At 70.8% G+C, this 115343-nt stretch carries 96 protein-coding genes, 3 tRNA genes and 6 pseudogenes (2 of these 105 running past the window's edge); 56 read left to right on the top strand and 49 right to left on the bottom strand.

The features are described from left to right. The 4 genes from CP978_RS15325 to CP978_RS15310 form a co-directional block, all read right to left on the bottom strand. Window positions 1-1248, bottom strand: the 5' portion of a protein-coding gene (locus CP978_RS15325) for a PAS domain-containing protein (protein ID WP_043441249.1). 162 nt of this gene lie to the left of the window's left edge; 1248 of the gene's 1410 nt are visible here — the first part of the coding sequence; it begins with the start codon at window positions 1246-1248; the stop codon falls past the left edge of the window. A 200-nt stretch (window positions 1249-1448) separates the two neighbouring features. After that, window positions 1449-3041, bottom strand: coding sequence for a hypothetical protein (locus CP978_RS15320; protein ID WP_043441247.1), 1593 nt, complete (start codon window positions 3039-3041; stop codon window positions 1449-1451). Further along, window positions 3038-3829, bottom strand: a complete 792-nt coding sequence (locus CP978_RS15315; protein WP_043441245.1) for an ABC transporter ATP-binding protein — start codon at window positions 3827-3829, stop codon at window positions 3038-3040. Before CP978_RS15315 ends, CP978_RS15320 begins: the two co-directional genes overlap by 4 nt. Window positions 3830-3960: 131 nt before the next feature. Then, window positions 3961-4614: a bifunctional DNA primase/polymerase gene (locus CP978_RS15310; RefSeq protein WP_043441241.1), complete on the bottom strand. Its 654-nt coding sequence runs from the start codon at window positions 4612-4614 to the stop codon at window positions 3961-3963. A gap of 377 nt (window positions 4615-4991) precedes the next feature. On the opposite strand from CP978_RS15310, the gene CP978_RS15305 reads away from it, so the two are divergent. Further along, window positions 4992-6374, top strand: a complete 1383-nt coding sequence (locus CP978_RS15305) for an NsdA family TPR-like regulatory protein (RefSeq protein WP_043441239.1) — start codon at window positions 4992-4994, stop codon at window positions 6372-6374. Window positions 6375-6631: 257 nt separating this feature from the next. Next, window positions 6632-8020, top strand: coding sequence for a hypothetical protein (locus CP978_RS15300; RefSeq protein ID WP_150478230.1), 1389 nt, complete (start codon window positions 6632-6634; stop codon window positions 8018-8020). 87 nt (window positions 8021-8107) lie between these two features. Here CP978_RS15300 and CP978_RS15295 read toward each other — a convergent pair whose 3' ends face one another. Further along, a complete protein-coding gene (locus CP978_RS15295; RefSeq protein ID WP_043441238.1) occupies window positions 8108-9436 on the bottom strand; it encodes an ABC transporter substrate-binding protein in 1329 nt (442 codons plus the stop codon). 117 nt (window positions 9437-9553) lie between these two features. Between CP978_RS15295 and CP978_RS15290 the strand changes: the two genes are divergently transcribed. The 5 genes from CP978_RS15290 to CP978_RS15265 all read left to right on the top strand — a co-directional run bounded on the left by CP978_RS15290 (window position 9554) and on the right by CP978_RS15265 (window position 13520). Further along, window positions 9554-10054 (top strand): SCO4402 family protein, encoded by a 501-nt coding sequence (locus CP978_RS15290; protein WP_079162157.1) that lies wholly within the window; start codon window positions 9554-9556, stop codon window positions 10052-10054. Between the two features lie 158 nt (window positions 10055-10212). Further along, entirely contained in the window at window positions 10213-11094 is an 882-nt protein-coding gene (gene purU, locus CP978_RS15285; protein ID WP_043441233.1) for a formyltetrahydrofolate deformylase, read from the top strand. A gap of 148 nt (window positions 11095-11242) precedes the next feature. After that, the gene (locus CP978_RS15280) at window positions 11243-11623 is read left to right on the top strand and encodes an STAS domain-containing protein (RefSeq protein ID WP_043441231.1); all 381 of its coding nucleotides are present in this window, start codon (window positions 11243-11245) and stop codon (window positions 11621-11623) included. 260 nt (window positions 11624-11883) lie between these two features. Further along, window positions 11884-12396, top strand: coding sequence for an EF-hand domain-containing protein (locus CP978_RS15275; protein ID WP_043441228.1), 513 nt, complete (start codon window positions 11884-11886; stop codon window positions 12394-12396). A 632-nt stretch (window positions 12397-13028) separates the two neighbouring features. Further along, complete coding sequence (locus CP978_RS15265) at window positions 13029-13520, top strand: ATP-binding protein (protein WP_174498638.1); 492 nt, start codon at window positions 13029-13031, stop codon at window positions 13518-13520. A 799-nt stretch (window positions 13521-14319) separates the two neighbouring features. On the opposite strand, the gene CP978_RS15255 is transcribed toward CP978_RS15265, so the two are convergent. Further along, entirely contained in the window at window positions 14320-15534 is a 1215-nt protein-coding gene (locus CP978_RS15255; RefSeq protein ID WP_043438800.1) for an IS110 family RNA-guided transposase, read from the bottom strand. Window positions 15535-15780: 246 nt separating this feature from the next. Between CP978_RS15255 and CP978_RS15250 the strand changes: the two are divergent. After that, window positions 15781-17025 (top strand): annotated as a pseudogene (locus tag CP978_RS15250) (MFS transporter); the annotation flags it as partial. Here the strand turns inward: CP978_RS15250 and CP978_RS15245 are convergent. After that, entirely contained in the window at window positions 16948-18030 is a 1083-nt protein-coding gene (locus CP978_RS15245; protein WP_079162154.1) for a GlxA family transcriptional regulator, read from the bottom strand. The pseudogene CP978_RS15250 and the gene CP978_RS15245 overlap by 78 nt on opposite strands. Window positions 18031-18101: 71 nt before the next feature. On the opposite strand from CP978_RS15245, the gene CP978_RS15240 reads away from it, so the two are divergent. Next, the gene (locus tag CP978_RS15240) at window positions 18102-19406 is read left to right on the top strand and encodes an MFS transporter (RefSeq protein WP_043441221.1); all 1305 of its coding nucleotides are present in this window, start codon (window positions 18102-18104) and stop codon (window positions 19404-19406) included. Between the two features lie 23 nt (window positions 19407-19429). Here CP978_RS15240 and CP978_RS15235 read toward each other — a convergent pair whose 3' ends face one another. Then, window positions 19430-20632, bottom strand: coding sequence for a flavin-containing monooxygenase (locus CP978_RS15235; protein ID WP_043441219.1), 1203 nt, complete (start codon window positions 20630-20632; stop codon window positions 19430-19432). 148 nt (window positions 20633-20780) lie between these two features. Between CP978_RS15235 and CP978_RS15230 the strand changes: the two genes are divergently transcribed. Beyond that, complete coding sequence (locus CP978_RS15230) at window positions 20781-21371, top strand: GNAT family N-acetyltransferase (RefSeq protein ID WP_043441216.1); 591 nt, start codon at window positions 20781-20783, stop codon at window positions 21369-21371. Between the two features lie 114 nt (window positions 21372-21485). Beyond that, window positions 21486-22373, top strand: a complete 888-nt coding sequence (locus CP978_RS15225) for a GNAT family N-acetyltransferase (protein ID WP_150478229.1) — start codon at window positions 21486-21488, stop codon at window positions 22371-22373. A gap of 13 nt (window positions 22374-22386) precedes the next feature. On the opposite strand, the gene CP978_RS15220 is transcribed toward CP978_RS15225, so the two are convergent. Beyond that, complete coding sequence (locus tag CP978_RS15220; RefSeq protein ID WP_043441212.1) at window positions 22387-23052, bottom strand: pyridoxine/pyridoxamine 5'-phosphate oxidase; 666 nt, start codon at window positions 23050-23052, stop codon at window positions 22387-22389. Window positions 23053-23238: 186 nt separating this feature from the next. After that, complete coding sequence (locus CP978_RS15215) at window positions 23239-23874, bottom strand: TetR family transcriptional regulator (protein WP_043441210.1); 636 nt, start codon at window positions 23872-23874, stop codon at window positions 23239-23241. A 159-nt stretch (window positions 23875-24033) separates the two neighbouring features. Here CP978_RS15215 and kbpA point away from each other — a divergent pair, with 159 nt between their 5' ends. Further along, window positions 24034-24828 carry an AfsK-binding protein KbpA gene (gene kbpA, locus CP978_RS15210; protein WP_158508333.1) on the top strand — a complete coding sequence of 265 codons (795 nt, stop codon included), beginning with the start codon at window positions 24034-24036 and terminating at the stop codon, window positions 24826-24828. Window positions 24829-25115: 287 nt separating this feature from the next. Then, window positions 25116-27449 carry a serine/threonine-protein kinase gene (locus CP978_RS15205; RefSeq protein ID WP_150478228.1) on the top strand — a complete coding sequence of 778 codons (2334 nt, stop codon included), beginning with the start codon at window positions 25116-25118 and terminating at the stop codon, window positions 27447-27449. A gap of 227 nt (window positions 27450-27676) precedes the next feature. Here CP978_RS15205 and CP978_RS15200 read toward each other — a convergent pair whose 3' ends face one another. From CP978_RS15200 to CP978_RS15185, 4 genes are all read right to left on the bottom strand, one after another. Further along, entirely contained in the window at window positions 27677-27889 is a 213-nt protein-coding gene (locus tag CP978_RS15200) for a hypothetical protein (RefSeq protein ID WP_043441208.1), read from the bottom strand. Window positions 27890-28099: 210 nt separating this feature from the next. Next, the gene (gene afsR, locus CP978_RS15195) at window positions 28100-31045 is read right to left on the bottom strand and encodes an SARP-family global regulator AfsR (RefSeq protein ID WP_043441206.1); all 2946 of its coding nucleotides are present in this window, start codon (window positions 31043-31045) and stop codon (window positions 28100-28102) included. Between the two features lie 203 nt (window positions 31046-31248). Further along, window positions 31249-31644: a nitroreductase/quinone reductase family protein gene (locus CP978_RS15190; RefSeq protein WP_043441204.1), complete on the bottom strand. Its 396-nt coding sequence runs from the start codon at window positions 31642-31644 to the stop codon at window positions 31249-31251. A gap of 70 nt (window positions 31645-31714) precedes the next feature. Then, a complete protein-coding gene (locus CP978_RS15185; protein WP_043441201.1) occupies window positions 31715-33235 on the bottom strand; it encodes a CehA/McbA family metallohydrolase in 1521 nt (506 codons plus the stop codon). A 101-nt stretch (window positions 33236-33336) separates the two neighbouring features. Between CP978_RS15185 and CP978_RS15180 the strand changes: the two genes are divergently transcribed. Next, the gene (locus tag CP978_RS15180) at window positions 33337-35925 is read left to right on the top strand and encodes a bifunctional FO biosynthesis protein CofGH (RefSeq protein ID WP_043441199.1); all 2589 of its coding nucleotides are present in this window, start codon (window positions 33337-33339) and stop codon (window positions 35923-35925) included. A 121-nt stretch (window positions 35926-36046) separates the two neighbouring features. Next, complete coding sequence (locus tag CP978_RS15175) at window positions 36047-37162, top strand: ADP-ribosylglycohydrolase family protein (RefSeq protein ID WP_043441196.1); 1116 nt, start codon at window positions 36047-36049, stop codon at window positions 37160-37162. Between the two features lie 114 nt (window positions 37163-37276). Here the strand turns inward: CP978_RS15175 and CP978_RS15170 are convergent, their stop codons facing one another. The 4 genes and pseudogenes from CP978_RS15170 to CP978_RS15155 form a co-directional block, all read right to left on the bottom strand. Next, window positions 37277-38821, bottom strand: a complete 1545-nt coding sequence (locus tag CP978_RS15170; protein WP_043441194.1) for a sodium:solute symporter family protein — start codon at window positions 38819-38821, stop codon at window positions 37277-37279. 566 nt (window positions 38822-39387) lie between these two features. Continuing rightward, window positions 39388-39576 carry a DUF397 domain-containing protein gene (locus tag CP978_RS15165; RefSeq protein ID WP_043441192.1) on the bottom strand — a complete coding sequence of 63 codons (189 nt, stop codon included), beginning with the start codon at window positions 39574-39576 and terminating at the stop codon, window positions 39388-39390. A 237-nt stretch (window positions 39577-39813) separates the two neighbouring features. After that, a pseudogene (locus tag CP978_RS15160) lies at window positions 39814-40672 on the bottom strand (helix-turn-helix domain-containing protein). A 421-nt stretch (window positions 40673-41093) separates the two neighbouring features. After that, the gene (locus CP978_RS15155) at window positions 41094-41849 is read right to left on the bottom strand and encodes a GOLPH3/VPS74 family protein (RefSeq protein ID WP_043441189.1); all 756 of its coding nucleotides are present in this window, start codon (window positions 41847-41849) and stop codon (window positions 41094-41096) included. Window positions 41850-42278: 429 nt separating this feature from the next. On the opposite strand from CP978_RS15155, the gene CP978_RS15150 reads away from it, so the two are divergent. Together CP978_RS15150 and CP978_RS15145 are read left to right on the top strand one after the other, a co-directional pair. After that, window positions 42279-45218: a D-alanyl-D-alanine carboxypeptidase gene (locus tag CP978_RS15150; protein ID WP_227745378.1), complete on the top strand. Its 2940-nt coding sequence runs from the start codon at window positions 42279-42281 to the stop codon at window positions 45216-45218. Between the two features lie 162 nt (window positions 45219-45380). Beyond that, window positions 45381-47255 (top strand): MFS transporter, encoded by a 1875-nt coding sequence (locus CP978_RS15145; RefSeq protein ID WP_043441185.1) that lies wholly within the window; start codon window positions 45381-45383, stop codon window positions 47253-47255. A gap of 43 nt (window positions 47256-47298) precedes the next feature. Here the strand turns inward: CP978_RS15145 and CP978_RS15140 are convergent, their stop codons facing one another. Beyond that, window positions 47299-47808 (bottom strand): glutathione peroxidase, encoded by a 510-nt coding sequence (locus tag CP978_RS15140; protein ID WP_043441183.1) that lies wholly within the window; start codon window positions 47806-47808, stop codon window positions 47299-47301. A 35-nt stretch (window positions 47809-47843) separates the two neighbouring features. Then, the gene (locus CP978_RS15135; protein WP_043441181.1) at window positions 47844-48809 is read right to left on the bottom strand and encodes an ArsR/SmtB family transcription factor; all 966 of its coding nucleotides are present in this window, start codon (window positions 48807-48809) and stop codon (window positions 47844-47846) included. 94 nt (window positions 48810-48903) lie between these two features. Between CP978_RS15135 and CP978_RS15130 the strand changes: the two genes are divergently transcribed. Further along, window positions 48904-50124: an MFS transporter gene (locus tag CP978_RS15130; RefSeq protein ID WP_043441179.1), complete on the top strand. Its 1221-nt coding sequence runs from the start codon at window positions 48904-48906 to the stop codon at window positions 50122-50124. Window positions 50125-50192: 68 nt separating this feature from the next. Here the strand turns inward: CP978_RS15130 and CP978_RS15125 are convergent, their stop codons facing one another. Further along, window positions 50193-50894 (bottom strand): haloacid dehalogenase type II, encoded by a 702-nt coding sequence (locus tag CP978_RS15125; protein ID WP_043441177.1) that lies wholly within the window; start codon window positions 50892-50894, stop codon window positions 50193-50195. Window positions 50895-51364: 470 nt separating this feature from the next. Here CP978_RS15125 and CP978_RS15120 point away from each other — a divergent pair, with 470 nt between their 5' ends. Beyond that, window positions 51365-51802 carry a VOC family protein gene (locus CP978_RS15120; RefSeq protein WP_043441175.1) on the top strand — a complete coding sequence of 146 codons (438 nt, stop codon included), beginning with the start codon at window positions 51365-51367 and terminating at the stop codon, window positions 51800-51802. A 113-nt stretch (window positions 51803-51915) separates the two neighbouring features. After that, window positions 51916-52749 (top strand): DUF6461 domain-containing protein, encoded by an 834-nt coding sequence (locus tag CP978_RS35235; protein WP_221500910.1) that lies wholly within the window; start codon window positions 51916-51918, stop codon window positions 52747-52749. Between the two features lie 261 nt (window positions 52750-53010). On the opposite strand, the gene CP978_RS15110 is transcribed toward CP978_RS35235, so the two are convergent. After that, entirely contained in the window at window positions 53011-53232 is a 222-nt protein-coding gene (locus CP978_RS15110; RefSeq protein WP_043441173.1) for a hypothetical protein, read from the bottom strand. 217 nt (window positions 53233-53449) lie between these two features. Here CP978_RS15110 and CP978_RS15105 point away from each other — a divergent pair, with 217 nt between their 5' ends. From CP978_RS15105 to CP978_RS15095, 3 genes are all read left to right on the top strand, one after another. Further along, window positions 53450-54466, top strand: coding sequence for a DNA-directed RNA polymerase subunit alpha (locus tag CP978_RS15105; protein ID WP_043441171.1), 1017 nt, complete (start codon window positions 53450-53452; stop codon window positions 54464-54466). 352 nt (window positions 54467-54818) lie between these two features. Then, the gene (locus CP978_RS15100) at window positions 54819-55238 is read left to right on the top strand and encodes a YciI family protein (protein WP_043441169.1); all 420 of its coding nucleotides are present in this window, start codon (window positions 54819-54821) and stop codon (window positions 55236-55238) included. Then, entirely contained in the window at window positions 55235-56380 is a 1146-nt protein-coding gene (locus tag CP978_RS15095; protein WP_043441166.1) for an RNA polymerase sigma factor, read from the top strand. Before CP978_RS15100 ends, CP978_RS15095 begins: the two co-directional genes overlap by 4 nt. 443 nt (window positions 56381-56823) lie before the next feature. Here CP978_RS15095 and CP978_RS35655 read toward each other — a convergent pair whose 3' ends face one another. The 3 genes from CP978_RS35655 to CP978_RS15080 form a co-directional block, all read right to left on the bottom strand. Beyond that, entirely contained in the window at window positions 56824-57012 is a 189-nt protein-coding gene (locus CP978_RS35655) for a hypothetical protein (protein ID WP_079162153.1), read from the bottom strand. A 365-nt stretch (window positions 57013-57377) separates the two neighbouring features. Then, entirely contained in the window at window positions 57378-58151 is a 774-nt protein-coding gene (locus CP978_RS15085; protein WP_174498637.1) for a hypothetical protein, read from the bottom strand. 329 nt (window positions 58152-58480) lie between these two features. Next, the gene (locus CP978_RS15080; RefSeq protein ID WP_227745377.1) at window positions 58481-58864 is read right to left on the bottom strand and encodes a hypothetical protein; all 384 of its coding nucleotides are present in this window, start codon (window positions 58862-58864) and stop codon (window positions 58481-58483) included. A gap of 85 nt (window positions 58865-58949) precedes the next feature. Here CP978_RS15080 and CP978_RS35650 point away from each other — a divergent pair. The 4 genes and pseudogenes from CP978_RS35650 to CP978_RS34880 form a co-directional block, all read left to right on the top strand. Next, window positions 58950-59168 (top strand): annotated as a pseudogene (locus CP978_RS35650) (RRQRL motif-containing zinc-binding protein); the annotation flags it as partial. Beyond that, window positions 59138-59506: pseudogene (locus tag CP978_RS15070) on the top strand (DUF6251 family protein). The pseudogenes CP978_RS35650 and CP978_RS15070, both read left to right, overlap by 31 nt. 194 nt (window positions 59507-59700) lie before the next feature. After that, window positions 59701-60033, top strand: a complete 333-nt coding sequence (locus CP978_RS15065; protein WP_043441161.1) for a DUF952 domain-containing protein — start codon at window positions 59701-59703, stop codon at window positions 60031-60033. 559 nt (window positions 60034-60592) lie between these two features. Then, complete coding sequence (locus CP978_RS34880; protein ID WP_158508332.1) at window positions 60593-60733, top strand: hypothetical protein; 141 nt, start codon at window positions 60593-60595, stop codon at window positions 60731-60733. Window positions 60734-61264: 531 nt separating this feature from the next. Here the strand turns inward: CP978_RS34880 and CP978_RS15060 are convergent. Next, window positions 61265-61339 (bottom strand) — tRNA-Arg (locus CP978_RS15060). Window positions 61340-61440: 101 nt separating this feature from the next. Beyond that, a complete protein-coding gene (locus CP978_RS15055) occupies window positions 61441-62007 on the bottom strand; it encodes a hypothetical protein (RefSeq protein ID WP_052454133.1) in 567 nt (188 codons plus the stop codon). A gap of 380 nt (window positions 62008-62387) precedes the next feature. Between CP978_RS15055 and CP978_RS15050 the strand changes: the two genes are divergently transcribed. Together CP978_RS15050 and CP978_RS36400 are read left to right on the top strand one after the other, a co-directional pair. Beyond that, window positions 62388-62750, top strand: a complete 363-nt coding sequence (locus tag CP978_RS15050; RefSeq protein WP_043441158.1) for a hypothetical protein — start codon at window positions 62388-62390, stop codon at window positions 62748-62750. A 184-nt stretch (window positions 62751-62934) separates the two neighbouring features. Next, window positions 62935-64059, top strand: a pseudogene (locus CP978_RS36400) (zinc-ribbon domain-containing protein); the annotation flags it as partial. Between the two features lie 27 nt (window positions 64060-64086). Here CP978_RS36400 and CP978_RS35645 read toward each other — a convergent pair. Continuing rightward, window positions 64087-64248: a hypothetical protein gene (locus tag CP978_RS35645; protein WP_227745673.1), complete on the bottom strand. Its 162-nt coding sequence runs from the start codon at window positions 64246-64248 to the stop codon at window positions 64087-64089. Between CP978_RS35645 and CP978_RS36395 the strand changes: the two genes are divergently transcribed. Beyond that, the gene (locus CP978_RS36395) at window positions 64201-64956 is read left to right on the top strand and encodes a zinc-ribbon domain-containing protein (protein WP_227745631.1); all 756 of its coding nucleotides are present in this window, start codon (window positions 64201-64203) and stop codon (window positions 64954-64956) included. The genes CP978_RS35645 and CP978_RS36395 overlap by 48 nt on opposite strands. A 372-nt stretch (window positions 64957-65328) precedes the next feature. Here CP978_RS36395 and CP978_RS15040 read toward each other — a convergent pair whose 3' ends face one another. Next, on the bottom strand, window positions 65329-67071 hold the full coding sequence (locus CP978_RS15040; protein WP_144401454.1) for a DUF262 domain-containing protein: 1743 nt from the start codon (window positions 67069-67071) through the stop codon (window positions 65329-65331). Between the two features lie 803 nt (window positions 67072-67874). On the opposite strand from CP978_RS15040, the gene CP978_RS15035 reads away from it, so the two are divergent. Then, complete coding sequence (locus tag CP978_RS15035; RefSeq protein ID WP_144401453.1) at window positions 67875-68465, top strand: hypothetical protein; 591 nt, start codon at window positions 67875-67877, stop codon at window positions 68463-68465. A 328-nt stretch (window positions 68466-68793) separates the two neighbouring features. On the opposite strand, the gene CP978_RS15030 is transcribed toward CP978_RS15035, so the two are convergent. The 4 genes from CP978_RS15030 to CP978_RS15015 all read right to left on the bottom strand — a co-directional run bounded on the left by CP978_RS15030 (window position 68794) and on the right by CP978_RS15015 (window position 71671). Then, window positions 68794-70170 (bottom strand): IS1380 family transposase, encoded by a 1377-nt coding sequence (locus CP978_RS15030; protein ID WP_043441155.1) that lies wholly within the window; start codon window positions 70168-70170, stop codon window positions 68794-68796. A 238-nt stretch (window positions 70171-70408) separates the two neighbouring features. After that, window positions 70409-70789, bottom strand: coding sequence for a hypothetical protein (locus tag CP978_RS35640; RefSeq protein ID WP_043448665.1), 381 nt, complete (start codon window positions 70787-70789; stop codon window positions 70409-70411). Next, window positions 70789-71217, bottom strand: coding sequence for an ATP-binding protein (locus CP978_RS15020; RefSeq protein WP_043441152.1), 429 nt, complete (start codon window positions 71215-71217; stop codon window positions 70789-70791). The genes CP978_RS35640 and CP978_RS15020 overlap by 1 nt, the downstream gene beginning before the upstream one ends. A 46-nt stretch (window positions 71218-71263) precedes the next feature. Next, window positions 71264-71671: an NUDIX hydrolase gene (locus CP978_RS15015; protein WP_043441150.1), complete on the bottom strand. Its 408-nt coding sequence runs from the start codon at window positions 71669-71671 to the stop codon at window positions 71264-71266. A 107-nt stretch (window positions 71672-71778) separates the two neighbouring features. Between CP978_RS15015 and CP978_RS15010 the strand changes: the two genes are divergently transcribed. The 4 genes and pseudogenes from CP978_RS15010 (at window position 71779) to CP978_RS14995 (ending at window position 75280) form a co-directional block, all read left to right on the top strand. Then, window positions 71779-72567, top strand: a complete 789-nt coding sequence (locus CP978_RS15010) for a GntR family transcriptional regulator (RefSeq protein ID WP_043441149.1) — start codon at window positions 71779-71781, stop codon at window positions 72565-72567. Between the two features lie 155 nt (window positions 72568-72722). Next, window positions 72723-73078, top strand: a pseudogene (locus CP978_RS15005) (SCO3933 family regulatory protein). Next, window positions 73078-74457, top strand: a complete 1380-nt coding sequence (locus CP978_RS15000) for an FtsK/SpoIIIE domain-containing protein (protein ID WP_043441148.1) — start codon at window positions 73078-73080, stop codon at window positions 74455-74457. Before CP978_RS15005 ends, CP978_RS15000 begins: the two are co-directional and overlap by 1 nt. An 88-nt stretch (window positions 74458-74545) precedes the next feature. Next, on the top strand, window positions 74546-75280 hold the full coding sequence (locus CP978_RS14995) for a DUF2637 domain-containing protein (protein ID WP_227745376.1): 735 nt from the start codon (window positions 74546-74548) through the stop codon (window positions 75278-75280). 115 nt (window positions 75281-75395) lie between these two features. Here the strand turns inward: CP978_RS14995 and CP978_RS14990 are convergent. The 3 genes from CP978_RS14990 to CP978_RS14980 form a co-directional block, all read right to left on the bottom strand. Beyond that, window positions 75396-75468, bottom strand: a tRNA-Arg gene (locus CP978_RS14990). A 466-nt stretch (window positions 75469-75934) separates the two neighbouring features. After that, on the bottom strand, window positions 75935-77593 hold the full coding sequence (locus CP978_RS14985) for an IclR family transcriptional regulator domain-containing protein (RefSeq protein WP_043441147.1): 1659 nt from the start codon (window positions 77591-77593) through the stop codon (window positions 75935-75937). Between the two features lie 220 nt (window positions 77594-77813). After that, window positions 77814-79079 (bottom strand): M6 family metalloprotease domain-containing protein, encoded by a 1266-nt coding sequence (locus CP978_RS14980; protein WP_043441146.1) that lies wholly within the window; start codon window positions 79077-79079, stop codon window positions 77814-77816. Between the two features lie 446 nt (window positions 79080-79525). On the opposite strand from CP978_RS14980, the gene CP978_RS14975 reads away from it, so the two are divergent. After that, window positions 79526-80170, top strand: coding sequence for a TetR/AcrR family transcriptional regulator (locus tag CP978_RS14975; RefSeq protein ID WP_043441145.1), 645 nt, complete (start codon window positions 79526-79528; stop codon window positions 80168-80170). A 349-nt stretch (window positions 80171-80519) separates the two neighbouring features. Beyond that, entirely contained in the window at window positions 80520-82061 is a 1542-nt protein-coding gene (locus CP978_RS14970; protein WP_043441140.1) for an MFS transporter, read from the top strand. Window positions 82062-82182: 121 nt separating this feature from the next. Here the strand turns inward: CP978_RS14970 and CP978_RS14965 are convergent, their stop codons facing one another. After that, a complete protein-coding gene (locus tag CP978_RS14965) occupies window positions 82183-82698 on the bottom strand; it encodes a MarR family winged helix-turn-helix transcriptional regulator (protein WP_043441138.1) in 516 nt (171 codons plus the stop codon). Window positions 82699-82821: 123 nt separating this feature from the next. Between CP978_RS14965 and CP978_RS14960 the strand changes: the two genes are divergently transcribed. Continuing rightward, on the top strand, window positions 82822-83628 hold the full coding sequence (locus CP978_RS14960; RefSeq protein ID WP_043441136.1) for a dioxygenase family protein: 807 nt from the start codon (window positions 82822-82824) through the stop codon (window positions 83626-83628). 461 nt (window positions 83629-84089) lie between these two features. After that, on the top strand, window positions 84090-85088 hold the full coding sequence (locus CP978_RS14955; protein ID WP_043441135.1) for a sigma-70 family RNA polymerase sigma factor: 999 nt from the start codon (window positions 84090-84092) through the stop codon (window positions 85086-85088). A 284-nt stretch (window positions 85089-85372) separates the two neighbouring features. On the opposite strand, the gene CP978_RS14950 is transcribed toward CP978_RS14955, so the two are convergent. Continuing rightward, complete coding sequence (locus CP978_RS14950) at window positions 85373-86338, bottom strand: helix-turn-helix transcriptional regulator (protein ID WP_043441132.1); 966 nt, start codon at window positions 86336-86338, stop codon at window positions 85373-85375. 62 nt (window positions 86339-86400) lie between these two features. Between CP978_RS14950 and CP978_RS14945 the strand changes: the two genes are divergently transcribed. The 4 genes from CP978_RS14945 to CP978_RS14930 all read left to right on the top strand — a co-directional run bounded on the left by CP978_RS14945 (window position 86401) and on the right by CP978_RS14930 (window position 92104). After that, window positions 86401-87990: an MFS transporter gene (locus tag CP978_RS14945; protein WP_052454132.1), complete on the top strand. Its 1590-nt coding sequence runs from the start codon at window positions 86401-86403 to the stop codon at window positions 87988-87990. Window positions 87991-88135: 145 nt separating this feature from the next. After that, on the top strand, window positions 88136-88897 hold the full coding sequence (locus CP978_RS14940) for a DeoR/GlpR family DNA-binding transcription regulator (RefSeq protein WP_043441130.1): 762 nt from the start codon (window positions 88136-88138) through the stop codon (window positions 88895-88897). Then, complete coding sequence (pfkB, locus tag CP978_RS14935; RefSeq protein WP_043441128.1) at window positions 88894-89847, top strand: 1-phosphofructokinase; 954 nt, start codon at window positions 88894-88896, stop codon at window positions 89845-89847. Before CP978_RS14940 ends, pfkB begins: the two co-directional genes overlap by 4 nt. Before the next feature lie 154 nt (window positions 89848-90001). Continuing rightward, complete coding sequence (locus tag CP978_RS14930; protein ID WP_043441126.1) at window positions 90002-92104, top strand: PTS fructose transporter subunit IIABC; 2103 nt, start codon at window positions 90002-90004, stop codon at window positions 92102-92104. A 139-nt stretch (window positions 92105-92243) separates the two neighbouring features. Here CP978_RS14930 and CP978_RS14925 read toward each other — a convergent pair whose 3' ends face one another. Continuing rightward, window positions 92244-92993: a DUF6227 family protein gene (locus CP978_RS14925; protein WP_043441123.1), complete on the bottom strand. Its 750-nt coding sequence runs from the start codon at window positions 92991-92993 to the stop codon at window positions 92244-92246. A gap of 280 nt (window positions 92994-93273) precedes the next feature. Continuing rightward, window positions 93274-94347, bottom strand: a complete 1074-nt coding sequence (locus tag CP978_RS14920) for a P1 family peptidase (protein WP_052454131.1) — start codon at window positions 94345-94347, stop codon at window positions 93274-93276. A gap of 148 nt (window positions 94348-94495) precedes the next feature. Here CP978_RS14920 and CP978_RS14915 point away from each other — a divergent pair, with 148 nt between their 5' ends. Then, window positions 94496-94690, top strand: a complete 195-nt coding sequence (locus tag CP978_RS14915) for a hypothetical protein (protein WP_043441121.1) — start codon at window positions 94496-94498, stop codon at window positions 94688-94690. A gap of 3 nt (window positions 94691-94693) precedes the next feature. Here CP978_RS14915 and mscL read toward each other — a convergent pair whose 3' ends face one another. The 6 genes from mscL to CP978_RS14885 all read right to left on the bottom strand — a co-directional run bounded on the left by mscL (window position 94694) and on the right by CP978_RS14885 (window position 100768). After that, window positions 94694-95212: a large conductance mechanosensitive channel protein MscL gene (gene mscL / locus CP978_RS14910; protein WP_043441119.1), complete on the bottom strand. Its 519-nt coding sequence runs from the start codon at window positions 95210-95212 to the stop codon at window positions 94694-94696. 104 nt (window positions 95213-95316) lie between these two features. Next, window positions 95317-95712: a hypothetical protein gene (locus tag CP978_RS14905; protein ID WP_376697934.1), complete on the bottom strand. Its 396-nt coding sequence runs from the start codon at window positions 95710-95712 to the stop codon at window positions 95317-95319. Between the two features lie 481 nt (window positions 95713-96193). Beyond that, entirely contained in the window at window positions 96194-97027 is an 834-nt protein-coding gene (locus CP978_RS14900) for an S-methyl-5'-thioadenosine phosphorylase (RefSeq protein ID WP_043448654.1), read from the bottom strand. Between the two features lie 94 nt (window positions 97028-97121). Further along, on the bottom strand, window positions 97122-97439 hold the full coding sequence (locus tag CP978_RS14895) for an FmdB family zinc ribbon protein (RefSeq protein ID WP_079162150.1): 318 nt from the start codon (window positions 97437-97439) through the stop codon (window positions 97122-97124). A gap of 67 nt (window positions 97440-97506) precedes the next feature. Continuing rightward, on the bottom strand, window positions 97507-98778 hold the full coding sequence (locus tag CP978_RS14890) for an MFS transporter (RefSeq protein ID WP_150478226.1): 1272 nt from the start codon (window positions 98776-98778) through the stop codon (window positions 97507-97509). A 418-nt stretch (window positions 98779-99196) separates the two neighbouring features. Next, window positions 99197-100768: a potassium/proton antiporter gene (locus CP978_RS14885; RefSeq protein ID WP_376697933.1), complete on the bottom strand. Its 1572-nt coding sequence runs from the start codon at window positions 100766-100768 to the stop codon at window positions 99197-99199. 216 nt (window positions 100769-100984) lie between these two features. On the opposite strand from CP978_RS14885, the gene CP978_RS14880 reads away from it, so the two are divergent. Beyond that, window positions 100985-103849 (top strand): penicillin acylase family protein, encoded by a 2865-nt coding sequence (locus CP978_RS14880; RefSeq protein ID WP_043441109.1) that lies wholly within the window; start codon window positions 100985-100987, stop codon window positions 103847-103849. 84 nt (window positions 103850-103933) lie between these two features. Here the strand turns inward: CP978_RS14880 and CP978_RS14875 are convergent, their stop codons facing one another. Continuing rightward, a complete protein-coding gene (locus CP978_RS14875) occupies window positions 103934-104539 on the bottom strand; it encodes a 5-formyltetrahydrofolate cyclo-ligase (RefSeq protein WP_052454130.1) in 606 nt (201 codons plus the stop codon). A gap of 102 nt (window positions 104540-104641) precedes the next feature. Here CP978_RS14875 and galU point away from each other — a divergent pair, with 102 nt between their 5' ends. The 7 genes from galU to CP978_RS14840 all read left to right on the top strand — a co-directional run bounded on the left by galU (window position 104642) and on the right by CP978_RS14840 (window position 110434). Beyond that, a complete protein-coding gene (gene galU, locus CP978_RS14870; RefSeq protein ID WP_043441105.1) occupies window positions 104642-105544 on the top strand; it encodes a UTP--glucose-1-phosphate uridylyltransferase GalU in 903 nt (300 codons plus the stop codon). 5 nt (window positions 105545-105549) lie between these two features. Further along, entirely contained in the window at window positions 105550-106869 is a 1320-nt protein-coding gene (gene glp, locus CP978_RS14865; protein WP_043441103.1) for a molybdotransferase-like divisome protein Glp, read from the top strand. Window positions 106870-107059: 190 nt separating this feature from the next. Beyond that, a complete protein-coding gene (gene moaC, locus CP978_RS14860; protein ID WP_043441101.1) occupies window positions 107060-107539 on the top strand; it encodes a cyclic pyranopterin monophosphate synthase MoaC in 480 nt (159 codons plus the stop codon). Next, complete coding sequence (locus CP978_RS14855) at window positions 107536-108135, top strand: MogA/MoaB family molybdenum cofactor biosynthesis protein (RefSeq protein WP_079162149.1); 600 nt, start codon at window positions 107536-107538, stop codon at window positions 108133-108135. The genes moaC and CP978_RS14855 overlap by 4 nt, the downstream gene beginning before the upstream one ends. Window positions 108136-108158: 23 nt before the next feature. Beyond that, on the top strand, window positions 108159-108824 hold the full coding sequence (locus tag CP978_RS14850; RefSeq protein WP_227745629.1) for a GNAT family N-acetyltransferase: 666 nt from the start codon (window positions 108159-108161) through the stop codon (window positions 108822-108824). Window positions 108825-108997: 173 nt separating this feature from the next. Beyond that, window positions 108998-110275, top strand: coding sequence for a divisome protein SepX/GlpR (sepX, locus tag CP978_RS14845; RefSeq protein WP_150478225.1), 1278 nt, complete (start codon window positions 108998-109000; stop codon window positions 110273-110275). Between the two features lie 85 nt (window positions 110276-110360). Beyond that, window positions 110361-110434, top strand: a tRNA-Ala gene (locus CP978_RS14840). Between the two features lie 150 nt (window positions 110435-110584). On the opposite strand, the gene CP978_RS14835 is transcribed toward CP978_RS14840, so the two are convergent. Beyond that, entirely contained in the window at window positions 110585-111061 is a 477-nt protein-coding gene (locus CP978_RS14835; RefSeq protein ID WP_043441091.1) for a GNAT family N-acetyltransferase, read from the bottom strand. Window positions 111062-111129: 68 nt separating this feature from the next. Here CP978_RS14835 and xth point away from each other — a divergent pair, with 68 nt between their 5' ends. Further along, window positions 111130-111933, top strand: coding sequence for an exodeoxyribonuclease III (gene xth / locus CP978_RS14830; protein WP_043441089.1), 804 nt, complete (start codon window positions 111130-111132; stop codon window positions 111931-111933). Between the two features lie 28 nt (window positions 111934-111961). Here xth and CP978_RS14825 read toward each other — a convergent pair whose 3' ends face one another. Beyond that, complete coding sequence (locus tag CP978_RS14825; protein WP_202469817.1) at window positions 111962-112591, bottom strand: MerR family transcriptional regulator; 630 nt, start codon at window positions 112589-112591, stop codon at window positions 111962-111964. A gap of 183 nt (window positions 112592-112774) precedes the next feature. Between CP978_RS14825 and CP978_RS14820 the strand changes: the two genes are divergently transcribed. The 3 genes from CP978_RS14820 to CP978_RS14810 form a co-directional block, all read left to right on the top strand. Then, the gene (locus CP978_RS14820) at window positions 112775-114310 is read left to right on the top strand and encodes a flavin-containing monooxygenase (protein ID WP_052454128.1); all 1536 of its coding nucleotides are present in this window, start codon (window positions 112775-112777) and stop codon (window positions 114308-114310) included. Next, window positions 114307-115212, top strand: coding sequence for an SDR family oxidoreductase (locus CP978_RS14815; protein WP_052454127.1), 906 nt, complete (start codon window positions 114307-114309; stop codon window positions 115210-115212). The genes CP978_RS14820 and CP978_RS14815 overlap by 4 nt, the downstream gene beginning before the upstream one ends. A gap of 69 nt (window positions 115213-115281) precedes the next feature. Further along, a protein-coding gene (locus tag CP978_RS14810; RefSeq protein WP_311775017.1) for a hypothetical protein crosses the window boundary here: on the top strand, window positions 115282-115343 show its start. It continues 175 nt past the right edge of the window; only the first 62 of its 237 coding nucleotides appear in the window; it begins with the start codon at window positions 115282-115284; the stop codon falls past the right edge of the window.

The following is a 115343-nucleotide window of genomic DNA, read 5'->3' as shown; positions in this document are numbered from 1 at the left end:
CCGGCCCCGGCTGCGCAGCACCGCGCACAGCGCGTGCACCGCCTCCCCGGGCCACTGCCGGGCCAGCGCCCAGGCGCGCGCCCGCTCCGGGTCGACCTCGCCGGCGGAGGCCCGTACCGAACCGGCGCGGGCCACGCACTGCACGGCGGGATGCCCCTCGGCATAGCGCACCGGAAGCCCCGCCTTCCCGGCGAGCACGCTCGGCCCGGGTGCCCCGGACGGGGTCTCCGCGGTCCGCACCAGCCGTACCGGACCCTCGCCGTCGGCCGCCGTACCGTCCGCCACCCGGTCGATCAGCGCATGGTCCGCGAACCCGGCGAGCGCGAAGTCCAGATGGACGGTGGCCGCCTCCCCGGGGTCCTCGCACTCGGCCGCCGCCCGCGCGGCGCGGTGCAGCTGGTTGGTGCGGAAGCGCAGCAGCGCCGCCTCCTGCTCGGTCTGCCTGGCCTCGGTGACGTCCTGGAACAGCCACCCCACGCCCAGCGGCACCGGTTCCTCCGCCAGCGGCGAGGACAGCCGCAGAAAACCGCTGCGCCAGCACCGCCGCCGGTCGCCCTCCGGGGTCCGCACGCTCACCCACATCTCGGCGGGAGCGGGCGGGGCGCCCTCGGCGAGCACATGGGTCAGCGCGCCCTGGAGTTCCTCCACGCCCCCCGAGAGCAGCTCCCCCAGGGGCCGGCCGAGCACCGCGGTCCGGCCGATGCCCAGTGCCTGCGCCGCATGGGCGTTGACCACGGCGGGCCGCAGATCGGCGTCGACGATCACGACGCCCCAGCCGGCGTCCTCGAACAGGGCCTCGCTCAGCGCGATGGACCGCTCCAGGTCGATCTGGGTGTGGACCTCGCTGAAGGCGCAGTAGATCCCGGCGGGCCGTCCGTCGGGTCCCCGCACCGCCGCGGACTGGGTCCGCACCAGCACCCGTCCGCCCGCCTTGGTGAGCAGCGCGAACTCGTGCACCTGCCGTCCGGGTGCCTGCATCGCCGACATCAGCCGCGCCTCGACCTCCGGGGCGTCGGCGCTCCGCACGGCCCAGCCGGCGAACCCGTGCCGCCCGACCGCCTCGGCCGCCGACCATCCGAGGATCCGCTCGGCCTCGCGGTTCCAGTGCGTCACGACCCCGTTCGCGTCGAAGGCGCACAGGGCCGCGTCCATTCCGTCGAGGAGCGCGGCGAGAAGGTCCGAACCGTCCCGCGGGGGCTCGCCCGGACCCAGTTCGTCCGTGGTCCCCCTACGCCGGGTAGCACTCACCTGAACCCCCTGGCCGCCGCGTCCGCAGAGACGGCGCGTCCGTCCGCTGACTTGCCGTCATTCAACTCGAACGTGACGCAGCCCACATGCGCTTCGGAAAAGATGGGACGAAATCGTTGTGCCTCCGGAGCCCGCACCGTCCGGCTCACCGTCCCCGCCGGTGTCCGGCCGTCACCACCGGGGACGATGCGTCACGGGCGTCAGCCCTTGCTGACCGCCGCCAGGATCTCCGGGAGCCGCCGCGCGGCCCGCGGTGCCGCGAGGCGCAGGCCGAGCAGGGCGAGCAGCGCGCCGTAGCCGGCGCCCACGGGCAGCAGCAGCCAGGTCCAGCGCTCGCCGCCCGCGGCGACGTTCAGCCAGATCGCCGCCGCGATCACCGGCGAGGTCAGCAGGGCCGCCGCGATCATCCCGCCGAGGAAGGAGGCCCAGACGAGTCCGGCCTGGCCGGGGGCCGCGTTCCGGTAGCCCTCCTGCGGGACGGAGTAGGGGAAGCGGGTGGAGGCCCAGGAGCCGGTCGCCAGCATCGCGCCGAGCAGGGCGAGGGACAGCCCCAGCACTCCGGGCACCTTCGCCCAGGCGTCGAGCAGCACGGTCATCACCACGGTGACCAGGGCGAGGTGCGGCAGCGCGATCAGCAGCAGGGCCAGGGCACGGCCGCGCAGTTCGGCGTAGGCGTCCCGGGGGGAGGAGATCGTCATCGCGACCATCCAGAACGCGGAGGTGTCCTGCCCGAACTGGTTGAACATCTGCAGGCCGAGCAACGCGGACGCGATGCAGACGAAGTAGAGGGAGCCGACGCCCTGGAGGGCGTTGAAGACCGGCACGATCAGTCCGATCGCGAGCGAGGTCACCCAGGCCGCCTTGGTCTTGGGATCGCGCCAGATGTAGCGCAGGCTGCGCTCCATCACCGTGCCGGCGCGGCCCGCGGGCAGCAGCCCGGACAGATTCCTCGCGGAGCGTTCCCCGGAGGCGGGTTCGGCGGCCTGGAGGGTGGACGCGTCGGGTGTGGTCATCACCTTGGTCAGGCTGCGCGACCACAGGGCCAGCAGTCCCGCCAGCGCCGCCGCGCTCAGCGCGAGTTGGGCGGCCCCGATCCCGTAGGAGCCGCGGCTGACGGAGTCCACGGCGCCGATCGCGGAGGCGGGTGGCACCCAGCGCACCACCTGCCCCACGGGCTCCAGCTGGGACAGCCCGCCCGAACCCAGGCGACGCACACCGAAGTTGAGGAACTGCAGGCCGACCGCCACGACGAGCCCGCTCAGCACGGCCAGATCGCGGCCCTTGCGGCTGCTCAGCAGCCGGATGTTGGCGGTGGCGACGGCGCGCGCCAGCGCCACACAGATCAGCAGGGTCAGCACGACGGCGACGACCGAGGTGGCGTACGCGGCCGCCCCGTGCGCCGTGGCGATCGCCGAACCGGCCAGCAGGGAGAGCGTGAACAGGGGGCCGATGCCGACCAGGGAGGCCACCAGCAGGCCCCGTACCAGGGGGCCCGGGTGCAGCGGCAGCATCACCAGACGGGACGGGTCGAGGGTCTCGTCGCTGCTCGGGAAGAACAGCGGCATCACCGCCCAGCCGAGCGCCAGTACCTCGACCAGCAGCACCACCACGGCGCCGACGTGCGCATGGCCGCGCAGGGCGAACAGACCCAGCAGCTGCAGCGCGGCGTACAGCAGCACGAAGACCAGGGACGTGATGTAGACGGCCCGCCGTCCGGCGGACTGCCGCAGCCCGTTGCGCAGCAGGGACAGCTTCAGCCGTACCAGGACGGCGGTGGGGTCGACGGTGGTCATCGGGCGCCGCCGCCGAGCCAGTCGAGATCGGCGCCGGAGGCGCGGCCGCCCGCGCCCACCAGCTCCAGGAACGCCTGTTGCAGGGTGGGCGCATCGCCGCGGACCTCGGCGAGCGGGCCGTGCGCGCGGATGCGTCCCGCGGCCATGACCGCCACCCAGTCGCACAGCGACTCGACCAGTTCCATCACATGGGAGGAGAAGACGACGGTGGCGCCGGAGGCGGTGTACCGCTCCAGGACGCCGCGGATGGTCTGCGCGGAGACCGGGTCGACGCCTTCGAAGGGCTCGTCGAGAAAGAGGACTTCCGGGTTGTGCAGCAGCGCGGCCGCCAGGCCTATCTTCTTGCGCATACCGGTCGAGTAGTCGACGACCAGCTTGTGCTGCGCCCCGGCCAGGTCGAGCACGTCCAGGAGCTGGGTGGCCCGCTTGTCGACCTCGGGGCCGGGCAGCCCGCGCAGCCTGCCCGTGTAGGCGAGGAGTTCGCGCCCGGAGAGGCGCTCGAAGAGCCGCAGCCCCTCGGGCAGGACCCCGATGCGGGCCTTGACCTCGACCGGGTCGCGCCAGACGTCGTGACCGACGATCTCGACGGAGCCCTGGTCGGGCCGGAGCAGCCCGGTGACCATGGACAAGGTGGTGGTCTTCCCGGCCCCGTTCGGTCCGACGAGCCCGATGAACCGCCCGGCGGGCAGCTCCAGGTCGATCCCGGCGACGGCGATCTGTTCCCCGAACCGCTTCCACAGCCCCTGCACCCGTACGGCGGCCGTACCCGCCCCAGCTCCCTCGTTCATATGAAGCAGCCTACGGGGGCGCGCTTCCTTTCGGCCCTGGCCGGAGAAAGCCCTGCCTCGCGGGCGCGACCGCCGCGGCGGAACCCCCGGGTGCGGACGGCACCGCTCGTGCCGCCGGGCGCACACCCGCCCTAACGGGATCTTCCGCACGCGTAGGCGAGCGGTGAGATCAACTCCTCGGCGTCCGGCAGCCAGCGGTTCGCGGGGGTCGGGCGGCAGGCCCACTGCACGGCGCCCTGTGATCCGTAACGGGTGGGCGGCGCGGCCACGTAGCAGCCCTCGCCGAGGGCGGTCAGATCGAGGGAGGGGAGCGACCAGCCCAGGTTCCGCACCAGGTCGGGAACCTTCGCCGCCGCGCCGGGCAGCACGAAGAACCGCATCCGCCGGTCCGGGGTGAGGGCCACGGGCCCGAGCGTGAGCTCCATCCGCTCCATACGGGCGAGCGCCAGGAAGCCCGCGGTCTCCGGCACATCGAGCGCGTCGAAGGTGCGGCCGGTGGGCAGCAGCACCGACGCGGTCGGCCGCTCGGACCACAGCCGCCGGGCGACGGTCCCGCTGCTGGTCGCCCGCCCCTCCCAGTCGTCGTCCGTCGGATGCGCGCCGGGCAGCGGGCACCCGGACCGGCCGCAGGAGCAGCGGTGCGTCCCGGCCACGGCCTCCAGCCAGGTCCCGGGGAACACGTCCCAGTGGCGTTCCTCGGCGTAACGTACGGCGGCCTCCGGGAGCGAATCGCCGCGCTGCTTCGGGATGCGGGCGGCTTCGGGGCCCGCGATGGTCTCTTCCACGATGAACTCAACTCCCGCCGTGACCGGGGGTTACGCCGCCGTCCGGGCCCCTCTCCCGCTCCGGGAGGGCGGGGGCGCGGGGCCTTCTCCCGTCCCGTGCGCGGGGAGGAGCACCGCCTCCCGGGCCGGGGCGCATGGATGCACGGCCGGGGGCGCGCACGGGGAACGGCGGCGGGGGCCGGGTAGCCACCGGAGGGACAGGCCATCAGCTTTTACCCCGGCAAACCTCGCATGTCTCGCATCAGAGGTATGACCGTGGGGCATTGATCTTCCCGTCCGGATCCTCCCGGTGTGCACGTTTGCCGCCTCCGGGGTCCGGCTGCCGAAGACACGTCGACTCGGTGCGGCGAACCGAGCCATGAAGCAGGGGGTACGCCATGGCCGCAAGGCCTCTTGTCGCGCGACAGCCGAACGAACGGCTGCAGGCGCTCATCCAGGAAGCGGGCTGCTCCAACGCGGGGCTCGCCCGCCGGGTCAACATGTGCGGCGCGGAACACGGTCTCGATCTGCGCTACGACAAGACCTCGGTGGCCCGCTGGCTGCGGGGGCAGCAGCCGAGGGGCCGGGCGCCGGCGATCATCGCCGAGGCGCTCGGCCGCAAGCTGGGGCGCACGGTCACGATCGACGAGATCGGCATGGCCAACGGCAAGAACCTCGCCTCGGGCGTGGGCCTGCAGTTCTCGCCGACGGTCCTCGGCGCCATAGAGCAGGTCTGCGAGCTGTGGCGCAGCGACGTCGGACGCCGGGACTTCCTCTCCGGCTCCTCGGTCGCCGCGTCGGCGCTCGTCGAACCGAGCCGTGACTGGCTCATCTCCACCCCGGACTCGCAGATCGCGCGCTCGGCAGGGTCCCGGGTGGGTCCCTCGGACGTGGCCGCGGTGCGGGCGATGACCCAGGCGCTGGTCGACCTGGACCACCGGTTCGGCAGCGGGCATGTCCGCCCGGTCGTCGTGCACTACCTCAACAGCGTCGTCTCGGGGCTGCTGGCGGGCTCCTACCGGGACGCCGTCGGACGTGAACTCTTCGCCGCCGTCGCGCGGCTGACCGAACTCGCCGGGTACATGGCCGTGGACACCGGGCAGCCGGGACTCGCCCAGCGGTACTACATCCAGGCACTCAGGCTGGCGCAGGCGGCCGGCGACCGGGGCTACGGCGGCTATGTGCTCGCCGCCTCCATGAGCCATCTCGCGGCCCAGCTCGGAAACCCCCGGGAGATCGCGCAGTTGGCGCGCGCCGCCCAGGAGGGCGCCCGTGGGCGGGTGACACCGCGGGCGGAGGCGATGTTCCACGCCGCCGAGGCGCGCGGACACGCGCTGCTGGGCGACGCCCGCGCGGCCCAGCTCGCGTCGGGGCGGGCGCTCACCGCGCTGGAGTCGTCCGAGGCGTCGTCCGGGGACGACCCGCCCTGGATCGCCCACTTCGACCGGGCGTATCTGGCGGACGAACTGGCCCACTGCCACCGGGACCTGGGACAGGGCGAGGCGGCGGCGCGGTACGCGGAGGAGGCGCTCGCCGGACACCCCGAGTCCCGGGCCCGGCGCCGGGCGATCGGCCATGTGCTGCTCGCCACGGCCCAGGTGCAGCGGCGCGAGGTCGAACAGGCCTGCCACACGGGTCTGAAGGCGGTGGAACTGCTCGGCACGCTGCGGTCCGACCGCGGGGCCGAGTATCTGGAGGACCTGCGGCAGCGGCTGGAGCCGTACCGGGAGGAGGCGGCGGTACGGGAGTTCGGGGCGCGGCTCGACATGGCGGCGGCGTAGCGCCGGGGCCGGAGCCGCCGCCAGGGGCTGCGGCCGGAACCCTTACGGCACACCCACGGGGATGTGAAGGCCCGGGGAACGAAGGGTGGCTGACGGGTGCGTGAATGGGGAGGGCTTTAAACAGCGCTTCGCGTCCTGGTTTTGTTACTCCGGTCACCTGGGTACAAGATCACGCCCTGTGCTGCGTGGCATGCGGCTCGGGGGACCCGGTAGCGTGGGCCGACGATTCCGAAGGTCCCCCATTCGTAGGAGTCCCGGTGACGCAGAGTGGACAGGGCGAGGAGCCCTCGGCGCGGCCCGCGCACGAAGGCATCGTGCTGCCCTCCGACGGCGGCGAGCCCCTGCTGCCGGGCCAGCAGCCCGCAGCAAGCGGTTCAGCCGTTCCCGCCGGCGGCCAGGCCTGGGGCCAGCCGTGGGGCCCGGGGCAGTCCGCCCAGTCGGCGCCCGCCCAGAACTGGCACGGTGACGCCGGGCAGCAGTGGGGCGCGCCCCAGCAGCCCGGTGCGGCCCCGGGGGCGGAGTGGGGAGCCCCGGGCGCACAGCCGTCCTGGGAGTCGGGCGCCCACCAGCAGGGGGCGGCGTCTCTGCCGCCCGCCGTCGGCGAGGCCGCCACGCAGTACATCCCCCCGGTGCCCGCCGGGGCCGACGAGGGCGCGACGCAGTACATCCCGCCGGTGGGACCGGGGGCGCTGCCGCCGGAGAGCCCCGCGGACGGTGCGACGCCCTTCCACGGGGCCCCCGGCGGCCCCCGGCCCGGCGCCGATCCCGACGCCCAGGCCACCCAGTACCTGCCGCCCGTGCCCGGCGGTCAGCCGGGACCGGCGCCGTACGGGGCGGGCCAGGACGCGGCGGGCGGTGACCGTCAGACGCCGGCCGAGTTCGACAATCTGTTCCGCCATGACGCGGGTGCCGCCGAGTCCACCCAGAATCTGCCGCAGTTCGACGACGCGCCGGGCGGCCGGGCGGCGGCCCGGCGGAGCGGCGGCGACGGAGGCGGCGGCCGTGGCTCCTCCCGGGTGCCGCTGCTGGCGGCCGCCGGTATCGGCATCGTCGTCCTCGGTATCGGGGCCGGTGCCCTGCTCAGCGGGGGCGACGGCAGCGACCGCAAGGACGACGACAGCACCTCCGTCGCGGCGACCGCTCCGGCCGAGAGCGCTCCCGAGCAGCAGAAGGACGAGGGTGCCGATCCGGCCAAGGGACAGGCCGAGGCGCTGGACAAGCTGCTCGCCGACAGCGGAAACAGCCGCGGCGCGGTGATCAAGGCGGTCGACGAGATCAAGGGGTGCCAGAACCTCGGCCAGGCGGCCAACGATCTGCGGGACGCGGCCAAGCAGCGCAACGAGCTGGTCACCCGGCTGTCCCAGATAGGTGTCGACAAGCTGCCCGACCACGAGGAGCTGACCACCGCGCTCACCAACGCCTGGCGCGCGTCCGAGTCCGCCGACAACCACTACGCCGCCTGGGCCGACCAGGTCGCCGGCCAGAAGAAGGCGTGCAAGAAGGGCCAGGCGCGCCCCACCGGCGAGACGGCGGAGGGCAACAAGGCCAGCGGCACGGCCACCGCCGAGAAGGAGAAGGCCGCGCGGCTGTGGAACACCATCGCCCAGCAGTACGGCCTGACCCAGCGCCAGCCGACCCAGCTGTGAGCACGGCGGTGTGCGCCGCCGCCCCGAGCCCTCCCGGCCGGGTGGCGGCGCACACCGCTTCGACGTTCTCTGTGACGCGCGGGGGCCCTACCGGGCCGTGCTCTCCAGGGTCTTCGCCACATTCACAAACCCTTGGCGGGCCGACACCAGCCGCCCGCGGCGCACGACTTGCAGGGTCACATCGGAATTGACCAGCCGGGGGAAGTCGACGACGGCGGTCAGATCCTGGAAGCGCCAGCGCAGGGGCGGCGTCAGTCCGCCCGTGTCGATCTGCAGACCGCTGTCGAGGGCCGAGCGGATGGTGCGCGCGGACACCTCACCGCCGCCGAGCGACTCCACGGTCTGCCTCAGGACCGTGTAGGCGATCCAGGTGGTCTGCACGCCCGCGTCCGCCGGGTCGATCCGGTTGTCGCCGAAGGCCTGTTCGCGGATCACCTTCCTCATCCCGTCCCAGCGCGAGTCACCCGCGTCCGGGTACCAGCCGCTGACATACGCCCCTTCGTACGGGCCGGAGGCACCGCCCGAGGCGTCGATCAGCGACTGGTCGACACTGCCGAGCACCGAGGCGGTGCGCACCGCCGGGTAGTCCCCGCTCAGACGCCGGAAGGAGTCCATGAACGTATTGGTGCGCTCGTCGAGCGCGTGCACCACACACCCCTTGCCCTGCGGGTTCCCGGTCGCCCTCGCCAGGGCCCGGCGCGCCTGCTCGTCGAGCTCGGTGGCCTCCTCGGCCGCGCGCACATCCTCGGCCGGCGCGTGATTCCCGGCCTTCAGCCCGGAGTCGAGCAGCACGGGCAGCTGGTCGCCGGCGACGGTGTCGGGACGCACCAGGGCCACCGGGCCGCAGCTCTTGCCCAGTTCCTCGCCGAGCCCGGCCAGCAGCGCGGGCTGACCGCCGTTGACGGGGTAGGAGAGCACGCTCTTGAACTCGACGTCGGTCAGTCCGTAGCCGCCGATGTAGGGGATGCCCGCCAACTCCAGCGGGGAGAGGGTGTAGGAGCCGAACTGGCTGTAGGAGCCGACGACCGCCACCACCTTCTCCTTGACGGCGAGGCGGGCGCATTTGGCGGCGCCGATGTAGTCGTTGTGGTCGTTGCAGGTCAGCACGTGGAGCTTGCGGCCGCCGAGGCCGCCGTGTGCATTGACCCAGCGTTCGTACGCCTTCGCCATCGCCGGCATACCCGGCTTGTTGGTCGCCTTGGTCTTCTCCGGCGCCCAGGTCATCACGGTCACGGTCTCGTCCCCGGAGCCCCCCGGGACACCGGGGACCACCCCGCAGGCCACGGCCAGCGAAGCGCCGGCCACCAGTGCGCCCACCGAGAACAGGGCGGCCTTGACGCGGGGAATCGCCCTGGTCCGGGAGGTGCCCGGAACACGGGAGCTGGTAGGGGAGGACATGCGTCGCCTGCCGGTCATGGACCCACACGATTCCGTTACACCACTAACCCGAATGTGACCGATGATCAACGAAAGGTGACACAGGGGTGAATTACGGGGCCAGATGATCCGGAGATCATGGAGACCGTACGATCGGTGACCGTGCAAGGTTCGGAGAACTCTTCCCGTCGCGGCCGTCGCTCCTCCACCATGGGCGGCATGCCACTCAATGACATGCCATGGTGGCGCTGGCGCAGCAATGTGCGCTCCGCGCTGCACATGCTCTCCGATCCGGTGTTCCAACGGGACGTCTGGCTGACCGGTGTCGAGGGGTACGGCGACGTCACCGACGCCGTGTACCGCCTGGTCGAGGACACCTGGCTGGACAACTGGTCCGCCGAGAAGTACGTCGGCACGATCTTCCGTGACTCGCAGGAGGCGGCGCTGGTCGACACCGCCGTGCTGCGGGTGCTGCGGATCATGCACCAGGTCGGCCCGGACGCGCCGGTGCAGGCCTATCTCGACCACCAGGGATGGCCGGACGCGCTGCGGGCGGCCCGCGACGCCCATGTGCGGCTCGCGATGAGCGACGGCGACGACCCGGACGTCCCGCCGCAGTCCCTTGAGGTGCTGCGGATCCTGACCCGGTCCGCGTGATGCGGTCCGCGTGACCCGGTTCACACGGCCCCTTTCCACGGCCGGCCCGGCGCCCGGGCGGTGCGGATCCCGGGCCGTCCGGGTGACGCCGGGGCACGCGCCGTCCGGGTGGCGGGACAGCCGTCCGCGGCGGGCCCGGACGTGAGACGCTGGCCTGCATGACTGAGCAGTCCGCCCGGCCCGCGGCCCCCGCCGACCAGTACGTCCTCACCCTGTCCTGCCCGGACAAGCAGGGCATCGTGCACGCCGTGTCCAGCTATCTGTTCATGACCGGCTGCAACATCGTGGACAGCCAGCAGTTCGGCGACGACGACACCGGACTGTTCTTCATGCGGGTCCACTTCTCGGCGGAGCCGCCGGTGACGGTGGCCAAGCTGCGGGCCAGCTTCGCGGCGATCGGCGACTCCTTCCAGATGGACTGGCAGATCCACCGGGCCGACGAGAAGATGCGTGTCGTCCTGATGGTCAGCAAGTTCGGACACTGTCTGAACGACCTGCTCTTCCGCGCCCGGACCGGCGCACTGCCCGCCGAGATCGCGGCCGTGGTGTCCAACCACACCGACTTCGCCGAGTTGGTGGGCTCGTACAACACTCCCTTCCACCATGTCCCGGTGACCAAGGACACCAAGGCGGAGGCCGAGGCGCGGGTGCTGGAGCTGGTGCGCGAGCTGGATGTCGAGCTGGTGGTGCTGGCCCGCTATATGCAGGTGCTCTCGGACGATCTGTGCAAGCAGCTCAGCGGCCGGATCATCAACATCCATCACTCCTTCCTGCCGAGCTTCAAGGGGGCCAAGCCCTACCACCAGGCGCATGCGCGTGGGGTGAAGCTGATCGGGGCCACCGCGCACTATGTGACGGCCGATCTCGACGAGGGCCCGATCATCGAGCAGGAGGTCGAGCGGGTGGGCCACGGTGTGACCCCGGACCAGCTGGTCGCGATCGGCCGCGATGTGGAGTGCCAGGCACTGGCGCGCGCGGTCAAGTGGCACGCCGAGCGCCGGATCCTGCTGAACGGCCGGCGGACGGTGGTTTTCGCCTGAGGCCTGCCGGATTGGCTCATCTGCCACGCGCATTCGATCGACAGTTCGGTGTTTCATGGAGGGGCGTCGGGGCAGCCGCGCTGAAGGAAACGTAGGAACCGATTCCGTTCCGGCCGGACAGTCCGGTCAGGGGTCGCAAGCGGGAGGCGTGGCGGTGACGCTCGAAGTGACCTTCGAGGAGCGCGGTGGATGGGCCGTGCTCCGGGTGGCGGGCGAGCTGGATCTGCTGACCTCGCCGGTGCTGCGCCGACGGGTGCACGACGCGGTGGCGGACGGCCGCCACGACCTCGTCCTGGACCTCTCCGAGGTCGTCTTCTGCGACTCCAGCGGGGTCGGCGTGCTGATCGCCACCCGTCGGCTGATGCGTTCCTGCCGGGGCCGGCTCAGACTGATCCTGCCCGGGCGGAACGGCACCCAGGGCGCCCATGTCGAACGGGTCCTCGCCGCGCTGGGCGTGCGCCGGCTCTTCGACGTCCGTCCGGATGTCACATCCGCCACCGAGGACGACTCCAGGCCCCTGTCCGCGTAACCGTACGGACCGCCTCCCGCCCCCGGGCCCTTCGCGAGCCCCCTCCGCCGCCCCGTGCGGAGACACCCGGAAGACATCTGGCCCCGCCCCGTGGCCGCGGCACAGCAAGATCATCACAAAGACGCAGGACAGCCACACTGTTGTCCGGGAATTCCCGCGGTCTTGGTACAAGCGTCGTTTTCCGTCTCTCCGGACGTCCCCGGCGTCGTACGCTCCGTGCCAGAAACCCCCCGACGTCACGTGAGGCGGCCCGAGAACACATGGTCAGCACCGAGTACGAGCGAAGGATCGCCGCGCGTTTCGCCACCTTCGACCAGGATCGCAACGGCTATATCGACCGCGAGGACTTCAGCGCGGCGGCCAAGGCGGTCCTCGCCGAGTTCGGCACCGCGGCCCGGTCCGAGCAGGGGCAGGCCCTGTATGCCGGGGGCGAGGCGTTCTGGCAGGGCATGGCCGGGATCGCGGACCGGGACGGCGACCAGCGCATCACCCGCGAGGAGTTCGTCGGCGGCGCGGTCAAGCGACTGCGCGACAACCCCGATCGGTTCGCGGAGATCGCCCGCCCCTTTCTGCACGCGGCGCTGGCCGTGGCGGACGGCGACCGGGACGGCGCGGCCACGGTCCAGGAGACCGCCCGGGTCCTGAAGGCCCTCGGGGTGCGCGAGGACATCGCCGCGGCGGTCGCCTCGGCCCTCGACGCGGACGGCGACGACAGGGTCGGCGAGGCCGAGATCGTGGCCGCGGTCGCGCGCTACTTCACCGTCTCCGAATAGCGCTCACCCCGTGCGTGCCCGGGGCCGGATGTCACCTGGGAGCCGGAAGCACAACTGTTCCTCGGGCACGCACGGAAGGGGACTCGATGCACCGGATCGGCTGCGGAGCGTGAGGGAACGGCGTCCGTGGGTCCGCCGGGGAGCGCGTCCCGAAGGGCCGCTGTTCAGGCGCGATGCCCCTCGGACGGCCATCGATGTCACGGAATGTAGCCGTCCAGTATGACGGGGCGCTGATACAGGGTTGTGTCCTGGGTGTGACTTGTCACAGACCGGAGTCGGCAGGGGGCTCCGGTACCTTGTGTGGGGTGCGAGCGGTTCCGAGTCCGAGCCAGCCCGGTGCGGCCCCTGTGGCGGCGCCGGATTCGGCGATGCGCCCGGCTCGCAGGGCACGGCGGGCCTTCGAGCCCGCCTGTTCGACTCGCCACGGCAAGCGTCGCACAGTATGCCGCAGGCGTACTCCTTCGCGCTGGAATATGCCCGAAGCGCTTGTTGGGGTGACTGTACGTCAACCATGCTGTCGTGCAAGGGAATCACGGTGCGTGATCCTGGTTCCTGCCATGCAGACGATGACCACGATCGTGGCCTTTGTGGGGCGCGAGGCGATGTGTCCGCCGGTTCGGATGGTGTGAGCGGTGCAGGTGCTTCAAGTGCAGCTGGAGATCCGGCCCGACCCCGCTGAGGTGGGGCGGGCCCGTCGTTGGGCCCGCTCGCGGCTCGCCGGCTCCGGGATAGGGGCGGACGAGCCGCTGGCCGAGACGCTGGTGCTGCTCGTCTCCGAACTGGTCACCAACGCCGTGGTGCACACCGGCTGTCCGGCCGTGCTGCGGCTGCTGCTCACGGGTGTCAGGGACGACGCCTCGGGTGCCCCGGCCGGCATGGTCCGGCTGGAGGTGGCCGACGCCAGCGCCCGTCCGCCGGCGCCCCGGCATGCCACGGGGGACGAGACGGGCGGCCGGGGTCTGGAGCTGGTCGACGGACTCGCGGACCGCTGGGGCTGGGACCCGGAGGGTGTGGGCAAGCGCATCTGGTGCGAGGTGGACCGCTGTGCGGCGGGGGCCGCCGCAGTGGCCGCGGTCTGCCGGGTGGACGCGACGGCTGCGGAGTTCGCGTACGGCACCGTGTAGGTCGGGGGCTTCGGAGGATCCAGGAGGTCCGGGGCGAATCGGAGGTCCGGGGGATCCGGGGACTTCGGGAGATCCGGACGGCCCGGGAGGTCCGGGTGCGCTCCGGCGGTCGCGACGGGGGTGCATGCGCCCGGCCGTGCGACCGCGTGAGCCCCGCCCCATCGGGGTGGGATGCCGTCCGTGCGCCGGGCCGTGCTTCTGTGCGCGCCGTCACATAAGGGGCTTAAGCGATGAACTCCTCGGGGGCTGTTGACGGTCGGTGTCCGTCTGATCACGCTTGGGGTCAGCGGTTCGCCGTGAGGGGACGTCGAGGGGCCCGATGGCGGGAATCCTCGGCGCAGCGCGGACCGTGATTCGGCGTCGGCTCCTTAGGGGCGGGCGGTCCATGGTGGCCGTCCGAGGGGCAGGGCGGGTACGCCGAGCCGGATGGCGGCGCGCGATGCCGTGCCCGGGGTGAGGTGGGGGTGCCTCCCGGTCGGGTGCGGTCGAGAGGGGGGCGCGCCGCCGCCCGACCCGCCTTCGAGCGGAAGTCTTCCGGCGGGTGGTGGCCGGAGTGCGTGCGGGCTTCTCTGTCCACAGGTTGTGGATAACTTTTGGCGAGTTTCCCCGGAGAGGCGTGCGGATCGCGGGGGGTCAACTGCTCCTGGGTGAAGGGTCAGGCCGAAGGGCGAGAACGAAGGGCGAAGACGGCGGACGGGTCGTGCCGGGAGGGCGATATGGGCCGAACTGGCGTTCAGGAAGCGGCCGGAACCGTCCACAGGCGCGGACGCCCCATGGGCCGCTGATGCTCCTATTGCTGTCAAGCGGCTTGGAGCCAGTTGCGGTAGGCGTGGGCGAGGTCGTCGTCTCGGCGGATTCCGCGTTCGAGGGTGGAGATGGTGGCCGGCCAGACGCCGAAGTGCTTCGCTGCGGCGGTGAGCGTGATGTTCCTGGACTGCCGCAGAGGCCGCAGGTCGGCGATGCCGGGGACGGCGACCGTGGTGGTCAGGCAACGGAACATCTCCCGGGCGATGGCCCGTTTCAGCAACCGGATGATTTCCTTCTTCGTCCGGCCGGCGGTGGTCTGTCGTGTCACGTACTCGCGGGTGCGCAAGTCGTGGGACATACGGACGAGAGCGATGCGGTAGAGGGCCGCGTTGGCGGCCCGGTCGCCGCCTCGTGAGAGGCGGTGCCGGTTCGTCCGGCCGCTGGAGGCGGGGACGGGTGCGACTCCGCAGAGGGCCGCGAAGGCCGCCTCGGTCCGCATGCGTTCGGGGTTGCCTCCCGCCGTGAGCAGGAGCTGGGCGGCGGTGTCGGGGCCGACTCCGTAGGAGGCCCGCAGTCCGGGGTTGTGGACGGTGACCTCGCTGTCCAGGGCCTTGGTCAGGGCTTCGTGCTCGGCGGTCAGTTCTTTGACGCGCCGGGCGAGGCTCCTGAGCGCGGTGAGGACCGCGGTGTGGACGGCGTCCCCGCAGGGCCGCAGTCGGGCCAGGGCGTCGGTGCGGTCCGTTCCTTTGAGCTGCCCGTACTTGGCGCGGACGGTGTCGGGGGCGGTGATGAGGATGTGGCCGATCTGGTTCAGGGCTGCGGTGCGGGCCTTGACGGCGGAGCGGGCGGCGTTGTGCAGGGCGCGTATGCCGGCGACGGTGTCGTCCTTGGGGGCGCTGGAGGCCCGTCCGGACAGGGCGGCGCGGGCCGCGGCGTAGGCGTCGATGGGATCGGACTTGCCGATGCGGCGGCGTTCGGCCCGGTCGGGCCGGTTGACCTCGACGACCTGGTGGCCGTGCGAGCGCGCGGCGCGGGTGAAGCCGGCGCCGTAGGAGGCGGTGCCTTCCACCCCGATCGCGATCACGTGGCCGTGGGCGGCCACAAAGGCCAGGGCCGCGGCGTATCCGGCGCCGGTGGTGGTGAACTCGGCGTCGGCGAGGTGACCGCCGTTGTCGCTGATGACCGCGACGTGGATGGTGTCGGCATGGGAGTCGACCCCGCCGAACACATCCTGGTCCGCCGTGTCGTCTACGACCGCTGATGTCATGCTGATGATGCCTTCCCAGCCGAAGGTGGGCGCCGGCCGGGTGGCGCAGACAGGACATCGAGGGGGCTTCTGACCAAGCTCCTATCAGGTCATGTTCCGCCCGGCCGGAGCCATGAGAACAGGTCCCGGCGGCCGGACAGAACAGTGGGAAGACAGCCCAGCAGGGCGTCAGTCAGTGGCAGAGCCACGACCACCGGAACCTGAGTATCAGCATCGATGTCAGTGGGGTCCCCTACCTTCGGACGCATGACATATCGCGACATGGCCTCCCGGTCGGTTCTCACTTGGGCCGTGGTGTCCGTCGGCGCCCGGCTGCCGGTCGCCATGGCGCCCCTCGCCCTGGTCTTCCTGGCCCGTGACCGCCCCGGCGGCTACACCCTGGGTGCGGCCCTGGCCGCGGCGTATGTCATCGGCGAGATCATCGGCGCCCCCCTCCTCGGTATGCGTATGCGCCCCGATCGCGCCCGCCCGCACCTGGCCGCGGGCCTCGCGGCCGGAGCGGTCGGTTTCGCGGGGCTCGGGGTGTTCCCGGCCGCGCATCCGGTGGTCCTCGGCGCCTTCGCCCTCCTCGCCGGCGGGGCCCCGGCTGCCGCCCCCGGCGGTCTGCGGACCCTGCTCACCGCCCTGGTCCCGCAACGCGCCGTCGCCCAGGCCCTGTCCGCCGAGTCGATGCTGATGTCCGGCCTCTGGGCCGTCTCCCCGGCCGCGGTCACCGGCCTCGCCCTCGGTGTCGCGCCCCGGCTGCCCCTGCTGCTGGCGGCCGGTCTGATGGCCGCGTCGGTCGCCGGGCTCCGGCTGCTGCCGCCCGGCTGGGAGGCGGACCCCGGGGACCGCGGCGGACTGTCGATGTCCCGGCTGCTCGCCCGGGCCTGGCCGGTGTATGTGACGGGCGCGGCCAGCCTGGCCCTGCTCTCGCTCGCCGAACTCGTCCTGCCCGCCCTGCTGGAACAGCGCGGTACCTCCGTCGGCTGGTCGGGCCCGCTGCTGGTGGGGCTCTCCCTGGGCGCGGCGGTGGGCGCGTTCCTGTACGGGCTGCGCTCCTGGCCGGGCAGTCTGCGGATCCGCAGCGTGGTGCTGATGTGCGGTCTCTCGGTGTGTGTGACGCTGGCCGCGCTGATACCGCACACCGCCTGGACGGCCGTCGCGCTGGTCCTCGCCGGCGTGCTCCAGGCGGGGGCGCTGGTCACCCGCAATCTGTCGCTGCGTGAGGTGCTCCCGCCCAGCGCCCTCGCGGCGGGGTACTCGGTGATGTATGCGGCGGTGGGCGTCGGTTATGCGGCCACCGGCTCCCTGGCGGGCGCCCTCCTCCCCTTCGTCGCCCCCTCGACGGCGATCCTGGCGGGCGTCGCCCTGACCCTGGTGCTCACGGTGGTGGGCGCCCTGGGCGAGGGCGAGCGTGCCCGGCGGCCGGCCTCAGCTCACGGCGAGGGACCGGAGCCCGGCTCCGGTGCCGCGGGAGCGGCTGACGGCCACGGCGACGCGGGAGCGACCGTCGACAGCGCCGTCCCCGCCGTTGGTGCGGAAGGTCCGCCGGTACCCGGTGGGGGTGACCCCGAGCGCCGCCTGTAGGTGCTGCCGCATCGACTGGGCGGTGCCGAACCCGGCGTCCCGCGCCACCTGGTCGATCGACAGATCGCTGGACTCCAGCAGCTGGCGGGCCCGTTCGACGCGCTGCCGGGTCAGCCACTGACCGGGGCTGACGCCGACCTCCTCCCGGAAGCGGCGGGTGAAGGTGCGGACGGACATGGACTCCTGGTCCGCCATGTCACGTAGCTGGATGGGCTGATGGAGCCGGTCAAGCGCCCAGGCGCGGGCGGCGGTCGTGGTGGCCCGTTGCGGGTCCGGCACGGGGTGCTTGATGTACTGGGCCTGACCGCCGTCCCGGTGCGGAGGCATCACCGTGCGGCGGGCCACCTCGTTGGCGACCGCGGTGCCGTGGTCACGGCGCACCATGTGCAGACACAGGTCGATGCCGGCGGCCACCCCGGCGGAGGTCAGGACGTCGCCGTCGTCGATGAACAGCACATCGGCGTCGACCTGGACCCGGGGGAACAGTCGCTGGAAGCGCTCGGCCTCCGCCCAATGGGTGGTGGCGGGCCGCCCGTCGAGGCGGCCGGCGGCCGCCAGCACATAGACGCCGGTGCAGATGGAGGCCAGCCGGGTGCCGGGCCGGATGCGGGCGAGCGCCGAGGCCAGTTCCTCGGTCAGCACACCCTTCTCGAAGACCGGTCCCAGCTCGTAGGAGGCCGGGACGACGACGGTGTCGGCGGTGGCCAGCGCCTCCGGGCCGTGCTCCACCTGGATGGAGAAGTCGGCGTCGGTCATGACCGGGCCCGGGGGGCGGACGGAGCAGGTGACGACCTCGTACAGCAGCCGTCCCTCGGCGTCCCTGGGGCGCCCGAAGATCCGGTGCGGGATGCCCAGTTCGAAGGGGAGCAGCCCGTCGAGGGCGAGGACGACGACACGGTGCGGCCGGAACGCGGGCTCTCGGGTCATGGCCCGATCCTAGCGAATGCTGTCCTTCGGGCCACTCGATCGTGCCGCTCCGGGACGGGATGCTCTAGGACGTGCCCCAGACAACCGAAACGGTGGTCGTCGACGAGACCCGGACCGACGCCAGGCCGCACCGCATCCACCGGGCCTGGTTCGTCGCCGCCGTCACCTTTGTGACGATCATCGGCGCCGCCGCCTTCCGCTCCCTGCCCGGACTGCTCATCGACCCGCTGCACCAGGAGTTCGGCTGGTCGCGCGGCACCATCGGCGCCGCGGTCTCCGTCAATCTCGCGCTGTACGGACTGACGGCGCCCTTCGCCGCCGCCCTGATGGACCGCTTCGGCATCCGCCGGGTGGTGGCCGTGGCCCTCGCCGTCATCACCCTGGGCGCCGGCAGCACCGTATGGATGACGGCTGCCTGGCAGCTTCTGCTCTGCTGGGGCCTGCTGGTCGGCCTGGGCAGCGGCTCGATGGCGCTGGCCTTCGCGGCGACGGTCACCAACCGCTGGTTCACCGAGCGGCGCGGCCTGGTGACCGGCATCCTCACGGCCGCCTCCGCCTCCGGTCAGCTGATCTTCCTCCCGGTGCTGTCGTGGACGGTGCAGCACCACGGCTGGCGCCCGGCGTCGGTGACCGTCGCCCTGGCCGCCCTCGCCGTGATCCCCTTCGTCTGGCTGCTGCTGCGGGACCATCCGGCGGACGTGGGCCTGAAGCCCTACGGCGCCACGGAGTTCGTCCCCCGGCCGGCACCCGTGACCGGCGCCGCCCGCCGGACCGTCACCGTGTTGCTCTCGGCGGTGCGCACCGGACCGTTCTGGCTGCTGGCGGGCACCTTCGCGATCTGCGGCGCCTCCACCAACGGCCTGGTCCAGACCCACTTCGTGCCGGCGGCCCACGACCACGGCATGCCGATCACGGCCGCCGCCTCGCTGCTCGCCGTCATCGGTGTCTTCGATGTGCTGGGCACGATCGCCTCGGGCTGGTTCACCGACCGCTTCGAGCCGCGGCGGCTGCTCGCCGTGTACTACGCCCTGCGCGGCGTCTCGCTGCTCTTCCTGCCGATCCTGCTGGCCCCGACCGTCCATCCGCCGATGGTCTTCTTCATCGTCTTCTACGGCCTGGACTGGGTCGCCACGGTCCCGCCCACCCTGGCGCTGTGCCGGGAGCATTACGGGCAGGACAGTGCGATCGTCTTCGGCTGGGTGCTCGCCTCCCACCAGGTCGGCGCGGCCCTGGTCGCCTTCCTGGGCGGTGTCGCCCGGGACACGTTCGGCTCCTACGACGTGGTCTGGTACGCGTCGGGGGCGCTGTGCGCGGCGGCGGCCCTGATGGCGCTGGTGATCCGCAGGCGTCCGGCGGGGGTGCCGGCGCTCGCCTGAACGGGACCGCGGCCGCGCCCGGCTCAGCGTGCGGCGGCGCGGGCCCTGCCCAGCCGGCGGGCCACCGCCTTCGCGATCTTCTCGGCGTCGATGGCCAGTTCCCGGAACATTCCGCTGATGGGGTTGGTGAAGCCGGTGAAGTAGAGGCCGGGGGCGTTGCGCGGGCAGCGGGCGCCGTGGACCACCGGCCGGCCCCGGGCGTCCAGGACGTCGAGATGGCCGACCAGCCCCTCCAGGGCGCGGACATACCCGGTCGCGGCGATCACGGCGTCGGGCTCGATCCGGCTGCCGTCGGCGAGGACGACCTCGCCGTCCTCGAAACCGTCGACGGCCGCCACGATCTCGACCCGCCCCTTGCGCACGGCGTCGATCAGGCCGACGTCCTGCACGGGGATCGCCCCCTCCTTGACCCGGGAGTAGAGCCCGGCGGTGGGGCGGGGCAGCCCCTGCGCGGACAGGTCCGGCACGCCGAGCCTCGCCACCGGCCGGGCCAGCCTGTCGACCAGCCACACCGGCAGCCGCCGTACCAGGATCCCGGTGAACTGGGCCGGCCAACCGGCGGTGGAGCGGCGCACCACATGGGGCGGGGTGCGCACCGCCAGCCGTACCCGGGAGGCCCCGCCCTGCACCAGGTCCACCGCTAGCTCGGCGCCCGTGTTGCCGACGCCGACCACCAGGACGTCGCGCCCGGCGTACGGCTTGGCGTTGCGGTACTCCCCGGCGTGCAGGAACTCCCCGGGGTAGTCCTCGCGGCCGGACCAGTCGGGGACACGCGGGGTGTGGTTGTGGCCGGTCGCGACGACGACCGCGCCGCCGGTCAGCTCCCGGCCGCCGGTGGCGTGCAACAGCCAGCCGGTGCCGTCCGGAGCGGGCTCGACCCGGGAGACCTCCACCCCGGTGACGATCTCCAGGCGGTGGTGCTCGGCGTACTTCTCCAGGTAGCGGACCACGTCGTCACGGGCCACCCAGCGCCCGAACGAGCGGGGCATCGCCAGGCCGGGCAGGGCCGAATGCCGTCGGGTGGTGTGCAGACGCAGACGGTCGTAGTGGCGCCGCCAGGACGCCCCGACACGGTCGGACTTCTCCAGTACGACGGCCCGTACGCCCCGGGCGCGCAGTGCGTACGCGGCGGCGAGCCCACCCGGGCCGCCCCCGATGACATACACCGGTCGGTCCTCGTGGGCCGGCACCACGGCGCGCGGCGAAGCAGCAGTCGAGTCGGCCATGAGCGCGAGCGTAATCATGTGCGCGATTGATGGGTCTCGGTCAAGACCGGAATCGGTTGCGAAATGATCACGCCTGTATGAGAACGGGGTGCATTCATGACGTAACGGGATCGCTCATGGAGGTCCTGTGACTTGATTGAATGGCCCGATGGCCGACATAACTGAGAAGTCCCCGCTGGACCCGTTTCCCGAACCGCATGGTCACGGTCTGCGGCTGAGCGCCTGGGACCCGGAGTCCGAGAGCCATCTGGACGCGTGGTTCAGGGGGCTGACCGACCCCGACTTCCAGCGCTGGAACACACCGCTCAGGATCGTGCGGGACCGGGACGACGCACGGGAGTCCCTGCGGGCCAGGTCGGGGGGCGCCGATGTGGCCTTCCGGATCGCCGACGCGGAGAGCGGGACGACCCTGGGACACCTGGGGGTCAACCAGATCGACCATGTCATCCGGGTCGCCCGGGTCGGCTACTGGGTCCTGCCCGAGGCCCGCGGGCGCGGTGTCGCCGGCCGCGCGCTCGCGCTCGCCGCCCACTGGGCCCTGACCGACCTGGGTCTGAACCGCCTGGAACTGGGCCATGCCCTGGGGCATGAGGCGTCCTGCCGGGTCGCCGAACGCTGCGGCTTCCGGTACGAGGGGACGCTGCGCGGAGCGATGTTCGAGGAGGGGCGGCACGATGTGTTCCGGGACGTGCATCTGCACGGCCGGATCGCGAGCGACCCCGAACCCTCGCTGCCCTGACGGCGGGACGCGCGGTGCCGTGACCGTGGAACACACCGGGACGCGGCGCCATGACCGGCGCAGGCGCCGAAAACCGGGTGCGGAACGCAGTCGGCCCACGGCATCGTGACGCGCATGACTTCCGATGCGTACGCGTGGCGGTTCACCGGTGACCCGAAGGAGTTCCTGGAGCGGACCGGGGCGTTCCTGCGATCCGAACCGGCCCTGCACACCGTGCTGTTGACGGTCACCGACCGGCTGCGGAAGGAAGGGGTCGCCGCGTACGGGGAGGAGCCGCCGTACTTCGGCCGGCTCGCGGACGAGGACGGCACCGCACGGGCCGCCCTGCTGCGGACCCCGCCCTACGCGCTCCAGCTCACCGCCCTCACCGCCGATGCCGCCGACGCGCTCGCGGTGCGCCTGGCGGAGGACGGCCGGCCGCTGCCCTCGGCGAGCGGACCGGCCGCCGCGGCCGCCGCGTTCGCCGCCGCCTGGGGGCGCCGCACCGGGGCCGATGTCCGGCTCACGCAGCGCCAGCGCCTCTACCGGCTCGGCACGCTCACCCCGCCCGCGCCGGCGCCGTCCGGGACCGCCCGGCGCGCCGCCCCGGAGGACCGGGACCTGATCACCCGCTGGTTCACCTCGTTCTGTGAGGACGTCGGCGATCCGGCCCCGCGGCACCCGGAGCACTGGGTCGAGAGCCGGCTCGGCCAGGGCGGGATCACCCTGTGGGAGACGCCCGAGGGCACGCCCGTCTCCATGGCGGCCGCCGCGCCCGAGGTCGCCGGACAGATCCGTGTCACCACCGTCTACACCCCCGCACCCCTGCGCGGCCGGGGCTACGCGGGCGCCGCCACCGCCGCGGCGAGCCGGGCCGCGCTCGACTCCGGCGCGGCGGAGGTCCTGCTCTTCACCGACCTCGCCAACCCCGCGAGCAACGGCCTGTACCAGCGTCTCGGCTACCGCGCGGTCACGGACTTCGCCATGTACGAGTTCGGGGACCCGGCCCCCACCGGGGACTGAGGGCACCTCACCCTCAGGGCCACAGCAGTTCCCTGACCCACCCTCCGTCCGTCCTGCGGTAGCGCAGCCGTACATGACGGCGCCGCGCGTCCCCCTGGAAGAACTCCGCCTCCTGCGGCTGGAGGCGATAGAGCGTCCAGGACGGGACCGGGGCGTCCGGCTCGCGCCGGGCCCGCTCCCAGGCCTCCTCCGACGCCCGCACCAACTCCTCGACCGAGCCCAGCACATGACTCTGTCCGCCGGTGAGCGCCGCGGCCAGCGCTCCGGTCGACCGGGCGTGCAGATCCGCCTGGCCCTCCCGCGCGGGCGCGGGGGTGACCGGACCGCGCAGCCGGATCTGGCGTCCCTGGACCGGCCAGTAGAAGCCGAGGGCGGCATACGGCCGGGCCGCGAGCTGTCCGCCCTTGCGGCTGCCGGAGTGGGTGGCGAACGCCCAGCCGTCCGCGTCCGCGCCGTGCAGCATCACGGTCCGGACGTCCGGGGTGCCGTCCGCGTCCGCCGTCGCCAGCGACATCGTGTGCGGCTCGGCCTGCCCGGCCGCCACCGCCTGCGCGAACCACTCGGTGAACAGCGCCAACGGCTCCCCGGGCGCCGCCGCCGGATCGAAGACGGGCAACTCGGTGGTCTCCGGGTCCCACACCCGCAGAGACGTCAGCAACTCATGAAGATCCCTTCCCATGCCCCGAGTATCGCCCCGTGGCTCCCGTGCCGGTCCCCTCGATGCGGCGGGCGGTGGTCCACCGGAGTGGACCACCGCCCGTATGACAGAACAGAGCAGGGGAGGGGAGGAGCCGAGCCGACAGGACCAGGCGCGCCCGAGTGAAGGACGGGTACCGCGGTGTTTTCCCGCGTGCCGTCTCGCGTCCTACCTGGTCGGCTTCCTCCCGGTGACGCCCAGATGCACCAACAGTGCGAGATTCGGGCGGAGTTCGGCCTGTTTGACGCCCCAGGTCTGGAAGGCCTTCTGATGGGACGCCACCGCCGCGAGCATCGCCACCAGGGCGCCCGCCACGGCCGCCGGGTTCACGTCCTTGTCGATCCTGCCCTTGGACTGGAGCTCGGCGATCGAGTCCGCTAGGGAGCCGTTCACCGAGTTCAGGATCTTCATCCGGAGTTTGTAGAAGCGCTTGTCGCCCTCGGCCGCGCCCAGGTCGACGACGCGCAGGATGGCGTCGTGCTTGCGCCAGAACTCCAGGAATCCGTCGACCAGTTCCTGCGCGGACTGCCAGCCCGCCTTGCCGGCCCAGGAGCGGCCCTCCAGCAGAGTGGCCAACCCGGCGCCGTCCGCGGCCATGTGCTCCGCGATCTCCAGGACGGCGCCTTCGACGTCCGGAAAGTACTGGTAGAAGGTCGCCGGGGACGTCCCGGCCCTCCGGGCGACGTCGATCACCTTGACGTCCCGGTAGGGCGAGGAGCTGAGCATCTCGCCGAGACAGTCGAGCAGCTTCTGCCGCGTCGCCTGCCCGCGCCGACCGGCCACGCGGCCGTCGACGGTACGCACTTGTCCTGTCATGTCGTCAGCTTACCGAGGGGGGATGTGAGCGCGATTCGGCCGACTGCAAATGGGGAGTGGAGAGGCCCCTGAGGGGTATCGGTGCTGGTGGGAGGGGAAGGAGTAGATACGCGCGCGCTCCGCGGGAAAGCTTCTAAACTTGGCGATATGGCCGAAAACCATCCCTCGCCTCCCTCGCGGGGGAACGGCCCGCCCCAGGGGGCCGGAACCTCCCCCGGCCGCGAGGGCCCGGACGGCGCCGCCTTCCCCGAGGGCGTCCCCTGCTGGGTCGACGTCCAGCTGTCCGACGTCGAGGCGGGCGAGCGGTTCTACGGCGGACTGTTCGGATGGGACTTCGAGACGGCGTACGGATCCTCCGCCTGGGCGCTGCTGGGCGGGGCGCCGGTGGCCGCGCTGGCGCCCAAGCGGGACGGGCGGATGCCCACCGTCTGGACGGTGTACTTCGCGACCCCCGACGCCCTGACGCTCACCGGACGGATCCGGGCGGCCGGCGGCCAGGTCGTCGTCCCGCCGACCCCGGTGGACACCCTGGGCACCGTGGCGCTGGCCGCCGACCCCGAGGGCGCGGTCTTCGGGCTCTGGCAGGCCGGTGCGCTCGCGGGCTTCGGCAAGCGGCACGAACCCGGCTCGTTCACCTGGGCCGAGCTGTACGCGCGGGACACGACCGCCGCGAACGCCTTCTACACCGGGCTCTTCCATGACGCCCTGTTCGGCCCCGGCGCCGTTCCCGACTTCGGGCGCGCCCCGATCCTGTCGGTCTTCCCGGCGGAGATGCCCTCCCACTTCCTCGTCCACTTCGGGATCGCCGACGGGGAGGCGGCGCTCGGGGCGGTGGCCCGGCTGGGCGGCCGGGTACAGGTACCGCCGTTCGACACCTCGTACGGACGGGTGGCGGTGGTCACGGACGATCAGGGGGCGTCCTTCGCCCTGCTCCAGCGCTGACCGCCCGTGCCGTCCCGCACGGCCGGGGCGCCGCTTCCGTGCCGATCGCGCCCGAGCGGCACTTCGGGGGCGCTCCTGGCGTTGTCCCCTGCGGGAGCCCCTGTGTCCGACGGGTGATCCGGCATGGTTTTGTCCTGGGACACCCCGTTCCGCCCCCGGGTTCGCAACCGGTCGCCCGTACAGGGAGAATCGGGCTGCGTGCCGCCATGGCGGTGCGGTGGTGAGACGCTGCACGGGGTCGCGTGCACAGGCGGACGACGCGACCCGTACGGGGAGGTGGCAGGCAAGTGGTGGATCAGCTGACGCAACACGATCCGCGGCGGATCGGGCCGTTCGAGGTGCTGGGTCGGCTGGGTGCCGGCGGCATGGGGCTGGTCTATCTCGCGCGCTCGGCGTCCGGCCGGCGGGTGGCGATCAAGACCGTCCGCACCGAACTGGCCGAGGACCAGTTGTTCCGGGTGCGTTTCACCCGTGAGGTGGAGGCCGCACGGGCGGTCTCCGGCTTCTACACGGCGGCCGTGGTCGACGCCGACCCGCGCGCGGCCGTGCCCTGGCTGGCCACCGCGTATGTGCCCGCGCCCTCCCTCGAGGAGATAGTGACCGACTGCGGGCCGCTGCCGGCCCAGGCGGTGCGCTGGCTGGCCGCGGGCGTCGCGGAGGCGCTCCAGTCCATCCACGGGGCGGGCCTGGTCCACCGCGACCTGAAGCCGTCCAATGTGCTCGTCGTCGAGGACGGCCCCCGGGTGATCGACTTCGGCATCGCCTCCGGCGTGTCGAACACGCGTCTGACGATGACCAATGTCGCCGTCGGTACCCCCGCCTATATGTCCCCCGAGCAGGCCAAGGACTCGCGCAGCGTGACCGGTGCGAGCGATGTCTTCTCGCTCGCCTCGATGCTGGTCTTCGCGGCCACCGGGCATCCCCCCTTCCAGGGCGCCAACCCCGTGGAGACCGTCTTCATGCTGCTGCGCGAGGAGCCGGACCTGTCCGGGCTGCCGGACGAGCTGCGGCCGCTGATCGACTCCTGTATGCAGACGGACGCCACCGCCCGCCCGAACCCGGCCGACCTTCAGGCCCAGCTCGCCCCGCATCTCTTCGGCTCGGGCTCCGACGACAGCGGTACGGCCTCGGCGTGGCTGCCGGAGAAGGCGGTCGCCCTGATCGAGGAGCGCCGCGGTGGACGTCCGCCGGTGAAGCCGTATCCGTTCGGTGGCCGCGGCGGCGGCATGCGCCCGCTGCCGCCGCCGATGCCCTCCCACGATCCGGTCCCGGTGGCGGCCGGCGGGTCCGACGGGGGCCCGGTGCGGCTGGTGGGCGCCTCCGTGCCGATCGGGCCCGGGCCGCGGGTCGCGGACGCGCGGGCGGCCGCGGTGAAGGCGCCGCCCCCGGAGGCCGGCCTGGTCGCCTCCTGGTCCCGTCCCGGCCCCGGGGCGAACGGCATGGTGCCCGCTCCCGCGGTTCCGCCGCCCCCGCTGCCCCCGGAGGCCGCCACCGGCTGGCGCCCCTGGCGCTTCCGGATGTCCAACGACGTCTGGGGCACCCCGACGGTCGCCGACGACCTGGTCTACGTCACCTCCTTCGAGGTGCACGCCCTGGATGTGGCGACCGGCCGCCGCCGCTTCAAGACCCGGGACGTGGCCTGGTCGATGGCGGTCGAGGACGGCCGGGTGCACGCCTCCGACGGCCCCACCCTCTTCGCCCTGGACGCCCACGAGGGCTCGGACCTGTGGCGGCTGTCCCTGGACGGCTGGGTGTACACGCTCAGGGCCGACCGCGGCACCGTGGTCACCGGTACCCGGGGCGGCGGTGTCCAGGCCTGGGAGGCGGCGAACGGCCGGCAGCTGTGGGAGATCACCGGCGCGCAGACGGACTTCGAGACCCCGGAGGCCGGGCCGGTCGTCCACGACGGCACGGTGTACGTCTGGCAGGACGCCCGGCTGCGGGCCCTGGAGGCGCGTACGGGGGAGGAGCGCTGGTCCTATCCGATCGGGGACGCCGCGTCCTGCGGCGGGGTGCCCGTGCGGCTGACCCGGGCGACGGACGGCTATGTGTACGTCTCGGCCGGCACCCGGGTGCTGGCCATCGAGGTGGCCAGCGGCATGGTGCGCTGGCACTTCGAAGCGCCGGCGGTGTTCCTGAGCCCGCCGGCCTTCGTGCCGGGCCCGGCGGTCGCCGGCGGCGGCGTCTATCTCGCCGACTATCTGGGCACGGTCTACGCCCTCGACGCCACGGACGGCCGGGACCGCTGGCGCATCGCCACGGAGCCGCGGGCCGCGATCGATCCGGTGCTGGTGGCCGGGGGGCACGTCCATGTCGGCAGCGGCAGGGGCCTCTACACCCTGGACGCGGTCACGGGCACCCCGAAGTGGCGCTTCCAGGCGGGCGGGGAGATCGTGGGCTCCCCGGCGGTCGCGGAGGGCCGTATCCACTTCGGCTCCACGGACCATCTGCTGTACACGCTGAAGGCCGACGACGGCCGGCTGCGCTGGAAGCTGGCGACCGGCGGTGAGATCACCGGTGCGCCGGTGGTGAAGGACGGCGTGGTGTACGCGTGCAGCAAGGACCGCTGTGTCTACGCCCTGGACGCGGAGAAGGGCACCGGGACGGCACGGACCGCCTGAGCCGTCGCAGCCGGGCTCGCGGGCACCCGCACGCCGGGAGACGGTGGACGGCCGTCGTACCGGCCGAACGGAAGGGGCACCGTACGGCGGCCGTCCCCGCACACGCTACGCGTGGTGTGCGATCCGTGCCACACGGTGACCGGGCGGGGTGAACCGGCTCCGGACATGCTTCGGCCGCGACGGCTCCCCCTCCGCGCCGTCGCGGCCGACCCCCGTGCGGAGGAGGACTAGCTGGGCTCGGACGTGATGTGCGTGTTGTCCGGGCTCGTCGGGCCGTCGTCGACGTCGGTGATGTGGGTGTTGAGCGGCTTGACGTCGGAGCCGGCCGGGGCGTCGGTGATATGCGTGTTGAGCGGCTTGATCTCCGTGCCGGCCGGGGCGTCGGTGATGTGCGTGTTGTCCGGCTTGACGACCGGCTCGTCCTTGGTGGTGTCGCTCATGGCGGTGCCTCCCCTTGGTCCTTGAACTCGTACAGTCGAGGGTCCGCCCGGCCACTCCCCCGAGGGTGGCCGGGCGGACCGCTCCTGTCGCCCATCCTGCTACGAGGCCGGCGACCTCACCGGCATCCGTCTGCCCCCCGATGCGACGGACCGACCATCAAGAGAGTGCCGTGCGGCGATAAACGAATGATGAACGCCCCTGTCGCGGCCTCATACGGCGGTCGCCGGTGCCAGCAGCGCCTGCACCTCCGCGGCCTCCGGGGAGTTCAGCCGCTCGTAGATCTCGAGCGCCTCGCGCCAGCAGACCTGGGCCCGTCCGGACTGGCCGATGTCGCTCAGCGCCTTGCCGAGCACCGTGAGGACATTGCCCCGGCGCCATTCGCCCCCGATGCCCCTGAGCATCGCCAGGGCCGTCTCGGCGTTGGCCGCGGCCTGCGCGGGGCGTTCGGCCAGCAGGTCCACCTCGGCGAGACGCAGCAGGGTCATGCCCTCCCACAGCCGCTGACGGCTGGTGCGGAAGACCTGGAGGGCCTTGTCGAGGCGGGCGGAGGCGTCGGACAGCTGGCCGTTCTTGCTGAGGGCCATGCCGAGCGCGTAGTGACCGTTCGCCGCCTTGAGCAGATGCCCGAGCTCCTCGTACATCTCGGTGCCCTGCCGGGCGAGGGTGACGGCGCTGTCGGCGCGGTCCGTCGCCAGATGAAGGCGGGAGAGATTGCACAGGGCGGCCGCCGTGCCCGACAGGTCGCCGCAGGCCCGGAAGTCCTTGATGGCCCGTTCGAGGTACTCCTCGGCCTCGGCGAAGCGGCTCTGGTAGAAGGCGAAGGCGCCCAGGATGTTGGCCGCCCAGCAGCAGGGCAGGGGATCCCCGGCGGCCTCAGAGATCCGCAGCACCTGGCGTGCCTCCTGGTCGGCCTGGTCGAAGTAGCCGGACCAGTGGCGGGCGTTGGCCAGCACGAGGATGGCCCGTCCCTCGGCACGGCCGTCCGAGGCGGCCCGCGCGGCCTCGCGCAGGGCGGTCGCCGCCGCCTCGTACTCCCGGGAGTTCGCCCCCGACTCCGCCAGGTCGACCGCGGCCCACAGCAGGTCGACCGCGCGCCTGAGCCGGTCGCCGTCGGAGGACTGCCGTACACAGGCCAGCAGGGGCACGGCCTCGGAGTAGAGCCAGTCCTGGGCCGCGCGCCGGTCGGGGAAGACCAGTCCGGTCGTGCGCGGTTTCTCGAGGTGGTCCACCAGGCGGTCGCCCGGTCGCTCGATGGCGTAGACCCCGGACGCCGTGGCCAGGTAGAAGTCCAGCAGCCGTGACATGGCCGCGTCCCGTTCGCCGGGCAGGTGTTCGTCGCGCTCGGCGCAGGCGCGGGCGTAGAGGCGGACCAGATCGTGGTAGCGGTAGCGCCCCGGGGCCGCGGATTCCAGCAGGGAGGTGTCGACGAGGGACTCCAGCAGGTCCTCGGTGTCCTCCGCGGGGAGGTCCAGTACGGCCGCTGCCGCCGCCAGGGAGATGTCCGGGCCGTCCGCGAGCCCCAGCAGCCGGAACGCCCGGGCCTGGGCCGGCTCCAGCTGGCCGTAGCCCAGTTCGAAGGTGGCCTTCACCGCGAGGTCCCCGGCCTGGAGCTCGTCCAGGCGGCGGCGCTCGTCCGCGAGCTTCGCGGCCAGGACCGAGACGGTCCAGGTGCGGCGCGAGGCCAGGCGGGAGGCGGCGATACGGATCGCCAGCGGCAGGAACCCGCAGGCCGCCACCACGTCCAGCGCGGCCTCGCGCTCCGAGGCCACCCGCTCCTCGCCCACGATCCGGGTGAAGAGCTGAAGCGCCTCGTCGGGGGACATCACATCCAGGTCCACCAGATGGGCCCCCGCCAGGTCCACCATGCGGACCCGGGAGGTCACCAGGGCGGCGCAGCCCTCCGTGCCCGGCAGCAGCGGCCGGATCTGCGCCGCGTCCTTGGCGTTGTCCAGCAGGACCAGGACCCGGCGGCCGTCCAGGACCGAGCGGTACAGCGCGGCCCGCTCCTCCAGAGAGTCCGGGATCGCCGACTCCTGAGTGCCCAGGGCGCGCAGGAAGGCGCCCAGCACGGTCTCCGGTTCCGCGGCCTGCTGCCCCGCGCCCTGCAGATCGACGTACAGCTGTCCGTCCGGGAACGCGCCGCGGGCCCGGTGCGCCACATGCACGGCCAGGGTCGTCTTGCCCACGCCCCCGATCCCCGCCAGCGCCGACACCGCCATCACCCGGCTCTCCGAGGCTGCCAGCGCCTCGCTCAGCTCGGTGACGAAGGACGCCCGGCCGGTGAAGTCGGGCACGGTGGCGGGGAGCTGGGCCGGGCGCACCGGGGCGGCGGCGGGCTCCGGGGCCGGCGCCGACGGCTCCGCGAGACCCGGGTCCGCCTGGAGAATGCGCTGCTGAAGCTCCTTCAGGTCCTGGCGGGGGTCGACGCCCAGCTCGTCGGCCAGCAGCCGGCGGGTGTCCGCGTACACCGCCAGTGCCTCCGCCTGACGGCCGGACCGGTACAACGCCAGCATCAGCAGTTCGCGCAGGCGTTCGCGCAGCGGGTGAGCGGCCGTCAGCGCGGTCAGCTCGGAGACCGCCTCCGAGTGGCAGCCCTGCTCCAGGTCCATGTCGAGGCGGGCCTCGAGGAGTTGCTGGCGCCATTCCTCCAGGCGGGTGCGCTGGGTGTCCGCGTACGGGCCCGGCACATTGGCCAGGGTCTCGCCGTCCCACAACGCCAGGGTCTCGTTCAGCAGTTGCCGGGCCTGGCCCAGATTCCCGGAGCTCTTCGCCTTCTCCGCCTCCGTGGCCAGCTCCTGGGCCGCCAGGAGGTCCAGGGAACGGGACGCGTCCCGCACCCGCATCGCATAGCCGCCCGACTCGCTGACCAGCGCCGCCGAGGAGAGGATCTTCCGCAACCGGGAGGCGTACGTCCGTACGGTCGCCAGCGCCTTGACCGGTGGTTCCTCGCCCCACAGCGCGCTGATCAGTTCGGACGCCGTCGCGGTGCGGCCCTCGCGCAGCAGCAGCGCGGCCAGCAGGGCGCGCTGCTGCGGTGAGCCGGTGGCCAGCACCTCCTCCCCCCGCCAGGCGCGCACCGGGCCGAGCACACCGAAGCGCAGGGCCGCCGACTCCTCGGACTCCCGCTGCTCAGGCACTCGCGGTACACCGTCCATCGCTGCCCCCAAGGCCCCCCGTCGAACCGTCCACAACCAGAAGGCCAGTTTGCCTTGTTCATGGCGGATGCGTCAGCTGTGGGCGACGGTGATCACAGACCGCCGTGCGGCGCCTCACAAGGTCCACACACTCTCCGCACATCGGACGGCCCTCGGGGCGCCTTTGCGGGCGGGTGCGCACGGCCGGCGGGGGCGGTGCGGCCTCAGCCGTCCAGGTCGACCCGGACGGTGAGCAGCTCCGCCCCGAACACCCGTACCGCCGTGCTGTTCATCCGGGGCAGCGACCTCAGCCGGGCGCGGGGGTCGTCGTCCGGGAGGAGCCGGGCGGTGCCGGGGTGCCAGCGGCCCCTGATGCGGACCCGGACCCGGGGGTTCGCCCGGATGTTGCGGACGTACTGGGATCTCTCGCCGTACTCGGAGACCAGCCAGAAGGAGTCCCCGACACGGCGCCCGCCCACCGGGGTCGCACGCGGCAGGCCCGAGACGCGGCCCGTCGTCTCCAGGACCGTCTGGAGCGGCAGACGGCGGGTGACGGGGTTCGCCACATACCGCTGGAACGCCGTGACGACACGGTGCTTCAGGTCGGTGCTGAGGTTCATCGCGTGGTCCTGTTCTCGTCGTGCCGGTCGTGGGAAGGCCGTACGGGCCCTGTGCCGGGTGAACGGACCGTCATCGCCGGCCCAGGAAGATCGGGTTGGTCAGCGCGGCCGCCGCCCCCGGCACGGGACCCGCCGCCGTCTCATGGCGCAACTCCGCCCGTACGTACGCCGCGTGCGACGGAGTCGTCGTCCACTCCATGGTGCCCTCGCCCGACACCGGCAGCGGACCGCTGGTGAGGAGCACGCCCTGGTCGGTGACGAGGCGGACCGTGCAGCGGGGCACACCCCGTGCCGCCACGCGGACCGTGACCGGGGTGTCGGGGTCCACCGGCAACCGTCCGCCGATGCCCGCGTGCTCGCCGCGGCCCCCGGTCGCCGTGAAGGTCAGCGAGACGTTCTTCGACTCGGCGATGTACGAGCGGCCCGCCCGGATGCCTTCCTGGACGGCCCGGCGGCTCAACTCGTCGGCGAGGACCACCGTCTGGGGGCTGCCGATCGTGTCGGGGGCACGGTGCGCGTCGCTGTTGCCCATCGCCGGCAGCCATCGGGCACGGCCCTCCCGGACCGATGCCACCAGGGTGTTGTCCCACTCGGCGAGCGCCACCTCGTCGTCCGGCGTGTAGGGGCCGTTCCACACCTCCACCGCGTCCGCCTCGGCGAAGCCGAACTTCCAGGCGCAGCCGATACAGCCGGCGTGCGGATGGGCCGGCACCACCAGACCGCCCGCCCGCCGGATCTCCTCGGCGATACGGCCGAAGCGGTTGTCCCGCGCCCGGTAGCGCCAGTCGACGAAGGTGCCGGGGTCGGTGCCCAGTGCCACCAGATGGCCGTTCCGGGTGGTCACCTCCTCGCCCAGCATGATCAGCAGATCGTCGCCCGCCAGGCCGGCCCAGTGCGGATGCGAGGCATGGGTGTTGTGGTCCGAGGAGTTGATGAAGTCCAGGCCCGCCGCCCGGGCCTGCTCCGCGATCTGTGCGGGCGTACGGCGGCCGTCCGAGTACCAGGAGTGGATGTGGCAGTCGCCGCGGTACCAGGCGCGGCCCCGGCCCTCGACCCGGGACGGCGGGTACCCGGGCTCCGGGGTGCGGCCGGGCTCGCCGTAGATCAGCGTGATCGTCACCTGGTACGAAAGACCCTGTGGCGCCACCGTGTAGGGGCCCAGCACGATGTGCCAGGTGCCGGCGCGGACCGGGCCCGGGATGTAGCCCGGGGTGGCGTCGTCCGCCCGGACGAAGAACTCCGGGCGCGCACCGCCGGACCAGCCGCGGAAGCCCCTGCCGCCCAGGTCGGTGCCGCGCTCGTCGAAGATACCGATGTCCAGGGCGTTGCCCGGGGTTCCGGCCGGGACGGACGGCCGGTCGTAGGTGTAGGCGACCTTGATCTCGCGGACGCCCGGGGGGACGTCCACCGGGAGGTGGACGAAGTCGGGGGCGCCGGGCGGCAGCGTGCCGCGCACCGTCCTCGTCTCCGTGCCGCCCGCCGCCGCTGCGGCGGGGCCGTCGGGGAAGCTCACGGTTCCCAACGTAAGGGCGGCGGCCGCGCCCGTCACCAACAGCGCGCGTCTGCCGATGCCGTGGTCGTCCTTGCACATGCCGGTGCTCCCGGGGTCGGGTGAGAGGGGTGGTGCGGGGGCGCCCCATCGGCCGCAGTGCGCCCTGTATGACCTGATCACCACAAACGTATGCTCGGAGGATGACGACTTCCGCGACCTCCGGAACCGGCCCCACCGAGAACTCCATGCGTCGCGCCCTCAAACGTGCCCGGGACGGCGTCGCGCTCGACGTCACCGAGGCCGCCGTACTGCTCCAGGCCCGTGGTGCGGACCTCGAGGATCTGGCCGCCTCGGCCGCCCGGGTGAGGGACGCGGGCCTCGAGGCGGCGGGCAGGCCCCATGTCATCACCTACTCCAAGAGCGTCTTCGTCCCGCTCACCCGTCTGTGCCGGGACAAGTGCCACTACTGCACCTTCGTCACGGTGCCCGGCAAGCTGCGCCGCGCCGGGCACGGGATGTTCCTGTCCCCCGACGAGGTGCTCGACATCGCCCGCAAGGGTGCCGCCCTCGGCTGCAAGGAAGCCCTGATCACGCTGGGCGACAAGCCGGAGGACCGCTGGCCCGAGGCCCGCGAGTGGCTGGACGCGCACGGCTACGACGACACCATCGCCTATGTGCGCGCCATCTCCATCCGCATCCTGGAGGAGACGGGCCTGCTGCCTCACCTCAACCCCGGGGTGATGTCCTGGACCGACTTCCAGCGCCTCAAGCCGGTCGCCCCGTCGATGGGCATGATGCTGGAGACCACCGCGACCCGGCTGTGGTCGGAGCCGGGCGGCCCGCATTACGGCTCTCCGGACAAGGAACCGGCCGTCCGGCTGCGGGTCCTGGAGGACGCCGGACGTTCCTCGGTCCCCTTCACCAGCGGGATCCTGATCGGCATCGGCGAGACCTACGAGGAGCGCGCCGAGTCGCTGTTCGCGCTGCGGAAGGTGGCGCGGGCGTACCACGGCGTCCAGGAGCTGATCATCCAGAACTTCCGCGCCAAGCCGGACACGGCGATGCGCGCGGCACCGGACGCGGAACTGGACGAGCTGGTCGCCACGGTGGCCGTGGCCCGCCATCTGATGGGCCCGAGCGCCTGCCTCCAGGCGCCGCCCAACCTGGTCGAGGACGCCCATGAGCGGCTCATCGGCGCCGGCATCGACGACTGGGGCGGGGTCTCGCCGCTGACCATCGACCATGTGAACCCGGAACGCCCCTGGCCGGAGATCGAGCGGCTGGCCGAGCGGTCCCGGGCGGCCGGCTTCGAACTGCGCGAACGCCTCTGTGTCTACCCGGAGTTCGTGCGACGCGGCGAGCCGTGGCTGGACCCCCGGCTGCTGCCGCACCTGCGGGCGCTGGCGGACCCGGAAACCGGCCTGGCCCGTCCGGACGCGGTCGTCGAGGGCCACCCCTGGCAGGAACCGGACGAGGTGTTCCAGCCGTCCGGCCGCACCGACCTGCACCGCTCGATCGACACCGAGGGACGCACCGGCGACCGCCGGGACGACTTCGACGAGGTGTACGGCGACTGGGAGGCGCTGCGGGAGGCCGCCGCCCCGGGCATGGCGCCGGAACGCATCGACACCGATGTCCGGGAGGCGCTGCGCACGGCCGCCGACGACCCGACGCGGCTGACGGACGACCAGGCGCTCGCCCTGCTGCACGCGGACGGCCCGGCGCTGGACGCGCTGTGCGCGGTGGCCGACGACGTCCGCAGGTCCGTGGTCGGCGACGAGGTCACCTATATCGTCACCCGGAACATCAACTTCACCAATGTCTGCTACACCGGCTGCCGCTTCTGCGCGTTCGCCCAGCGCCGCACCGACGCCGACGCCTACACCCTCTCCCTGGACCAGGTCGCCGACCGGGCCCAGCAGGCCTGGGAGGTCGGCGCGGTGGAGGTCTGCATGCAGGGCGGGATCCACCCCGACCTGCCCGGCACCGCCTACTTCGACATCGCCCGGGCGGTGAAGGAACGCGTCCCCGGCATGCATGTGCACGCCTTCTCCCCCATGGAGGTGGTCAACGGCGCGACCCGCACCGGACTGTCGATCCGGGAGTGGCTCACCGCGGCGAAGGAGGCGGGCCTCGACACCATCCCCGGCACGGCGGCCGAGATCCTGGACGACGAGGTCCGCTGGGTCCTGACCAAGGGCAAGCTGCCGGCGGCCACCTGGATCGAGGTGGTGACGACCGCCCATGAGCTGGGCATCCGCTCCTCGTCGACGATGATGTACGGCCATGTCGACCAGCCCCGCCACTGGCTCGGCCATCTGCGCACCCTGGCCCGCATCCAGCAGCGGACCGGCGGCTTCACCGAGTTCGTCACCCTCCCCTTCGTCCACACCAACGCCCCGGTCTATCTGGCGGGCATCGCCCGGCCCGGCCCGACGATGCGCGACAACCGCGCGGTGACGGCGATGGCACGACTGCTGCTGCACCCCCACATCCCTCACATCCAGACCAGCTGGGTGAAACTCGGCGCGGAGGGCGCCGCGGAGATGCTGCGCTCCGGCGCCGACGACCTGGGCGGCACCCTGATGGAGGAGACCATCTCCCGGATGGCGGGCTCCTCCTACGGCTCCTACAAGTCGGTGCGGGACCTGGTCGCGGTGGCCGAGGCGGCGGGCCGTCCGGCCAGGCCCCGCACCACGCTGTACGGCGAGGTCCCGGAGGAACGCCGGCGCACGGCCGCCGCCTCGGACGGCCATCTGCCGGAGCTCCTGCCGGTGCTGGAGGGCTGAGCCGGCGCCCGGGCATGTGCTCCGAAGATCCACGCAAGTGTGACGTGACCGCCTCAACCCGATGTCCGCGGTCGATTACAGTGCTGGACTGTCGGACGTACGGCGCCCTGAGGAGGCCTGTGTGGGTGCGACAGCCGGTGCCGTCTGGGGGCGCACCGAGCAGCAGGACTTCCGCAGCCGGGTACGCGGGACGCTGCTCGGTGTGGCCGTCGGTGACGCCCTGGGCGCGCCGCTCGACGGGCTCTCCCTGGAGGAGATCCGGGAGGAGCACGGCCGGCAGGGGCTGAGCGATCTCGCGTCCAGGTTCGGCCGGCGCGGCGCGATCAGCCATCTGACCCAGCTCACGCTGTTCTCCGTGGACGGGCTGATCCGCGCCCAGGTACGCCGTGACACCGGCGCCTGGCATCCGCCGACCGATCTGCACCGTGCGTATCTGCGCTGGGCGGCCACCCAGCGGGACTGGGGACCGGACGAGCGCCGCAAGGGCGACGGCTGGCTGGCCCGCGAGGAGTGGCTGTACGCCCGTCGCTCCCCGGCCCGGTCCTGTCTGCTCGGCCTCGGGGACACCGTCATGGGCACCCCGGACGCGCCCAAGAACCCCGGCGAGACGGGGCCCGGGGCAGCCGCCCGGTCGGCGCCCTTCGGGCTGCTCGTCGGCTGGGAACCCCGGCTGGTGCTGCAACTCGCGGTCGAGTGCGCCGCGCAGACGCACGGCCATCCCACGGCGTATCTCACCGCGGGCGCCTATGCGGTGATCGTGCATGCGCTGGCCCGTGGCGAGAGTCTGGACGCGGCCGTGCAGCAGGCCCTCGGGCTGCTGGCCCCGCTGCCGGGTCAGCAGCCGGTCGCCGACGCCCTGCAGCACGCGCTGGGCGCCGTGCGGCAGGGCCTGCCCACGCCGGCCCGGGTCGAGGAGTTCGCCGGGGGCGGTACGGCGACAGGGGTGCTGGCCGCCGCGGTGTACTGCGCGCTGGTGGCGGAGGACGTACGGCACGGGCTGTGCCTCGCGGTGAACCACGGGGGTCCTTCGGGTGCCGCTGGCGTGCTGGCCGGCGGGCTGCTCGGCGCCCTGTACGGGGAGACGGCCCTCCCGCCGGCCTGGCTGGCCGAGCTGGAGGGCCGTCCCACGCTGCTGGTGCTGGCGGACGACTTCGCCATGGAGATGACCCAGGGCGCCGCGCTGCACGGTCCCGGCCGGGCGTCGCCGGGGTGGCTGGCGCGCTATCCCCGGGCGTGAGGCGCCCTCACCGTCCTGGGGCCCGTCACCGTCCCGGGGGCCCGGCCCCGGACCGGCGGGCCGGGCGGGCCGGGCGGACCGTAGAGCCCCGGCCCGGTGCGAGCGGCCCGGTGCTCAGGCTCCGCCGCTCCCCACCTGGGTCGGCACGGTCGCCGCCGTCCCGTCGTCCTCGGTGTTCAGCGTCTCGATGATCCGGTCCCGCTCCGGGGTGTTCTCCGGCTTCACCAGGCCGATCAGGATGTACAGCACCAGCGAGACCGCCATCGGCGCCGCCACCTGGTACTCCAGCGCCACATCCGTGCGCTGGGAGAAGTCCAGGTGGTAGTTGACGAGGAAGAACGCCAGCAGACCGGCCCCCCAGCTGCCGAGCGCCGCCGTGGGCCCTGACCTGCGGAACGGGCGCATCAGACCGAGGATGAACGGGATCGCGATCGGACCCATCAGACCGGCCACCCACTTGATGACCACCGTGATGATGTCCTTGAAGGTGGGGGAGTCGACCTGGGTCGCCACGGCCATGGAGAGGCCGAGGAAGGCGACCGTCGTCACCCGGCCGGCGATCAGGCCGGTGCGGGTGTTCCAGGCCCGGGCCGCCCTGGAGAGCACCGGGGCCACGTCCCGGGTGAAGACCGCGGCGATCGCGTTGGCGTCCGAGGAGCACATGGCCATGGTGTGCGAGAAGAAGCCCACGACCACCAGGCCCAGCAGACCGTGCGGCAGCAGCTGTTCGGCCATCAGGCCGTAGGTGTCGGAGCCGTCCGGCTTCTCGGCGGTGACCAGGAGCGGGGACAGCCACATCGGGATGAAGAGGATGACCGGCCACACGAACCACAGGCCCGCCGACAGCAGCGCGGACCGGGTCGCCTCCTTGGCGCTGCCCGTCGCCATGTAGCGCTGGGCCTGGTTCCACATGCCACCGTTGTACTCGAACAGTTTGATGAACAGATAGGCGATGAAGAAGACCGTCACATACGGGCCCGCGAAGCCGTGTTCATGGCCGTGCAGCTTCGGCGAGTCCAGCGCCTTCGACAGACCGCCCAGGTCGGAGATCTTGTTCAGGGTGACCACCAGCATGGCCACGCCCGCCAGCAACTGGATGAGGAACTGGCCCAGTTCGGTCAGGGCGTCCGCCCACAGACCGCCGATCGTGCAGTACACCGCGGTGATACCGCCGGTGATGAGGATGCCCTGGGTCAGCGTGATCCCGGTGAAGACGCTGAGCAGGGTCGCGATCGCCGCCCATTTGGCGCCCACGTCCACGATCTTCAGCAGAATGCCGGACCAGGCCAGCGCCTGCTGGGTGGGCACGTTGTAGCGGTCCTTCAGATACTCCAGCGGTGAGGCCATATGCAGCCGCGAGCGCAGCCGGTTCAGGCGCGGCGCGAACAGCTTGGCGCCGAGCAGGATGCCGATGGCGATGGGCAGCGCGAAGGTGACATAGGACGTGACGCCGTAGGTGTAGGCGATGCCGGCGTACGCCGTGAACAGCACCGCGCTGTAGCCCGACATATGGTGCGAGATGCCGGACAGCCACCAGGGCATGCGGCCGCCCGCGGTGAAGAAGTCGCTGACGGTGTCCACGCGCTTGTGGGACCAGACGCCGATCGCGGTCATCACGCCGAAGTATGCGATCAGGACGGTCCAGTCGAGACCGTTCATATGCCCCCTCCAGGGGTCCGCCTTGTGAACCTGCAGATACCGGACGGCACTTCGCCAGTACTCGGACGCGGGCGGCGCCCCCGTGCGGGAGTGGGGACTTGGGGGATTGAACCTTGGGGTGGTCGGGCGGTCAAGACCTTTCACGGTCATGGATATGAACGAGGATCAGAAAGTCGAACGATTTTACTCGCTCTTGACGCGTTAGGCGGTTGTCGTGTCCGCGACGCGGTACACACCATGAGCGGGCACTTCGCCAGCCGGGACAACATCCGATCGCCCCTCGGGCCGGATCGGGATCGGGCTTACGGGATGCGGGTCCCGTACGGCCGGGAGAGGAGCCGTCGGGGTCGGACGATGCCGACTCCCTGAGTACGTCCGACTGTCGGGCGCGGTCGTCGCGCGTGGTGGACGGTCGGGTGTGGGGGGCCGGCGGTGCGGAGGGCCGGTTCGGGTGTGGGGGCCCACGAGGGGAACCGTGCCCCGGAAAAGCCCGTGCCCCCTCGGCCGGGACGGCGGGCCAGTCGAGAGGGCTGTCGGTACTGCGGATGGACTTGTGGTGCGCGGTGCTACTTGATCGACGCCACGAAGGCGTTCCAGGCGTCGGTGGGGAAGGCCAGGACCGGCCCCTCGGGAGCCTTGGAGTCACGCACGTCGAGTGCCGTTGTGGTGGGCGACTTGACCTCGACGCACGCGCCGTTGCCCCCGGAATACGACGACTTGGTCCACGTTTCCGTGGCCCCCAGAAGTACTGCCATGTTCACTCCGTAGCGAGTTGCTGAGTTGCTGAGTTGCTGTCATTAGCGTCGCGGAATTCCCGGGTGCAGCCCGCGACGCGATTCGCGCCAACGTGTCCGGCTGATGGCGTGATCCACGCTACTCGGCAACTTCCCTGCATGGAGAGATCGTTCACTCGACCGGTGGCATATTCCCTTACTGCCTTCTATTCGAAGGTTGCATGGGTGTAAGATCCGCCGCTCGTCGAAAGGGTGCGCTCAACGCGCATGGTCCTTGGCCGCATTGGCGATGAACTGACGGGATTGTTCCACATTGAGGGCCTGTGCCCTCAGATGCTCGTACATCAGGGCGTACTTCTGCACATCGGGGGCCTTCTCCAGATACAGGTCACTGGTGACGCCCTCCATGTACACCACGCTGGAATCGGCCGCGTCCGCGAATTCGAGGATCGCGTACTGGCCGTTGATCCCGGGGTGCGCCCCCACGTCGAACGGCAGCACCTGCACGGTGACGTGCGGAAGCCGGGACATCTCCACCAGATGCTCCAACTGCTCCCGCATCACATGATGGTTGCCCACCACCCGGCGCAGCGCGGCCTCGTCCAGGACCAGCCACAGCCGGAGCGGGTTGTTCTCGGCGGTGATGCGTTCCTGCCGGCGCATCCGCACCTGGACGCGCTTGTCGATGTCGGCCGGCGGTGTCTCGGGCAGGGCTCCCTCGATGAGCGCCTCGGCGTAGGCGCGGGTCTGCAAACAGGCCGGTGACGATCTGGGGTTCGTACACCCGCAGCGACTCCGCGTCGGTCTCCAGGCCGATGTAGACGCTGTAGGGGATGTCCCCGAACGCATGCCACCAGCCCTGCTGGCGGGAGTCCCGAGCCATCTCCATCAGGGAGTCGACGACCCGCTGGTCCTCGACCTCGTAGACCCCGCACAGATCCCGGACGTCGCGCTGGCTGATGCTGCGGCGGCCGTTCTCCAGCCGGCTGATCTTCGACTGGGAGACGAGCAGCCTCTCCGCGACCTCCTCGGCCGTCATGCCCTTGAGTTCACGGAGCCGGCGCAGCTCCTGGCCCAGCCGGCGCCGCCGGACTGTGGGATTGACATTGGACGCCACGGACGCGCACCTCCGGCTGCCTGCCTCTACTTTGCGTATCTGCTGCTCAGCAGATTGCCACCAAGCTGCCTTCTTCCGCTGGGAAACAGCGGATATGCGCACTCCGCACGTCGTTCGGGCGGGCGGTGCGACGGCGGCGTGGCATGGGCGCGGCACCGCAGGGGCCCGCGCGGGGCGAGGGGGCCGTGTCGTCGTCCGGACGTACGGTCTCCTCGCCCCGTGCGGGCCGGCGGCTCCCGAACCGGGACTGCGGTGCCGGCTCGGACCGGGTGCATGTTCCGGGTTGTACGGTGCCCGGGCCGTACGGGGTCCGGGGCGGCCGGTGCCCGAGGTGGCCGGCCGCCGTGGCGATCCCGCCCGGCCCGGACGACGGCCCCGACGGGCTACCGGACGATGGCCCCGCGGGGCTGTGGGCTTCGGCTCAGTGGGCCACGACCCGCGCCATGGATCCGTGGCGCGGCTGCATCGGGACTCCGCGGGCCGGTTCCGTGGCGCCCCTGACTCCGCCCGTCGGCCGGCCGGACGGGCCGGCCGGGCCGCGACGTGGTTGCGCGGCCGCGCCGTTCTGGACGTCCATCACGGCGTGCGCCACGAGGCCGCCCATGGGGTCGTGCCGGATCAGGTCCCGCAGCCGGGAGCGGGACGAGCGTCCCTCGTTGCCCGGGTACAGGTGCTTGCCGAGACCGACCGCATGGGCCAGCGCGGCGAGCGCCGCGGTCCGCGGGTCCGGCGGCACACCGGTGCGGATCGCGGAGTCCAGCCGGGACCTGATCTCCCGGCTGATGGCGGTGTCCGTCGCCTGGTAGCGCGTCGTCGGCAGCACCCCGCACATCTGGCCGGGCACGGCCTGAACCATGCCGCACCGCTCCAGGTGCGAGAGGTAGATCTGACGCAGCCCGAGACGCGGCCCGCCGATCCAGTGGACCGCGCGTACCGGAGCGCCGCGCCTGCGCAGCAACTCCAACGCGGAGTCCAGAGTTGGATCTCCAGTCGGCCGTGGCACCACCACGGCGATACGATCCCCGTCAGGGGCTATCCGTCCGGCCAGCGCCAGCTCCACTAGCTGTGCTCCGGCCAGACCCAGGTCGAGCGACTGCGGCTGCGCAGTGGTACCCGTGGCCGGGTCCAGTGCCAGCAGCAGAAGCTCCTCCGGAATTGTTCTGCGGCTCCTGCCCATCCATGCCTCCCCGCGTGGATGAATGACAGGGTGACCCCTCTCACATTGGTCTGTCGAGGGTGCGTGACCGGAATGTAGTGGAACCGGTAGGTATGTCGTTCTCGTCTAGCGCAGGGGTCGATCCCTCGCACAGGAGACTGGTGCAGGGGCCGGACGGCTGTGTCCGGGCGGCGGTACAAGGTCCGGACGGTTGTGTCCGGGCGGCATTTCATGGTCCGGACGGCGGTGTCCGGGCGGCGGTTCATGGTTCGGCAAGGCGCGCGACGGGGTGCGTGGCGCAACGAGGAGGCATCGGTGGCGGGCGAGTCCCCCGACAGGTCGAAGCAACACAAGTCGTCGGCGGAACCGACGTCGGGGAGCGGGGCCCCGGCCCCCACATGGCCGACCGGGAACGGCACCCTGGGGGGCCGGAACGGCCGGGGAGGCGATGTGGGGCGCGCCTCACTGGCCTCCTGGGTGCAGTCGGCCGAGGAGGACGCGGAGGAGGCCGGGCCCGAGGGCACCGGTGACGGGCCGTCCGGGGCCCGTTCCGACGGCACGGGGGAGGCGGGCTCCGTGAAGGCCGCTCGGCGCCCGGCCGGGGAGCGCGCGGACACGTCGTCCGCGAAGTCCGGGGGGAACACGGGGAACGCGGCGGAGAAGGCCGAGGGCGTCCCCGAGGGATCCGTGCGGCGCGGGGACACCGAGGACGAGGGCGAGAACGAGGGCGTGGGCGAGGACGAGCGCGAGGGCGGCACGAAGGCCGGGGGCGCCCCCGGGGCCGGAGTGACCCCCGCGGGGGCCACCGAGGCCTCCGAGAAGGCGGACGGCCCCTCCTCGGCCGACGCCGGGACCACGGGCCCCGAGGAGGAAGAGGTCGACGAGGGCGACGAGGGCGACGAGCCTGCGAAGGCCGAGGACGAGGACACCACCGCGCCCGGGACCACCGGGACCGGCTCCGCGTCCACGGGTGGGGCTGCGGGTGCCGGTGCGCCCAAGTCCGGTGCCGCCGGCGGTTCCGGTTCTGGGGCCGCGGGTGGCTCCGCGTCCACGGGTGGGGCTGCTTCCAAGTCCGGTGCGGGGGCGGGCGCTGTGTCCGGGGCGGGGGCGGGCGCTGTGTCCGGGGCGGGTGCCGCCGGTGGTTCCGTGCCCGTGGGTAAGGGTGGCGCTTCCGGTTCCGGGGCCGCGGGTGGTTCCGCGTCCGCGTCCGGGGGTGCGGGTGCTGGTGCGCCCAAGTCCGGTGCGGGCGCTGCGTCCGGGTCGGGTGCCACCGGAGGTTCCAAGTCCGCGGGTAAGGGCGGCGCTTCCGTGCCGGCCGCCGTGGGTGGGGGTGCCCCCGAGCCCGGTGCCGGGACCGGTTCCCCGTCAAAGGGCGCCGAGGCTTCGGAGGCCCGCGCCGCCGGTGCGGACCGTGCCGGAACCGGCTCCGCCCCCGGGGGCCGGAAGACCGCCGACCCCCGGGTCGCGAAGGACGAGGACGGGTCCTCGGAGGCCGAGCTGCCCGTCGACCAGCCGACCGCCGTCTTCCGGACCGACCGGCGGCCCGCCGTGGACCAGCCCACGACCATGCTCAAGCTGGGCGGATCCAAGCCCTCGGACAAGGCCGCGGAGAAGGCCGCCGGCAAGGGCTCCGGTAAGGGCTCCGGCAAGGCCCCCGACCAGAAGGGCCCGGCGTCCGGTGCCAAGGCGTCCGGCGACAAGCCGGACGAGGCCCCCGCCGCCGAGCCGGCCGTGGACCAGCCCACCACCGTGCTGAAGGTCGGCGGCGCCAAGCCCGGCACCAAGCCCACGGACCGCCCCTCGTCCAAGCCCGGCGCCAAGCCCTCGGGCGGCGCCCCGGAACAGCCCGGTGCCAAGTCGTCCCCCAAGGGGGGTACCGAGCCGGGCTCCCGGCCCGGAGGCGGGAAGCAGGCCGCTGAGCCGGGCGAGGGACCGGCCGCCAAGGCCGCCGCCGAGGCCGAAGCCGAACGCACCAGCAAGTTCGTCGCGCTGAAGTCGCTGGACGAGCTGGCTCCCCCCAAGCCGAAGCCCTTCGGCGCCCCCGCCGAGGCCACCTCCGCACTGCCCCATGTCGGCCCCGAGCGCACCACCCAGCAGCCGCTTCCCCCGAAGCCCCCGCTGGATCTGCTCGCCGAGCTGACGAACACCCCGCCGCCGCCGGAGACCCCGGTGCGCACCTTGGTGCGGCGGGTCAAGATCTGGACGCCGCTCGTAGCGCTGCTACTGATTATCTTTGCGATCGCACAGGCGGTCCGTCCGCTGCCGGCCGCCTCCCTCGCGCTGACCGCCGAGGAGACCTACACCTTCGACGGCGACCCGCTGAAGCTGCCCTGGCCGGACGAGGGCCAGGGCTGGATGGCCGTCGACGGCGTCGGCGAGATGGACCACTTCGGCGATCAGAAGCCGGTCGCCATCGGCTCGGTCGCCAAGACCATGACCGCGTACATCATCCTGCGCGACCACCCGCTGAAGCCGGGCCAGGAAGGCCCGTCGATCGAGATCGACCCGAAGGCGGAGAAGGAGGGCGGCTACGACAAGGTCGGCGACGAGTCCACCCTCAACACCGTCCATGCCGGCGACCACCTCACCGAGAAGCAGGCCCTGTCCGCGGTCATGATCCCCTCCGCGAACAACATCGCGCGCCTGCTGGCCCGTTGGGACGCGGGCTCCGAGGAGGCGTTCGTCGAGAAGATGAACGCCACCGCCAAGAAGCTCGGGATGACCAACACGACGTACACCGACCCCTCGGGTCTGACGAAGACCACCGTCTCCACCGCCGAGGACCAGGTGAAGCTCGGCACCGTCGCCATGCGGAACCCCGCCATGGTGGCCATCACCAGCGCGGCCAGCTGGACGGACCCGACCGGCAAGTACTGGACCAACTACAACGAGCTGCCCTTCAGGGTCGGCGCGATCGGCATCAAGACCGGATCCACCACCGCGGCCGGCGGCAACCTGCTCTTCGCCGCCCACAAGAAGGTCGGCAGCCGGACGGTGACCATCGTCGGAGCGGTCCTCGGCCAGCACAAGCCGGACATCCTTGCGACGGTCAACGCGGTCAGCAAGACCGCATTGCTCGCCGCCCAGGACGCGCCGACCTCGGCGAAGATCCTGAAGAAGGGCGATGTCGTCGGGTACGTCGACGACCAGCTCGGCGGCCACACCCCGGTCGTCGTCACCGAGGACGTCACCGCGGTCGGCTGGGCCGGTCTGCGGGTGAAGCTGTCCCTCGCCGCCAAGGACGAGCTGCCGCACACCGCGAAGGCCGGCACGGAGGTGGGCACGCTCACCGTCGGTGACAGCTCGAGCAACGCCGTACAGGTGCCGGTCGCCCTGGAGAGGGATCTCGCCGAGCCGGGCTTCACGGCCAAGGTGACGCGTCTCGGCTGATCCCCGCACCACTCGGCGGCCGTGGCCGTCCCCCGCACCCCGTCGGGCACTCCCACTCGGGAGCTGACCCGGCGGGGTGCGTGCTAGCGTCACGAATCGGGCACGTCGCCGGTCGCGGGACGCGGCCGTGGACAGAGGACGGGAGACGGGGAGTGCCTTCAGGTGGCCACAGCGGATCCGACCAGCGCCGACGACGCCGATCCGGGCCCGGGGAGCGGTCCGCGAATAGACGCGTCCACGCCTGACACGGACAGCGGCCACGGGCGGCCGGGCGACCCGCCGGACGGCCGGGACGGCGGACGGTCCCGCCTCCGGTCGCCTCGCGCCACGGCCCGGATGTGGATCCGCCGCTACCCCGTCCTGTCCGTCACCGTGCTGGCCGGCCTGGTGCACCTGGTCTGGTTCTTCACCTTTGCGAACAGTGGCGGCGATCTCGCCGCCCAGGACGCCTGGGCGGAGTTCGTGGGCCGGCACCCCGACTCGGCGTACAACCTCGCCTGGTACGGGGGCATGCACCCGGTGTCGTACAGCGTGGTGTCGCCGTATCTGATGTCGCTGCTCGGCGTCCGTACCACGATGATGATCGCGGGGACCCTCTCGGCCGGGCTGCTGACGCTCGTCCTCATCCGCAGCCGTGCCGTCCGCGAACCGTGGTGGCCGGCCCTCGCCGGGGTGTTCGGGCTGCTGTGCAACGCCGTCTCGGGCCGGGTGACCTTCGGCCTGGGCACGCTGTTCGCGCTGGGCGCGACGGCCTGTGTCTTCTGCTGGCCGTACCGCTGGCGCCACAAACGCTGGGCCAAGGCCCTGTGCGCCGCGCCGCTGGCCGCCCTGGCCACGATGTCGTCCCCGGTGGCGGGACTGTTCGTCGGACTGATCGCGGTGGCGCTGTTCCTGCAGAGGCGCCGCCCGGGCGCATGGGCGCTGGGCCTGGCCCCGGCCGTGGTGGTCGCCCTGTCCGCCTGGCTGTTCCCCTTCAGCGGCACCCAGCCCATGGGGTGGGGGTCGGCGCTCATGCCCTTCGTCTACGCGGTGCTGGCCTTTCTGCTGGTCCCGCGGGACTGGAAGACGGTACGGATCACCTCGGCGGTGTACGGGCTCTCCGTGCTCCTGGTCTGGCTGATCAGCTCCCAGATCGGCTCGAACATCACACGGCTGCCGATGCTGTTCGCGGGGGTCGCCCTGGTCGCGGCACTGCCGTTCACCGTGCCCCACAGCCGTAAGTGGTACGCCCTCGTCACGGCGATCGTCGGCTTCGTCACCTGGATAGGGTTCAAGACCGTCGACGACGTCATCCATACGACCCCGGCGGCGTCCTGGGCCCGGGAACTGGCGCCGCTGGTGAACCAGCTCCAGGTGGTGGGCGCGGAGAAGGGCCGGGTGGAGGTGGTCCCGGCGCGCTCGCACCGTGAGGCCTCCGCGCTCGCCCCCTATGTGAACCTGGCGCGCGGCTGGAACCGGCAGGCCGACATGGAGCGCAACCCGCTCTTCTACGACGACACCCTCAACTCCGCGAACTACCACGCATGGCTGCGCCGCTGGGCGGTGCACTATGTGGTGCTGCCGAAGGAGGAGCCGGACGGGAACGGCGGCGAACGCGAGCGTCGACTCGTCCAGCGGGGCATGCCCTATCTGAAGCAGATCTGGGGCGACGCCAACTGGCAGCTGTTCGCGGTGACCGACCCCACCCCGCTGGCGGACCCGCCGGCCGTGGTGGACCGGGCGGAGCAGGGCGAGATGACCATCGAGGTGAAGACGGCGGGCCGGGTGCTCATCCGGGTCCCGTACTCGCCGTGGCTGGGACTGGTCGACGCCGAGGGCAAGAGCGTCAAACCGCCCCAGGAGACGCAGGAGTCCAAGCACCGCGAGCCCGGCACACCGAAGACGTACGACAACGTCAACGGCTGTCTGATGGAGACTCCCGAGGACGCCTCGGGAGACAAGTGGACGGAACTGGTGGCCCCCCGCCCGGGCACCTACCGCCTGGCGGCGCCCTACCAGCTGCCGCGCGGCACCCCCTGCCCCGAGGAACTGCGGTAGGGCCGCCGCGGCGGTCACCCCTGCGGGCGGCGGCCCCCGGTGCTCAGGCGAGCGCCTTCTCCACCGCCTCCAGTACCTCCGCCGACTCCGGTTCCGTCTGCGGCGAGAAGCGGGCGACGACCTGGCCGTCCTTCCCGATCAGGAACTTCTCGAAGTTCCAGCGGATGTCCCCGCTGTGCCCCTCCGCGTCCGCGAAGCCGACCAGCCGGTCGTACAGCGGGTGCCGCCCCGCCCCGTTCACCTCGATCTTCTCGGTCATCGGGAAGGTCACGCCATAGGTCGCCGAGCAGAACTCCGCGATCTCCTCGGCGCTTCCGGGCTCCTGGCCCAGGAACTGGTTGCAGGGCACCCCGAGCACGGTGAAGCCCTCCGGAGCGAACCGCTCCTGAAGCCGCTCCAGACCCGCGTACTGCGGGGTCAGCCCGCACTTGGAGGCCACGTTCACCACCAGCACGGCGCGGCCCGCGTACTGGGACAGCCGCGCGGAACCGCCGCCCAGGGCGTCGATCTCGACATCGAGCGCGGAACCGCCGGTGTTCTCTGTAGTCGTCATGGAACGGATGCTAGTCGCGCCGGGTGACAGACCCGTCAGTCCCGCTGCGCAGTGACCAGCACCTCACCGGCGGCCGTACGGGAGTACAGCACCGACCGCCCCACCCGCCGCCGCTCCACCAGCCGTGCGTCGAGGAGCACCCTGAGATGGCGTCCGACCGAGCCGAGCCCCTGCCCGGTCACCGCCACCAACTGGCTGGTGCTCAGGGGCGAGTCGAGGAGCACCAGGACCCCGGCCCGGGCCGTCCCGAGCAGCGCGCCGAGGCTCGCCGGGACCGCCGTACGCGGGCCCTGGGCGAGGACGCCCGTGCACGGGTAGACCAGCGCGTACCGGTCGGGATCCTCCCAGGACACCCAGCCGGTCCCCGGGGTGACGGGGACGAAGACCAGCTCGGCGCCGGAGATCTCACGCGGCGGGTTCTCGTGGAGATTGACCTGGAGCCGGTTCCCGCCCAGCCAGCGGGTGCGGCCCGGCCGCAGGGTGTCCAGCGCGGACGCCCAGCCGCCGTGGCCGACCCGCGCGGTCCGGGCGGCCACATCCGCCTCCAGGACGCGCCGCCGCCGGTCCCAGTACGGCCGTACCGTGTGCGTCCACACCTGGGTCAGCAGGTCAGCGGCGCGTTCGGCCAGGTCGTCACGGTCCAGCAGGGCGGGCAGCGGGCCGCGCAGGGAGCGGGTGAGATGGACACGGGCGTCCTGGGGCGGGGTGGCGCGGACTCGGGCGGCGCCCTCCTCGAAGGTCTCCCCGTCCCTCGGGGTGGGCGTGAAGAAGTCCGCGATCCACTCCGGGCCCAGCCCGCTGCGGACCAGCAGCGCGGTGACTGGATCGGCGGCCAGCCGCCGGCGGTAGTCCGGCAGATGGGCGTCCAGCCAGGCCCGTTCCCCCGGGTGGGAGGCGGTGGCCGAGTGCAGCAGCGTCAGACTGGCGAACACCTCGGCGAGCGGCGACAGCACGAACCGGCTCCCGGCCAGGGTGTCGGCATTGACGTACCACAGCCCCATGGCGCCCCGCCTTCTCCGCACACATGTTCGCTCGACGTTTCGCTGCTGTGCGAAACAATAACGGCCGCCCTCGACACCCCCGCAGACTCCGCGCATGCGCAGCTACTCCGGTCTCTTCCGCACCCGGGAATTCACCCCGCTCTTTCTCTCCGTGTCCCTCCAGACGGCCGCCTCGACCGTCGCGGCCCTGGCGCTCGGCACCCTGGTGTACCGCGCCACCGAGTCCCCGCTGCTCTCCGCGATGAGCATGTTCGGTCAGCAGCTGGCGCAGGTGGTAGGCGCGACCACCCTGCTGTCGGCGGCGGACCGGCTGCCGCCCCGGGCGACCACGGCGGGCATCGCCTGCGCGTTCGCGGTCGGTACGGCACTGATGGCGGCCCCGGGACTGCCGGTCGGCGCGATCTTCGCCGTGCTGTTCCTGCTGGGCCTTGTGCAGTCGCTCGACGGCGGGGTCCGCTGGGGCCTGCTGAACGAGATCCTGCCCAAGGACGGCTATCTGCTGGGCCGTTCGGTCTTCAACATGATGAGCGGGATCATGCAGATCGCCGGCTTCGCGACCGGTGGCGTGCTGGTGGTGCTGCTGTCCCCGGGGACGACCCTGCTGGCCGCGGCGGCGCTCTATCTGATCTCGGCAGTGGTGGCCCGGCTCGGCCTGACCCCGCGCGCCCCTCGCGCCGTCGGTCGTCCCTCGATCGCGGCGACCTGGCGCACCAACGCCCTGCTGTGGTCGTCCCCGCCGCGCCGGACCACCTACCTCCTGCTGTGGATCCCCAACGGACTGGTCGTCGGCTGTGAGTCGCTGTATGTGTCCTACACGCCGGAGCACGCGGGCGCGCTCTTCGCCTGTGGGGCGTTCGGGATGTTCGTCGGGGACGTCGCCGTGGGCCGTCTGCTGCCGCGCGCGCTGCGCCGCCGCCTCGGCATCCCGTTCCTGCTGTTGCTGGCGGCCCCGTATCTGCTGTTCGCGCTGCATCCGGCCGTACCGCTGGCGGCGGCCTGCGCGGCACTGGCCTCGGTCGGCTTCGGGGCCAGCCTCATCCAGCAGGAACGGCTGATGGAGCTCACCCCCGAGGAACTCGGCGGCCACGCCCTGGGACTCCACTCCTCCGGCATGCTCACCATGCAGGGCCTGAGCGCGACCCTGGCCGGTGCGGTGGCCCAGCTCACCGCGCCGGGCCCGGCGATGACGGTGATGGCGGCGGCCTCGATCGCGGTGACCCTGACCCTGGCGGCGGCCGGCAGACGACAGGGGCGGGGCCCGCTCGACGCTCCGGCGCCGGTGACGGACGACGCGGCCCCGGTACGGCGCCGGTGACGGACAGGGCGGCCCCGGTCCGGCGGCGGGCGGCGTGAGGGCGACTCGGCCGGGTACCACCCGTGCGGTCACGCCGGGCCCGGGCCGCGCTCTCCGTACCGCTCGATGAGCCGGTCGGCGATCGCGTCGAGGTTCTGCCCGACATAGGTGGGCTGCGGGCCGACGTCGAGCGGGGCGTTGCCCTCCCGGAGGACGAGCGCGGCCTGCCAGCCGGCCGCCACGGCGCCGATGGTGTCCCATACATGGCAGGCGACCAGGCAGATGTCGCCGGGAGCGGCCTCGAGCGCGGTGGCCACCGAACGGTAGACCTCCGGAGCCGGCTTGTGGCGGCGTGCGGTCTCCTCGACGCTGAAGCGCCGTTCGAACAGGTCGATCACGCCCGCCCGTTCCAGCTGCCGCTCGGACACCTCCGGTGTGTTGTTGGTGAGCGTGAACAGCCGGAAGCCATGGTCACGCAGCCGGCGCAGGGCCGCCGGTACCTCCGGATGGGGCGGCATGCCGGCGAACCGCTCGGCGAGCTCTGCACTGTCGGCGTCACTGATCGTGATGCCCCGGGTGGCGGCGAGCATCCGGAGCACCGCACCGCCGATGTCGGTGAACGGCACGTACACCCCGCTGAGGGTGAGTGCCTCGGAGTAGGTGACCAGATCGGCGAACCACAGCCGCATCGTGGCGGGATCGTTGAAGATCCTCTCAAAGGCCGGGAGAAGCGCGTCCAGGTCGAGCAGGGTCTCGTTGACGTCGAACACTACGATCGGTCGCTCAGACATGACGGCGCTTTCGTTCCTCCGTGGGACAACACACCTGGACCACCGTCATACCCCTCCGGACGGCCGGCCCGAACGCCCCGAAGTGTCACGGATCCACCTGAATCTCCCGAACGGGATATCGCCGACGGCATCGACAGTATGCGGTGCGAGCGATGCGGGAGAGGTGATGCGCGAGAGCGCCACGCATCACTGTGCGCCTGTGGCCCACTCCCGGCGGACGACCCCTGCTCCCGGGGCGGCAGCACTCGTACACGTACTCGGGCGGAGCCATGTATCCGCAGCCATGTATCCGCAGCGATGTATCCGCACGCCGGGCGACGATCGCCCGGCCCGGGAGTGCGCCGAGGCGTTCCCGCCCTGGTCCGGCCACACCCGCCTCAGCGGTTCGACACCCGTGGCCGAACCTGTGACCCGGTCGTACGCCCAAAGTCCGATGCCGTACTCCGCTTCCCTCGTGCCAGCATCGGCTCATGCACCACTCCTGGCCCGCTCACCTCGAGGTCGGCGCCGTGCGCTTCGCCCGGCCGACCGCCAAGTACGACGAGGTCCTCGTCTTCTACCGCGATGTCCTCGGCCTGCCGGTGCTGGGCGAATGGCGTGGCCACCGCGGCTACGACGGCATCCTGCTCGGCCTGCCCGGCACCCCGGTGCACATGGAGCTGCTCCAGCACGGCGACCCTCCCCGCATCCCCGAGCCGCATCCGGAGAACCAGCTGGTGCTCTACCTCCGCGGCCCCGAGGCGGTCAGCACCGCGTGCCGACGGCTCACCGAGCACGGGTACAGCCCGGTCCCCGCGGCGAACCCGTACTGGCCGGAACGCGGCGCCGTCCTCTTCGAGGACCCGGACGGCTGGCTGGTCGTCCTGGCCCCCTGGGTCTTCGGCGAGGAACCGCCGCCCGGCGGCTAGCACTCCGGCCTCCGCACCAGAGCTGTCCGGCCGCTCCGCCGGAGGCACCGGTCGTCCACTGCCGCGACTGCCGCAGAGGGGTCTTGTCAGCGGTGGCAGACAGACTGTGGCGCATGACTCCGGTGACCGCGCACGACTACGCCTGGATACGTTCCTCTCCGTTGCTCGACTATGCAATGGAGACCGGCTACACCCTGACCCTGGTACGGGGCGTCACCCCGAGGGATGTGCTGCGGGTGATGGAGGCGGAGCCCCAGGGCACATGCACAGGGGCAGACGCGCTGATCGAGCGGCAGGACGAGCTGCTCGACCCGACGGACTACTGGGACGATTCTTTCATCGCGGGCGCGTTCACCGTCCCGGGCGAAGGAGGCGACTGGACGCTCGTTCTGCATCTCGCGGAGGGGGGCATGGGGATGCAGCCGCGCTTCCTGGAGGCCCTGTCGGCGGGCGGGTGCGCCGTGGTGCATTCCAGTAACGGAGGCAAGCCCATGGACTTTTTCCAGTGGTATGTGGACGGCGAACTCCGCACCACCTTTGAACGGCCCACCGTCAGGCAAGGAAGCACTCCGGACGCCCTCAACGCGGTGCTGGCCGAGGTCGGTTTCGACCTGTCGGACGACGAGGGCGGAACAAGCGGGCCCGTCGACACCAAGGCGTCGGCCTTCGCCCTCGCCGAGCGGCTGACCGGGGTGCGGGTGACGGAGGAACTGCTTCAGCGCGCCGAATACCAGCTCGGGCATGTACCCGAGGAGCCCGCCGAGGACTGGACCGGCATCGTCATCGACATCACCGATGCCTATGGGAAACGCCTCTACATCGAAGTCACCCGCGACGAGGCCGAGAGAGCTGCGGCCCGCGCCCGCAACCGAGGCCGCGAAACCGGGGGGAGTGCCGATGTGGGGCGGGAGACGGCCCGCGGCGGGCCGTCGGAACCACCGCGCTAGTGGTGGCGGCTAAGCGGCCCTGGACCGCGCGGCATGCATACCCGAGGCGGGCTGCTGCACATCCTCGAACAGGAAGGTCTCGTCCTCCCCGAAGTCCGGGGCCTGGAAGGGGTTTGTCGCCGGAGGCGGTGATGCCGCAGTGGCGCGGCGGGGTTGCCCTTCCAGGGCGGAGAACAGCGACGTCGGATCGATGAGAGGTCTCCCTTTCGGTACAGGCCCCTGAAGAGGGGGCCTGGCGTGCCGTGACCGGGCACAGCGGTCCTACAGCTTGGTCATCTTGGCGTACGGGCTCAAGATCCGCATCTGCGTCGAACTGAAATCCACGAGCGCGGCGATTCCATCCTCGATGCCGATGACCCGGCCGAGGCCGTACACATCGTGTGTGACCTGGTCGCCCACGGCGAAATGCTTGGGTGCCGGAGTGGCCGGGGCCTTGAAGGGGCTGGTAGGCAAATGACGCTTCGGTGCAGCAGGCTTTGTCATCGCCCCCAGTATGCACCCCCGGACCGCGCCGGTGGCCGAATCCCAGGGGTAGCAGAAGCTGATCGTCGGGCTCCGCTCCGGCAGGAGCCGGGCCTGCCACCGGACGGCAGACGGGCGGGGTCGGGCGGTTCGGCCTCATGGGAGGCCGAACCGCCCGTACCCTTCATGGTGTCTACGGCGTCACATACCGGGCGCCACACACTGGAGGCAATACCTCGTGCTGATCGCTCAGCGTCCCTCGTTGACCGAAGAGGTCGTCGACGAGTTCCGCTCCCGGTTCGTGATCGAGCCGCTGGAGCCGGGCTTCGGCTACACCCTCGGCAACTCTCTTCGCCGTACCCTCCTGTCGTCGATTCCGGGTGCTGCTGTCACCAGCATCCGTGTCGACGGCGTTCTGCACGAGTTCACCACCGTGCCGGGCGTGAAGGAGGATGTCACCGACCTGATCCTCAACATCAAGCAGCTGGTCGTCTCCTCGGAGCACGACGAGCCGGTGGTGATGTATCTGCGTAAGCAGGGTCCGGGTCTGGTCACCGCCGCGGACATCGCGCCTCCGGCCGGTGTCGAGGTGCACAATCCCGATCTTGTCCTGGCCACGCTGAACGGCAAGGGCAAGCTGGAGATGGAGCTGACCGTGGAGCGCGGTCGTGGTTATGTCTCCGCGGTGCAGAACAAGCAGGTGGGTCAGGAGATCGGCCGGGTGCCGGTCGACTCGATCTACTCGCCGGTGCTCAAGGTCACCTACAAGGTGGAGGCGACCCGTGTCGAGCAGCGTACGGACTTCGACAAGCTGATCGTCGATGTGGAGACCAAGCAGGCCATGCGTCCGCGGGATGCCATGGCGTCCGCGGGCAAGACGCTGGTGGAGCTGTTCGGTCTGGCGCGCGAGCTGAACATCGATGCCGAGGGCATCGACATGGGTCCGTCCCCGACGGATGCCGCCCTGGCCGCCGATCTGGCGCTGCCGATCGAGGAGCTGGAGCTCACGGTCCGCTCCTACAACTGCCTCAAGCGCGAGGGGGTCCATTCGGTGGGTGAGCTCCTGGCCCGCTCCGAGGCCGATCTGCTGGACATCCGTAACTTCGGTGCGAAGTCCATCGACGAGGTCAAGGCGAAGCTGGCCGGCCTGGGTCTGGCCCTCAAAGACAGCCCGCCCGGATTCGACCCGACCGCCGCCGCCTTCGACGCGGACGACAACGCGAGCACAGGTTTCGTGGAGACCGAGCAGTACTGAACGCCGCGCTGAAACAGCCCCCTCGGAGAACACTCCAAGGGGGCTGTTCGACGTACATTGCCTGGTCAGGCGCAGTCGGCCTGGCTCATGGGGCGAAGGCATTTCCGCGCAGGCCCTCGGCGCGAAGTCTCGTCGTACCGAAGCCGAAAACCACGTCCGAGGGCGGGACGGCGCCCGGCTGTTCCACCAAGAGGTTAGCGCGCCCGTTCGAAAACTCGTCACGGGGATCGTGACCCACATCACACGCGTCGGACCGAAAAAGTCCGGACGGCGATGTCGAGAACCCGCGACCGGCTCCGTCCCCGGGGTGAACGCGACCACAATGGGTCACACAGCACCAAGGAGAAACACCATGGCGAAGTACTTGCTGCTCAAGCACTACCGCGGCGCTCCGGCAGCGGTGAACGACGTGCCGATGGACCAGTGGACGCCGGAGGAGATCTCGGCGCATGTGCAGTACATGAGCGACTTCGCGGCCCGGCTCGAACAGACCGGTGAGTTCGTCGACGGCCAGGCGCTCGCCCCCGAGGGGGCATGGGTCCGGTACGACGGTGAGGGGCGCCCACCGGTCACCGACGGCCCGTTCGCCGAGACCAAGGACCTCATCGCCGGCTGGATGGTGATCGACGTCGACAGCTACGAGCGTGCCGTCGAGCTGGCCGGAGAGCTGTCGGCCGCCCCCGGGGCAGCCGGGAAGCCGATCCACGAGTGGCTGGAGGTCCGCCCGTTCCTGGCCGCCTCGCCGACCATCACGGAGTGCCCTCATCGATGAACGAGGCCCTGCTCCGCAGCCTCACACCGAGCGTGCTCGGAATCCTCGTCCGTCGCGGAGCCGACTTCGCGGCGGCCGAGGACGCCGTGCAGGACGCGCTGGTCGAAGCCGTCCGCGTCTGGCCGGCCGACGCCCCGCAGGACCCGAAGGGCTGGCTGGTCACCGTCGCCTGGCGCCGCTTTCTCGACGCGAGGCGGTCGGACGCCGCCCGCCGCCGGCGTGAGGACCTCGTCGACGAGGAGCCGACGCCCGGGCCCGCGCCCGCGGTGGACGACACGCTCCAGCTCTACTTCCTGTGCGCTCACCCCTCGCTGACGCCGTCGTCCGCCGTCGCGCTCACCCTGCGCGCCGTCGGAGGGCTCACCACCCGCCAGATCGCCCAGGCCTACCTCGTGCCCGAGGCCACCATGGCGCAGCGGATCAGCCGCGCCAAGCGCACCCTCTCCGGCGTGCGGTTCGACCAGCCCGGCGACGTCGCCACCGTGCTGCGCGTCCTCTACCTGGTCTTCAACGAGGGCTACTCCGGTGACGTCGACCTCGCCGCCGAGGCCATCCGGCTCACCCGGCAGCTCGCGGCCCGGGCCGACCACCCCGAGGTGGCGGGGCTGCTCGCCCTCATGCTGCTCCACCACGCCCGGCGCGCCACCCGCACCGCGCCCGACGGCAGCCTGGTCCCGCTCGCCGAACAGGACCGCGACCGGTGGGACACCGAGTCGATCGCTGAGGGCGTCGAGATCCTGCAAGCGGCCCTCGCCCGCGACCGGCTGGGCGAGTTCCAGGCCCAGGCCGCCATCGCGGCCCTCCATGCCGACGCACCCACCGCCGGGGAGACCGACTGGGTGCAGATCGTCGAGTGGTACGACGAACTCGTGCGCCTGACCGACAGCCCCGTCGTCCGGCTCAACCGTGCGGTCGCCGTCGGCGAGGCCGACGGACCACGCGCCGGGCTCGCGGCGCTCGCCGCGCTGGACGACTCGCTGCCCCGTCACACCGCGGTGGCGGCGTACCTCCAGGAGCGTGACGGCGCCCTGACGACGGCGGCCCGGCTCTACGCCGAGGCGGCCCGGAAGGCCCCCAACCTCGCCGAGCGCGACTACCTGACACGCCGCGCCGCCCACCTCAACACCCGCCGCCGCTGCTGACCTGCCGCGCTCGTCTTTCCGCGGCGCTTCGCTGGTCCTGGGCAGACGACACGCCTGGCGCGTCGCGACCTCTTCCCACCATTCCTGCAGGCGACGCCTGCCGGGGACGTACGGTAGGGCCGCGCCTGTGACCTACCGTTTCCATGGCCGAGCCGGCAGGCATGGAAAACGCTCGCCGACACCTTGTTGACAGTGGCTGACCCTGGTATCTGACACGGCTGTGGCACGCGACCAACAGACGGCTCAGAACTTGGCCGGCCTCCTCCGTCGCCGAGATCACCCACCGTAGCGGCTGCGCAAGTCCTCCGTGGTCCGGGACAGCAGTCCGATCACGTCTTCGGGCGGCGCCTCGGCCAGTGGACGCTCCACCTGGGGTCGTACGCGGTCAGTTCGGTCTCCTTCTGGTGCGCTTGTGGTGTGCATCGTCGAGCACTCGGCGCCGCCTATCGCTTCAGTGCTCTGTAGTGCTTCAACAGCGCGGTGATTCGCGCCTGGTCCGCCTGACCATTGAGTTCGGTCAGGAGGTCGTCGGGGCACAATTCGTAAAGGTCGCCCCACCAGCGGCGTCCTCGGTTGTCCCAGATCCGGTAGCCACCCGGCACGCCCCTGGCAACGTAGCGTTTCCTGCTCACCGTCTCCCTGCCCCCGACCCGGCATGCCCCCGTGCCGTTGTTCGACTGGGTGGCCTTCGACGCATGACCATACGTAGACAGCGGCCGTCCTGCGAGGTGATATGCAACTGTCGGCCCACACGCCGACCACCGCGGCATTTGAGAGGCAAGCTGCGTGAGCTGCGCTTCGGGCTTCCGGCAAAGCTCTCCCCGGAAGCCGCGGTTATGCCGTAGGACATGGGTGACGCGCCGAACCTGCTTGATCCTCCCCGGTGGCTGGGCCAGGGCCCGCGCCGGGGTTCCGCCGAACGCGGCATTCGCCACCTCGCGGTGACGGTCGTCCCCAGGCTCCCGACACACGAGCCGGAAGCCTGGGGTCACCGGTACTACTTCAGCTTGACGCTGTTGCCGGTGGACGATCCCGCCGCTGTGGTCGTGGTGCCGGAAAAGCTCCAACGCCACGTGCCCGAGGCAGTGATCTTTACCTTCGCGCTCAGCCGGCCTGTGCTGTCGGTGGTCACGGTCTTGACCGTGCTGTACGAAGAGGTGCCGGACTTCTTGAACTGCAGCCGCACCGTTTGGCCTGCGAAGCCCGGGTTCTTCAGGGTCTCCCAGTTGGCCCGGGTCAACTTGCCCTTCACTGTGAGCGTCCCGTTCTTGGCGACCTGCTGCGGGGTCGCATCGATGGTCAGCCGGGACGCCCGCTTGACCTTGTAGGAGGCGATGCCATCCCCCTCGCAGAAGTCGCCGTCCTTGGCCTTGGCATCAGCGTTGACCACCCAGACCCCGGCCACACGGTTCACCTTGTCGGTGAGGACCGGCGCCCACGCCGGGTCGATGGTCATCGTCGCCGTGCAGACGGAGGTCGTGGCGCTGGTCTCCTTGCAGGAGGTGCCCGTCCAGGCCGCAAAGCCGAGCAGATGATCCCTGCTGAAGGTGCTCACCCGGGTGAGGCCCTTGACTCCGTGGTTGTCCTTGACCGTGACGGCGATGGGATAGGTGAACCTCCCACTGGTGCCGACGACCACGTTCTTGCCGTGGTTGACCACGACCTTGGTGATGCGGATGTCGCCCTTCGAGTCGGCCTGGGCAGCCGGCGCGCTCAGCACACCCGCAACCAGCGCGACCGACGCCGCGGCCAACACTGTTCTTCCTCTCAACGCTCGCCCTCCCTGTTGACGGAGGGGGCAAAGTAGCGGCGGACGCCAACGCCCACCCCAACGCAGGGTGACCGACTGCGGTCGCCGGGCTGATGTCTCACCAACGGGCAAGAAGAAAGAGCATTGCAGCGGCCGGGGTACGGGCCGTCTCCTTCCCGGCCGAGCTGCTCGACGAGGTGACGCGCCACTAGGAGCAGTTCGCCGCTCCCGGGCATGATCGGCCAGCTCTACCACTGCCTGCAGTACAACCGAACCTATGACGAGACCGTGGCCTTTCCCGAGGGGAGCGTCCCCTCGCAGACAGCATCGGCCTGAGCCACCAGGCTGCGCTACCGGATAACACAGATGTCAGGCAGCACCGACGCCTCCACGCCTTCCCGGGCCAGAACCTGCTGGGCCAGCCCGCGGGCATGGCCCCACCCGACGTCGCTGATCAGAGCCGCTGTCGTCCACCGATCGGGGGACTCATCGCGAGTCATCTCATCGAAGATCGAATCGATCATCCGCAGGTCGGGTAGTGCACCACGGCGGAGGAGTCCCTCCTCCACCAGGCGCTCGGCCATGCGGAACGCGTGATCGAAATCGAGGGCGATCTCATCCGCCACGACACCGTGTTTCTCCAGCCATGCCGTCTGGGCCGGCGCAGGCGCCGCCAACACGATGAGTGCCTCCATCAGGAGGCGATGGCGCAACGCGGGATCCGGACTCTCCACGCCCCGATCGTGCCACGACTTCACAGAACAGAAGCACCCCCCTGTTCGACCACAACCAACTTGACCCGATGAGCGCCTGAGGTGTCTCTACCGCATCGACCGCGCCAAGCCGGTGCGTTTGATGACCTCGGCCCGCTGGGCAGCTCTGGCCAAGACCAAAGCCGCCCACCGCACCTGCCCCGAGTGTCGCCGTGACGCGGGATACGTCATCCCGTCTTCGCTCGGCATGTGTTCGACCTGCACTTTCCCCGACAACGTTCCGGAGGGTGCGTCATGGAACAGCTCCCCGCGCACTGTCCGTTGACGGTCGTCCAGCTTCCCGACGGCAGCCACGTCTACGCCGACCCTGCCTCCCTGCCCGCCCAACAGCCCACCGGGCCACAGGTGGTGCACATCCACTAAGTGCCGCCGGACCGCGCAGTGCAGCGCGTCGCACTCGGCTCCGGTGTCGGGGCCGGTCCGGTCGCGGCCGGCGTCTACTTCGGCCCGCTGCTCGTCGGCGTCCTCACTGCCATCGCCGTGAACCTCGCGATGCTCGCCTTCATCTCGCTCGTGCTCGGCTGCGCCGTGGTCACCGTCGTCCGCTCGATGGACGGCAGCGACGGCAAGGCCGCCGCCAAGCGCCTGCGCCGCGGGCGCTGAGGCGCGGCAGCGCTGGTGCAGAGTCAACGGCGCTTGCAGATCTCCTGGTATCGCCGCTCAACGTCCCCTCTGATCCACCGCAGGCAGAAGCCTAGGCCAAGAGTTCAACAATCAGTGCGGCAGTTGGTCACAGCCTGCCGGACCGGCGCAATTTACAGACGCGCGCGGCAGGGCCGCGCCCGTAACGTGGCTGCATGCCGAAGCCTCAGCACATCGTGCACATCACCGAGCGCCCTCTATGGGAGACGGCCCGTGAGTCCGGCACCTACGAGATGTCCACCCGCGGCCGCACGCTCCGACAAGAGGGGTTCGTTCACTTCTCCACCCGCGACCAGCTCCCGCGTATCGCGGCCTTCCTCTACGGCGACTACGAGGGTCCCGACGAGTTGGTGGTGCTGGTCGTGGACCCGGCCCGGCTCGATGTCCCGCTGAGGTACGAGGCCATGCCGCCGAACGGCGAGGAGTTCCCGCACGTGTACGGGGCAGTGCCGGTCGAGGCCGTGGTGGGCGTCGAGCCCTGGGGGTGAGCGAACAGAGGGGTGCGCCCTCGCTTGGTGTGGGCGATGACCGAGGGGCCGGGGAAGCTAGCAGTCAGAGCGGGTGCGCTAGAGCCCCCGCTTGGAAGAACGCGTACGCGGGTGCGGCCTGAGCTGGCAAGAGGCTGACCTGTGCGTTCCTAGGCTGTGAGCTGTGGTTCCCCGTTGTGCCCCGTCGGTCGTCGCCCTGTCGGGCATGCCAAGGGCACGGTCAGCCTTCGCTGTTCTCGGGTGCCGTGAGATCCACCCATATCCAGGGCCTACGGTCCCACGCGCGCACTTCCCCTACAACGAGGTCAACAGTCGTACCCACAGGCGGCAGCTCCTGGGCCTGGCCGACCAGGGCTGACCAGCGGGCCATGTGGGGCCCGGGCTCACGATTCCGTGAGCACCGCTCGGCATTCGCGGTGCGGGTTCACTTCGTCAGTCGCTTCGGGGAACGGTGAACCGCAGCCCCCGTGGCTGGGGTTGCGCCGCTAACCCCTCGGTTCTCCAAGATCGGCCTTGGCCCCCGGCGGCGGGTGCCGTGCCGCTTTGATGGAGGAAGTACATGAAGGGCGAACGTACTGCGATTGCTGCGCTGGGCGCTGTGGTTGCCGGAATCATCGCCGTGTCGCACCCCTCGCTCATTCCGGCGATGACGCTGGCGGTAGCCGTGTGGGTGGCGCTCGCTCTCCATCTCAAGTTGTGAACCAGCTCTGTCAGAAGCACGCCGCGACAGTTGGAGGAGAGAGATGAATCCTGACCCCCATAACTCACCCTGCCAGGCAGAGACGCCTACGACGACTTGGGAGGACGTCTATGTGCCTTCGGCTCTCAGCGACCCACTGCCGGTCTGGGGGGACGTAGACGTGCCATCTGCCTTCAGCGACCCTCGTCCAGTCGGCTGGCGGGACTGCGATGACGTGCCGCGCGCGCTTGAGATTTTGGATGCCGACGAGGCAGAGAATTCGTGAGCAACGGCCGAAAGGCGGCCCGGACGTCACTCTGGGCTGCCCTCGCGGTCCGTGGCGGCGGGCGGAGAGGCCGGTAGTCGCGGTGGGTTCGGTGTGGCGAGGGCGCCACAGTGTCCGCAGCGATATTGCGGCATGCCGATCGGGTGGGTGATGTTCGGAAGATCATCTCCCCGTCCGCTCACGCAAACGGCTCCGGACGAGGAGTCCGAGGCCGAGTAGGAGCCCTCCCTGGGGGATAAACCCCAGGTCAGAGCGGTAATTCGTTGTGCCCCCGGCAGGATTCGAACCTGCGACACCCGCTTTAGGAGAGAGGATGGGGTGTCTGGCCGGTGACCTGCGGCTCTGATGGTGGAGCTACCGGGCGCAGGTGCGTCCGCCAGGCACCTGTATTGACCGTGGCTGACCCCTGTATCTGGCACGGTCGTGGCACGGGCTTCGCTCGTCAGTCGGCGGTCGTGCCGGGGCGGGGATCGGCCAACCGGATGCAGTCACCGAGGGCGGCAAAGGGCACTGGTGGGCCGGCCGCCGCGCGAACCGCGCCCAGGCTGGCGCTGTCCGTGTCCAGAGCGGCGACGACTGGGTGGGGGAGTACGTAGAACAGCCACTGGGCTGTGTCGAGCGGGTTGTAGACAGCGTGTTCACGAGCGGTCTGGACGGCGAAAACGTAGACGTCGGCGTTGTACGACCTCGCCTCTGAGTAACCGCTATCAGGTGACCACGTGCGAGCGCGGAGCCCACTGAAGCGGATCTGGGACGGTGCTCGTTGATCCCAGGCTTGCAGGTATGCGCCAGCCTTGACTTCGATGCACAGTCCGTCGTCGGTCTCGACATCGTGGCTTGCCCATTCCACACGAGGCTTGTGGGAGCCGACCGCCTGGTGGACCAGAAATTCGGCGAACAGGCCGCGTGTGTTGTTCATACGGAGGTCCGGCATGGCGAACCGCCAGAAGTCGACCACGGTTGCGTCCGGGACGCCGACGATTGACTCGTCGCCGCGGAGCGGGGGCATGGGACGCGGGGTCAAAGGCAGACGAGCAGACCGCTTCATGGGCCGCAGTCTGCCAGGTCGGCGAGACGTGCGCTCTTGCGCATCTGCTGCTGACAGCCTTTGCCAGAGCGCTGGTTGGGTGGCCGCGAGGGGTGGAGCCGAGCCCAAGCTCTCAGCTTGGGAAGCTTGGGTTGTCTACGAGTGGTCGCTGAACTGACCTGCGGCGGAGCGGCACCGGAGCCTGACAGGCTGGCGCCCTGGTCCCCGCCATTCCCCATGGTTCCGTGCACGATCTGGCACGGTTCTGGCACGATCTCTTCGTCTGCTTGTAGCAGTACCGGGCCGGTGTGCCTGGCCGGTATGCGCAGGCTGGGCAGTGGCCATGCGATGGGGGAGGGGCAATGAGGATCACGGATCCGGAGTACCCGACAGCGGTCGAAGCGGCAGTGGAGATCTTGCGGGAGCGGGCCCGTCGGGGACAGACCATCACGTACGGGGAGCTGAGCGCCGAGTTGGCGACACAGGGCTTCGACTCCATCCCGCCTCACCGCGGAGTCATGACCTACCTGCTCAAGGATGTCTGCCTTCACCGTAACGAGGACGGACGAGCACCGATGCTCTCGGCGATCGTGGTGAACAAGGCGAGCCGGGAGCCATCCGACCAGTTCTCCGGCCTTGCTCGAAGCCTGCCCTTCGCCCGGCCGGCCAACTGGACCTGGCGGGACGAGCAGCAGCAGGTGTTCGCTCAGCACCGCGAGCAGTGACGCCAGCCCTCGATCCCCGCTTTAGGAGTTCGATCAGTGGGCCGTTCCGCCGGTGGTCGATACCGTCCGCCGTAGATGCCCATCCCGTGGTTGCCTGTCGGGATCTGCCGGTGTGCGCAGCCGTTGATGTCAACCCCGGACGTCAGAGGGGCCACGGTCGGCCGCCGACCTGAAGGGACTGAAGATGCCGCTGCGGAAACCTCAGCCGGGGGAGTCACTCAACGAGCGCTATCCCGCCGTCGCGGCCGACTGGCACCATATCCTCAACGGGAAGCTGGCCCCTGAGAATGTCAAGCCTTTCTCGGCGTTGAAGGTCTGGTGGCGTTGCTCGAAGTGCGCACATGAGTGGCAGGCGGTCGTCGGCAACCGAACGAAGCGAGCCTCCCGGTGCCCCGAGTGCTCAGTGCGGCTTGTCCGTGAAAGCCGCACTACTCCGGGGGCAGGTGAATCGCTTGCCGAGGCGGACCCGAAGCTGGCGACCCAATGGCACCCGGAGAAGAACAGCCCGCTACTGCCGACTGACGTAAAGCCGAACCGGTCGCTCAAGGTGTGGTGGCGTTGCCCGACATGCGGTCACGAGTGGCAGGCCATGATTAGATTGCGGGCTTCGGGCCAGGGATGCCGCAGGTGTGCCGCTCGTCTCCGTGCCGGGGAGCGAAGAACGACGTCTCCCCGGAGAGGGCTCCGGCTACCAGACCACCTGCTTGCCGAGTGGCATCCACTCCGGAACGATCGGGAGCCGTCCACCGTGACGGGCGGTAGTGACTATCGGGCGTGGTGGCGCTGCTCAGAGTGCCAGCATGAATGGCAGGCATCCGTAGCGAACCGCGTGGCTCACGGCTCGGGTTGCCCATCCTGCGCTCGCCGCCGACGTGCTGAGGCAGCCAGTCGTCCCGCACTGGGGCAGTCTCTGGCCGACCTGCAGCCGGAGTTGATCACTGAGTGGGACGTTGATCGCAATGGGACTCTGAGCCCCGCAGATATCCGCCCTGGAAGCCTACGGGGCGTGTGGTGGCTTTGCTCAAGATGCGGACTCAGTTGGCGGGCGGCACCGAGCTCGCGCACCTCACGTGGCTCTGGCTGCCGCAAGTGCTCGGCGCGGAAGCGGGCAGAGAAGCAACATACGCCACCGAAGGATGGGTCGCTGGCCGATGCACTGCCCGATGTGGCTGCCGAGTGGCATCCAACTCTCAATCACCCGCTGCGACCTGAGGCTGTCAAGCCCCAATCGAATCGCAAGGTGTGGTGGCGATGCCGTGAAGGCCACGAATGGCCCACGAGAATTGTTCACCGTGCCAACGGTCGGCGTTGCCCGCTGTGTCTGCTGCATGGCACATCAGCTCAGCAGATCCGTCTCGCTGCCGAGCTGACTGCTCTTGGATTGCCGGTGTCGGCGCGGCACGAACCGATCAAGGTCACCGGTCGGCGTGCCGTCCGAGGTGACATCGTTTTGGCCGACTGGCGTGTCGTTGTCGAACTCGATGGGGAGTTCTGGCACACCGGAAATATGGCACGCGATGAGGCGCAGACGAAGGCCCTACTTGGCGTCGGCTGGCACGTGCTGCGACTACGCGAAGGGAAACTGCCCAAACTGGACGTCGGTGAGGTGTCGGTGCCTGTTCCCGCCTACGCCGATGCGCACACTCTCATGTGCGCAACCGTTGAGGGTCTCGCACAACTCGGATGCGACGTCCCCGATATACGAAACTACCGCTCGGCCAGGCGACCCATCGCCACCGCACAAGCCGACATCGACATCTATTCTCTGCGAGATATAAGCCTTGCCTCCGAGTTCCCCGACGTTGCCGCAGAGTGGCATACGACGAAGAACACTACGGACCCTGACCGAGTAGCCCCCTACGCCAACACGAAGGTTTGGTGGGCCTGTACCGCGTGCAAGCATGAGTGGCAGGCTCTCATAACCAACCGCACAGCAAATGGCTCGGGGTGCCCAATGTGCGGTCGGACACGATCAGGCAATTCCCGCGCGACCCCTAAGCCAGGTCGTTCCCTCGCCGACCTATTCCCCCATGTGGCTGCGATCTGGCATCCGACGTTGAATGGGGAGGTCACCCCGGCTGACGTGAACCCTGGTTCAAACAAGGACCGATGGTGGCTCTGCCCTCGTTGTAGAAGGGCTTTCCTCTCCACACCACACAACCGGAAGAGGGCCGCTCTGCTCTGCCGGTCTTGCTCGCTCAGTTAGCCATCCCCGTGGAATGCGCTCTCTGGATGGCACGACTGGGCCGGCACGTTCACCTTGGCTGCCGCAGCCGCCCGTGAACTGCGGCCACTCACGTGGTCCAGGCTCCTCGCTCGCAGGTGTCTTCTTGCCCTGGGTCTTGTCGGGGATCCTGGGGAGCTGGGTTTTTGCTGGTCAGGGCAGTGCTCATGGGCGGCCGAGTGGTCGTCATTGGTCGTCGTCGGCCACTGTTGAGCGGTCTCGGACGGCCCAGGGACGGCCCAGGGGCGATCACTCGTCGCCAGGCCGCCACTCGTCGAGGCAGACCCTGACCTGGTGACTGGTGCCGGGCGGCGCATCCTCAGCGACCACGCCCCCCGGCCGCGCCATGACCTCCTACCTGTAAGGCCATGCTGCGATGGCAAGCTTGGCCAGCTCCACTGCTCGGGCGTCAGAATCGGCAAGCGTCCAAGTGGTGTTCTGTCCAAGCTCTCGCGTGAGCAAAAATTTGGACTGCTGATACACCTGAGACTTTTCCTCAAATGGCTTGTCTTCCAGTTTTCGATTCAGAGTACGTTCAAGCAAGGTGTAGTTTTTCAAGCTATCCCTACCGGCCTGGAAGCGCTCGTAATCCGCCGACGAGGAGAACTCGGCCTGCGCTGAGCTTCTGGCTAGAATATGCTCGACAGATACCGACTTACCACTCCAGTCGGGCTGTGCTTCGACGCTCATACCTTGTGCAGCCAGGTACTGACGCTCCACTTGTGCGAGTAGGTATTTAGCTCGCCCTGTACTCACAGCACCTGATGAGATTACAGCCTGACGGAACTCTTGATCCGTGGGGATAAGTTTGGTCAGTGATTCGAAAACATGCTCCTGGTTCTTCGACTTCCCGGCAGAAACCGCCACGGCAGCATCACTGAAAACTTCTTCTGCAGTTCCACCGCCGAGCCGCCCGGCGAACCATGCGCGGACCGACCAGCCAGCAATCTTATTCACCATCTTGGCCGCAGGCGTGATCTCCCAACTGTTGAGAATGGCGAGAAGGAGGGGCATGCTAGATTCGAATCCGAATCTACGAAAGGCCAAAAGCGAGTCCCTTACGTCGATGTCTGTACGGCCCCAAAACTCGCTATCCGGTTCTCGGATGGCAGTAAACGGCTGCAGGCTATCTTCGAGCCGTCCAACGTAATCCCGAACCCTTTTCTGCCCTCTCCCGATACTCGACTGCAAAACCTTATAGAGCTTGCGTGTCGTTACTTTCCCTTCGCGCGAGGAGTGTTCATGCCTGATGAACTTGACCAGATCCTCAGGCTTGTCGAACTCACGTGAGATGGTCGACCACTGCTGCTCAACGTGATCCAAATAGGTCCTCGATTGACTGAACAGGTAATTCTTCAGGAGGTCTGCGGTAGTAAGGTCGGCGCCCCTATCATTGAGCGTCTCGAAGATTACATATGCTTCGGGGAGCCCGGAGGCCACAGCAAGCAGCACCTGCACATTCTTGTCCAAGTGCGTTACAACATTAACCAAGTCCCTGTAGTGAGCCTCAGATGGTGCTATTTCTGTCAGGTGAGAAAGGCACATCTTGTGGCATGTCGCGATCGGATGCTTATCGTCTATTGGTGCCTGGTTGGCGAGAATGTCTTCATAGACGCGCACGTCCTCTGCGTTGAGCTTTAGGCGCGTTACGTTGTCCTCTTCTTCGAGGTCGAAAGTGCGAAGGAAATTCTTGTCGATCACGTTGGCCGGTTCGAGTTTATTGAGTTGCCGCAACCTGTCACGCACCGCTGTTACCAAGATAGCGGTGGTTGTGAGACGCTGCTGGCCGTCTACGATGCTCTGCCGACTGGGGTCTGCGACGTCATCAGCGAGGACCACTGTGCCCATGAAATAAGGTTGTGACTCGTTTCGGGCCGTTTTCAAATCGTCCAAAAATTCAGTTACGTTAGCCGGTTCCCACGAATATCCTCGCTGAAATCGCGGTACGCTCAGTAAGCGGTCCGAGAGCAGGTGCGCCAGTCGATCGTGTCCAAACTGTGCCGGATCTGCCATCGCAATTCTCGCCTTCTGTCCCTCTATTATTTCCTGTAGCGCGTCGCCGCCACGCTTGTCGCCGCTGTTCGCTGAGGCCGTCACAAAGATCTTGCCCTGCAGACGGTGCTGCTGTCAGCCGTTAGCCAGAATCCGAGGTCGGTGGAACGGCTTTGGACTGGAGTTTCAATGACCCAGTCAAGCGCCGCTTCCCCGATCCTGGATCACCAGTTTGGAAGATCGCGTATGCGGATCGGGTCTGAGCTGGCGATTGCTGACCCGTGGTTTCTCGGGCCATGCTCCGCTGTTCCCCGCTACCCCCCCCCGGGCTTCGCCGCTCGATCGGACACGTGGCGGGCACGGGGCGGACTTCCCGCCTGCGCGCCGGAAGCTCACCGCAGGAAGGGGTCGGGCTAGAAGGGAGGTTGCCAGCCGCCCCAGCGCGTCTTGTGACCGGGCGGGGGCCAGGATTCCGTTCCACCTGGATGAGGCCATAGACGACCCAACCATTCACATTCCGGGATCGCACCTTCCCAGTCGTCGGTGCGCCGGTCGGCCCAGGCCCGGCCCACCATGACCGGCCGGGTCACCACGCCGTTGGTGGCCTCCTGCACTCGCACTACCAGACCGAGCCCATTGACACCAGGGTTCCCGCGCGGACCGTAGGACACATCGAGCACCTCACACCAGTGCGCGTGCAAGAGGAACCGTTCCAGATCGGCGGGGACGCAGACAGTCAGCTCCCGTCCCCAGAACGTCACCTAGGGCCGTGGACCGCGTCGACCGCGACGCAGAACAACCGGCCGTCGACAGCCCAGAGCCGGCCCAGTGGCCTGACGCTCCCGCTCTACCTACTCGATTCTTCTAAAGCTGACGCCTACGTGAAGCCGATTCGCTAGCTTCTGACCATGGATCCGAAGGTCATTACGGCGATTGTGACTGGCATCGCGACGATCACTGCTGCCGTATTTGTTGCAGCCCTTCAATTTGCGGTAAAGCTACGGGAAGAGCGGAGGCTCACCCACGTAGCGCTTGTCGAAGCTGACGCCAGGGTTGCGGCCGCTTTCGTCGCGCTCATGAGTAGGGCGCATGCCCGAGGCGACTCAGTGGTGAGTGAGGGCGCGCTGGAACCTCTGCTTCAGGAGGGGGCGCTAGTTGATGTCCTCCGAACTCAGCTCGCCAACCAGATCACTGGACCTACCGATCCTGACTTGCTGAAGCGCATCGATGCTGCGTTGGACATAGTGCAGCTTCGCGTTCACGCAGTCGGGGGCGCCGAACAGGAGGCAGCCATGCAGGCCGTCGTGGCGCTGGGACTGCAGCACCCGTTTCTTACCCAGGCGGCGCTCACAGGTCTGCAGGGTCGGAATATTTATCGCCCAGTCAGCAACTTCAGTGCTGCGGAAGGGGCTCTCAAGGCACGACAAGCCTATGACGCGAAGCGCCTGCGTCTGCGGCGGCCGGATCGTGCTAGCTATTGGTTCCGCCGTGGCGCCTGATGATCTTGGCGCAAGGTCGGTGGAACGACTTTGGACTGGAGCTGCTTTGGGGCGAGTGATCATGGCCCCGTAAGCTTCCGGCGAGTCGGGCAGTCTGTGGACCTGCCCGGTAAAGCACGACGTTGGGGCCATGATCTTCGAGGCTCGCCCCAAAGTGGCTGTCTAACCTCGAACTTTCGTGATGGTCCGCCGACGGAGTTGGCGGACCATTTCTCGTTCTGCGGTTGAGGGCGGGCAGGGCTGCGGCCCGGGTGTCGCCTCGGGTAGGCGCCGGGTTCCACTGCTCCGGGTCGGGTGGTGCTGCTTGTCGGGACAGGGAATCTGCTGGTCAGCCGGGGTTCGGGAGGTGCGCGAGCCGGTCGAGGGCGGCAGTGATGTGGCTGGTCCAGGGCCAGTGCCGGGCGAGACGGAGGATCCGCCGGCGCCCGGTGGTGACGAGTTGCCCGGCCGCGGTGAACAGGCGGAGCCGCAGGCGGCGGGGTTCCCAGAGTCTGGCCTTGCCGGTCAGCGCGAGCATCGGCATCCAGGCCAGCAGGTCCAGCGCGATCTGGACGATCTCGAGCCAGATGCGGTTCTGAGCGGTGTGGTGCAGGGGCAGGTTCCGCAGCCCGGTGGCCCGGGCGGCCCGGATGCGGTCCTCGGCCCGGGCCCGCAGCCGGTGACGGAGTTCGAGGTCGGCGATCGGCCGGGTAACGGTGTTGGTGGCGAAGCAGGTCAGCCGCATGCCGTCCGCGTCGGTGAGCCTCAACTGGGCGCCCGGGTGAGGTCGTTCCTTGCGGACGATCAGCCGCATGCCCTTCGGCCAGCCGGCCAGGACGTCGCCGGTGAGTTCGGCAACCCAGGCGCCGTCCCGGATCTCGCCGTCCGGCTCGACGGCCGGTGTCCAGGCCGAGGTCGGGACCTTCAGCACGTGCTGGTGGATCGCGTCGGTGATCACCATGCCGACGGAGTAGGACAGCCAGCGCCCGCGCTGGGCGAGCCAGGCGACGAAGTCGTGGGTGCCGCCTGCGGAGTCGGTGCGGATCAGGGTCTGCCGTCCGCGCCGGTACTTCTTCGGCAGTTGAGCGAGGGCCAGGCGGGCTGCGGTGATGTGGTCACAGGCGGTGTTCGATCCCGCGTTCCCGGGCCTGAGCAGGGCCGCGACGGGTTCCCCGGTGCCGGCCGGGCCGTGGTCGACGAACCCCATCAGCGGGTGGTGGCCGTAGGTCCGCTTCCAGGTCGGGGCGGCGTCCTGTTTGTCGGAGTGCGCGATCACCAGCACCCCGTCCAGGTCGATGGTCACCGTCCCGTCCGCGTCTGGCGCCTTCCGGCCAGCCAACTCCCAGACTTTGTCGCGGACTTCGGCCCGAGCGGACCGGATGGCCTGCAAGGCGGTGTCGCCGGAGGCGGCGAGGGTGTCGATCAGGCGGGAGACCGTCGGGTCGGAGGCGACCGGCCCGAACACGGCCGGCTCGGCCCGCAGCATGCCCACGTCGGCCAAGCAGTCCCCGCCCATCGCGACCGCCAGGGCGAGGTCCAGGACGACCTTCCCCGGGTCGTGGAGGGCCCGCGGCCTCCGCCACGGAGCAAGCACGGCGGATATCACCTGGTCGAGACCGGCCTTGCGGACCGTTTCCACCAGCAGGACCGAACCTGCCTGCGAGACCACCTGACGGCCGTCCCCCTGGACACGGACACGCGGGTACGACGAGATAGGCTCTCTCACCTGGAAAGTGCTCTTTTCCTTGCAGCCAACAGGACCCTCAGCAAGTCCTATCGTCGCAGGTCAAGGGCGCTTTCCTCGTTTCTGGTCAGCCCTTGGACAGCCCGCTTCGTGAAAGCGCGAGGCTAAAATCGTGGAGCCGACCGCCCCAGCCACGACGTGTTCTGACCTCATGCTCTGTATGCCCGCCCGGAGGAGCGAAGCGACGACGGGTGCTTGAACCCGTAAAGAAAGTTGTAACTCAGTCTGTGGCGTGGGGCTTGAAGTCGTGTGCACAAGCTGGGAGTTCGGCGCCCTGACGGTGTGCGAGCGGCAGGAAGAGCACTGGGCGGATGGTCCAGGTGATGCGGGTGCCAGCGTGGGTGATGGTCACCGTGCATGGTTCCTGACGCAGTAGGGCACGCCTCGTTTCGCTGCGGCCATCGTGGAGCCATGCCCATGCCTCGTCCGAGGCGTCGGAATCGAGTGCCGGTGAGATCGTGCGGAGCGCGACGGCTACCCATCTGTCTGCCTGGGGCGCCGAGTACGCGTCGAAGGAAGCGCGGAAGGTTGGCTTCTCTGTCGTCTCCCCGAGGTTTTCCGTCCAGCACTCGCACCAGTAGCCGCGGGTGGGCTTGTCCATCAGCACAGGTGGGCTCCCGGTCGGATGTCGGTGAAGAGCTCCGCGGTGATGGTGTGGCCGCTCTGGCTGCTGTGGACCACCACCCGGTGAGCGAGCGCGCTGACCATGTCGAGCCCTCGGCCGTGCTCCGCCTCCTGGTCCTGGTGCTCGACCTTCGGTGCGGTGCCTCTGCCTCCGTCGTCCGTGACAGACAGAGCGATCACCTGCGGGGAGACCGCGAGGGCCAGATGGAAGCTGCCGGATGTCTGGCCGCTGGCCGTGTGGAGGATTGCGTTCGCGCTCAGCTCGCTCACGATCAGCTCTGCGTCCTCGGCCAGGGGAGATCCACGCAGGATGTCCCGCGTCCAGCGGCGGGCTCGGCTGACCTCTTCCGGGAAACCTGGGCAAGACAGTCCCCACACCCGGGCTGTACTCGTATACTCGTGCATACAAGTTCCTTCATGCTGGTAGGCCGCCATGTGCAGCGGGTTCGGGCTAGACGAGTTTCACGCCGTCGTGGGCGCGGGTGGCCGGCGGGGACGCCGCGTCGAGTGCGTCAAGGACGCGGATCGCGTACGCCTCGTCGGCAAGTTCGATGACTTCTTCGCGGGTGGCCCAGCGCAGTGCACGGGTCTCGTCCCCCGTGGTGGGAGTACCGTCGGCCGCCCGGCAGCGGAAGACGAGGGAGACGATCAGGCCCGTCATGTTCTTGTAGACGCCGGTCAGGGCCGCGGGAAGCTCGATCTTGATGCCGGTCTCTTCGAGGACTTCACGCTGGAGGGCTTCGGGGATGGTCTCCTCACGTTCGAGGACCCCGCCCGGGGGTTCCCAGTGACCGTTGTCGCGACGCTTGATCAGGAGGGCCCGGCCTTGGTCATCGACGATGACCCCGGCGACGCTCACGGAGTGCGGGCGTTCTGTGCTCACGTTCCTCGGCCCTCTCGGCTGACTAGGCTCTCCACCGTAGCAACAAGACTCGCCCACTCGTCTAGATACCTAAAGGAGTACGCGTGACGTCTCTACCGAGCATTCTCGGCGGCCTCGACCCGACCAGTGATCGTGCCGTCTTCCGGCAGATCGCCGACCAGCTGCGCGAGGCCATCGACCGTGGGCGATTCAAGGAGGGGGACAAGCTGCCCTCCGAGGCTGAACTGGTCGAGCACTACGGAGTCTCCCGGATGACGGTCCGGAACTCCTTCTCCATCCTCCAGGGTGAAGGGCTGGTGCACGCCGAGCACGGCAAGGGCGTCTTCGTCCGGCCCCGGCCACCGGTGCGACGGCTCGCCTCCGACCGGTTCGCCCGGCGCCACCGTGAACAGGGCAAGTCCGCGTTCATCGTGGAGGCCGACGCCGCCAGCAGTCAGCCGAAGGTCGACAGCCTGGAGGTCAAGGAGGAGAAGGCCAGCCAGGACATCTCCAACCGACTCGGCGACTCCGTGCGGCGCGTGCTCGCCCGGCGCCGCCGGTACCTGCTCGACGGCCGGCCGGTCGAGTTCGCCACGTCCTACCTCCCGCTCGACATCGCCCGCGGTACCCAGATCGCCGAACCCAACCCAGGCCCCGGCGGCATCTACGCCCGCCTCGAGGAACTGGGCCACCAGCTCGACCACTTCGAGGAGGAGATCCGGGCCCGGATGCCCTCCCCGTCGGAGGTCAAGACGCTGCAACTGGCCGCCGGTGTGCCGGTGATCCACCTGATCCGTACCGCCTTCGACACTGCGGGGCGGGCCGTGGAGGTCTGCGACACCGTGATGGCGGCGGACGCGTACGTCCTCTCCTACCAGCTTCCGGCGACCTGATCGGCGGTGCGCGAGGCCACTTCTTTGGACTCGTACGCCTCGACACGCATACTCGTATAGACGAGTGGGCAAGTTGTGTGGCAGGGTGACCCCGTTCCCGGCGAAGTCGGGTTCGTAGGTTGCATCTTGTCTAGACGAGTAGATAGGAAGAAGCCTTGCGCACCATCCGTGTGGAGACCTCGGCCGCGACGATCCTGCTGACCGATGCGCCCGAGCCCAAGGTTCGCGACCGGCAGTCGGGCGAGATCGCGAAGGACGCCGTCAGCGGTGAGGCGCTGATGACCGTCGGCGTCGTCTACATCGAGGAGGGGAGTCGTCCCTGATCAAGGTGACCGTTCCGGAGAGCGGGGTGTCGGAAGGCCTCGCTCTCGGTGCCCCGGTCTCTCTGCCGGGCCTGATCGCCCGGCCGTGGGAGAGCGTGTTCAACGGCCAGCAGCGGCATGGCATCGCCTTCCGGGCCGCCGCCGTCACCCCGGCCGCCTTCCCGGCCGCCATGGGGGCCACGGCCTGATGACCGACCTGGCAACGCTTCTGGAGGTGGGTGGTCCCGTCGCCGCACTCGGCGGTGGGGCCGCCTACGTCCGGGCGAGACACCCCGGCGTCTACTGGTCCACGGTCGGCTTACCGGTGTCCACGGTCCGACTGCTCAGCTCCTACGGCTCGGTCATGGAGGCGTGCGGGCTGACTGTGGCTCCCTCCCGGTGGCGGGTCCTGGCGGTCAAGGCCACCACCCGCCGTGAGGTCCGGCCCGTACCGCCGCGTCGCGGGATTATCCGGCCGACCACGACGGGGCTGCGGGTCCGTCTGCGGCTCGCCCCGGGGCAGGAACCCGCCGACGTGGCCGCCTCCGCCGAACGGCAGCGGCACGCCCGGGGCGTCCACGCCGTCTACGTGACGACGGTCAAGCCGGGCGTGGGCGAACTGCGGCTCGTCGGCTTCGACGTGCTGCGGCGGGTGCGCATGCCGCGAAAGCTCCGTCCGGACCTTCTTCGGGTGCCGGTCGCGCTGCGCGAGGACGCCACTCCGTTCGTACGCGACTACCGCGCCATGCCGCATCAACTCACCCTCGGCGCCACGCTGTCCGGCAAGTCCATGTACCTGCGTCACCTCGTCGCCGGACTCGCCTGCCAACCCGTCGCCCTCGTCGGCATCGACTGCAAGCGGGGCGTGGAACTGGCGCCCTTCGCTCCGCGCCTGTCGGCGCTCGCCACCGATCCGGAGCAGGCCGCCGAGCTGCTGCCCGTGCTGATCAAGAAAATGGAGGACCGGTACGACCTGATCAAGGCCCGGCAGGGCATCGCGCCGAGTACGCCGGACGAGGAGATCACCTCCGACATCTGGGGCCTGCCCGAGCACGAACGCCCCATGCCTGTCGTGCTGTTCGTCGACGAGGCGGCCGAACTCTTCCTCGTCGCCACGAAGAAGGACGCGGAACGCCGGGACGAGATGGTCACCCAGCTCATCCGGCTCGCCCAGCTCGGCCGGGCCGCCGGCATCTACCTGGGGGTCTGCGGCCAGCGCTTTGGCGCCGAACTGGGCAAGGGCGCGACCATGCTGCGGGCCCAGTTGACCGGCCGCGTCTGCCACCGCGTCAACGACGAAGCCTCCGCCAAGATGGCACTCGGCGACATCGCCCCCGAGGCGGTCTCCGCCGCCTGCGCCATCGCCCCCGAACGGCCCGGCCTCGCCGTGGCCGGTGACACCTCCGGCGGCTGGTCCCGCATCCGCACGCCGTACCTCTCCCTCGGCGATGCTGCCGAGGCCTGCCGCGAGTCGGCCCACCTGGTCCCCGACCTGCCCGGACTCAAACCCTTCCGGCCCGACGTGCCCCTACCGCCGCCTGCCGAGACACCGAGCCCGGTCGTGCGGCCCCGCCCGGTGACCGACTGACCCGAGCCCGCACTCATCCCCGGTCGGCATGACCGCCTCATGCCATGTCCCTACCCCTCCCATGCCCGAATCCGGAAGGAGCCACAGCATGCGCGCCCACCTGGCCCACGTCGACGCGGTGCTCGTCCAAGCGGTCATCGCCGCCGCGCTGTCCTTCGCCCACCCGCACGACGTCGCCTCGGCGGCCGGACAGGACGGGTGGAAGGCGTGGGCCTATCCCGTCTCGGTCGACCTGTTGCTCGTCGCCGCCTGGCGCCGACTGCGGTCCGGCGACGCGAAAGCGGCCGGGTGGTGCTGGTTCCTGATCGCACTCGCTGCGTCCCTGGGCGCGAACGTCGCCACCGCTGGGCTGCTCGACCTGGACCACGTGCCGGCCTGGCTCCGCATCCTCGTCGCGGGCTGGCCCGCGGTCGCCTTCCTCGGCGGAACCCTCCTGGTCCACTCGTCACCGACACCGCACGACGAGACCAGTGACGTCGTAGGTCAGGAGACGCCCGAGGACATCGAGGACCAGAAGGACGCGCCCGATCCCGCACCGGAATCCCCGGCGCCTCCGGCAGTCGAGTCGGTACCGACTCCGGCTCCGGTCCCGCCGCCGGTCGCCGCCCCGGCCGCCCTGGTCGAGCACGCCCGCAAAGTCGCCGCCGAGCACCACGCCCACACCGGAACGGCCATCGACACTCTGCGCGGGCCGTCTTCCCCGACGGGCGCCGCGCAGCTCGCGAGAGGCGCGTCTCAGGCACGCGTGGGGAGTCGGCCTGCCGCTCTCGTGAGGGTCACTCTATGTGGGGATTGCGTGGAGTCCACTCCCTCGTGCGGGTGATCGCCACGCATGATCGCGTGGGGGTGTGGCATCCATGTGGCATTTGATCATGGAAGCGGCCCCCCGTTCGATTTGAACGAGGGGCCGTCAACTCTCTGACCTGCGCTGCAAGCTGTGCCCCCGGCAGGATTCGAACCTGCGACACCCGCTTTAGGAGAGCGGTGCTCTATCCCCTGAGCTACGAAGGCGGGGCGGGGATGTATGGGTGATCCACCTTTGGGTGGCAGATCCCCGGTATGGGGAGTCCCAGACATCCACAGGGTGCCCCACCGGAGTGGTGCACCGCGCACAGTCTAGCGGTTTCGGCAGCGGGCCGAGGGGTCGTGCGGTGTCTGATGTCGGGGCGGTGGTGACGGCGTGCAGCCGCCCCGGCCGAGCCGTCGTGGTCAGCAGGGGGCACCTGATTTCGGTGATCGGGGGGAGGGGTGTTTGCTTTGGGTGGTCGGCGGGCCGGATTCACCATGGCCGTGCAGTGCGAGTCGGTCGTTCTCGGGAGGTTAGGGCAGTTCGTGCTGCTATGGGCGCCTTGTGGCGTACCCGGCGGTCGCCGAGGGCGGTGCGTGACGTGGGCGCCTGGTGGGTGGGGGGAGAGCGGGAGGCCGCGCGGATGCGGAGTTTTGCGCGACGGTCGCGTCTTCGGTGGGGTGCGGGGGCTCAGGCCGGCGGTACGGTTCGGAAGCGTCCTGCCACATGGAGGTCCGCCTCGATGTGGGTGGCTGTGGTGTGGAGTTCCGGGAGTACGTCGGTCACGCATTCCTCGGCTGTGCGGCGGCTGCTGTGGAGGGCGACGTTCACCGCGGCGACGACCCGGCCCCCGCGGTCCCGTACCGGTACCGCGATCGAGCGCAGGCCCTTCTCCAGCTCGCCGTCCACCAGGGCGTATCCCTCGCGTCGTACGCGGTCGAGTTCGGCCTTCAGGCGTTGGGGATCCGACGCGTCCGGGGTGGGGAGTTCGGGCTCGGGCAGGTCCGCCAGCATGACTCGGCCCAGTGCGGTCGCGTAGGCCGGGAGGCGGGCCCCGACGGTGACGTTGACGCTCATGATGCGGCTCGCGGCCACCTGGGCCGTGTACTGGATGTCGTCGCCCGTCAGCACCGCCAACGAGGTGGACTCGTGGAGGAGTTGGGAGAGAGCGGTCAGGTGGGGGAGGGCGATGTCGGGCAGTTTCGTCCGGGAGAGAGGGGGATAGCCGAGGCCCAGGACGCGTGGGGTGAGCCGGAAGCGGCGGCCGTGTGCGGTGATGTACCCGAGGTGCTCCAGGGTGATCAGCGCGCGTCGCGCCGTCGCCCGCGCCAGGCCCGTCGCCTCGGCCACATCGGTCAGGGTGAGTTCGGAGCGCCCCTCACCGAAGGATGTGATCACCGTCAGTCCGCGGGCCAGCGACTCCACGAACTCCCGGCCCAGTTCCTGCTTGGACGCCCCGGTCCAGGTCGCCAGTCCGGACAGCGGGGCGGGCGCGGCGGCGGGGCCGGTGTCCGGGGAGTCGCGCAGCTCGCGTTCCATCGCCGTCACCGCGGTGCGCAGCCGGGGCAGCAGCGCCCGGCGCAGGCCGTCCGCGGAGTGCCGGCTGGTGTGGCTGACCACGGTGACCACACAGGCGATCCGGCCGCCGTTGTGCCGTACGGGCATGGCGAGCGCGACCAGGCCCGGTTCGATCAGCTGGTCGTCCAGCGCCCACCCCTGCGCACGTGCCCGTTCGGCGCGCTCCTGGAAGTCGTCGCCGAGGACGGTGCCGGAGCCGTCGAGCGGGCGGCTGCGGGCCGGCACCGCGGGGAAGCCACGGTCCTCGGGGTCCGCCGCGCGCCGCGCGTGCCAGCGCTTCCAGCTGGCCTCGTCCCACTCGGTGGCGAACAACGGGCCGGGAGCGGTGCGTTCGGCGGGCAGCAGATCGCCGATGCGGAACCTGAGCGACATCGCGCGGCGCCGGGTCGCCTGGTGGATGAAGCGGATGCCGTCCCCGTCGGGAACCGCGAGCGAGACCGACTCGTCCAGCTCGTCGGCGAGTGCGTCGGCGTGCGGATCCAGCAGCCTGGGCAGCCGTAGCGCGGCCAGATAGGCGTTGCCCAGCTCCGTCAGCCGTGGCGCGAGGACGACGTCGCGGCCGTCGAGGCGTACGTACTCCATACGGGCGAGGGTGGCCGTGATCCGGTCGACCGTGGACCGGGCGAGCCCGCTGGCGCGCTCCAGACCGCTGAGACTGCAGCTGCCGTCGGCGTCGGTGAGCCGCCGCAGCACGGTGAGCCCGCGCATGAGGGGGGTGACGGCTTCGGCGGGGGCGGCCTGGTCCTGGGCCTGGCTGACGTTCGGGAGCATGGCCTCACGGTAATGCCGGGGAGTGCCGGTGCGCCGTGTTCGCCCTGCCGACGACGTCGTACGGCGTTGTACGGCGGTGTACGGCGTCGTACGGCGTTGTCGTGGTCGTGCGCCGTCGTGAGTCAGGGGTGTGGGGCCCGCGGACATCCTCGACAGCGGGGTCCGGCGGGATCGGTCACCGTCGCGGGATCCGTGTCGTGGCGTGCGCCGGCGGTGCCCGTCAGTGGCGCGTCACGCGCACGCGGTAGTTTCCGGACCCGGTCGTTCCGGTGACGGTGACGGCGACTCCCGACTTCGGGTCGGTGAAGGTCTCCCCGGGGACGAAGGTGGCGTCGGACAGCTCCGCCTGGACGTTGGGGCTGTGGGTGCAGCCGCCGCTGTCGCGTCGGGAGTCGACGACGTTGATGGGGCCCTCGCCGGTGTCCACGTTCGCGTCGACCCGGTAGACCAGGATGCCGGGCCGGCACACCGCCGCGTCGTTGCCGCCGCGGGTGCGCAGTTCGAGGGCGTATCCGGTGGTGGAGCTGATCGGTATGAAGACCATCTTCTCGCCGCCGCGGCGGGCCAGTGGGGTGAGCGTGTACTCGGTGGAGCCGCGAGTGGTGGCGCAGCCGACCTGGGAGTCGTCGAGCCAGCCGAGTTTCCACTTGTGCCAGGCGAGCATGTCGTTGTCGGCGCCCCAGTCCTCGCTCATGACGTCCCAGTGACCGACCGCGGAGCCGCCCTCCTGGGTGTAGAGGTCGGGCAGGCCGAAGATATGGCCGTTCTCGTGGGGCAGGACCCGATAGCCGTTCCGGGAGTAGGAGCCCGAGCCGTCGTCCTGGCGGCTGTAGATGAAGGAGGCGTTGGAGATCGGCACACCGTCGGCGACCGGGGCCTCGGGGTTGCTCGCGAAGGTCACCGACAGCACCGTGTCCAGGGCGGAGGGGCCCGCGTTCGGGGTGACCAGCACGTTCAGCAGGTCGTAGCGGCGGAAGTCCACATGGGGGTCGGCGGCGGTCACGATGTCCTGGATCAGCCGCCGGTAGCCGGGGTCGAAGGGGGCGCCGCGTTCTATCCCGTACTCCTTGAACGTCTTGGGCATCCGCAGCCAGTGGGTGATCGGGGCCTCGGGGCGGTAGTCGAGGCGGCCGTAGGAACTGGTGGTGAACCAGTTGCGGGTCTTCGGGAAGAACTCGGCGAACCGGCTGAGCGCGCTGCCCCGGCCGGGCGCATCGGAGAAGTCGATCATCAGATTGAGGGCGTGGACGACGCCGGTGGAGCGGGCGTACCCGGTGGGCGTCGGTATGCCCTCCGGCATCTGGAGGCCGGTCTGGCCCTGGAGTATGCAGGGGCGTATCGCCGGTGCACGGGACGGTCCTGTGGGGCCCGCCGATCCCGAGGTGAGACCTCCGGTGCCGGCGGAGGTCGAGACCGCCAGCGTCAGGGCGGTGACCGAGGCGAACGAGGCGGCGCGGCGCGCACGTATCCGGCGGGACGGCTCCATGCGGTGGCCCTTCGCTCCACGGCAGCCCCCGGTCACCGGCTGCGCCCTTGGGCTCACCCTGTGTCGGAGACGGTGCAGGCGCGCGCTGAGGGAGACCGAACGAGGGGTTCCCGGGCGCGGAAGGGGTGATGGGTGGGGCGGATGCGCATGGACGGGGGCGGGAGGCATGGATGGGGTCGGTGACGCCCGGGAGCAGAAAGCAGGGGACGCCCCGGGAGCGGAGAGCAAGGGAGAGCAAGGGGAGTAAGGGAGAGCAAGGAGAGCAAGAGGAGGGAGCGGGCCGCGGAGAGCCGTGCGGGGAGGACACCTGTCGTCTGTGGCCCAGATCACAGGAATTGAGGCTGGGGCGGCGAAATAACCGGGGACCGAATCCCCGTTTAGACCTGTGTCCGAGCGAAACGGGGACTGAATCCCCGGATCGCACTCCATCTGTCCGAGGAGCAGCCGTGCAGACCGCGACCCCCGTGCAGCGCCGAGCGTCCAGGCCGCGAGCCGATGCCCTGCGTAACCGGGAGCGGATCGTCGCCGCCGCCCGCGAGATGTTCGTCGAGTTCGGCCCCGATGTGCCGTTCGACGAGATCGCCCGCCGGGCCGGTGTCGGCAATGCCACGGTGTACCGCAACTTCCCCGACCGTGACGCTCTCGTCCGCGAGGTCGTCTGTTCGGTGATGGACCGTACGTCCGAGGACGCCGAACGGGCGCTCGCCGAGTCCGGTGACGCCTTCGAGGTCCTGTCGCGCTTCGCGCACGCCGCCGCCGACGGGCGGATCAGTGCGCTGTGTCCGATGGCCTCCAGCACCTTCGACAAGCATCACCCCGATCTGGAAGCGGCCCGTGAGCGGGTCGAGCGGCTCGTCGGGGAGATGATGGACCGCGCCAAGGCGGCCGGTCAGCTCCGCCCGGATGTGGAGGTCGGTGATCTGATGATCGTCGTTGCCCAGCTCAGCCGGCCCCCGGCCGGCGTCGGATGTCTGAGCGTCGACCGGTTCGTCCACCGTCATCTGCAGCTGTTCCTGGACGGGCTGCGGGCCCCGGCCCGCTCCACGCTGCCGGGTTCGGCCGTGACCATGGAGGAGCTGCGCCAGCACTGAACGACTGATCGGTCCCGCGAGCTTCACGTCCGTGGCGGAGCAAGAGCCTCCGCGACGACACCGGAGCCGGACCCTCCGTGCCGGGTGCCATCGACGGCGCCGGCGGCGGAGGCCCCGTCCCGGTCCGACGGACGCCCGGTACCGACGACCCCGACCTTTCACGCCACCGACGACTGACGTTCACCACCGACCACACACTCTCCGACCGTCGCCGTAGAACCTTGGGTGTACCGCCGGAGACCTCCAGGTCGTCGCCAGAGATCCCTCGGCCCGTCGCCGTTGACGTGCCGTGCCTTTTGACGGCTTTTTCGCTCTTTTTCCGTCACGAAGTCCCGAAGTGGGTACCCCCATGTCTCAAACAGCCCGAAGCGCGCCCGGCGCTTCCGCTCCCGACGCCAACCGCTGGCGGGCGCTCGTCTTCATCGCGCTCGCCCAGCTGATGGTGGTCCTCGACGCCACCATCGTGAACATCGCGCTCCCGTCCGCCCAGCAGGACCTGGGGATATCGGACGGCAACCGCCAGTGGGTGGTGACGGCCTACGCCCTCGCCTTCGGCGGACTGCTGCTCTTCGGCGGCCGGGTGGCCGACCTGTGGGGACGTAAGCGCGCCTTCGTCGTCGGCCTGACCGGCTTCGCCCTGGCCTCCGCGCTCGGCGGCGCGGCACAGAGCGGGGTCATGATGTTCGGTGCCCGCGCCCTCCAGGGTGTGTTCGGCGCTCTGCTCGCCCCTGCCGCGCTGTCCCTGCTCGCCGTGACGTTCACGGACGCCAAGGAACGCGCCAAGGCCTTCGGCATCTACGGCGCGATCGCCGGTGGCGGCGGTGCCGTCGGTCTGATCCTCGGCGGATTCCTCACCGAGTACCTGGACTGGCGCTGGACGTTCTTCGTCAACATCCCGTTCGCCATCGTCGCCGCGGCCGGCGCCTACTTCGTCATCCGTGAGCCGGAGGGCGGCCGCAACCGCTCGCCGCTGGACATCCCGGGTGTCTTCCTCTCCACCCTCGGCCTGGTCTCGCTCGTCTACGGCTTCACCCGTGCCGAGTCCGACGGCTGGAGCGACTCCCTGACGATCGGACTGTTCGTCGCGGCGGTGGTCCTGCTCGTCGCCTTCAGGTTCGTCGAGTCCCGGGTCAAGAACCCGCTGCTGCCGCTGCGTGTGATCCTGGACCGCAACCGGGGCGGCGTCTATCTCTCCCTCGGTCTCGCGGTCATCGCGATGTTCGGCACGTTCCTGTTCCTGACCTACTACTTGCAGGTCGTGAAGGGCTACACGCCGCTCAAGAGCGGTTTCGCCTTCCTGCCCATGGTCGCCGGCATGATCACCGGCTCGACCCAGATCGGCACCCGGCTGATGACCCGCGTCCCGGCGCGGCTGCTGATGGGTCCCGGCTTCCTGGTCGCCGCGGCCGGCATGTTCCTGTTCGCCCAGCTGGAGATCGGCTCCTCCTACACGACCGTGGTGCTGCCGGCGCTGCTGCTGCTCGGCCTCGGCATGGGTACGGCGTTCATGCCGGCCATGTCGCTGGCCACCCACGGCGTGCAGCCGCGTGACGCCGGTGTCGCCTCCGCGATGGTCAACACCTCGCAGCAGGTGGGCGGTGCGATCGGTACGGCCCTGCTCAACACGATCGCGGCCTCGGCTACCACGTCCTATGTCAAGGACCACATCGCCACCGCGGCGAGCAAGCCCCAGCAGCAGCTGGTCCAGCTGCAGGCCATGGTGCACGGCTACACCAGCGCGATCTGGTTCTCCGTCGGCATCCTGGTGGCCGCCGCGGCTGTCGCCCTGACCCTGATCAACGCCGGGCGCCCGGGCACCGGGCCGGCCTCCGCGCGCGGCACGGAGCAGGGCATCGAGGACGAGGTGGCGGTTCCGGTGGTCGCCCACTGACCGTTTCCGCCCTTTCCGGGTACCCGTACGTCTTCGGGGTCCGCCCCGGCTCCGCATCCCGCGGGGCCGGGGCGGACCGGTGTCCGCGGCCGAGCGCGTGAGAGGCGCGGCCGGCGGGCTCTCAGCGCAGCCAGGGCAGGTCCGCCCCCACCTCCTTGGGCTGCAGCCCCTCCGCGATGATCGACATCATCTGGCCGAGGGACTGCTGCTGTTCGAGGGTGAGCCGGTCGAAGAGTGCCTGGCGCACGGCCGCCACATGCCCGGGCGCGGTACGGACCAGCACCTCGTAGCCCTCCTCCGTGAGCACGGCGAGCTGGCCGCGCTTGTCTGAGGGACAGTCCTCGCGCCGCACCCAGCCGTTCTTCTCCAGGCGTGCGACGGCGTGCGACAGCCGGGAGCGGGTGATCTTCGCCCGCCTGGCCAGTTCGGTCATCCGTAGTCGTCGGCGTGGCGCCTCGGCGAGCTTGACGAGCAGTCCGTAGTACACATGCGGCATGCCCGCATCGCGCTGCAACTGACGGTCGAGGTGATCCTCGAGAAGGGTGACGGCCTGCATATAGGCACGCCAGATGCGCTGCTCCTCGTCGGTGAGCCAGTGGGGTTCGTCAGCGGGTGCCGTCTCGGTGTACTCCAGCATGGGCACCACTCTACGAGGTGCTTCTTGAATGTTAAACAATTGAGCGGTATTCTTCTGCGCAGATAGAACTTGAGACTTCAAACAAACCTGGGGGCTCGAGCAGCCCGGGAAGGGAGCCGCGCCATGTCCGCCGTCATCGAGGAGCGCCCCGCGCCCGAGCGCATGCCCGCCCTCTATCTGAGCCATGGCGCACCCCCGCTCGCCGACGACCCGGTCTGGCCCGGTGAGCTCGCCGCCTGGTCGGCCGGACTGCCGCGTCCCAAGGCCGTCCTCATGGTCTCCGCCCACTGGGAGGAGGCCCCGCTGGCCCTCGGCGCCGTGGAGACGGTCCCGCTGGTCTACGACTTCTGGGGCTTCCCCGAGCACTACTACCGGGTGACCTACGAGGCCCCGGGCGCCCCCGCGCTCGCCGACTCCGTACGGAAGCTGCTGCGCGCCCCCGGCACCCCCGTGCAGGACTTCCCGGACCGCGGTCTCGATCATGGCGCGTATGTGCCGCTGGTCGAGATGTATCCCGAGGCCGACATCCCGGTCCTGCAGATCTCCCTGCCGACCCTCGACCCGGTGCGCCTCATGGAGATCGGCCGCAAGCTGGCCCCGCTGCGCGACGAGGGCGTGCTGATCGTCGGCTCCGGCTTCTTCACCCACAATCTGGCCGCCCTGCGCCATACGGGCGGGGGAGTGCCGCGCTGGTCGGCGGAGTTCGACGACTGGGGTCACCGCGCCCTGGCGGCCGGTGATGTGGACGCGCTGCTCGACTTCGCCCACAAGTCCCCGGCGGGCCGCCTCGCCCACCCCCGTACGGAACACTTCGCCCCGCTCTTCGTCACCCTGGGGGCCGCGGACGCGACGGGTGAGCTGGATGCGTCGAGGTCGGTGATCGACGGCTTCTGGATGGGGCTGGCGAAGCGATCGGTGCAGTTCGGCTGACCCCGGCCCGGGGCTACGGCTCCTTCCCGTGCCGGGGTCGCGCACGGTAAGGGCGGGGTGTGGTGTGCCCCGGAATCTCCCCTGAGTCGGGAGCTGCGGCAACTTTCAGGCGGTGCCGTCCGTCTTCAAGGTGGGAGAGCAACCAGGGGCGTCGCTCCTCCGGAGTGAAGACCGAGGTGCCGCATGTGACGGGCGTCTCGCGCACAGAGCGGTGGTAGAGGTCGGTGAGGGCACTGAGATCGCTTTCGACTCCCGGTCCGACCTGGGCCTCGGTACGTTCCGTCGCCACCCGGAGCCTCCTTGTGGCGGGACAGGGTACTGCATGATCAGAAAAGTTGAGGGGCGGCTTGGGAATTCTGTCCTGATTCCAGTCGTTGTTTCCATCGGATGCCGGGCACCCGAAAGGGTGATCTGAGCGCCGTTTGGACCATCCGCTAGCCCACCATCGCAAGGGAGCACGCATGGCAACCCGTGCCGTCGCCCGTCGCAAGGCCGCCGGAGGCGAGACCGTCGACGCGGCACACAGTGTTCGCGCCCATGGCGGCGAGATCGCCGATCGCGACCTGGTCGGCATGTATCTCGACGAGATCGCGCGCACGCCGCTGCTCGACGCCGCCAAGGAGGTCGAGCTGTCCCAGGCCATCGAGGCGGGTGTGTTCGCGCGGCAGATCCTCGAAGGTGAGGAGAAGTCCAGGACAGATGCAGGCCCTGACGAACTGGAAGCCCTGATCGCCCAGGGGGAGCGGGCCAAGGACGTCTTCATCCGCTCGAACCTCCGGCTCGTCGTCGCCGTGGCGCGCCGCTATCCGCGCAGTGGTCTCCCGCTGCTCGACCTCATCCAGGAGGGCAATGCCGGCCTGGTGCGCGCGGTCGAGAAGTTCGACTACCGCAAGGGCTTCAAGTTCTCGACCTATGCGACCTGGTGGATCCGTCAGGCGATCACCAGGTCGATCGCGGACCAGTCCCGGACGATCCGGCTGCCCGTGCACCTGGTGGAGGAGCTGGGCCGGATCCGTCGCGTCCAGCGGGAGTTCAACCGTGAGAACGGGCGGGAGCCCGAGCCGGCCGAGATCGCGGCCGAGCTGGACTCCACGCCGGAGCGTGTCGGGGATGTCCTCGACTGGGCCCGCGACCCGGTCTCGCTGAACATGTCGGTGGACGACGAGGGCGAGACGCAGTTCGGCGATCTGCTGGAGGACACCTCGGCGGTGTCGCCCGAGCAGTCGGTGCTCACCCTGCTGCGCAGCGAGGAGCTGGACGACCTCATAGGGCGGCTCGACGAGCGCACGGCCTCGATCATCAAGATGCGGTACGGCATCGAGGACGGCCGGGAGCGTACGCTGACCGAGGTCGGCAAGGAGCACGGTCTGACCCGCGAGCGCATCCGGCAGATCGAGAAGCACGCGCTGCTGGAGCTGAAGAAGCTGGCACGGCAGACGGGGTTCGACGCGGCCGCATGACGGTGCCGTCCCGGACTTGGCGCTTTCCGTCGCTTGGAATCCGCGGGTCCGGGGCACAAGACCTGCGGGTCCTTCACATCATGGGCCGGACCGCAGGTCCGCGCCCTCCAGAACCGAGTCCCGACGCACTCCCCCCCCCCGGCGCCGGGGCTCCTCCCGAGCCGGGCCTCGGCGCCACTCCCCCCTGGCGCCGGGGCCCGGCTCCACTCCTGCGCCGGAGCGCTGCGGGGCGCTGGGCCGAGCGGAAACCCCCGGTGGTTCGGGCGAGTCGGGCCTTCGGGCCGTCAGCCTTCCGCCGCACGGCTCAGCCGTTCCCCCAACGTCCTGATGTGCGCGACCAGTTCGGCCGGTCCCTGCACCGTGAACGGAAGGTCGAGCAGGGCGAGCCGCACCGCCAGCCACGCCACGGAGTCGCTGGTGGTGCCCCGCAGCCGGCAGTTCAGGTCGTCGAGCGGCTCGGGCGGGCCCAGCCACGGGGGCAGCCGTGCCGCGACGACCTCGGCGGGCGCGGCGAAGGTCACCTCGAACGCATAGGTCTCCTGCCGCCGGTACATCGACTGCCGCAGATACTCCGCCGCGCTCCCGGTCGGCAGCTCCCGTGGCGTGAAACGCGCCCCCGTGGCGAACGGCTCGGTGATCCGGTCGACCCGGAACGTACGCCAGTCCTCGCGCTCCAGGTCATAGGCGACGAGATACCAGCGGCGTCCCGTGGACACCAGCCGGTACGGCTCGGTCAGACGCCGGGAGGGCGTTCCGTCCTTGGAGCGGTAGGCGAACCGCAGCCGTTCACCGCCCGCGATCGTCGAGGCCATCACGGTCAGTGTCTCGGGTGCGATCCTCGCCCCGTCCCCGCTGGTCAGAGGGGTGGTGGCGGCCTGGAGGGTGGCGACACGGTGGCGCAGCCGGCCCGGCAGCACCTGTTCCAGTTTCGCCAGGGCCCGCACCGACGCCTCGTCCACGCCCTCCACCGCATGCCCGGCGCCGGCGCGCAGCCCCACCGCGATGGCCACGGCCTCCTCGTCGTCGAGCACCAGCGGTGGCATGGCCTTCCCGGCGACCAGCCGGTACCCGCCCTCGGCCCCCCGGCTGGCCTGGACTGGATAGCCCAGCTCACGCAGCCGGTCGATGTCCCGCCGGACGGTCCGCCTCGACACCCCGAGCCGCTCGGAGAGCTCGCTGCCTGGCCACTCGCGCGGGGTCTGGAGGAGGGAGAGCAGCTGGAGGAGCCGGGCCGGTGTGTCGCTCGTCATAGTTCCGAGGATGCCGCAGGAGCAGGACGGAACCTGACCTAATGGGACCGTAACTTCAGGCCATGACTTCTACCGAGAGTACGCACGGCAGTAGTACCGACAGCGACAGCGGCGGCAAGGGCGGGGGCGCGGCCGGCGCGGGTGACCGTCGTCGCTGGTTCGCCCTGGCCATCGTGATGACCGCGGCCTTCATGGATCTGGTCGACGTCACGATCGTCAATATCGCGATTCCGTCGATCCAGCGGGACGAGGGTGCCTCCTTCAGCCAGATCCAGTGGATCACCGCGGGGTATGCGCTGGCCTTCGCGGCCGGACTGATCACCGGCGGCCGTCTCGGCGACATCCACGGCCGTAAGCGGCTCTTCCTGATCGGTATCGCCGGCTTCACGGTGGCCTCGGCGCTGTGCGGCTTCGCCCTGAACCCGGAGATGCTGGTCGCCTCGCGGATCCTCCAGGGCGCGATGGCCGCGATGATGGTGCCCCAGGTCCTCTCGATCGTGCACGCCACCTTCCCGGCGCACGAGCGGGGCAAGGTCTTCGGTCTCTTCGGGGCGATCGTCGGACTGGGGGCGGTGTCCGGACCGCTGCTGGGCGCGCTGCTGACCGAGTGGAACCTGTTCGGCCTGGAGTGGCGGCCCATCTTCCTGATCAACCTGCCGGTCGGTGTCGTGGCGTATCTCCTGGGCCGGCGCTTCATCGCGGAGTCGAAGGCCCCACGGGCCCTGCGGCTGGACATGGTCGGCGTCGCGCTGGTCACCCTCGGTCTGCTGATGCTGCTCTATCCCCTCACCCGGGGCCGCGAGCTGGGCTGGCCGCTGTGGGGGTACGCGTCGATGGTCGGCTCGCTAGCCGTCTTCGCGGCGCTGGTGGCGTACGAGAAGCGGAAGGCACTGCGGGACGGTTCCCCGCTCGTCGAACTGTCTCTCTTCCGGGTGAAGAGCTTTGCCGGAGGCATCGCGGTGCAGACGGTGTTCGGGGTCGGACTCGGCATCTTCTTCCTGGTCTGGACGCTGTATATGCAGGTCGGACTGGGGTGGAGCGTGCTGCGGGCCGGGCTGACGGGCGTTCCGTTCTCGATCGCGGTCTCGGTGGCGGCCGGAATCTCCGTACAGAAGCTGGTCCCGCGTTTCGGCCGCAAGGTGCTCCAGACGGGCGCGCTGGTCATGGGGGCGGGCCTGCTCCTCTACATCGGGGAGTCCGGCCGGTACGGCCTCGGCATCACCCCCTGGCAGATGGCGTTGCCGCTGGCGGTCATGGGCCTGGGCATGGGCCTGATCGTCGCCCCGCTGACGGACGCGGTCCTCTCCGAGGTGCCGCGGGAGCACTCCGGTTCGGCGTCCGGCTTGATCAACACGGTGCAGCAGATGGGCAACGCGCTCGGCCTCGGACTGGTGTCGGTCGTCTTCTTCGGCGAGATCGACGACCGTCTGACCCCCGCTCAGGCCGGCCCGGCCTTTGTCCACGCCTTCCAGCACGCGCTGGGCTGGGTCGTGGCGGTACTGGCGGTGATCTTCCTGCTGATGTTCGCGCTGCCCAAGCGGCCGGCGCGGCCGGTGGAGGGCGCCGAGGAGCAGCCGGAGCAGGATCCGGCCGGGGCGGACTCGGCCGGGAAGGACTCGGCCGAGGAGGCGGAGCAGGTGGTGGTCGTCTGATCCCGGCGTCCGGTGGTGGTCCTGCTCCCTTCCCGACGCCCGTTTGTGTCCGTTCCGATGCCCGGACCCGTTTACTTTTCGGAAATCCCGCCGTAGCCTCCCAGGTGAAACCACACGTTCGGGCATGAGTCGGAGGTGAACGGACATGTACGCACCGGAGCGGCAGCAGGAGATCCTCCGGCTGGCCCGCGACGGCGGACGGGTGGACGTGGTGTCGCTGGCCGAGGAGTTCCAGGTCACGGCCGAAACGATCCGCCGCGATCTGAAGGCCCTGGACCGGGCCGGCCTGGTGCGCCGGGTGCACGGCGGTGCCATCCCCGCCGGACGCCTGGACTTCGAGCCGGACCTCGCGGAGCGGGAGTCCACCGCGGCCGACGAGAAGGACCGGATCGCCAGGGCGGCCGTGGCGGAACTGCCCCTCGAGGGCACGGTGATCCTCGACGCCGGCTCGAGCGTCGCCCGGCTGGCCGGGGCCGTCCCGCTGGACGCCGGGCTCACCGTGGTCACCCACAGCCTGCCCACCGCGGCCCGCCTCGCGGACCACCCCGGTATCCAGCTCCATCTGGTCGGGGGCCGGGTACGCCACCGTACGCGGGCCGCCGTGGACGCCTGGGCGCTGCGCGCCTATGACGAGATCCGTGCCGATGTCGCCTTCATCGCGGCCAACGGCTTCTCCGCGGACCATGGACTGACCACCCCCGACCTCGCCGAGGCCGCCGTCAAGCGCGCCGCGATCCGTGCCGCGCGCCGGGTGGTGCTGCTCGCCGACTCCTCCAAGCACGGGCAGGAGCACTTCGCGCGCTTCGGGGACCTCGGCGATGTGGACCTGCTGATCACCGACAGCGGGCTGAGCCCCGAGGACGCCACCGCGATCGAGCGCGGCGGCACGGAAGTAGTACGCGCATGATCGTCACCGTCACCCCGAACCCCTCCCTGGACCGCACTTATGAGGTCCCCTCCCTCGACCGGGGCGAGGTCATCCGGGCCACCGGCGAACGCATGGACCCGGGCGGCAAGGGCGTGAACGTCTCGCGCGCGGTCGCGGCGGCGGGACGGCGCACGGTCGCCGTACTCCCCCTGGGCGGCGCTCCGGGCGCCCTGGTGGCCGAGCTGCTCCACTCCCAGGGCATCAAGGTCGTCCCGGTCCCGGTCGCCGGGGCCACCCGCTCCAACATCTCGGTCGCCGAGCCCGACGGCACCCTCACCAAGATCAACGCGCCGGGCCCGGAGCTCTCCGCCGACGAGGCGGAACACCTTCTCCAGGCGGTCCGCGAGCAGTACCGGGCCGCCGACACCACCTGGATCACCTGCTGCGGCAGCCTCCCGCGCGGTCTCGCCCCGTCCTGGTACGCGGATCTGGTCGCCCGCGCCCATGCCGCGGGCGCCCGGATCGCGCTGGACACCTCAGGGCCCGCCCTGCTCGCGGCCCTGCGGGAACGCCCGGACGTGGTGAAGCCGAACGCCGAGGAGCTCGCGGAGGCCGTCGGGCGCCCCCTCACCACGGTGGGCGACGCGGCCAAGGCGGCCGAGGAACTGCGCGGGATGGGCGCGGGCACCGTGCTCGCGAGTCTCGGTGCGGACGGCCAGCTGCTGGTGTCCGCCGAGGGCGCCTGGTTCGGCAGCGCGCGGGTCGACGCCGTACGCAGCAATGTCGGCGCCGGGGACTCCTCTCTCGCCGGTTTTCTGATCGCGGGCGGCAACGGCCCCGAGGCGCTGGCCTCGGCCGTCGCCCACGGGGCCGCGGCGGTGCAACTGCCCGGCAGTGTGATGCCGACCCCGGCCGATCTGGATCCCTCGGCCGTGACGGTCACGGCCGAGGTCCCCGCGGACCGGGCGCTGACGGAGCCGGTGTCATGAACGCCCCCGCCCCCGCCCCCGCGCTCTCCCGCCCCGCCGCCCGTACCGCGGCCCGCCGCATCCCCGTTCCACCCCTCTGTTTGTCCGTCTGTATGTCCGTCCCCACCCGCGCCCGGGGGAACTCCCGGGCGATACGCGTGCGAAGGAGCCCGCGATGACCGAGATGATCACCGCGGATCTGGTCGACCTCGACCTGTCCGCCGACACCAAGGAAGCCGCGGCACATGCCCTCGCCGAGCGGATGGTCGCTCAAGGCCGGGTGACCGATCTGGAGGGCTTCCTCGCCGATGTCGCGGCACGCGAGGCGCAGATGCCGACCGGCCTGGACGGCGGCATCGGCATCCCGCACTGCCGCAGCGCGCATGTCACGGAGCCGACCCTGGCCTTCGGGCGCAGCGCGCACGGTATCGACTTCGGTGCCCCGGACGGTCCGGCGGACCTGGTCTTTCTGATCGCCGCCCCGGCGGGCGCGGACGACGCCCATCTCTCGATCCTGTCCTCCCTCGCCCGCCGGCTGATGAACGCCGAGTTCACCTCCGCGCTGCGGGCCGCCGACGACACGGCGGCCGTGGCGGCGCTCATCCGCGGGGACGAGCCCCCGGCCCCCGTGACCGAGACCCCGGCACCCGTGACGTCCGGTGCCGAGGACTCCGCGGGGACACCGTCCGGAACGGCCTCCTCCGATGCCGCCCCGGACGACCCGGCGAAGTCACCCGCCGCCGACGCCACCGCGGCCTCCGGCAGCTCCGCCGAGCGACCGTTCCGCATCGTCGCCGTCACCTCCTGCCCCACCGGTATCGCGCACACCTATATGGCCGCCGAGTCGCTGGAGACCGCGGGCCGTGAGGCGGGGGTCGAACTCGTCGTGGAGACGCAGGGCTCGGCCGGTTTCACCCGGCTCGACCCGGCCGTCATCGCGGCGGCGGACGGCGTGATCTTCGCCCATGACGTGCCGGTGCGGGACAAGGACCGCTTCGCCGGCAAGCCGACCGTCGACGTCGGTGTGAAGGCGGGCATCAACCGCCCCGCCGAGCTGATCTCCGAGGTCCGCGACAAGGCCGCGCGCGGCGAGGTCACGGCGGCGTCCGCCCCCGGGACGCCGGTCGAGCGTGCCGGTGACGCCTCCGAGGGCTATGGCACCAAGCTGCGCACCTGGCTGATGTCCGGCGTGAGTTACATGGTGCCGTTCGTGGCCGCGGGCGGTCTCCTCATCGCGCTGGGCTTCGCGATCGGCGGCTATCAGATCAACAAGGCACCGTCGGTCATGGACCACTTCGTGTGGACCCAGACGGACAGCTGGGCCGCGCTGCTCTTCCAGATCGGCGGAGTGTCCTTCGGCTTCCTCGTCCCGGTCCTCGCCGGTTACATCGCCTACGGCATGGCGGACCGCCCGGGTCTGGTGCCCGGCTTCGTCGGCGGTTCGATCGCCCTCACCATCAACGCGGGCTTCCTCGGCGGTCTGGTGGCCGGTCTGCTCTCCGGCGGTGTGGTGATGGCGATCCAGCGGATCCGGATACCGGCGGCGCTGCGCGGCATCATGCCGGTGGTGGTGATCCCGCTGATCTCCTCGGCGGTCGTCGGTTTCCTGATGTTCGTGGTGGTCGGCAAGCCCATCGCCTCCGCGCAGAAGGCCATGACCGACTGGCTGAACGGTCTCTCCGGCACCAACGCGGTCCTGCTCGGCGCGCTGCTCGGCCTGATGATGTGCTTCGACCTCGGCGGGCCGGTCAACAAGGTCGCCTACACCTTCGCCACGGCCGGTATCGCGGTCTCCGACCCGAGCCAGCCGGCGATGAAGATCATGGCCGCGGTGATGGCCGCCGGTATGGTCCCGCCGCTGGCGATGGCGCTGGCCACGACCGTGCGCGGCCGGCTCTTCACCCGGACCGAGCGGGAGAACGGCAAGGCCGCCTGGGTGCTGGGCGCCTCCTTCATCTCCGAGGGCGCCATCCCGTTCGCGGCGGCCGACCCGCTGCGGGTCATCCCCTCGTCGATGGTCGGCGGCGCTCTCACCGGCGCGCTGTCGATGTCCTTCGGCGCCACCCTGCGCGCCCCGCACGGCGGCATCTTCGTGGTGCCGCTGATCGGCAACCCGTTCCTCTATCTGCTCGCGATCGCCGCCGGCGTCTGTGTGACCACGGGCCTGGTGGTGGTCCTGAAGGGCCTGCGCAAGCAGAGCCCGGAGGGCGCCGTCGAGCAGGAGGCGTCAGCCGCGTCAGGGGCCCGCGACGCCGCCGGGCAGCCGGTAGCCGTCTGACACACGGTCGTCGGAGGGTGTGACGGCCCTCGCGCGGCACCGTATCTCGGCCGCGGCCCCCTTCGACGGGGTCGCGGCCGACCCGCGTCCGGGACCCGCCGCCCCGAGCCCGGGCGGGCGTCCTGAAGTGTCCGGGGTGTCAGCCGAGCCTTGCCGCGCGTCGTTCCATCGCCTCGCGTGCCGCGTCCTCGGTCGGATACACCTCGCACATGTGCCGGCCGTCCGGTGTGGCCGTGTGCTCGACCTCCCACAGGGACACCTCCCGGCCGTCCCTCAGCAGGAACGCGTGCTCATAGAGCGAGAAGGACAGCCCCGCATGTCCGGCCCGGCGCGGGCGCCCGAAGACCTGGGTGATCTCGTGCGCCAGGGCCGAGCCGAGCAATAAGGAGGCCAGGTCGGGGCCGGGACGGTCCGCGTTCTCCGCGCGCCGCAGCAGCCGCCGCGCATGGTCGGCCGAGTCGTCGGACGCATACGCATGGCGGGGTTCGGCGACGGGGGGCAGCTGCACCGGCACGGGCAGCTCGAAGTCGGGCGCGTCCGGCGGCAGCGGAAGTCGGGCCGTGGCGGTGCGCAACTCCTCCTCGTCCACATACACCTCGTGCTCCGGGTGGCCGTCCGGCCCCGTGTTGTGGACGAGCTCCCAGAGGGTGACCGCCGCACCGTCGGCCAGCAGCCAGGTGTGCCGGTAGGTCTCCCGGTGCAGCCCCGCGCTGTGGTGCGCGGAGTGCAGCGAACTGTCGTGCACCAGCGCGCAGTCGAGCCGTCCGATCGTCTCGTCGGGCAGTTCGAACGAGTTCAGGGCGCGGCCGAGGAGTCGCGCGAGATGCCCTTCCGGAGACTGGGGCGACTCGGACGGCTCGTACGCTGTGGTCTCGTACGGAACGCTCAAGGCTTCTCCTGGCGTTGCTGCATGTCACCTTGTGGGTGCATACCGTAGCCCCTCGGTCGGACATCATGTCCGGGAACCGAGAAAACGTGCGGAGGGAAAACGAACGGAGCGGGCGGTGTGTTCCCGCGCATCCCGAACGTCCGTCACCACACCCGGCTCGGACGGCACTTCCCACCATCCACTTCTTACCGTCCTGATGACGGTTATTCCCTTGATCGCAAACCCGAGGGGGAAGAGCGAGGACCACCGCGAGGGGGTTCCGGCCGCCCTGGCGCACGCGTCAGTCGACCGCGGAACCAGGACGATCGCCTGCTCCGGGAGTCCGGCGGTCGTCGTACAACTCCTCGTACGACGGCCATGTTCCGCCCGGGCCGTCCACCGACTCGGCGGCGCGCACCGCTCGTACGATCGCGCGCGTCACGAGGTCCGCGCCCGCCGCGAGCACCTCGTTGAGCGCGAGGGGGCTCGTGGCGTCGAGCGGACGCGCACCGGTCGCCAGCGCGAACACCGTGTCCCCGTCGTTGAGCAGATGCGCCGGCCGTACGGCACGCGCGAGGCCGTCGTGCGCCACACCCGCTAGCTTCTGCGCCTGCGCCTTGGTGAGATCGGCGTCGGTCGCCACGACCGCGAGGGTCGTGTTCAGTGAGGGGCGCGCGGCCCGGGTGTCGCCGAGCGCGGCGAGCCTGCGCCGCGCGGCCTCGCACACCTCGCGCGGCGGGCAGTCGAGCAGCCCCTGGGACAACTCCCCGTACAGGGCGCCGGTTCCGGGATCCACCGCCGAGCCCACCGCGTTGCACACCACCAGCACCCCCACCGTGACCCCCGAGTCGAGCAGGGTGCTCGCCGTGCCCACGCCGCCCTTGAGCGCTCCGACGACCGCTCCCGTGCCCGCGCCCACGCAGCCTTCCGCCACCGGTGCGCCCGGTTCGCTCGCGGCGGCGGCCTCCACCGCGGCACGCCCGAGGGCCGCGTCGGGCCGGGCCCCGAAGTCCCCGCCGCGGCCCAGATCGAAGACGCAGGCGGCGGGCACGACCGGCACCACATGCCTCGGTTCGGGACCGACCCGCACCCCGCGCCCGCGCTCCTCCAGCCAGGCCATCACACCCGACGCCGAGTCCAGCCCATAGGCACTGCCTCCGGTCAGGACGATCGCATCGACCTTCTGCACCAGATTGCGGGGATCGAGCGCGTCGGTCTCCTTGGTGCCCGGGCCGCCGCCGCGCACATCCACCGCGGCCACCGCGCCCTGCTCCGAGGCGAGCACGACCGTGGCGCCGGTGAGCCAGCCGTCCCCGATCCGTGTGGCGTGCCCCACACGCAGGCCCCTGACATCCGTCACAGCGTCAACCGTCATGGGTTCATGATCCGTCGCCGTCGGCCGCCCGGGCTCCCCCGCACGGAGATCCGGCGCTGCCGGAGTGACCCTGACGCCCCCGTGGTGCCCGGGGCGTCCCCGCTCCGCGGCGCGGTCCCTCCGTGCACCGTGGACGTACGCTGGGGGCATGAGCAGCACCCCCGCCCGCACCCCACGGAACCCCGAGTCCGACCCCAAGGACGCCCTCGTCTTCGACGACCCGCTGAACCGGCAGTCCGCCGACGACACGGACCAGGGGTGGGGCGACCGGTTCACGCCGAGCGGGGACAGCGCCGCCGACCTGGCGCGCTTTCTCGACGAGAAACCGCCCCACCACCTCTGAGCCTCATCGTCGGGGTGTCTCCGCCGTCGGTGCGGCTCCGTCGGCTGTGGGCTGCGGTGCGCGGCCGTTCGGTACACGCTGTGCGACGAGTGCGTCGCGGATCTCCTTGAGCACCTCCAGTTCGGTCACCTCCGTCACGTCCTGGCTGCCTTCCCTCGCCTTGCGGCGGGCCTCCTGGCGGGCGAGGAACTTGGCCATCGGCAGCACCATCAGGAAGTAGACGACGGCTGCCGTGATCAGGAAGTTGAGCGCGGAGCCGAGGACCGAGCCCCAGAGGATGCGCAACCCCGTCGCGCTGTCGCCGGTGCCCGTGCAGGGGGCCTTGAGACATGAGCTGTAGCTGTCCAGGCTCTGGGTGCCGAGCGCACCCACCACCGGGCTGATGACCCCCTTCACCACCGAGTTGACGATATTGGTGAAGGCGGCGCCGATGACCACCGCGACCGCCAGATCGACGACGTTGCCCCTCATCAGGAAGGCCTTGAAGCCCTGCCAGACGCCGGACGTCTCCTTCTCGCTCACCAGTGAGCCTCTCCTCGACCGAACACATTGTGGAATGAATCGCTCCGCACGGGAGCGGTTCCGCAACTTACGGCAGGACGTCCGCTCCTGTCCGCCCGGCCCGGTCAGCCCAGTGTCACCGCCAGCCGTGCGGTCGCCCCGGCACCGGCCAGCCGGGCGGCCGTGGCACGCGGCACGGAGAGCACGACCAGCGCACCGCTCTCCGTGGGGTCGACGTCCGGCACCCGGCTGACCAGGGCCCCGGCCGCGACGACCTTCGCGGTGCCGCCTTCGTCGGCGGCGATCACATCGACCCGGGCGCCGGGCCGCAGCAGTCGCACCGCCGCCCCGTCCGCGATGCGGACCGGCACGGTCACGGTCTCGGCCGTGCGCCGTCCGCGCGTGGGCTCGGCCGCCGTCTTCGGACGCGCCGCGCCCTCCGGATGCCCCCGCGGGCCCTCGGAGCCGCCCGGCACCGCCGCCACCAGTCCGGCCGCCGCGACCGCAAGCCCCACAGCCACGGTCCGCCTCCGGTGCTGCAGCAGACACCGCAGCCGATGTCTTCCGCCGCGCACCCGCAGCGGTGCGAAGTGCGGTACGGAGCAGGGGGGAGGTGTGCCGGAGCGGACCGGGACCCCCGCGTCAGGGGGCCGTGCCACCTCCTGCGCCTCGGGAATCGGCGCGGGAGCCTTCCCGTACGGCGGGGGCGGCGCGGCGGCGGTCGCGGGGGGCGGGAACGGAAAAGGGGGAATCCGAGGCGGGAGCGGAGCGGGAGAGAAGCGGGACATGGTGATCACCACCTGCGTCGTGCGACCGGGACGCGATCCACGATGAGGCTTCGCGGCGGATCCCACCGACGCCCGTGGACGACCGGGCGGTTGTGGACAACACACTCACCCGAAGTGGACGTTCCGCACGCCCACGCCCACGCCTACGCTCACGTCGACGCCCACGCCCGTGGTCAAGACGCCCGCGTCGACGGTCACGGCAACCGCAGCGGTGTCACGGCAGTGCGAAGCCCGGATCCATCCCGCCCAGGGCCGTGGCGCACAGACAGTCCCGGGCCTCGTTCTCCGGCAGGGCCGCCACCGTGTCGAACAGCACCCCGCGCATCCGGTCCACATTGGCCGCGAACACCGTCAGCACCTCGTCATGGGAGACCCCCTCGCCGGTCGCGGCGCCCGCGTCCAGGTCTGTGACCAGGGTCAACGACGTGTAGCAGAGCTCCAGTTCACGGGCGAGCGCGGCCTCGGGGTGGCCGGTCATGCCCACCACGGACCAGCCCTGGGCCCGGTGCCACAGCGATTCGGCGCGGGTGGAGAACCGCGGCCCCTCGACCACGACCAGCGTGCCGCCGTCCACCGGCTCCCAGTCCCGGCCGCGCGCCGCCCGCAGCGCCGCCGCGCGGCCGGCGGGGCAGTACGGATCGGCGAGGGACACATGCACCACGTTGGGCACGGTGCTGTCGGGCAACGGCAGCCCGTCGAAGTACGTCCCCGTGCGGGACTTCGTACGGTCCACCAGCTGGTCGGGGACCAGCAGCGTCCCGGGACCGTGCTCGGGGCGCAGTCCGCCCACCGCGCAGGGACCGAGCACCTGCCGCACCCCGACGGAGCGCAGCGCCCACAGATTGGCGCGGTAGTTGATCCGGTGCGGCGGCAGATGATGGCCGCGGCCGTGACGGGGGAGGAAGGCGACCTTCCGGCCGGAGATCTCACCGAGGAAGAGGGAGTCGCTGGGGGCCCCGTACGGGGTGTCGACCTGTACCTCGGTCACGTCGTCGAGGAAGGAGTAGAACCCCGATCCGCCGATGACGCCTATCGCTGCGTTCGCCATGGCGAGCACAGTAGCGGGTCCGGGCGCGGCGGCAGGTTCCGGAGAACCCGAGAACCCCGCCGTCCTGCGACGGCGGGGTCCGGTCGGTGCACGGCTATGCGGCGGAGCTGGAGGCCCCGGTGCCCGTCGACGACGAACCGGAGCCCGAGGAGGAGCTGGACGCCGAGGACGACGTGGACGAGGCGGAGGACGAGCTCGACGGCTTCGACGAGGCCGGGCTGCTGCTCGACGAGGAGCCTCGGCTGTCGTTGCGGTAGAAGCCGGAGCCCTTGAAGACGATGCCGACGGCGGAGAACACCTTCTTCAGGCGGCCACCGCAGCTGGGGCACTCGGTCAGGGCGTCGTCGGTGAACTTCTGCACCGCCTCGAGGCCCTCGCCGCACTCGGTGCACTGGTACTGGTACGTCGGCACTGAACTCCTCCTGGCACTCTCACTCGATGAGTGCTAACGACCATCAATAGTGACGTATTCCTCGGCGTCAGTCCACTGTGAACGGCGTGCGGTGACCGACGCCACGCGCCACGACGCGGCCCGGAGGCCGTGCCGTCAGCCGTGACCGAAGGGACACCAGGGTCACCAGGGCCAGCACCGTACCGGCCATCGGGACCAGGAATCCGGCGCCGTCCCACAGCCGGTCCTCCAGTTGTCCCGCGACCGTGACCGCGGCCGCCTGGCCGAGCGCGACGGCGCCGGTCAGCCAGGTGAAGGCCTCGGTGCGGGCACCCGCCGGGACCAGTCCCTCGACCAGGGTGTAGCCGGTGATCAGACTGGGGGCGATGCACATGCCCACCAGAAGGCCGAGCCCGGCCAGGACGACCACGGAGTGCGCGGTCCACAGACCGGCGGCGGCGAGCGCGAGGGCCGTGTAGCCGACGACGAGGCGGCGCTGCGGTGCGGCCTTCCAGGCGATGGCACCGCATACGACGCCGGACAGCATGTTGCCGGCGGCGAAGACTCCGTAGAGCACGCCGTTGATGCCGGGCTCGCCGATCGACTCGCTGAACGCGGCGAGCGAGACCTGCATACCGCCGAAGACGGAGCCGATGCCCAGGAAGACCGCGATCAGCACCCGCACCCCGGGGATGTGCAGCGCGGAAATGTGCTCCACCTGGCGCTGCGCCGCGGTGGCGGGCTGCGGCTGGGTGCTCTTCTGCGCCGCGAACAGCAGACCGCCGACCAGGGTCAGCGTGGCCTCCGCGAGCAGGCCCGCGGCCGGTGCGACGGCGGTGCACAGGGCCGTGGCCAGCAGCGGGCCGAGGACGAAGGTCAGCTCGTCGGTGACGGACTCGAAGGCCGCCGCCGTCGGCATCAGGGGTGAGTCCTTGAGCTTCACGCCCCAGCGGGCGCGCACCATGGGGCCGATCTGCGGCACCGAGGCGCCGGTGGGGACGGCCGCCGCGAACAGGACCCACAGGGGTGCGTGGGCCAGCGCCAGAGCGGTCAGGGACACGCCCGCGAGGGCATGCACCAGGACGCCGGGGAGCAGGACCGCCCGCTGGCCGTGACGGTCGGCGAGCCGGCCGCTGTAGGGGGCGAACAGTGCCATGGAGACGCCGGTGACCGCGGCGACGGCGCCCGCGGCTCCGTACGATCCGGTCGTGTGCTGCACCAGCAGCACGATGGAGAGGGTGAGCATCGCGAACGGCTGGCGTGCCGCGAAGCCGGGGAGCAGGAATGTCCAGGCGCCACGGGTGCGCAGCAGCTGCCCGTAGCCCGGACGGGACGACGTCGAGGTGACCGTGGATGCCACGGCCCGGCCTTTCTGCCGCCTGGTAGCGCGGTCCCCGGGTGGGCACAGGCGCCGAGAGCTGTCCTCTTGCGCGGACTGCGGTAGATACCGGCTCCCGTCGCGGGGGGCGTTCCGGCCGCCATACGGTCGCGCCAGCTCTGCGTCAGGCAGAGTTGGTTCGATCAGTGCGTCTCGATTGTACAGAGGTGCGGTACGGGGCGTCGGTGAAACGGTGCCGCACGGGGGACCTCCGGGGCACCACCGGCCCCACCCGGTGGTGACCACGGTGGCCCGGCCGGGCCGGGCCACCGGGCCCGGAAGCCGGGCCCGGGGGGCCTGCCCCAGAACCCCGGAACCCGCAGCCCCAGAACCCCGGAACCCGGATCCCCGGAACCCGGATCCCCGGAACCCGGATCCCCGGAACCCGGACCCCTGCCCGTCACCGCCCCGCCGCGCCGTTCCCCGTCATGCCCAGCCAGCCGGCCAGCTTGCCGCCCTGGCCCACCGCCCGCAGACGTCTCTCCGCCGCGTCGCGCACCTCGTCCGTGGCCACCACCAGGAGTTCGTCACCGCGCCGCAGGACCGTCGACGGCAGCGGTACGAAGGACGTCCCTTCCCGGACGACCAGGGTGACCGCGGAGCCGGCCGGCAGCCGCAGCTCGTTGATCTCGACGCCGTGCATCCGCGAGCCCCCGGGGATGGCGACGGACAGCAGATGCCCGCGCAGCCGTTCCAGCGGCGCCGATTCGATGCCGAGGTCGGAGGCTCCGGGTCCCCTGCCCAGCCCCAGCAGACGGGCCAGCCAGGGCAGCGTCGGCCCCTGGAACAGGGTGTAGACGGCGACCAGGACGAAGACGATGTTGAAGATCCGGCGGCTGGCGTCGACGCCGTTCACCATCGGGATGGTCGCCAGGATGATAGGCACCGCACCGCGCAGCCCGGCCCAGGACATCAGCGTCTGCTCCTGCCACGGCAACCGGAACGGCGCCAGGCTCACCAGCACGCTCAGCGGTCGCGCCACCATGGTCAGCACCAGGCCGATGACCAGGGCGGGCAGGATGTCGTCCAGCAGGTCGTGCGGGGTCACCAGCAGCCCGAGCAGGACGAACATGCCGATCTGGGCGATCCAGCCGAGCCCCTCGGCGAAGCCGCGCGTGGCGGGCCAGTGCGGCAGCTTCGCATTGCCGAGGATCATCGCCGCCAGATACACGGCGAGGAAGCCGCTGCCGTGGGCCAGCGCGCCGAGCGCGTACGCCGTGATCGCGATGGCCATGACGGCGATCGGATAGAGGCCGGAGGCGGGCAGCGCCACACGCCGCAGCCCCCAGGCGCCCAGCCAGCCCACCGCGAGCCCGATCGCGGCGCCGATGGCCAGTTCCGCGACTATCTCCAGCAGCAGCGTGTACCAGTGCTCCACCGGTCCGGCTGTGGAGAAGGCGACGACAAGGATGACCACCGGGGCGTCGTTGAAGCCGGACTCGGCCTCCAGGACGCCCGTCACCCGGGCGGGGAGCGGGATCTTCCGCAGCACCGAGAAGACCGCCGCCGCGTCGGTCGACGACACCACCGCCCCGACGATGAGCGCCTGGCGCCAGTCGAGGCCGCTCAGATAGTGCGCGCCGGCCGCCGTGACGCCGACACTCACCGCGACGCCGAACAGCGCCATGGAGGTGGCCGCCGGGAGGACCGGCTTGATCTGTTTCCACTGGGTGCCGAGACCGCCCTCGGCCAGGATCACGACCAGGGCCGCGTATCCGATGACCTGGGTCAGTTCGGCGTCGCCGAAGCGGACGCCGCCGATCCCGTCCTGGCCCATGGCGATGCCGATGCCCAGATAGATGAGCAGGCTGGGGAGCCCGCTGCGCGAGGAGATCCGGACCGCCGCCACCGCGATGAGCAGAACGAGCGAGCAGACGAGCAGGAGTTGGTTGAGGTGGTGGACAGTCAGCGGCCGTTCCCTTCTCGCCGATCCGGGGCGCCGCGATGCGAACGCCTCGATCCGAGCACGCAAAGCCGGCGTTGTCGCCGACTTCCGTGCGGATACTTCGTTACCTTACCTAACTCTTGACGTTTTCTTGACGCGCCAGGCCGCATGATCGAACCCCAGTCCGGTCTGGATCCCCGACTCCGCGTCAAGGCGGACGGGGCCCTGCGCCTATGGTTGCTCCAGCGCTCAGTAGTAAGCACAGCCCGCCCTGCCGCTCGTGTTAGGACAGCAAGGACAGCGATGCCCCCCAACACCAACGCCTCTTCCGGCCAGCAGCCCGGCAAGTCCGGCAGGAAGAAAGGGCGCAGAGCCCGTCTGCTCGTGATGGTCGTGGCTCTGGCTCTCGTGGGAGGTGTTGGTTACGGCGGCTACTGGTCCGTCAGCACCGTGCGCGCCTCCTTCCCGCAGACCAAGGGGGAGACCACCCTCGACGGTCTGTCCGGCCCCGTGGACGTCAGACGCGACGCCTACGGCATCCCGCAGATCTACGCCTCGTCCGACGAGGACCTCTTCATGGCGCAGGGCTATGTCCAGGCGCAGGACCGGTTCTACGAGATGGACGTGCGTCGCCATATGACGTCCGGGCGCCTGTCCGAGATGTTCGGCAAGGGCCAGGTCAAGAACGACGAATTCCTGCGCACCCTCGGCTGGGACCGGGTGGCGCAGAAGGAGTACGACAGCAAGCTGTCGGCCGCCACCAAGAAGTACCTCCAGGCGTACGCCAAGGGAGTCAACGCCTATCTGAAGGGCAAGGACGGCAGGTCCATCTCCCTGGAGTACGCGGCGCTGGGCCTGACCAACGACTACAAGCCCGAGACCTGGACCCCGGTCGACTCGGTCGCCTGGCTCAAGGCGATGGCCTGGGACCTGCGCGGCAATATGCAGGACGAGATCGACCGCTCCCTGATGACCAGCCGCCTCGGCCCGAAGCAGATCGCGGACCTCTACCCCGAGTACGAGTACGGCAAGAAGAAGCCGATCGTCCAGGAGGGCCAGTACAACGAGCTCGCCAGGGTGTTCGAGCAGACCGGCTCGACGGGCTCGACGGGTTCGACGGACACGGGTACGGAGGGCAGCGGCTCGGCGCTCGGGACCGGGACGGCCGACGCCACCGGCACGGCCACCGGCACCGGTGACATGTCCGGGACGACCGGCGCCGCCGGCGGGACCGACGCGACCGGGGCCTCCACCGCCGACTCCTCGGCCCTGGAGAGCCAGCTGACCGGCCTCTACAACGTCCTGGACGACGTCCCGACCGCCGTCGGCGTGAACGGCAACGGCATCGGCTCCAACTCCTGGGTCGTCTCCGGCGCACACACCATCACCGGAAAGCCGCTGCTGGCGAACGACCCGCATCTGTCGGCCTCGCTGCCGTCCGTCTGGTACCAGATGGGCCTGCACTGCACCGAGGTCTCGGCCAAGTGCAAGTACGACGTGACCGGTTACACCTTCGCCGGGATGCCCGGTGTGATCATCGGCCACAACCAGAACATCGCCTGGGGCATGACGAACTCCGGCGTGGACGTCACCGATCTCTTCCTGGAGAAGATCTCCGGGAACGGCTACCTCTACGACGGCAAGGTGCGTCCGTTCAAGACCCGCACCGAGACGATCAAGATCGCCGGCGGCGGCTCCAAGAAGATCGTCGTGCGGGAGACCAACAACGGTCCCCTGCTCTCCGACCGCGACGGCGAACTCGTCAAGGTCGGCAAGAAGGCCACGGTCGACACCGCGGCCCCCGACCGCGGCGACGGCTACGGCATCGCGCTGCGCTGGACCGCCCTGGACCCCGGCACCACCATGGACGCCGTCTTCGAGATCGACAAGGCCTCGAACTGGACGGAGTTCCGCAAGGCGGCCCGGTCCTTCGAGGTGCCCTCGCAGAACCTGGTCTACGCCGACACCAAGAACCACATCGGCTACCAGTTGCCCGGCAGGATCCCGGTGCGCGGCCAGGGCGGCGACGGCTCGCTCCCGGCGCCGGGCTGGGACTCCAAGTACGGCTGGACCGGCGAGTACATCCCGCAGGACGCGCTGCCCTACGAGTACGACCCCAAGCGCGGCTACATCGTCACCGCCAACCAGGCGGTGATAGACAAGGCGAAGTACCCCTACACCCTGACCGCGGACTGGGGTTACGGCTCGCGCAGCCAGCGGATCGACGACCTGATCGAGGCGAAGATCAAGGGCGGCGGCAAGATCTCGACCGACGACATGCGGCAGATGCAGCTCGACAACAGCAGCGAGATCGCCCGGATGCTGGTGCCCAAGCTGCTGAAGCTCGACATCGCGGACAAGCACGTCCGTGAGGCGCAGAAGCTGCTGGAGGGCTGGAACGGCACCCAGGACGCCGACTCGGCGGCGGCCGCGTACTTCAACGCCGTCTGGCGCAACATCCTCAAGCTGGCCTTCGGCAACAAGCTGCCCAAGGAGCTGAGGGTCAAGGGCCAGTGCCTGTGGGTCGAGCCGGCCGACACCACCGGTCCCGCCGACGCGGACCAGAAGGTGCGCGAGTGCGGTCAGCGCGACGCCGACCAGGCGCAGCCGGACGGCGGCGACCGCTGGTTCCAGGTGGTGGGCAACATCATCGACGACCCGAAGAACGACTGGTGGCAGACGCCCAAGACCCGCAACCGGCCGGCCGCCACCAACCGCGACGAGCTGTTCGCGCGCGCCATGGAGGACGCTCGCTGGGAGCTGACCGCGAAGCTCGGCAAGGACATCGACACCTGGAGCTGGGGCCGGCTGCACCGGCTGTTCCTGAAGAACCAGACCCTGGGCACCAGCGGCCCCGGCATACTGCAGTACATGCTCAACCGCGGTCCCTGGAAGCTCGACGGCGGTGAGGCGGCCGTGAACGCCACCGGCTGGAACGCGGCGGGCGGTTACGGCGTCGTCTGGGTGCCGTCGATGCGGATGGTGGTCAACCTGGACGACCTGGACAAGTCCAAGTGGATCAACCTCTCCGGCGCCTCGGGACACGCCTACAGCGCCCACTACACGGACCAGACGGACAAGTGGGCCGAGGGCAAGCTGCTGGCGTGGCACTTCTCCAAGGACGCGGTCGACCAGAACACGACCGACACCCTGGTACTCAAGCCCTGACGGACACCGCCCCGCCATGAGACCGGCCCTCCACGCACGCGTGGAGGGCCGGTTCGCGTACGGGGCACGGGCCCGCGCCGGGGCTCAGCGGAAGCGGCGCACGCCCGAGGGGGTCACCACCGCGTGCACGGGGCGGTCGTGCGGCTCCTCGGGGACGCGCCCGACGACCTCCGCGTCGTACAGGAGCACCACCAGCGCGGGGTCGGCGCCGACCCGCTCCAGACGCGCCAGCACACGGTCGTAGGAGCCCCCGCCGCGCCCCAGCCGCATACCGCGCGCGTCGACCGCCAGACCGGGCAGCAGCACGGCGTCGGCCCCGGTGACGGCCTCCGGGGCCAGGTGCTCGCCCAGGGGCTCCAGAAGGGTCATCCGCCCGCCGCGCCGGACGGGGGCGAGGCCCTCGGGCCCGGTGTAGACCCCCCAGTCGAGGTCGTTGTCCGGCAGCAGCACCGGCAGCAGGACGCGTACGCCCCGCGCGCGCAACGCGTCCAGGAGCGCGAGGGTGCCGGGTTCGCTCCCCACGGAGACATAGGCGGCCACCGTCCGCGCATGCGCCAACTCGGGCAGTTCCAGGGCCCGCTCGGCGAGCGCGGCCGATGTCGCGCGGATGTCATCCGCGGTCAACCTGTTTCTCACCGAGAGGAGCTCGCGCCGCAACGTTTCCTTGTCAGCATCCGTCTCATATCCCATGGGGACCACAGGTCACCGCCCGCCTTTCGCAATACGCTCATAGTGCCGCGAATTAACCGGAGACGCAGATTCCGCCCATGAGCACCCGATAAGGTTACGGACATGACTGAGTCGCATCCCAGGATCACCAAGGCTGTCATTCCCGCGGCGGGCCTCGGCACCCGGTTCCTGCCGGCCACCAAGGCCACTCCCAAGGAGATGCTGCCGGTCGTCGACAAGCCCGCGATCCAGTACGTGGTCGAGGAGGCGGTGGCCGCGGGGCTCGACGACGTCCTGATGATCACCGGCCGCAACAAGCGACCTCTCGAGGACCACTTCGACCGCAACTACGAGCTCGAGTCGGCCCTGGAGAAGAAGGGCGACGGCGGGCGGCTCGCCAAGGTCCGGGAGTCCAGCGACCTCGCCACCATGCACTACGTCCGCCAGGGCGACCCCAGGGGACTCGGGCACGCCGTGCTGTGCGCCGCCCCGCACGTCGGGCACGAGCCCTTCGCCGTCCTCCTCGGCGACGACCTGATCGACCCGCGCGACCCCCTGCTGGCCCGCATGGTCGAGGTCCAGGAACAGCGCGGCGGCAGCGTCGTCGCCCTCATGGAGGTCGCACCGGAGCAGATCCACCTCTATGGATGCGCGGCCGTCGAGCCCACCGAGGAGGGCGACGTCGTCAAGGTGACCGGCCTCGTCGAGAAGCCGGAGCCGGCGGACGCCCCGTCGAACTACGCGGTCATCGGCCGTTATGTCCTCGACCCGAACATCTTCGGCATCCTGCGCACCACCGAGCCGGGCCGCGGCGGCGAGATCCAGCTCACCGACGCCCTTCAGCAGCTCGCCGAGGACGAGAAGGTCGGCGGCCCGGTGCACGGCGTCGTCTTCCGGGGCCGCCGCTACGACACCGGCGACCGTGGCGACTATCTGCGTGCCATTGTCAGACTCGCATGCGAACGTGAGGACCTGGGCCCGGACTTCCGGGCCTGGCTCCGCAGTTACGTAGCCGAGGAGATGTAGCGATCTTGAGTGACGCCGCGACCGACACCGGCCAGGACCGTCTCTGGTCGGTGGACGAGCACCTGGAGGACATCCTCACCACCGTCCGCCCCCTGGAGCCCATCGAGCTGCAACTGCTCGACGCCCAGGGCTGTGTGCTGGTCGACGACATCACCGTGCCGGTCTCCCTGCCGCCGTTCGACAACAGCTCGATGGACGGCTACGCGGTGCGGGTCACGGATGTCGCGGGCGCGAGCGAGGAGTTCCCGGCCGTCCTCACGGTGGTCGGGGACGTCGCGGCGGGATCGGCGGACCGGCTCCGGGTGGGGCCGGGACAGGCCGCCCGCATCATGACCGGCGCTCCGCTGCCGCCGGGCGCCGAGGCCGTGGTCCCCGTGGAGTGGACCGACGGCGGGCTGGGCGGCGGCCCCGTCACCGGGATGCGGGCCCGGAGCCTGGCCCCCGAGGACGCCGGCGGGCAGGTGCGGGTGCACCGGGCGGCCGAGGCGCGCGCGCATGTGCGGGCCAGGGGCAGCGATGTGAAGGCCGGGGAGCTCGCCCTGGAGGCGGGCACGGTCCTCGGGCCGACGCAGATCGCGCTGCTCGCCGCGATCGGCCGAGGCACGGTCCGGGTGCGTCCGCGCCCGCGTGTGGTCGTGGTCTCCACCGGCAGCGAACTGGCCCAGCCCGACGAGGAGTTGCGGGCCGGCCAGATCTATGACTCCAACAGCTTCGCGCTCACCGCGGCCGCCCGGGACGCGGGAGCCATCGCCTACCGGGTCGGCGCGGTCGCCGACGACGCGGACACCCTCCGCTCCACCGTCGAGGACCAGCTCGTCCGCGCCGATCTGATGGTCACCACCGGAGGGGTGAGCGTGGGGGCCTACGACGTGGTCAAGGAGGCCCTCTCCTTCGTGGGCGACGAGGACGAGGCGGGCGCCGGTGTGGAGTTCCGCAGGCTCGCCATGCAGCCCGGCAAGCCCCAGGGCTTCGGCTCCGTCGGCCCCGACCACACCCCGTTGCTCGCACTCCCGGGCAACCCGGTCTCCTCGTACGTCTCCTTCGAGCTCTTCGTGCGCCCCGTGATCCGGGCGCTGATGGGCCTGGAGGAGGTGCACCGGCCCCGGACCAGGGCCGTCCTGCACACCGACAAGGCGCTGACCTCGCCCGCGGGACGGCGGCAGTTCCTGCGCGGAAAGTACGCCGACGGCACCGTGACGCCGGTCGGCGGCGCCGGATCCCACCTGGTCGCGGCCCTCGCCCAGGCCGACGCGCTGATCGTCGTCCCCGAGGACGACACCTCGGTCGAGCCGGACACCGAGCTCGAGGTGATCCTCCTCGGCTGACCACCCCGGCCGTCCCCGCCCGGCGGCCGGCGGACGCCGGTGCGGTGGGGCGATCGGGCGTCCGGGGCCCGTGCAGACGGGTGGGCGGGTCCGAGGAGTGGACCTCGCCCGGCTGGTCACGTCGAGTTGGCGGTACCGTGTCGCGCACGAAAGGCCCGCGCCGGGCCGGGACCGGGAGCGCCGCACGCACATGAGTACGCAGGACCGACTGACCCACCTCGACGACGCCGGGGCAGCCCGCATGGTCGACGTCTCCGGGAAGGACGTCACCGCGCGCAGCGCCCGCGCCCGCGGTCGCGTGCTGGTCTCGCCGCGCGTGATCGAACTGCTGCGCGGTGCGGGCATGCCCAAGGGCGACGCTCTCGCCACCGCGCGGATCGCGGGCATCATGGGCGCCAAGCGGACGCCGGACCTGATCCCCCTGTGTCATCCGCTCGCCCTGTCGGGCGTGACCGTGGACCTGGCGGTCGCGGACGACGCCGTGGAGATCACGGCCACCGTGCGCACCACCGACCGCACCGGCGTCGAGATGGAGGCGCTCACCGCGGTCAGCGTCGCCGCGCTGACCCTGATCGACATGGTCAAGGCGGTCGACAAGGGCGCGGTGATCACGGACGTGCGGGTGGAGGAGAAGACGGGCGGCGCCTCGGGCGACTGGAGCCGGTCATGACGGCACCGGCCGACCCGCCGATCGGCGGTGCCCTCTCGGCGCCCTACTCGGCCCTGGTGGTGACCGCTTCCCACCGCGCGGCGGCGGGGGTGTACCAGGACCGGGGCGGCCCTTTGATCGTGGAGGCGCTCCTCCGGTGCGGTTTCGCGGTCGACGGACCCCTGGTGGTCCCGGACGGGGACCCCGTGGAGAACGCGCTGCGCACCGGCTCCCGGGCCGGTTACGACGTGATCGTGACGACCGGCGGCACCGGGCTCTCGCCCACCGACCGCACCCCCGAGGCGACCCGGGCGGTGATCGACCTCGAGGTTCCGGGCATTCCCGAGGCCATCAGGGCGTTCGGACAGAGGAAGGTGCCGACGGCGGCGCTCTCCCGGGGACTCGCCGGAGTCGCGGGGGGAACGCTGATCGTCAACCTGCCGGGGTCCACCGGCGGGGTGAAGGACGGACTGGCCGTCCTGGAACCCCTGTTGGTGCACGCCGTGGACCAGATCCGCGGCGGTGACCACCCCGGGTCCGGCACGGGCGGATCCCCGGCCGGCGAGGACCGCGGCAGACCGAGTGACCGCACCGGAGCGCATGGGGGTGCGAGCTGAACAGCCCATCCTGGCCCGTCGAGCTGGTGGACGGCGATGTCGTCCTCCGGCCGATAAGGCTGCGCGACCAGCGGGCCTGGCGCGAGGTCAACAGACGCAACCGGGACTGGCTGCGGCCCTGGGAGGCGACCATTCCGCCGCCCACGCCGAGCGGCCCGATAACGCACCGGCCGACCTACCGCCAGATGGTCAGGCATCTGCGCGGCGAGGCCAACGCGGGCCGGATGCTGCCCTTTGTCATCGAGTACCAGGGGCAGCTCGTCGGACAGCTGACGGTGGCCGGGATCACCTGGGGATCCATGTGCTCGGGCCACATCGGGTACTGGGTGGACCAGGCGGTCGCGGGCCGCGGGGTGATGCCCACGGCAGTGGCGCTCGTCGTGGACCACTGCTTCCGGACCGTCGGGCTGCACCGCATCGAGGTCTGTATTCGCCCGGAGAACGGGCCCAGCCGCCGGGTCGTGGAGAAACTCGGATTCCGCGAGGAGGGGCTGCGGCCGCGTTATCTGCACATCGACGGGGCCTGGCGCGACCATCTGGTCTTCGCGCTCACCGCCGAGGAGCTGCCCGAGGGGCTGCTGGCCCGCTGGCACCGGATCCGCGCGCGGCGGTCGGGTGCGCAGGGCCCGAGCGAGCACGCACCGGGCCCGGGAGGCGCCCCGGGCAAGCCGGCGCACCCGGGGAAATAAAAAATATGTTCGAATTTGATCGGCCCGCGATCGTCTCGGCTCATTGAATTTGCGGCTTGATCGGCCTGTTGATCGCATCCGTCCCAAAAAAAGTTCGAAATATCAGCCAGATCGTGCGACACACCGGCCCAATTGGCGGATGGCCTCGGGCAAACCCCTCTACGGTGTGAGGCGTGAGCAGCAGCGGCCTCATCTACGCAGTCATCGTCGGGGCCTGGGCCGCCTACTTGGTGCCGATGTGGCTCCGTAGGCAGGACGAGCTGAACGAGTCTCGTCCGACGGAACGCTTCAGCACCGCCATCCGGCTGCTGTCCGGACGGGCGGGGATGGAGCGCCGGTACGCCAAGGACCTGCTGGCGCGCTCCACCGAGGAGGGGGAGCCCCGCGCCGAACCGGCCGGAGTCACCGACTCGGTGGACGTCCGGGCCTTCGCCGCGCCCCCGAACGGGCGCCAGGTGCGGGTCCGGGTGGAGCCGGAGGAACCCGCCCGGCATGAGCCGGCGGCCCCCGGGGCGTCCCGGCCCGGCACCCAGAACGCGTCCCCGGACGTCGTGCCGCACCGCGTCGCCAAGAGCGCGCACGGCCCGGAGCAGCCGAAGGGCGCCCGCCCCGCGGCGGCCCCGGGGGTGCCCCGGGCCCGGCAGGCGGCCTCGGCGGAGGCCCAGGCGCGCGCCCGGCGTTCCAGGGTCCTCGCGCGCCGGCGGCGTACCACCGTGGTGCTCTTCCTGGCGTTCACGCTGGGCGCGATCGTGGCCGCGGTCGGCGGGCTCGCCTTCCTGTGGGCGCCGGGGGTGCCCGCGGTGCTGCTCAGCGCGTACATCGCCTATCTGCGGACGCAGGAGCGCAAGCGGTTCACCTACACGATGGACCGTCAGAGGGCCGAGGCCGCGGCGCGGCGGCTGCATGAGCGGCAGCCGAGGCGGCGGACGCCGGCGGAGTCCGACACGGACGAACCGGAGGACGGCCCCGAACCGGAGACCGACCCCGGACTGTCCGCGCTCGCGGCCGACCGCCGGGCGCTGGTGGAGCAGACCGATCACGCGGAGTGGGTGGACCAGCAGCGCGAACGGCAGCGCAGGCCGGGGCAGGGCGAGAGCTGGGACCCGGTTCCGGTGCCGCTGCCCACCTATGTGACCGCTCCGGTCGCCCCGCGGGCGACGCCGAGCGTGGACCTCGGGGCACCGGACGCCTGGAGCTCCGCCCGGTCGAGCACGGTGGGGGCGGCGGCGCTCATGCCGGGCGCACCGTCCGCCGACACCGCGCCGGACTCCGGGGACCCCGAGGGCTTCGAGGAGGCCGGGGCCCGGGCGGAGCCGCGCACCCCGCCCGCGGACGACGGCCGCAGCGACGCCCGGCGGGCCGCCTCCGCCAGGCGCTCCCGGGGACGGGGCCGTACCCCGCTGTTCGACCAGTACGAGGACGGGGAACGCCCCCGGGCCGCCAACGAGTAGGCCCGCCCTCCCGTCTGGTGGTTGACCAGCGAGGAACGGATTTCCGGGCCGGCCGCCGGGGATGCTAGAGTTTCACTCGTTGCAAGGGCCTGTGGCGCAGTCCGGTAGCGCACCTCGTTCGCATCGAGGGGGCCAGGGGTTCAAATCCCCTCAGGTCCACGCAACACAGAGGGTCTCGAAGTCGATTCGAGGCCCTCTGTGGCATGTCCGCGCAGGCCCGTTCCGTGAACCCGGTCTCAACTCTCCGTGCGAGCGGCAGAGTTCACGTATACGGGCAGCGTCCGGGGCCGGGCGGGACCGGCCCGGCCGTCACAGCTGCTTGGCGTAGCAGAGGCTGGTCTCGTAGAGGCGGTAGTAGCCGAACTTGGCGCACGGCTCATAGCCGCTGGAGGCGTAGAGGGCCACCGCCTCCGGCTGCTTGGTGCCCGTCTCCAGGACCATGCGGGTGCGGCCGGCCGCGCGGGCGTCCTCCTCCAGTGCGGCCAGGATGCGGCGTGCCAGACCGCGGCCGCGCAGCTCCTCGATCACATACATCCGCTTGAGCTCGGCGTCCCCGTCCAGATAGCCCTCGTCGTTGAGGTTCTGGGTGCGCCAGCCGCCCGTGGCGACGGGGCGGTCCTGGTCGTCGTAGGCGATCAGATACAGACCGACGGGCGGCTTGAACATCTCCGGGGCCAGATAGGTGGCGTCGCCCTCGTCGCCGTAGCGCACGCTGTACTCGGCCTGAACCTGGTCGTTGAGCTTGAGGGCGTCGGGGTGGTCGAAGGGGACGCGGCGAATATTCATGCTAGTCATCGTACTTCTATGCATATTCGGGGACGGGGACTCCACCAGTGTGCCGGTAGGGTTCCCGGATGCTCACAGTGACCTCCGTGAATGTGAATGGGATCCGCGCCGCGGCCAGGAAGGGCTTCGCCGAGTGGCTGGACGGGACCTCGGCCGATGTGCTGTGCCTCCAGGAGGTGCGGGCCGAGCCCGGGCAGATCCCGGCGCAGGTCAGGGAGCCCGAGGGCTGGCACGTCGTCCATGCGCCCGCCGCCGCCAAGGGGCGCGCCGGGGTGTCGCTCTACACCCGGCGCGAGCCCGACCGGGTGCGGGTCGGCTTCGGTTCGGCCGAGTTCGACGACAGCGGGCGGTATGTCGAGGCGGATCTGCCCGGGGTCACCGTCGCCAGCCTGTATCTGCCCTCCGGTGAGGTCGGCACCGAGCGCCAGGACGAGAAGGTCCGCTTCATGACCGAGTTCCTCGGTCATCTCAAGGACCTCAGGGAGCGGGCCGCCGCCGACGGCCGTGAGGTACTGGTGTGCGGCGACTGGAACATCGCCCACCGTGAGGCGGATCTGAAGAACTGGCGCGGCAACCAGAAGAACTCGGGCTTCCTGCCCGAGGAGCGGGAGTGGCTGAGCCGGGTCCTCGACGTCGAGGACGGCGGATATGTCGATGTGGTGCGGGCGCTGCACCCGGATGCCGAGGGGCCGTACAGCTGGTGGTCCTACCGCGGGCGTGCCTTCGACAATGACACGGGGTGGCGGATCGATCTGGCCGTCGCGACACCGGGGCTGGCGGGGCGGGCCGTCAAGGCGGTGGTGGAGCGGGCCGTCACCCATGCCGAACGCTGGTCGGACCATGCGCCGGTGACGGTGACCTTCGCGATGTAGCGGGGCGGCCGTCGGGCGAGGAGGGCGGTCACTCCTGTCCGTCCCGGCTCAGCCGCCGGTCCAGGGCCAGGGACAGCTCCGCCTCCACCACGCTCTTCGCCAGCGGGCGCAGCCGCCGGGTGTCCTCCGGGGTGCGTCGGTGCGCGGCCGTCAGTTCCGCGAAGGTGTCCGCCAGGGCCTCGGCGTGCTCCCGCACCCGGCGGCCGGCGGACAGGACCTCCGCGAGCGGTATGCCCTCACGGACCAGGGCCGCCGAGACATCCAGCAGACGGCGGCTGATATGGACGATCTCACCGCCGTCCGTGCCGAGATAGCCGAGGTCGAGGGCGGCCGCCAGGTTCTCGGGGGTGGCCTCGGCGCCGAACACATCGGCCAGGGCCTCGGGGGTGAGACGGACCGGGGTCTCCTCGGTGGGCGCGCCGAGGCCGAGCAGATCGCCCACATCGCGCCCGTGGTCGAAGGCCTCGGCCAGCTCCGCGATGCCGTTCAGGGTGTGACCGCGCTCCAGCAGCGCCGATATCGTGCGCAGCCGGGCCAGATGGGTGTCGTCGTACCAGGCGATACGGCCCTCGCGGCGCGGCGGCTGGATCAGTTTGCGCTCACGGTAGAAACGCAGGGTGCGTACCGTGATGCCGGCCGCCTCGGCCAGCTCGTCCATGCGGTACTCGCGCCGCCGCCCGTGCTCTGCCACCCCCGCACCCTACGTCGTACCCGGGGTAACTTTCCTTGTCACGCCCCCTACCCATCGGTACGCGGCTGTCCTACGCTCCCATTGCGCCAGTGTTCACTGGCGGCGTCGCGCAGGCGTGGGAGGGGTGTCGGGGTGGGCGGACACGGACAGATGCCTCATGTACGGGTGGCGGTGGTCGGCTCCGGCTTCGGCGGTCTCGGGGCCGCCGTGCGACTGCGCCGCGAGGGAGTGACCGACTTCGTCGTCCTGGAGCGCGCCGGCAGCGTCGGCGGCACCTGGCGTGACAACAGCTACCCGGGGTGCGCCTGCGATGTGCCCTCCCATCTGTACTCCTTCTCCTTCGCACCCCACCCCGACTGGCCCCGCACCTTCTCCGGGCAGGAACACATCCGCGCCTATCTGGAGCATGTGACGGATGTCTTCGGGCTGCGTCCGCACCTCCGCCTCGGCTCCGAGGTGACGCTGATGCGATGGGACGGGGAGCGGCTGCGCTGGGAGATCGAGACCAGTGGCGGGGGCCTCACCGCGGACATCGTCGTCTCCGCCACCGGACCGCTCTCCGAACCCAGGGTCCCGGAGATCCCGGGGCTGGACTCCTTCCCCGGCAAGGTCTTCCACTCCGCCCGCTGGGACCACGACTACGACCTGCGGGGAAAACGGGTCGCCGTGGTCGGCACCGGCGCCTCCGCCATCCAGATCGTGCCGTCGATCCAGCCCGATGTCGCGAGGCTCACCCTCTTCCAGCGCACCCCGCCCTGGGTGATGCCGCGTGTCGACCGCGCCATCGGCGGCCTGGAGCGCGGGCTGCACCGCGCGCTGCCCTTCACCGCCCGGCTGCGGCGCGGACTGCTGTGGGGCATCAGGGAGTTGCAGGTCCAGGCGTTCACCAGGCATCCCGAGGAGCTCGGGTTCGTGGAGCGGCTGGCCGAGCGCAACATGGCCCGCGCGATCAAGGACCCGGAGCTGCGCGCCCGGCTCACCCCCGACTACCGCATCGGCTGCAAGCGGATCCTGCTGTCCAGCACCTACTACCCGGCCCTGGCCCAGCCCAATGTGGATGTGGTCTCCAGCGGCCTCGCCGAGGTGCGCGGATCGACCGCCGTCGCCGCCGACGGCACCGAGGCGGAGGTCGACGCGATCGTCTTCGGCACCGGCTTCCATGTCACGGACATGCCGATCGCCGAGCGGGTCGTCGGCGCGGACGGCCGGACCCTCGCCGAGGCGTGGAAGAACGGGATGGGGGCGCTGCGGGGCGCCTCCGTCTCCGGGTTCCCCAACTGGATGACGATCATCGGGCCCAACACCGGGCTGGGGAACTCCTCGATGATCCTGATGATCGAGTCCCAGCTGAACTATCTGGCGGACTTTCTGCGGCAGTCGGCGACGCTCGGCGGCCGGGTCGCGCTGGACGCCCGGCAGGGTGCCGTGGACGCCTGGAACCACACGGTGCAGGAGCGCATGAAGCGCACGGTGTGGAACACGGGCGGCTGCACCAGCTGGTATCTCGACGCCGAGGGCCGCAACACCACCGTCTGGCCCGGCACCACGACGGAGTTCCGCAACGCCACACGGCGCGTGGACCTGGCCGAGTACCAGGTGCTCCGGGCCCCCGCGCCGACCGCGGCGGGGCCGGGTGCGCCGGTGCCCCGCCCATGGGTGGACACAGGGATCGAGGAGGGTGCATGAGCAAGGTGAGTCTGGAGGGGAAGGTCGCGGTCGTCACCGGCGCCGCGCGCGGGGTCGGCGAACTGCTGGCCCGCAAGCTGTCGGCGCGCGGCGCCGAGGTCGCCCTCGTCGGCCTGGAGGCGGAGGAACTCGCCCGGGTCTCCGAGCAGTTGTACGGGGTCAGTGCCCACTGGTGCGCCGATGTCACCGACCACGAGACCATGACGAAGGTCGCGCGGCAGGTCACGGAGCGGTTCGGGAAGGTCGACATCGTGGTCGCCAACGCCGGTGTGGCGAACGGCGGTCCGTTCGCCGACTCCGACCCCGAGGCATGGCGGCGGGTGATCGAGGTCAATCTGGTCGGCTCGGCGGTGACCGCGCGGGCCTTCCTTCCGGCGCTGATCGAGAGCCGTGGCTATCTGCTCCAGATCGCCTCGCTCGCGGCGATCACACCGGCGCCGATGATGACGGCGTACTGCGCCTCCAAATCGGGCGTGGAGGCGTACGCACACTGTCTGCGCGCCGAGGTCGCACACCGGGGCGTACGGGTCGGGGTCGGCTATCTGTCCTGGACCGACACGGACATGGTGCGGGGCGCCGACCGGGACGCGGCGATGCGGGAGCTGCGGCAGCGGCTGCCGTGGCCGGCCGGCAAGACCTATCCGCCGGGTCCCGCGGTGGACCGGCTGGTCGCCGGGATCGAGCGGCGGTCGAGCCATGTCTACGGGCAGGGCTGGCTGCGCGGACTCCAGGCGGTACGCGGACATCTGCCGGGGATCGTCGCGACCGTGGGACAGCGGGAGATGCGCAGATTCGAGCCGCGGCTCAAGGGAGTGAGCACGGGCCTGGTGGGGGCCGGGGGAGAGGCCGACGAGCTGCGGCGCCTACCCTGCACACGCTCCGTGACTGATCGAAATGCGTAGTGTGTCCGGGCGTGTCAGTCTGGTCGAGCCCGATCCCCTCACCCAGTACGGGAGTGAACCCTCATGGGCATGAAGGACCAGTTCCAGGAAAAGTCCGAGCAGATGAAGCAGCAGGCCAAGCGCAAGGCCGA

Origin of the sequence: Streptomyces nodosus (assembly GCF_008704995.1) — a bacterium.
Taxonomy (GTDB): Bacteria; Actinomycetota; Actinomycetes; order Streptomycetales; family Streptomycetaceae; genus Streptomyces; species Streptomyces nodosus.
The sequence above is the reverse complement of the archived record's forward strand: the minus strand, read 5'-3'. Positions and strand labels throughout refer to the sequence as shown.

Excerpts from the sequence above, each read along its gene's own strand:
- xth (WP_043441089.1), top strand. The coding sequence starts at position 111,130 with ATGCTCACAGTGACCTCCGTGAATGTGAATGGGATCCGCGCCGCGGCC.
- CP978_RS15320 (WP_043441247.1), bottom strand. The coding sequence starts at position 3,041 with ATGACCACCGTCGACCCCACCGCCGTCCTGGTACGGCTGAAGCTGTCC.
- CP978_RS14920 (WP_052454131.1), bottom strand. The coding sequence starts at position 94,347 with ATGACGGTTGACGCTGTGACGGATGTCAGGGGCCTGCGTGTGGGGCAC.
- CP978_RS15315 (WP_043441245.1), bottom strand. The coding sequence starts at position 3,829 with ATGAACGAGGGAGCTGGGGCGGGTACGGCCGCCGTACGGGTGCAGGGG.
- CP978_RS15165 (WP_043441192.1), bottom strand. The coding sequence starts at position 39,576 with ATGGCAGTACTTCTGGGGGCCACGGAAACGTGGACCAAGTCGTCGTAT.
- galU (WP_043441105.1), top strand. The coding sequence starts at position 104,642 with ATGACTGAGTCGCATCCCAGGATCACCAAGGCTGTCATTCCCGCGGCG.
- CP978_RS15050 (WP_043441158.1), top strand. The coding sequence starts at position 62,388 with ATGAGGATCACGGATCCGGAGTACCCGACAGCGGTCGAAGCGGCAGTG.
- CP978_RS14880 (WP_043441109.1), top strand. The coding sequence starts at position 100,985 with ATGCCCCCCAACACCAACGCCTCTTCCGGCCAGCAGCCCGGCAAGTCC.
- CP978_RS15200 (WP_043441208.1), bottom strand. The coding sequence starts at position 27,889 with ATGAGCGACACCACCAAGGACGAGCCGGTCGTCAAGCCGGACAACACG.
- CP978_RS35640 (WP_043448665.1), bottom strand. The coding sequence starts at position 70,789 with ATGGACAAGCCCACCCGCGGCTACTGGTGCGAGTGCTGGACGGAAAAC.
- CP978_RS14855 (WP_079162149.1), top strand. The coding sequence starts at position 107,536 with ATGACGGCACCGGCCGACCCGCCGATCGGCGGTGCCCTCTCGGCGCCC.
- CP978_RS15185 (WP_043441201.1), bottom strand. The coding sequence starts at position 33,235 with ATGTGCAAGGACGACCACGGCATCGGCAGACGCGCGCTGTTGGTGACG.
- CP978_RS14985 (WP_043441147.1), bottom strand. The coding sequence starts at position 77,593 with ATGCTCCCGAACGTCAGCCAGGCCCAGGACCAGGCCGCCCCCGCCGAA.
- CP978_RS15020 (WP_043441152.1), bottom strand. The coding sequence starts at position 71,217 with ATGCACGAGTATACGAGTACAGCCCGGGTGTGGGGACTGTCTTGCCCA.
- CP978_RS15295 (WP_043441238.1), bottom strand. The coding sequence starts at position 9,436 with ATGACCGGCAGGCGACGCATGTCCTCCCCTACCAGCTCCCGTGTTCCG.
- CP978_RS15155 (WP_043441189.1), bottom strand. The coding sequence starts at position 41,849 with ATGGGCAGGAGCCGCAGAACAATTCCGGAGGAGCTTCTGCTGCTGGCA.
- CP978_RS15035 (WP_144401453.1), top strand. The coding sequence starts at position 67,875 with ATGGATCCGAAGGTCATTACGGCGATTGTGACTGGCATCGCGACGATC.
- CP978_RS15095 (WP_043441166.1), top strand. The coding sequence starts at position 55,235 with ATGAACGAGGCCCTGCTCCGCAGCCTCACACCGAGCGTGCTCGGAATC.
- CP978_RS14980 (WP_043441146.1), bottom strand. The coding sequence starts at position 79,079 with ATGGAGCCGTCCCGCCGGATACGTGCGCGCCGCGCCGCCTCGTTCGCC.
- CP978_RS14900 (WP_043448654.1), bottom strand. The coding sequence starts at position 97,027 with ATGGCGAACGCAGCGATAGGCGTCATCGGCGGATCGGGGTTCTACTCC.
- CP978_RS14950 (WP_043441132.1), bottom strand. The coding sequence starts at position 86,338 with ATGACGAGCGACACACCGGCCCGGCTCCTCCAGCTGCTCTCCCTCCTC.
- kbpA (WP_158508333.1), top strand. The coding sequence starts at position 24,034 with ATGGCCGAAAACCATCCCTCGCCTCCCTCGCGGGGGAACGGCCCGCCC.
- CP978_RS14875 (WP_052454130.1), bottom strand. The coding sequence starts at position 104,539 with ATGGGATATGAGACGGATGCTGACAAGGAAACGTTGCGGCGCGAGCTC.
- purU (WP_043441233.1), top strand. The coding sequence starts at position 10,213 with ATGACTGAGCAGTCCGCCCGGCCCGCGGCCCCCGCCGACCAGTACGTC.
- CP978_RS15225 (WP_150478229.1), top strand. The coding sequence starts at position 21,486 with ATGACTTCCGATGCGTACGCGTGGCGGTTCACCGGTGACCCGAAGGAG.
- CP978_RS14970 (WP_043441140.1), top strand. The coding sequence starts at position 80,520 with ATGTCTCAAACAGCCCGAAGCGCGCCCGGCGCTTCCGCTCCCGACGCC.
- CP978_RS15055 (WP_052454133.1), bottom strand. The coding sequence starts at position 62,007 with ATGCCCCCGCTCCGCGGCGACGAGTCAATCGTCGGCGTCCCGGACGCA.
- CP978_RS14995 (WP_227745376.1), top strand. The coding sequence starts at position 74,546 with ATGCGCGCCCACCTGGCCCACGTCGACGCGGTGCTCGTCCAAGCGGTC.
- CP978_RS14965 (WP_043441138.1), bottom strand. The coding sequence starts at position 82,698 with ATGCTGGAGTACACCGAGACGGCACCCGCTGACGAACCCCACTGGCTC.
- CP978_RS15135 (WP_043441181.1), bottom strand. The coding sequence starts at position 48,809 with ATGGGGCTGTGGTACGTCAATGCCGACACCCTGGCCGGGAGCCGGTTC.
- CP978_RS15130 (WP_043441179.1), top strand. The coding sequence starts at position 48,904 with ATGCGCAGCTACTCCGGTCTCTTCCGCACCCGGGAATTCACCCCGCTC.
- CP978_RS14815 (WP_052454127.1), top strand. The coding sequence starts at position 114,307 with ATGAGCAAGGTGAGTCTGGAGGGGAAGGTCGCGGTCGTCACCGGCGCC.
- CP978_RS15065 (WP_043441161.1), top strand. The coding sequence starts at position 59,701 with ATGCCGAAGCCTCAGCACATCGTGCACATCACCGAGCGCCCTCTATGG.
- CP978_RS15220 (WP_043441212.1), bottom strand. The coding sequence starts at position 23,052 with ATGGGAAGGGATCTTCATGAGTTGCTGACGTCTCTGCGGGTGTGGGAC.
- CP978_RS15245 (WP_079162154.1), bottom strand. The coding sequence starts at position 18,030 with ATGACCCGAGAGCCCGCGTTCCGGCCGCACCGTGTCGTCGTCCTCGCC.
- CP978_RS15140 (WP_043441183.1), bottom strand. The coding sequence starts at position 47,808 with ATGACGACTACAGAGAACACCGGCGGTTCCGCGCTCGATGTCGAGATC.
- CP978_RS14820 (WP_052454128.1), top strand. The coding sequence starts at position 112,775 with ATGCCTCATGTACGGGTGGCGGTGGTCGGCTCCGGCTTCGGCGGTCTC.
- CP978_RS34880 (WP_158508332.1), top strand. The coding sequence starts at position 60,593 with ATGAAGGGCGAACGTACTGCGATTGCTGCGCTGGGCGCTGTGGTTGCC.
- CP978_RS14955 (WP_043441135.1), top strand. The coding sequence starts at position 84,090 with ATGGCAACCCGTGCCGTCGCCCGTCGCAAGGCCGCCGGAGGCGAGACC.
- CP978_RS14825 (WP_202469817.1), bottom strand. The coding sequence starts at position 112,591 with ATGGACGAGCTGGCCGAGGCGGCCGGCATCACGGTACGCACCCTGCGT.
- CP978_RS15100 (WP_043441169.1), top strand. The coding sequence starts at position 54,819 with ATGGCGAAGTACTTGCTGCTCAAGCACTACCGCGGCGCTCCGGCAGCG.
- moaC (WP_043441101.1), top strand. The coding sequence starts at position 107,060 with ATGAGTACGCAGGACCGACTGACCCACCTCGACGACGCCGGGGCAGCC.
- CP978_RS14945 (WP_052454132.1), top strand. The coding sequence starts at position 86,401 with ATGACTTCTACCGAGAGTACGCACGGCAGTAGTACCGACAGCGACAGC.
- CP978_RS15170 (WP_043441194.1), bottom strand. The coding sequence starts at position 38,821 with ATGAACGGTCTCGACTGGACCGTCCTGATCGCATACTTCGGCGTGATG.
- CP978_RS15125 (WP_043441177.1), bottom strand. The coding sequence starts at position 50,894 with ATGTCTGAGCGACCGATCGTAGTGTTCGACGTCAACGAGACCCTGCTC.
- CP978_RS15230 (WP_043441216.1), top strand. The coding sequence starts at position 20,781 with ATGGCCGACATAACTGAGAAGTCCCCGCTGGACCCGTTTCCCGAACCG.
- CP978_RS15255 (WP_043438800.1), bottom strand. The coding sequence starts at position 15,534 with ATGACATCAGCGGTCGTAGACGACACGGCGGACCAGGATGTGTTCGGC.
- afsR (WP_043441206.1), bottom strand. The coding sequence starts at position 31,045 with ATGGACGGTGTACCGCGAGTGCCTGAGCAGCGGGAGTCCGAGGAGTCG.
- CP978_RS14835 (WP_043441091.1), bottom strand. The coding sequence starts at position 111,061 with ATGAATATTCGCCGCGTCCCCTTCGACCACCCCGACGCCCTCAAGCTC.
- CP978_RS15120 (WP_043441175.1), top strand. The coding sequence starts at position 51,365 with ATGCACCACTCCTGGCCCGCTCACCTCGAGGTCGGCGCCGTGCGCTTC.
- pfkB (WP_043441128.1), top strand. The coding sequence starts at position 88,894 with ATGATCGTCACCGTCACCCCGAACCCCTCCCTGGACCGCACTTATGAG.
- CP978_RS14930 (WP_043441126.1), top strand. The coding sequence starts at position 90,002 with ATGACCGAGATGATCACCGCGGATCTGGTCGACCTCGACCTGTCCGCC.
- CP978_RS35235 (WP_221500910.1), top strand. The coding sequence starts at position 51,916 with ATGACTCCGGTGACCGCGCACGACTACGCCTGGATACGTTCCTCTCCG.
- CP978_RS15110 (WP_043441173.1), bottom strand. The coding sequence starts at position 53,232 with ATGACAAAGCCTGCTGCACCGAAGCGTCATTTGCCTACCAGCCCCTTC.
- CP978_RS15000 (WP_043441148.1), top strand. The coding sequence starts at position 73,078 with ATGACCGACCTGGCAACGCTTCTGGAGGTGGGTGGTCCCGTCGCCGCA.
- CP978_RS14940 (WP_043441130.1), top strand. The coding sequence starts at position 88,136 with ATGTACGCACCGGAGCGGCAGCAGGAGATCCTCCGGCTGGCCCGCGAC.
- CP978_RS15275 (WP_043441228.1), top strand. The coding sequence starts at position 11,884 with ATGGTCAGCACCGAGTACGAGCGAAGGATCGCCGCGCGTTTCGCCACC.
- CP978_RS14915 (WP_043441121.1), top strand. The coding sequence starts at position 94,496 with ATGAGCAGCACCCCCGCCCGCACCCCACGGAACCCCGAGTCCGACCCC.
- CP978_RS14960 (WP_043441136.1), top strand. The coding sequence starts at position 82,822 with ATGTCCGCCGTCATCGAGGAGCGCCCCGCGCCCGAGCGCATGCCCGCC.
- CP978_RS15180 (WP_043441199.1), top strand. The coding sequence starts at position 33,337 with ATGACGACTTCCGCGACCTCCGGAACCGGCCCCACCGAGAACTCCATG.
- CP978_RS15190 (WP_043441204.1), bottom strand. The coding sequence starts at position 31,644 with ATGAACCTCAGCACCGACCTGAAGCACCGTGTCGTCACGGCGTTCCAG.
- CP978_RS15305 (WP_043441239.1), top strand. The coding sequence starts at position 4,992 with ATGGCCGCAAGGCCTCTTGTCGCGCGACAGCCGAACGAACGGCTGCAG.
- CP978_RS15235 (WP_043441219.1), bottom strand. The coding sequence starts at position 20,632 with ATGGCCGACTCGACTGCTGCTTCGCCGCGCGCCGTGGTGCCGGCCCAC.